We start from the raw sequence: 111,578 nt of genomic DNA, 5'->3' as shown, positions 1-111,578 counted from the left end.
GCTCGACAACGAGATCACCGCCTCGGGGTGCTCACGCCACAACACCTCGCGCATCCGGCGCTCGTGCTCCGGGTTGGCGTAGGCGTGCAGGAAGCAGACCCCGATCGCGGTGACGCCCTTCGACCGGAACCAGCGCGCCGCCTCCACGGCCTGCTCCTCCGAGAACGGCCGCACCTCCTCGCCCAGGTGGTTCAGCCGCCCGCCGACGGTCTTGACCAGGTGCACCGGAACGATCCTGGGCGGTTTGACCCAGAAGTAGGAGTTGCCATAGCCGTCGGGCACGCTCTGCCTGGCGATCTCCAGGATGAACTCGAAGCCCTCGGTCGTGATGAAACCGAGGTTGGAGATGCGGTCTTCGAGCAGGTGGTTCGTGGCGACCGTGGTGCCGTGCACGATCGAGCCGACGTCCAGCTCGCCCAGTTTCTCGATGCCCGCGACGAACCCGTCCGCGGGGTTCGCGGGGGTCGAGGGGGTCTTGGTGGTGCGGATCTCACCGGACTCTTCGTCCACCGCCACCACGTCGGTGAACGTGCCCCCGGTGTCCACTCCGATACGGACGCTACGCATGGCTCCTCAGCTTCGGCGACGGCCGAGCACTTCGTCGATGACTCTGGGCGCGTTCTGTGTGCCGACGTAAGCCGCCAGCCTTACCACCATCTCCTGTGACCTGGCCAGTTCGGCCTCGACCCTGGCCTTCCCGGATTGACCGGCCTGCACCCCGAAATATGCGCCGATGATGGTGCCGACCACCCCGGCGACCCCCGCGAACAGCGCGGCGAACTCCTGGGTGGCGAACACGGCGGCGGCGAAGGCGATCAGGATCGCGCCGATGCCCGTCACGACGACGAGGAAGCCGTACCGCCATCGGGTGGCGTCGGCCTGGGCGGCCGTCAGATCGTCCTGCGTCATCATGGCGTCGAGCGCCGGCGCACTGGCCGGTGGTTTGTCGGTGACCACAGTTCCTCCTGAAACCTCAGGGGAGAAATGTCCCACGAGGTCATGGAACAAGCCAAGCCGCTAAGCTGACGGCCCGTGACCGAACTGTCTGCCTTGTCTGCCGTGCCGTCCGGCGCCAGGAACGCCGTGCTGAAGTTCTACTTCGGCCCCATGGACTGCGGGAAGTCCACGCTCGCGCTCCAGATGAACTACAACCACGGACGCCAGGGCCGGCGCGGCCTCGTTCTGACCAAGCACGATCGTTCAGGCGGGCCGAAGGTCACCAGCCGGATAGGGCTCGGGCTGGACGCGATCGAGGTGGAGGACTCACTCGATCTCGTCCGGCTCGTCACCGCGCACGAGCGGATCGACTACCTGATCTGCGACGAGGCGTGCTTCTACACCGTCGAGCAGATCGAGCAGCTCGCCGACCTGGTGGACGAGCACGGGGTGGACGTCTACGCCTTCGGGCTGGCCTCCGACTTCAGGTCGGTGATGTTCCCGGCCGCGCGGCGGCTGTTCGAGCTGGCCGACGAGGTGTGCCGGCTCCAGGTCGAGGTGTTGTGCTGGTGCGGGCGGCCGGGGCAGCTCAACGCCCGGATCGTGGACGGGACGATGGCGCGCACCGGCGAGCAGGTGGTGATCGGCGACACCGACGCCGCGCAGGTGCGCTATCAGGTCCTCTGCCGCCGCCACCACCGCTCCGGCCGGCTCGGCGAGGACTCGCTGACCCAGGACTCATACCAGGCGGTCTAGGAGATCTCTGAGCCGCCGGGCGTCGTCGGCGGGCAGCGCGGCCAGGAACGCCTCCTCGGCGTCGTCCACGGCCCGCACGGCCCCGTCGAGCGTGCCCTGGCCGTGCTCGGTGAGCTCCACGATGTTCTTGCGCCGGTCGTCGGGATGCGGCCGGCGGCCCACGAGCTCCTTACGCTCCAGCGCGTCCACCAGGGCGACCATCGTCGTCCTGTCGATGCCCAGCCGCTGGCCCGCCGCCAGCTGGGAGAGCGGCTCCGGCCCGCCGAGCACCGACAACACCGCGAACTCCCGCCCGTCGATCCCGTACGGCTCCAGCGCCGGACCCGTCAGCTCCGCCAGGCGCAGTCCGGCGTGCTTGAACAGGTAACCAAGGCGTCTCGACACCTCACGATTCTCACACGGCGCAGAAGCCGTCGTCGTCGCACCCGTCGGCCGGAGCGGCGAGCAGGGTGATGGGCGTCTCCCCGGTGCGCTCGGCCACCTCGTCGATGGCCGCGGTGAAGGCGTCCTCCGGCTGCGCGCCCGACACGGCGTACTTGCCCTCGAACAGGAAGAGCGGCACCCCGCTGATCCCGAGCGCCCGCGCCCTGCCGAGCTGCTCGCGCACCTCCTCGGCGCCGTCGCCGGAGTCGCGCACCCCGGCCTCGGCGGCCAGCTCCGCCAGGACGCCGGCGTCGGCGACGTTCCGGCCCTCGGTGAAGTAGGCGCGGAAGAGCCGGTCGGCCATCGCCTTGCCCAGCCCCTGCCGCTCGGCGAGCTCGATCAGCCGGTGCGCCTCGAACGTGTTCGCGCTCACGGCCCGGTCGTAGTCCATCTCCAGGCCCTCTTCGGTGGCGACCGTGGCGACCCGCTCGGTCATCTGGCGGGCGTTCGCGCCGAACTTCCGCTCCAGCGCCGGGATCAGCGGCTCGCCGGTCGCGGAGGCGTCCGGATCGAGCTGGAACGGGCGCATCGTCACCTCAAGGGTGCCGCCCTTGGCCCGGAACCGCTCGGCGGCCCTGGCGAACCTGACATGCCCGATGTAACACCAGGGGCACACGACGTCGGAGAAAATCTCAACCTTCATGTACGAGGACAACCCACCGCCCTCGGCGGGGATTCCACGATCGGCCAGCCCGGGGGTTTGCTCGATCGGTCAGCCCGCCGCCAGCTCCTCCAGCCGGTACGGCAGGTAGGCCGAGTCGTCGACCAGCGCCGAGGCGCCACGCCACCAGCCGAACCACTCACCGCTGCGCCACATCCAGTCCACCCGCTCGATGGCGGCCACCACGTCGCCGACCGTCTCCCACCGCTCGCCGAGCTGCTCGCGGGTGACGCCGTGGCGGACCGCCCAGGCCCGCAGGATGCCCACGGCCGCCGACGGGACCGCGCGGGCGTAGGGGTCGGGATCTTCGCCGGGCAGCCGGTGCGGCCCGAGCCCGGCCGCGACGCCCCAGCTCCACTGGGCCTCGGCGGGACGGGAGTAACGCAGGGACTGGAAGTCGAGGTTGGAGCCCAGGTCGTCGTCGGCCCGCCGGGCCACGACCGCGTCGAGCCGCCCGCCCGCGTCGAAGTGCACCACGAGCCGCTGGCCCGGCTTCACGCCCGGCGGCAGGCCGAAGCGGTCCTCGGCCTGCCAGGAGTTGAGGTCGACCTGGGCGACGGCCTGGCCCCAGAGCTGGTCGGCGGCGTCGTCGGAGATCCAGGCGGCCAGCATCTCCAGCGCGGTCAGGTCGGTCCAGGGCTCGATCGCGACCGCCGTGCGCACCACTTCGTCGGGCGGCGGCAGCTTGCCGCCCCTGGACCGCGTCCACCAGTCCATGCTCAGCTCGCGGGTGCCGACCAGCAGCGCGGCGATGGCGGCCAGCTCGGCCGACCGCCTGGTGAGCGAGGCGCCGAGCGCCAGCCCGAGCGTGCGGTCCGTCCGGTCGTCACCCAGCACGGGGCGCGCGTCGGCGATGAGCATGTCGGCCGTCGGGTGCTCTTCGCCCAGCAGGTTGCGTACGACCCGCCTGGCCTCGCTCCGTGCGTCTTCCGCATGTGCCTGCCGCATACCGCCACGCTACGCCGGGAGATCCTTTTCCGCGAGAGTCCCGGACGCCACGCCGGGTCATCCACCGATTCCACACCGTCCCGGTTCCGCACCGGTCCGATCAGGGCCGCCGGCCGCCACGCCCGAGGAGCCATCCGACGGCGACGCCGGCCAGCGCGACCCCCGCTCCCATCCCGAACGACGCCAGCATCACCCACGGCCGGGTCCGCGTGTGCGGCTCCTGAGGCCGCTCGAAGACCGCTCCCCCCACCGCTCCCTCCACGGCGCCGACCGGCCACGCGGGGGCGACCCCGCCCGCCGCGACGCCGGCGACCGCACCACCCGGGACCGCACCGGACGCATCCACGCCCGCGAGCCCCGGTGCCCCGGCGGCCACCACCCCTTCGCCGGAGCCGGAGGGGCCGGCGCGCAGGTGGCCGTCGACGGCCGCGAAGAACTCCCCCGCCGTCCGCTTGGCCACCGAGCCCAGCATGCGCTGCCCCACCCCGCCGATCACCCCGCCGATCACCGCGTCGGCGTCGTAGTCCACCCGGGTCCCGCCGTCGACCTCGCTCAGCCGCACCACGACGGTGGCGTCCACCGTCCCCGGCGCCCCCTGGCCACGGGCCTTGAGCGTGAAGCTCTCGGGCGCCAGCGGATCGGTCAGCGCGACCTCCCCCTGGTAGACGCCCTTGATGGAGGCGACCCCGGCCTGAACGGTCATCTTGTACGTGTCCGCCGCCGTCTCCTCCAGCCGTTCGCACCCCGGGATGGTGCGCACGAGCACCGCCGGATCCTGGAGCGCCGCCCACACCCGGTCCCTCTGCACGCCGATCACGGCGCTGCCCGCCACCTTCATGCGAGCCACTCTAAGCAGCCCGGAAGCGGCCGGATAAGAGCAACACCTGCCAGAGCCAGGACCGCCGCCGATCAAGAATGGCAAGATGGTGCCCCATGCGCAGGGGGCGAAGCACACGAACGGCATCCAGCAGACCCGCGACGGCCCCGGTGCGCCTGACCGGCGTGAGCACCACGATGCGCCCGGCCGGCGCGACCCCGGTGCGCCTGACCGGCGTGAGCACCACGATGCGCCTGACCGGCGTGACGGCCGTGCTGGCGCTCGCCGTCGCCTGCGCCCCCGCCGGGACGGCCGGCCTGGCCCAGGCCACCACCCCCGCCGCGCAGTCCCCCACCCCCCGGTCCACCCCCAGGCCGCAGGGCCCGCCCGGCGCCGTGCCGCGCAAGGGGGAGGTCCGCCCGATCCGGCACGACGGCGACCTCCCGCCCGTGATCAGCTCCATCCCCACCAAGCGCAAGGTCGTCTTCCTCACCATCGACGACGGCTGGGAGCAGGACCCCGGCTTCGTCCGCCAGATCCGCGACCAGCGCATCCCCGTCACCGCCTTCGCGATGCGCGACGCCGTGGAGGCCAAGGGCACCCCCGACGCGGCCGGCGGCGTCAACCGCTACGTCGGCTCCGGCAAATGGGGATATTTCCGTGAGCTACGCGAGGCCGGCGTCCCCGTCGAGAACCACACCCTCACCCACCCCAACCTCCGCCTCCTCGGCCACGACGCCCAGCGCCGCGAGATCTGCGGCTCGTCGAAGGTCATCGGCAAGCAGCTCGGCACCGCGCCCACGCTCTTCAGGCCGCCGTTCGGCAACTACAACACCGACACGCTCAAGGCCGCCAAGAGCTGCGGCCTGACGACGGTCCTGCTCTGGACGGCCACCGTCCAGCCGGGCGGCAAGATCGCCTACCAGGTGCCCGACAAGCGGCTCCGCCCCGGCGACATCCTGCTCCTCCACTTCCGCCCCAACCTGGCCAGGGACTTCCGCGTCCTCGTCGCCAAGATCAAGCGCAGAGGGTACGAGCTGGGCAATCTCCAGGCCTACCTGGACGCCGCCCGGCCGAAGGTCCGCCCCGCGGCGTAGCGGCCCATCAGCCCGGCGGGGGACGCCGGACCCCCTTCCCCGGCGGCATTCTCGGGTGTACGGCACGACCGAGCACAGGGATGTGACCAAGGTCGCATCCCATTGCTCTACAACCTGTAGTACTACTGCAAGTAGATAAACTACGACGTGTAGAGCTCAGGGGAGACGACGGGGAAGATGGACGCACTAGACCTGGCGCGGTGGCAGTTCGGGGTGACCACCGTCTACCACTTTCTGTTCGTGCCCTTGACCATCGGTCTGGGCATCTTCGTGGCCGGCCTGCAGACGGCCTGGCACCGTACGGGAAAAGAGCAGTATCTGAAGCTGACGAAGTTCTTCGGGAAACTCTTCCTGATCAACTTCGCCATGGGCGTGGTCACCGGCATCGTGCAGGAGTTCCAGTTCGGGATGAACTGGAGCGAATACTCCACGTTCGTCGGCGACGTCTTCGGCGCGCCACTGGCCATGGAGGCGCTGCTGGCGTTCTTCATGGAGTCCACGTTTCTGGGCCTGTGGATCTTCGGTTGGGAGCGGCTGCCGAAGAAGGTGCACCTGGCGTGCATCTGGGCGGCCGCCATTGGCTCTAATTTGTCGGCATATTTCATCCTTGCGGCGAACGCCTGGATGAAGCACCCCGTCGGCTACGAGGTCGTCGACGGCAAGGCCAGGATGACCGACCTGTGGGCCGTGCTGACCAACTCCACGGCGCTGGCCCAGGTCCCCCACGTGATCGGCGCGGCGTTCGTCGTGGCGGGCGGCTTCGTGCTGGCCGTGTGCGGCTACTGGCTGCTCAAGGAGCACGCCCCCATGTGGCGCAGCGCCGCCAGGGCCGCGCTGGTGATGACGGCGATCGCGGGCGTGGTCGTCGCGGCCACCGGCGACACCTCCGCCAGGCTCATGTACGAGCAGCAGCCCATGAAGCTGGCCTCCGCCGAGGGCCTGGAGCACGACACCGCGGGCGCGGCGTTCAGCGTGGTCCCCGGCATCGAGATCCCGAACGTGCTCAGCTTCCTGTCCACCCACGAACTCGACGCCACGATCCAGGGCACCGAGGACCTGCAGCGCCGCTTCGAGCGGCAGTTCGGCCCCGGCGACTACCGGCCGGACCAGACGATCGTCTTCTGGTCGTTCCGGGTGATGATCGTCTTCGGCCTGACCACGGTGGGCCTGTCGGTGCTCGGCCTCTGGCTGACCCGCAGGAGGCGGGAGTTCCCCAGGTGGTTGTCGCGGGCGCTGCTGGCGGCCCTGCCGCTGCCGCTGCTCGCGGTGATCGCCGGCTGGCTGCTCAGCGAGATCGGCCGCCAGCCGTGGACGGTCGCGGGCGAGCTGCTGACCGCCGCCAGTGTGTCCCCGGGCGTGAGCCTGACGGAGGTCGCCATCTCGCTGACGGTCTTCACGCTGCTCTACGGCGGGCTGGCGGTGGCCGAGACCGTGCTGCTGAGCCGGCACGTCCGCACGGGCGTCGAGGAGCCCCAACCCGTTCCCGCGACGGAACAGCGCGAACCGTCGCTGATGTACTGAGGGAAATGACCATGATCGATCTCTGGTTCGTCATCATCGCCTTCCTCTGGACCGGCTACTTCGTGCTGGAGGGCTTCGACTTCGGCGTCGGCATGCTGGCGCCCCTCGTGAGCCGGAACGCCGGGGAGCAGCGCGCGAGCCTGCAGACCATCGGCCCGGTCTGGGACGGCAACGAGGTGTGGCTGATCACCGCCGTCGGCGCCATGTTCGCCGCCTTCCCCGCCTGGTACGCGGGCATGTTCAGTGCCTTCTACCTGCAGGTCACGCTGATCCTGGTGGGCCTGATCGTGCGCGGTGTCGGCCTGGAGTGGCGTGGCAAGGTGCGGGATCCGCGTCGGTGCGACGTGGGGATCGTGGTGGGCAGCGTGCTGCCGGCCTTCCTGTGGGGCGCGGTCTTCGCCGACATGGTGTTCGGCGGCGCGACCGCCGCCCTGCTCGGCGGCTCGTTCACGCTGGCCGTCTCCGCCCTGCACGGCGCGGTGTTCCTGGCGCTGAAGACCACGGGCCCGGTCCGCCGCCGGGCTCGGGTGGTGGCCCTGGCCCTGAGCGCGGTCGCCGTCCCCGTGGCCGTGGCCGCCCTGTCCGGCCTGGGCACCATCCCCGCGCTGGCCTCCATGGCGGCCCTGGCCGCGGCGCCGGCGCTGATCTGGCGGCGCAGGGAGGGCTGGGCGTTCGCGGCCACGGCGGGGGCCATCGTGCTGGCGACGCTGGCGGTCTTCATGGAGCTGCGCGTGCGCCCGCTGCCGGGTCTCACGCTGGCCGGGGCCGCCTCGGGGGCGTACACGCTGACGATGCTGAGCTGGATCGGGCTGATCGCGCTGCCGTTCGTCCTGGCCTACCAGGGGTGGACGTACTGGGTGTTCAGGAAGCGCGTTCAGGTGACCGCCTGAGCCGTCGGGCGCCGCGACCGTCGTGAGCGGCCGGCTGCTCCCCCATCTCTCCCACGAGGAGCTGAAGCCGTGGCCTCGTCATCGATCGGCTCGTGGAGCGAACCACCGTGGCCATGTTCACTCCTGGAGGGAATCTTCAGCGGATCTCGGCGCCCAAGGCGACGTCGAAGCCGGCGCCGTTGCGTGCCAGGCCCACCAGGAGGATGCCGGCCCATTCCAGGGCGTAGGCCATCTCAAGTCCTCCTGCGTCGAGGGCCCGCATGTCCAAGCTCTCCAGAAACGCCGCGACACGTGCCTTCGCCTCGGCGCTGTCGCCGGCGAAGAACACATCCAGGGGCTTGTCTTCAGCGAGGACGCCGCGGAAGATCGAATTGAATGCCTTCACGACGTGCGCGCCCTCGGGAGCGGCGGCGGCGATCTGCTGGGACACCGAGTTGCCCGCGGTGGTCACGAGCCCGCTTACGTCGGCGTTGAACGGGTTGGTGATGTCGACGAGGACCTTGCCGGCCAGCGCATCGCCGTAGTGCGCGACCACTTCAACCGCGCCGGTGTACAGGACGGCCACGATGACGATGTCACCCGCCGGCCTTGCGCCGAACGTGCCGACGGTGGCTCCGTTGCCGATCTGGTCGGCGAGCGCCTGAGCCTTGGCGGTGTTGCGGCTCATGAGCTCGATGGTGTGGCCGTGCTTCGCCGCCCGGGTGCCGATGGCGGTGGCCATGTTGCCCGAGCCGATGATGCTGATGGTGGTCATGACGTGTGTTCCCTCGTTGTGCATGGATCAGTTGGTCGTGGGGGTCTTGCCGGCGTGCTGGGCCGGGGTGTCGAAGGTTCGCCGGCGCCCAGGTGTCAGATCGGCCCGCTGACGACCTGGTCGACGGGCTCGGGCCGGCCGGCCTCGTGGTCGGGCCGGCCGGCCTCGTGGTGGAGCCGGGCGCCCGGCCTGCGCGGCGCGGCGCTGACGACCACCGGCGACACGCTCAGATCACTGTGGTGCCGCCGTCGGCAACCAGCTCCATGCCATTGACGTAGCTCGAGTCGTCCGAGGCGAGGAACAACGCGACCGACGCGATCTCCTCAGGGCGGCCCATCTCTCGCCGCGGGATCACGGATTCGAACTGCGCCTTCATCTGCTCGTCCATCACCCCCTCCATGGTCGGCGAGGCGACCTGGCCGGGGGTCAGCACGTTCACCCGGATCCTCCTGTCCCTCAACTCGGCCACCCACACCCGTGCGTAGGCGGGCAGCACGGCCTTGCTCGCCGCGTACACACTCCAATCGGGGTAGCCCCGGAGCGACGCGTTCGACCCGGTCATGATGATCGAGCCTCCATCGTTGAACAGCGGCAGCGCCTTCTGGACCGTGAACAGCGTGCCGCGCGCGTTCAGCGAGAAGGCGGCATCGAACTGCTTCTCGGTGATCTCGCCGAGCCTGCCCTGCTCGCCCGTCCCAGCACTTGCCCACAACACGTCGACCGTGCCCTTTTCCCGCTTGACCGTCTCGAACAGACGGTCCAGATCATCGAGGTCGGCCGAATCGCCCTGCACGCCGGTAACGTTCCGGCCGATCAGCTTGACGGCTTCGTCCAGCACGTCCTTCCGCCGGCCCGAAATGAAGACGTGAGCTCCTTCGTCAACGAACAACTTCGCACCGGCCAGCGCCATCCCACTTGTCGCGCCGGTGATCACCGCAACCTTGCCATCGAGCTTTCCCACGACCACTCCATTCACCTGCCGCGCCGATGTTAGGTACACCGATCTGCGTACTTAACGTAGCGAACAGTCGCGCGAGGTGCAAGCTATGCACACCGACCGGTACCGAAGTGGGCTACGCTGGGCCGTGTGACAGAGTTGGAGAAGGGGCCGCGAGGCCTGCGCCGCGGCAGGGGCGCACGAGAGCGCATCCTCAGCGCGTCACAACAACTGTTCCGCGATCAAGGCATCAACTGCACCGGCATGGACCAGCTCTGCGCGGTGGCCGAGGTGTCCAAGCGCACGCTTTACCAGCACTTCACCGGCAAGGACGAGCTGATCGCCGAATGCCTGCGCCGATTCGATCCCGACATCCTGCCCGAAGTGTTCGACCGCACCGACCTCACACCTCGCGAACGACTCCTCGCCGCGTTCGAGGTGCACGCGCCCCTGTGTCCCTTCATCGCGGCGGCCGTCGAGATCCCCGACCCGGGCCACCCGGCACGCGTATACGCCCGCAACTACAAAAAAGGCTTTGCCGCCCGGCTCACCGATACCGCCCGCGAGGCCGGCGCCACCAACCCCGAACAGCTCGGCGAGCAACTGGCGCTGCTCCTGGACGGCGCCTCGGCCCGCAGCCGGGTCCTCGACACCGAAGCGTTCACCACCGCCGCCGCCATCGCAGCCGTCCTCGTCGACAACGCCATCCCCACGGCAGCGGCACCGGCCGGCGCCTCTTCAAGAAGGACTGACACCACGTCGTCCGGCCTTTGAGGCGGAAGCTCAGCCGACGACCTCCATCTTCTTCGTACGGTGGTCGGTCAGGTGCAGATCCCCGCCGAGCCGCTCCTTGAGCAGATCGAGCACCTTCTTGCTGGACAACACCGTCCAGAGCCTGCCGACCAGGTGCGGGTTGTACTCCGGGGCCGCGTCCATCCAGGCGTCCTTGCCCGCCTGGGTGACGAAGGTGGAGACGAAGAACTCCCCGTCGGTGGTCTTGCAGTAACCGGTGCGGATGTCGGTGGCGTCCACCTGCATCCGGGGGGTGCAGCCGACCTTGGCGGAGAGCTGCTCGACGGTGAGCGGTGCCGCGTTCTGCTGGTCTTTCCCCGCTGCGACGTAGTCGCCCCCGCTCCCTGAGGAGCAGGCGGCGACCAGCCCGGCCAGCAGCGCGAAAGCGGCCAGACGTGGAAATGTCGTCATGTGCGGAGGTACGCAGCCCCACCGGCCGCGGTTCGACTCATAACGGTTAGTTAGAGCTCGGCTTCGGCGACACCCGGTGGTCCATCAGGTGCAGGTCGCCGTTGAGCCGCTCCTTCAGCGCCTCCAGCACCTTGAGCGGGCCCAGGACCGTCCATCGCGGGCCGACCAGGTGCGGGTTGTACTCCGGCGCCCGGTCCATCCACTCGTCCTTGAGCTTCTCGCTGGCGAAGGTGTTGACGAAGTACTCTCCGTCGACGGTCTTGCAGTACGCCGTGCGCAGCTCGGTGGCCTCGACCTGCAGCTTCGGCGTGCAGCCGATCTTGGCGGACAACTGCTCGACGGTGAGGGGCGGGGCTGGCTGCTGGCTCTGACCTGCTGCGACGTAGTCGCCCCAGCCCCCTGAGGAGCATCCGGCGACCAGCCCGGCCAGCAGCGCGAAAGCGGCCAAGCGTGGAAATGTCGTCATGTGCGGAGGTACGCAGCCCCACCGGCCGCGGTTCAGCGCGGACGGCCCCGGTTCAGCGCAGGATGAGGCAGCCGCGCTCGCGCAGCCGTTCCAGCACCTCGGGCTCGCCGTCGAGCTTGTTCCACCGCAGGTCCAGTTTGTCCAGCGGCGGCAGCCGGCGCGGCAGCTCCCGCAGCCGGTTGTTCCGCAGGTCGAGCTGCCGGAGCCCGGCAGGCAGGGTTTCCGGCAGCTCGCGCACCTGGTTGTTCCGCAGGTCGAGCACGCGCAGCTCACCGAGGTCCGCGATGCCCGCGGGCAGCCGGGTCAGCCGGTTGCCCTGGACGTGCAGCTCCCGCAGCGCGCGCAGCCCGCCGATCGACTCGGGCAGCGCCTCCAGCCGGTTGCCGTACAGCCGCAGCTCCACCAGCGCGGCCATCCCGCCGAGGGACTCGGGCAGGCGGGCCAGCCGGTTGTCGGTGAGGTTGAGGTAGGCCAGCCGGGACAACCGCCCGATCGCCTCCGGGACCTCGGTGAACCGGTTGTCGCTCAGGTAGAGGTAGTCGGTGAGGCCGAGGTCGCCGAGCTCCGGCGGGACGCTGGTGAGCCGGTTGTGCCCCAGGTCGAGCAGGCGCAGCCGGGTCAGGCCGCCGATGGCCGGGGGCACCTCGGTGAGCGCGTTCTCGGCCAGGTTGAGCGACTCCAGGCCGGTCAGCTCCCACAGCGCGGCCGGGACGCCGGTCAGGCCGTTGCCGCCGGCCGCCAGGTGCCGCAGGCCGGGGCTCAGACGGTCGGGCAGCGCCGCGACGCGGTTGCCGTACAGGAAGAGCTCCGCCAGCCCCGGCGGGCAGCGCGGGACGGACGTGAGCGCGTTGCCGTCGAGGTGCAGCGCCCGCAGGGCGGTGAGGCCCGAGAGGTCGGGCAGCGCGCGCAGGCGGTTGCCGTCGAGCCTGAGCTCTTCCAGCGAGGTCAGCCCGGCCACCCGGGCGGGGACCTCGCTGATCTCGTTCCAGGCCAGGTCGATCACCCGGACGTCGTCGGGGACGGCTGGGAAGGCGGTCAGTCCCGCCGCGGGGGCGCGCATGGAGTCAGATCATGCCAGGCGGGCGCGCAGCTCGAAGAGCTCGGACGGGGAGATGGGCATGCGGTCGATGTCGATGCCCTCCGCGTCCTCGACGGCCGAGGCGATCACCGCCGAGACGGGGATCACGCCGGCCTCACCGGCGCCCTTGACGCCGAGGGGGTTGAGGGGGGAGGGCGTCTCCAGGTGGGCGGTCTCGACGTGCGGGACCTCGGTCGCGTACGGCATCAGGAAGTCCATGAACGAGGCGTTCACGAGCTGGCCGTGCGGGTCGTACACCATGCGCTCGTAGAGCGCCCCGCCGATGCCCTGCGCCACTCCCCCGTGGATCTGCCCCTCCACGATCATGGGGTTGATGAGCCGGCCGCAGTCGTGCACGACGGCGTAACGCAGCACCTTGATCTCGGCGGTCTCCGGGTCCGTCTCCACGATGGCCGCGTGCATGCCCGCCGCGAACGTGGACCTGATCGGCGAGTAGTAGTCGCGCCCCTCCAGCCCCGGCTCCTCGCCCTCCGCGATGGGCGGCCGGTCGGGGTCCGCGGCGGCGGCGAACTGGGTGGCCTTGGCGGTCTCGTCGTCGAAGGCGTAGCGCAGCGGGTTGGCCAGGACCGCCACGGTGGACAGCGGGATGGAGGCGTGCGGCGATCCGGCCACGTGCACCAGGCCGTCGGCGATGTCGAGGTCGGCGGGATCGGCCTCCAGCGCGCCGGCGGCGATGCGCAGCGCCTTCTCGCGCACCTTCCGGCAGGCCAGCGCGATGGCGTTGCCGCTGACGACGGCCGCGCGGGAGGCGAAGGTGCCCACGGCGTAGCCGAACCTGCGGGTGTCGCCGGTGACCACGCTGACGCGCTCGATGGGCACGCCCAGCTCGGTCGCGGCGATCTGGGCGAACACCGTCTCGTGCCCCTGCCCCTGGGAGGTGAGCCCGGTGGAGACGTGCACCCGCCCGTCGGAGGTGATCTGCACGTGCCCGCCCTCGTAGGGCCCCACGCCGGTGCCCTCGACGTAACAGCCGAGCCCGATCCCCCTGCCGGGCGTCTTGACGTGCTCGTCCCAGCCGATCAGCTCCTTGAGCATGCGGAGCATCTCGGGATAGTCGCCGCTGTCGTAGATCAGCGGCCGGCCGTCCTGGAAGGTCATCCCCTGGTCGTACGGGAACTCGCCGGGCCCGATGAAGTTGACCGCGCGCACCTCCGTGCGATCCTTGCCCAGATAGCGGGCGATCTTGTCCATGGTCCGCTCCATGCAGAACACGCCCTGCGGCCGGCCGGCGCCCCGGTAGGGCGTGACCTGCACGGTGTTGGTGTAGACGGCGCTGAACTCGACCCGGTAGGCCCCGATCTTGTACGGCCCCAGCAACTGGGTGGAGGTCACGATCGGCACGATGATCCCGTACGGCGTGTAGGCGCCGTGGTCGTGCAGGATGTTCACGTCGAGCCCGAGGACCCGCCCGTCGTCGTCGAAGCCGACCCGGACGTGCTGCACCTGGGCGCGCTCGTGCGCGGAGGCGATGAAGTGCTCCCTGCGGTCCTCCGCCCACTTGATCTCGCGGCCGAGCGTCATCGCCGCCCACGGCACCAGCACCTCCTCGGGCCACGGGTGCACGATCTTCACCCCGAACCCGCCGCCCACGTCGGGCGCGATCACCTCGACCTGCGGCAGCGGCAGGCTCAGCGCGGCGGCGACGGCCATCCGGACGCTGGTGGAGGTCTGGGTGCTGGAGTAGACGCGCAGGTCCCTGCCGTCCCAGCGGGCGTACACGCCGCGCCCCTCCAGCGGCATGGCGGCGCTGCGCTCGATGTCGAGCCGGAAGGCGAGGGTGTGCGGCGCGGCCTCGACGCACTGCCCGGCTCCGCGCCCGCCGGCGTCCGCGACCTCCTGGACGAGGTGGGCTCCGACGTTGCCCGGCACGTCCTCGTGCACGAGCTGGGCGCCCTGCACGGCCTCCTCCAGGCCGACGACCGGCTTGAGCGGCTCGTAGTCGACCTCGATGAGCGCGCAGGCGTCCTCGGCCGCGTACCTGTCGGCGGCCACGACCATCACCACCGGCTCGCCCACGTGCCTGACGACGTCCCTGGCCAGCGGGTAGGCGGTGCGGCCGTGAGTGAGCGCGGGATGCGGGATCAGCAGCGGCAGCGCCCGGCCGACCCGCTCGGGCAGGTCCTCCCAGGTGTAGATGGCGACCAGCCCTTCGACGTCGAGGGCCGCGGCCACCTCGATGTCGCGGATGCGGGCGTGCGCGTGCGGCGAGCGCACGAACGCGGCGGCCAGGGCATCGGGGCCCAGGTCGTCGAGGAAGCGGCCCTGGCCGGTGAGCAGCCTGGCGTCCTCCCGCCGCTGCACGGGCTCTCCGAACAACCTCGTCGTCATGCTTCCTCCGCCAGCAGCTCGGCGGCCCGGTGCACGGCCTTGGCGATGTTCTGGTAGCCGGTGCAGCGGCACAGGTTGCCGGAGATGCCCTCCAGCACCTCCTCGTCGGTGGGCGCCGGATTGTCCTTCAGCAGCGCCGTCACCGTGCACAGGAACCCCGGCGTGCAGAACCCGCACTGCAGCCCGTGGCACTCGGCGAAGGCCCGCTGCACCGCCGACAGGCCGCCCCCGCCGGGCGCCAGCCCCTCCACGGTGGTGATCTCGCGCTCGTCCACGGTGACGGCGAACGTCAGGCACGAGCGCACCGGCTCGCCGTCGAGCAGCACCGTGCAGCACCCGCAGACGCCGTGCTCGCAGCCGACGTGGGTGCCGGTGAGGCCCAGGTCGTGGCGCAGGCAGTCGGACAGCAGCCGCCGGGCGGGCACGCGGACGCGCCTGGCCGTGCCGTTCACCACGAGCGTGATGTCATGCTCCACCGGTTTCCGCCTCCCTGGCCGCGTTCCGCAGCGCCCGCTCGGCCAGCACGCCCACCAGGTGGCGGCGGTAGGCGGCCGAGGCGTGGATGTCGCCCTCGGGGTCGATCGCCTCCTGCGCGGCCCGCGCCGCCGAGGCCCGGTCGCCCGCGCCGCTCACGTCCACGACGACCGGCACGGGACCGACGCCGGCGCAGGCGAGCCTGGCCGCGCTCACCCGCCCGTCCCCGTCCAGCGTGACGACGGCGCAGACGCCGGCCAGCGCGTAGTCGCCGTGCCGGCGCGCCACCTCCTCGAAGGCGGCTCCGGTGCGCGCCCCCAGGGCCGGGAAGAAGGCCGACACGGCCAGCTCGCCCGGCTGGACCACCGACTCCATCGGCCCCGCGAAGAAGTCGGCGGCGGCCACCTCCCGCGTCACCTGCGCGCCCCCGTCCCAGCGCGCCACCCGCACCGAGCCGCCCAGCACCGCCAGCACGGCCGGCAACTCGGCTGCGGGGTCGGCGTGCACCAGGCTGCCCACGACCGTCCCCCGGTTCCTGATCACGGGATGGGCGACCAGCTTGAGCGCCCGCGTGAGCAGCGGATGGGCCAGGGAGCGCTCCGCCCCGGAGTGCCTGACCAGCGCCCCGACGCGGACGCCCGCACCCGTGTGCTCGATCGTGGCCAGCGACGTCAGGCGGTTGATGTCGATGAGGTGCCCGGGGGCCACGAGCCGCATGTTGAGCAGCGGGATCAGGCTCTGCCCCCCGGCCAGCACCTTGCCGCGGACCTCCGCGAGGATCCGCAGCGCCGCGCCCACGTCGCGGGGCGCGTGGTACTCGAACGGGGGCGGCTTCACCCGGCCTCGCTCCTGGCCGGTTCGGGGGATCTCCCGGCGATGGCGCGCAGCAGGTGGTATCCGCCCAGCACCACGATGGTGCCGAGCGCGATCCCCTCAAGGGTGAAGTCGCCGCCGATGAAGTGGCTCACGGGTCCGATGGCCAGAATGATGCCCGCGCCGACCGGCACCATGTTGACCGGGTCGGCGAAATCCACCCGGTTCTCGATCCAGATCTTCGCGCCGAGCAGGCCGATCATCCCGTAGAGGATGACGGTCACGCCGCCGAGCACGCCGCCCGGCGTGGCCGCGACCAGCGCGCCGAACTTGGGGCAGAGCCCGAACAGGATCGCGATGACCCCGGCGATGTAGTAGGCGGCCGTCGAGTAGACCTTGGTCGCGGCCATCACGCCGATGTTCTCGGCGTACGTCGTCGTGGGCGATCCGCCGACCGCGCTGGTCACCACCGTGGCCACGCCGTCGGCCACCACCGCGCGCCCGACGTACGGGTCCACGTCCGTCTTCGTCATCTCCCCCACGGCTTTGACATGCCCAATGTTCTCCGCGATGAGCGCGATGACCGCGGGCAGCACCAGCAGCACGGCGGAGGTCTTGAAGTCGGGCGCGTGGAAGCTCGGCAGGCCGAACCAGGGCGCGTCGGCCACCGAGCCGAAGCCGACCCGGTCGTGCGGGAACGCGGTGGCCACGCAGTACGTGCCCTCCGCCGGGCAGGCCGCCCCGGCCGCGTCCCGCAGGTTGGCGCCGGGCAGCACGGAGGTGATCTGCCCGGCCGTCCGGTCGAGCACCCAGGACAACACGAACCCGGCCACCAGCCCGACCAGGATGCCGATCCGCCCGATGAACCCCTTGAACAGCACGATCACCACGAACGTGACGAGCATCGTGACCAGCGCGACCCAGTGGTCCTGCGGCCAGTAGACGTCCGCCACCACGAACGCCAGCCCGAACCCGATCAGCATCACCACCGCGCCGGTGACCACGGGCGGGAAGACGCGGTGGATGATCTGCACGCCGAGGAAGTGGATGGCCAGCCCGGCCAGCGCCAGCACGAGACCGGCGACCAGGATGGCGCCCGTCACGATCGCGTCCGCGCCCGCCGTGTCACCGCCCGCCGCCGCCCTGATGGCGAACACCCCGCCGACGAAGGACGCGCTGGTGCCCAGATAGCTGGGCACCTTGCCCTTCACGATGAGCAGGAACAGGATCGTCGCGACCCCGGACATCATCACGGCGACGTTCGGATCCAGCCCCATGACCAGGGGGAAGACGAACGTCGCGCCGAACATCGCGATGACGTGCTGCGCCCCGAACCCCACCATGCGAGGCCAGCTCAGCCGCTCGTCGGGCCTGACCACCTCTCCGGGAGCCAGATGCCTGCCGTCACCGTGTTTGGTCCATCCGAAAACCATGGCAGCCCCTCTTGTACCGGGCCTTTCGCTGGGCCGGAGTCGCGTTCCGTTGCGGGCACATTAGGCCCGATGGCACGCCTCTACACGGGCATGATCTGCCAAATCTGCGCTCCCCACCAGAGAGAAGCTCGCGCACATTCCGGTGTGCCGCCGTGTGCGGGCTAGCGGACGGCCCGCTCCTTGCCCCGGGTGACCCGCAGGAGGTGGTATCCGAGCAGCAACACGATCGTGCCGAGGGCGATCCCGCTCAGCGCGAAGGTGCCGGTGATCGGGAAGGCCACGGGGCCGATGGCGCAGATGATCGCCGCCCCGGTGGGCACCAGGTTGACGGGGTCGGCGAGGTCCACCCGGTTCTCCAGCCAGATCTTGGCGCCGAGCAGGCCGATCATGCCGTACAGGATGGTCGTGACCCCGCCCAGCACGCCGCCCGGGGTCGCGGCGATGAGCGCGCCGAACTTCGGGCTCAGCCCGAACAGGATCGCGATGACGGCCGCGATGTAGTAGGCGGCCGTGGAGTAGACCCTGGTCGCGGCCATCACGCCGATGTTCTCCGCGTACGTCGTGGTGGCCGAGCCGCCGACGGACGTGGCCACCACGGTGCCGACGCCGTCGGCGAGCACGGCGCGCCCCATGTAGCCGTCCACGTCGGCCCCGGTCATCTCCCCGACGGCCTTGACGTGCCCGATGTTCTCCGCGATCAGGGCGATCACCACGGGCAGCACCAGCACGATGGCGGAGACCTCGAAGACGGGCCCGTGCAGCGCGGGCAGCCCGATCCAGTCGGCCTGGGCGACCCCGTCGAGGTTCACCCTGAAGTGCTCGGTGGTCCGCCCGCTGCCGTCGGGCGCCATGATCTTGCCGCCGGTCAGGTCCCACACCCAGGACGACACGAAGCCGAAGAGCAGCCCGAGCAGCACGCCGATCCGGCCCAGGAACCCCCGCAACACCCCGACGAAGACGATCGTGGCCGCCATCGTCAGCAGCGCCACCCACGGGTCCTGCGGCCAGTAGACGTCGGCCGCCACGTAGGCCATCCCGAAGCCGATCAGCATCACCACCGCGCCGGTGACGATCGGCGGGAAGACCTTGTGGATGACCCGCACGCCCAGCCGGTGGATGAGCAGCCCGCACAGCGCCAGCACGACGCCGACGACGAGCAGCGCCCCGGTCACGGTCGCGTCGCCCCCGCCGGCCGCCCTGATCGCCACGACGGCGCCGACGAAGGACGCGCTGGACCCCACGTAGCTGGGGATCTTCCCCTTCACGATCAGCAGGAACAGGATCGTCGCCACGCCGGACATCATCACGGCCAGGTTCGCGTCGAGCCCCATGACCAGGGGGAAGACGAACGTCGCCCCGAACATCGTGATGACGTGCTGCGCCCCGATCCCGACCATCCGGGGCCAGCTCAGCCGCTCGTCCGGCTTGACCACCTCACCGGGCGTCAGATGCTTCCCGTCACCGTGCAACCGCCACCCGAACGCCACGTGCCACCCCGCGCCTCTCCTACAGCATGTCGGAGAGCACACTAGGGGGTCACCCGACCTGGATCGAGAACCCCTCCCCGCTGACCACCTGCCCGGCGCGGATCTTGGCCCTCTTCCGCAGCTCCACCTCGCCGTCGACCAGCACCATGCCCTCGGCGATCAGCTGCTTGGCCATGCCGCCCGTGTCGGTGATGCCGCAATATTTGAGCAGGTCACACAGCGGGATGTACTCGGAGCGAAGTTCGAAATCCACAACACCCCACCCTAGATCCCCCGCATGCGCAACACGTGCAGGGCCAGCGTCAGGTTGAGGCGCAGGTGCGGGTCGTCGGTGAAGTTGCCCAGCAGCCGCTCCAGCTTGCCGATGCGGTAGCGCAGGGTGTTGTAGTGGAAGTGCAGCCGGCGCGCGGTCTCGGCCACGTTCAGGTTGGTCTCCAGGAGCACCTGCAGCGTGCGCCGCAGGTCGGCGTTCTCGGCGTCCTCGTCGAGGGCCAGCGGCCCGAGCGTCTCGCGGACGAAGGCGTGCAGCTCGTCGGTGTCGTTGACCAGCGACAGCAGCCGGTAGACGCCGAGCTGGTCGAAGTGGGCCACCGCCCCGGGCCCGTGGAGCTGGCGCCCCACCCTGGCCGCCTTCAGCGCCTGCGAGTACGCCTCCGGCAGCTGCTCCGCCCCCGGGCTCGGCCGGGACGTCCCGGTCGAGAAGGTCGCGGGCGGCACGTCGGCGAAGCCGGAGGCCGCGTCCTTGGCCAGCCGGCCGGCGTCGATCGAGGCGTCGACCACGGCCACCACCTCGTGGGAGAAGCCCGCCACCGCCCCGCGCGGATCGTGGCGCCGCAGCGCCGCCGTCCAGCAGGCGACGAGGCGGTCCTGCGCGCTGCGCTCGTCGCCGTCCGGGTCGAGCTCGGCCACCAGCACGGTCACCGGCCGCGCCAGGTCCCAGCCGAACGCCCTGGCCCTGGCCGTGATCCGCTCGGCGGTGCCGGCCCGGCCGGTGAGCACGTCGCGCAGGAAGTCGGCGCGGTATTTGCTCTCGACGGCGTTGACCGCCTCCTGCCGGGTGACGACGAGGGCGGCGACGGTGGCCGCGCGTTCGAGGATGCCGACGTCGCTGTCCCTGATCGCCCCCGACGCGCTGTAGGCGACGATGCGGCCGTGGTGGTGGCCGCCGGCGAGCACGGGCACCGAGGCGAACGACCGGGTCCGCCCGGTCACGGGCGTGCGGGGCGGGCCCTCACGGGCGATCGACTCGCGCAGGACGCCGACGTGGTCGGCGTCCCCGGCGGTGGCCAGGACGCGGCCGGAGCCGTCCACGGCCGCCACCGACACGTCGAGGAGCTGCGCCACCTCGGCGGTGACCTCGCCCAGCCCGCCGCCGTTCAGCACCACCTGGACCAGCGCCCGGTGCGCCTCCTCGGCGCGGGCCAGCACGGCGGCCTGCCGGTTGAGTATGTCGGTCAGCACCTGGTTGAGTATGTCGTCGAAGCCGACGTCGTTGGGCAGCAGGATGAGGGGGAAGCCGAGCCGGTCCGCCTGCTCGACCATCTCGTCGGGCAGCTCGTCGACGTAGCGCCCGAGCTTGATGGCCAGCGCGGCCAGCCCGCGCTCGTCCAGGTCGGCCACCAGCCGCCCGAGCGACTGCGGCGTGTTGCGCAGCGGGTAGCCGGTGGTCAGCAGCAGCTCGTGCGGCTTGACCCAGGCCAGGATGTCGGGCACCTCCATGACGTTGAGCCGCTGCACGATGCGGCCGAGACCGCTCTCCCCGGCGATCAGCCGGGCGTCCGCCAGGGTCGACACGCCGAGCACCTCGCCGACGGACACCCCGTGGATGATCGTTCCGGTGCTGGCGAGACGGACGGGGGGCTCCATGGGGAGATTGTGACCCGAGAAGCGGTCTGTCAGGAAGAGCCAACCTTCCCGCTGACTGTTGGCAAATTTACCCGTACGGAGGGTTCCCGGCCCGTTCTACGGTCAGGTCCAAGGTCGGTTGGGAGGTCCGGTGACCGTCAGTATTCACGCGCGGCGTACCCGCGTCCATGTCTCGGGCGCGGCGAGCACGGCGGTGCGCCCTGTCCTGGACGCCCCCAAACGGCCCGCCCGTGTCCTCGCCTCGTTCCCCGCCGGGCTGTACCTGGAGGTCAGGACCGAGCTGGAGCCGTCGGTGCTCGCCGTCATCACCGGCGACGCCACCCGGCTGCCCAACTCGCTGCTGGTCGCCGGCCCGCTGCCCCGGCTCACCGTGGGTGACGACGCCTGGGTGGGCGACCGCGTGATCGACCTGGGCCCGCTGAGCCTGAGCGTGCGCCGCTGGTGGGACCCGTCCCCGCCGCTCGGCGCGGTCGATCCGGCGATTCTCGCGCGGGCGCGGCTGGGCGAGCCGCCGGAGCCCGGCCTGGCCGGCAACGGCGCCATCACGCTGCTCGCCGACAGTTGCGCCAAGGGCTGGCTGCTGGGCGCGGTGACGGCGGCGGAGCAGCTCGTGGGGCTGGGCCCGGGGCTCACGCCCAGCGGCGACGACGTGCTGGCCGGGCTGCTGGTGACGCTGCGGCACCTGGGCGCGGCGGCGGGCGTGGAGCGGGCCTGCCACCTGGCCGACTGGCTGGGGGCCACCGTCACGTTCGACGCGCGCACGCGGACGACGCCGATCTCCGCCACGTTGCTGCACTGCGCCGCCAGAGGCGAGGCCAGCCCCGAGGTGAGCGCGGTGCTGCGCGCCATCGCCGGCCGGCAGGCGCTCGAACCGGCGCTGCGCCGCCTGTACCGCCTCGGCCACACCTCGGGCTCCGACCTCGCCCAGGGCGTCGCCATCGGCCTGGCCTCCGTCCTCTCCCTGGGCGGGACCCGGTGACGGACGACCTCGTCCTGGTACGGAAAGGCGCCTACCACGATTCGGTCGCCCTCATGCGGATCAGCCGCGTGCTGTCCGAGATGCCGGGCGTGACGGCGGCCATGGTCGCCATGGCGACGGAGCTCAACCTCTCCCTCCTGCGGGACCTGGGCTTCGCCGCGCCCGAGGCAGGCCCGGGCGACCTCGTGATAGCCGTGCGGGCCCACGACACCAAGGCGGCGGCCGAGGAGGCCGACCGGCGGCTGACGGCCGCCGAGCCCTCCGGGGACGCGGCCGAGCAGCCGCCGCTGACCACCCGCTCGGCCGCCAGGACGCCCGCCGACCTCGTCCTCGTCTCGACCCCGGGCGAGTACGCCTTCTTCGAGGCCCTGGACGCCATCGAGGCGGGGCTGCCCGTCATGATCTTCAGCGACGGCGTCCCCCTCGACCAGGAACGGCGGCTGAAGGAGCTGGCCGAGACCAGGGACGTCCTGGTCATGGGCCCCGACTGCGGCACCGCCGCGATCGGCGGCGCGGGGCTGGGCTTCGCCAACGTCCTCGGTCCCGGCCCCGTCGGCGTGGTCGCCGCGTCGGGCACGGGCGCCCAGCAGGTGACGTGCCTGCTCGACTGGGCGGGCGTGGGCGTCAGCCACGTGCTCGGCGTGGGCGGCAGGGACCTGTCGGCCGAGGTCGGGGGCCTGTCGGCGCTGCGGGCCCTGCGCCTGCTCGACGAGGACCCGGCCACCGAGCTGATCGTGCTCGTCTCCAAGCCGGCCGCCCCGGAGGTGGCGCGGGTGGTCGAGGAGGCCGTGGCGAAGTCGCGCACGCCGGTGGTGACGGCCCTGCTGGCGGAGGGCGCGCCCGACCTGACGCAGGCGGCGGAGCAGGTGCTGCGCGCGCTGCGCAGGCCCGTGCCCGCATGGCCGTCGTGGCCGGGCGCCCTGCGCGGCGAGCGGCGGAGCACGATCAGAGGTCTCTACTCCGGCGGGACGCTCTGCGCCGAGGCCGCCATGATCGCCGGTCGCGGCGACTTCGTCGACTACGGCGACGACGCCTACACCAGGGGCCGGGCGCATCCGATGATCGACCCGACCCTGCGCGTGGAGGCGCTCGCCCGTGCCGGGGACACGGACGTGGTGCTCATGGACGTCGTCCTGGGCCACGGCGCCGACCCCGACCCCGCCGCCTCGCTGGTGCCGGCCGTCGCCCGCACGCCGGCCACGGTCGTGATCGCCCTGATCGGCACCGCGGCCGACCCCCAGGACCCGCACCGCCAGGCCGCCGCCTTCCGCGCGGCGGGAGCGGCCGTCTTCACCTCGAACGCCCAAGCGGCCCGGCACGCCAGGAGCCTGCTGTGACCCCGGCCGCGTTCACCTCGGACGCCCAGGCGGCCCGTCACGCCAGGAGCCTGCTGTGACTCTGCTCACCACCCCGTCCCGCGTCATCACGGTCGGCGCGGGCGCGCTCGACGAGGCGCTCAGGGCGCAGGCCGTGCCGACGGTCCCCGTGTCCTGGCGGCCGCCGCTGCCCGGCACCGCCGGCGCGCTGGCGAAGGTGCTCGCCGACCCGCGCAGGCAGGCCGCCAACGAGCTGGCCGTGGGCCGGCTGACCGCCGCGCGGCCCTACCTGGCGGCGGTGCGGCGGGCGTCGGAGGTGCTGGCGGAGGGGACGTTCCTGCACGCCGGTCCCCCCATCACGTGGGAGCGCGCGTCGGGCCCGATGCGCGGCGCGCTCATCGGCGCGATGCTGCTGGAGGGCCTGGCCGGCGACGAACACGACGCCGGGCGCCGGCTCGCGGCGGGCGAGATCGCGCTGGCGCCGTGTCACGGGCACGCGACCGTGGGCCCGATGGCGGGCGTGGTGAGCCCGTCCATGTGGTTGTTCGAGGTACGCGACGGCGAGCACGGCGGGGTCGCCTACTGCTCGCTGAACGAGGGCCTGGGCAAGGTGCTGCGCTACGGCGCGTACGGGCCCGAGGTGCTGGAGCGGCTGCGCTGGATGGACCGGGTGCTCGGCCCGGCCCTGGCGGCGGCGGTCGAGCGCGCGGGCCCCATCGACCTGCGCTCGCTGATGGCGCAGGCGCTGCAGATGGGCGACGAGCTGCACAACCGCAACCGGGCGGCCACCTCGCTGCTGCTGCGCGAGCTGGCCCCCGAGATCGTCGAGGCAGCTCCCGGCGCCGCCGCCGAGGTGCTGCGCTTCATCAACGGCAACGACCACTTCTTCCTGAACGCCGGCATGGCCGCGGCCAAGGTGAGCACGGACGCGGCCCGCGACGTGCCCGGCTCGTCGCTGGTGGTGGCCATGGCGCGGAACGGCACCGACTTCGGCGTGCAGGTGTCGGGGCTCGGGGGGCGCTGGTTCACCGGCCCCGCCGGGGTGCCCGACGGGCTCTACCTGGGTTCGTACGGTCCCGGGGACGCCAACCCGGACATCGGCGACTCCACGATCACGGAGACGTCGGGGCTGGGCGGGTTCGCGATGGCGGCGGCTCCGGCCATCGTGCGGTTCGTGGGGGGCGAGGTGGCGGACGCGGTGCGGGCCACCCGATCCATGTACGAGATCACCCTCGCCGAGCATCCCGCCTACCAGATTCCCGGGCTCGGTTTCCGCGGCACACCGGTCGGAATCGACGTCACTCTCGTGGCCCGCACCGGGATCTTGCCGGTCGTCAACACCGGCATTGCGGGGCGTATCGCAGGAACGGGACAAGTAGGAGCCGGTCTGGTCAAACCCCCCGTAGAGGCGTTCACGACCGCATTGCTGGCACTAGCGGATTTTTGTAAGTGATCAATTTGAATACTGACATATCAGCACGTCAGGCTGGATGTAAGGCTGTATAACCTTCACACATGGATTCACCGCCGATATCGTAACGAACCTCTAGCCAGCGAGAAACCTGCTCATCCGACTGCCGCATCCACGGTCCTGGCCGGCCATGACCGGAAAACGGCAGCGCTTCGCAGATTTCGCACTGGCAATCTGCCAGTAGCGTGGTGACTCACGCGACGGATGAGGCGAAATGGGGGCGGGAGCATGGCAGCCGACCGCTTGCTCAGCGGACCCGGCCCGGAGGGGGGTGCCGCGGGCGGCTCCTCGCAGAGCCAGGGCCGCCTGATCGGCAGGCGTTACCGCCTCATGTCGCCGGTCGGCAGGGGTGGCATGGGCATGGTGTGGCACGCCCATGACGTCCTGCTCGACCGGGACGTGGCGGTCAAGGAGCTGATCCTCCCGTTCGGGCTGGACCACGCGGGCAAGCAGGTCGCGCACCGGCGCATGCTGCGCGAGGCCAGGTCGGCCGCGCGGCTGACGCACCCCGGCATCGTGACCGTCCACGACGTGGTCGAGGAGGACGGCCGGCCGTGGATCGTGATGGAGCTGGTCCGCGCGTGGTCGCTGGAGCAGGCCGTCCGCCAGAGCGGGCCGCTGCCGGTGATCCAGGCCGCCGAGATCGGCATCCGGGTGCTCGACGCGGTCCGGCACGCGCACGCCGCCGGCATCCTGCACCGCGACATCAAGCCCGGCAACGTGCTGCTCACCGCCGACCGGGTGGTGCTGACGGACTTCGGCATCGCGGCCATCGAGGGCGACGTGACGATCACGCAGACCGGGCTGCTCATGGGGTCGCCTGCGTACATCCCGCCGGAGCGCCTGTCCGGCCAGTCGATCACGCAGGCGGCCGATCTGTGGTCGTTCGGGGCCACGCTGTACGCCGCCGTCGAGGGGCGGCCGCCGTACGAGGGGCCCGACCCGGTCGCGGTGCTCGGCTCGGTGCTCACGCAGGACCCGATCAGGCCGCAGCGGGCCGGCTCGCTGATGCCGGTCATCGAGGGCCTGCTGCGCAAGAACCCGGCCGAGCGGCTGACCTCGGACCAGGTCATCGAGATGCTGGAGACGGTGCTGCGCGCGCACGGCTCCGCCCGTCCGCGACCGGAGACACAGCCCAACCAGCCCGGCCCGGCCCCCGCCCGGCCGCTGCCGCCGCTGGAGAGCAGCCCGTCCGGGCCGATGCCCTCGCGGATCGTGGAGACGCCCTCGGGGCCCGTACGCGTGCCCTACGATCCGCTGACCAGCCCGTCAGGCGGCTACTCGATGCCCTACGACGGGCTCTCGACGCCGTCGGGCAGCCACCGGACCGACCAGCTGCCGCAACTGCCGTTGCCACAGGTGCCGCAGGCACCGCAGGGGCCGGGAGTGCCGCAGGGGCCGGGAGTGCCGCAGGCGTCGCGAGTGCCGCAGGGGCCGGGAGTGCCGCAGGCACCGCGCGGGTTCGACGCGTTCGGCGGCCCGTCGGGCCCGCACCGGATGATGAGCGACCTCGACGACGACCTGAACAGCTCCTCCGGCCCGCACCCCCAGCCCATCCTGCCCCTGACCACCGACAGCCGCACCTCCTCCGCCGCCGTCACCCCGTGGCCGCTGGCCTCGGCCGACGACCTGCGTGAGCAGTCGCGCGACCTCTCGCACGACATGCACCACGGCCGCAGCCGCCTGGTCACACTGCCGAGCGCGCGGCCGCGCACCGGCACGAGCCGGCGCAGGACCGACGAGGACGACGGCCCGTGGCTGCGCGACGGCCGTCCGACCCCGCTCGCGATCATCAGCTCGCTCGTCGCGATCGCCGTCGTCGTGGGCGCCGTGATGATCGTCCTGACGGGCGGCTCGTCCCCGCCGGTCCCCAGTCCCCTCGCCGCCACGTCGGACGCCACGACCGAGCAGTCCGAGCCGTCGCCGGCGCCCGAGGGCTTCGTGGAGCACACCTCGGCCGGGTTCGCCGCGGCCGTGCCCGCTGCCTGGAAGCTGGCGACGTCGGGCGGGCAGGCCACGTTCACCGGGCCGAAGGACTCCGGCATGCGCATCCTCGTCGAGCAGACGGCGCCGCAGGCCGACGGCGGGCTGTCCGAGCTGAGCAGGCAGGAGGCCGACGGCGGCGTGGAGGGCTACATCCAGGTGCAGTTGCAGGGCGTGACCTACCGCGCCTGGCAGGCGGCCGACTGGGAGTACACCTACACCACCGCCAACGGCGTCCCCATGCACGCGCTGACCAGATACGTCACGGTCGACGACCGCAGCGCGTTCCGGATCACGTTCGATCTGCCCGAGCTCACGTGGGACGACCAGGCGCAGACCCGCAAGGTCTTCCTGAACACGTTCCGGCAGACCACCTGACCCGTATTGAACTACTCGTTCCAAAACTGCTAGCGTGCTCCGCATGGCGCGACCGAGGAAGTTCGAGGAGGAGCGGGCGGTCGAGGCGGCCATGCGCGCGTTCTGGGACGCGGGCTACGAGGCCACCTCGACGCAGGACCTGTGCGCGGCCACCGGGCTCGGGCGCAGCAGCGTCTACAACACCTTCGCCAGCAAGCACGAGCTGTTCACCAAGGCCCTGCGCCACTACATGGACGAGCGCAACACCGTGCTCGCCGAGCTGATGGACGGCGACCTGCCGGTCAGGGAGAAGGTGCGCACCGTGTTGTGGTGGGCGGTCGAGCCCGACCCCGCCGACCCGGCCGGCTGCCTGGTGGTCAACGCGATGATCGAGCTGGGCCCGCGCGACCCGGAGGTCGCGGAGCTGCTGCGGCGCGACAACGACAAGCGGCTGGCGATGGTGCGGTCGGCCATCGAGACCGGCCGCGCCCGTGGCGAGATCGACTCCGGCAAGGACCCCCGCGCCCTGGCCCGGTTCGTCGCCGCCACCATCAGCGGCCTGCGGGTGGCCGCCCGCGCCGGGGCCGACCGGGCCACCCTCGAAGACATCGCGAACACCGCCCTGGGCGTGTTCTGACTTTTTCGCGCCCATATTTTGAACTGATCAATCTAAAATTCTGAACAGGAGGTCCGCCATGCCTTTGGCGGTCTACATGCTCGGCCTTTCGATCTTCGCTCAGGGCACCTCTGAGCTCATGCTGGCCGGGTTGCTCCCGGAGATGGCCGCCGACCTCGGCGTGTCCGTGCCGGACGCGGGCCTGCTGATCTCGGCGTTCGCGATGGGCATGCTGGTGGGCGCGCCGGTGCTGGCCGTCCTGACGCTGCGCTGGCCCCGCCGCACGGCGTTGCTCACGTTCATGGCCGTCTTCGCCGCGACGCACGTCGCCGGCGCGCTGACGTCCAGCTACGGCGTGCTGTTCGCCACCCGGGTGGCCGGCGCGTTCGTCTACGCCGGGTTCTGGGCGGTCGCGGCGAGCACCGTGATCGGCATCGTGCCCGCGAACGCCCGTGGCAAGGCGATGAGCGTCCTGGCGGGCGGGCTCACCGTGGCCACCATCATCGGGTTGTCGGCCGGCACGGTCATCGGCCAGCACCTCGGCTGGCGGGCCGCGTTCTGGACGGTGACCGCGATGTCCCTCCTCGCCGCCGTCGGCGTCCTCACCACCGTCCCCGGCGGCAGGCCCGCCCAGGACGGCGGCGAACCCGCGACCGGGACGGCCACGCCGTCCCATGGCGAGTCCCCGCCCGCGCCGTCCCATGGCGAGTCCCGGCCCGTGGTGGCCGCCGCCCCGCGGCTGGCGGGCGAGCTGCGTGCCCTGGCCAACCCCCGGCTCTGGCTCTCGCTCGGCACCACCGCCCTGGCCACCGGCGCCCTCCTGGCCTCCTTCAGCTACCTCAGCGTCCTGCTCGTCGACACCACGGGCCTGGACTCCGCCTGGGTCCCCGCCGTCCTGGCCCTCTACGGAGCCGGCTCCCTCATCGGCATCACCATCGGCGGCAGGAGCGCCGACGCGCGCCCGTTCGTCTCCCTGTTCGCGGGAGTCACCGGCCTCATCGCCGCCTCGGCCGCCCTGGCCCTGTCCGCCTCGATCCCGCCCCTGGCCATCACGCTGATCTTCCTGCTCGGCGCGTTCGGCTTCGCCACCAACCCCGCGCTCAACACCCGCGTCTTCGCCCTCGCCAAGGACGCCCCCACGCTGGCCGCCGCCCTGAACGTCTCCGCCTTCAACGTCGGCATCACCGCCGGCCCCTGGCTCGGCGGACTGGCCATCGCGGCAGGTCACGGTTACCCGTCGGTCGCCTGGATCGGCGCCGCGATCGGCGTGCTCGCCCTCGCCTCCGTGGCCCTCTCCGCGACCCTGCACCGCAGGCGCCCGACCGTTCGTCGACCACGGGAAACCCGTGAGATACGGTCGGCCGTATGAAGCTGGCGAGCATCCATTTCTACCCCGTCAAGTCGACCGCGGGCCACGAAGTCCATGACGCCGAGGTGCAGCCGTGGGGGCTGGCGGGAGACCGCCGCTACCTGATCACCGACCAGCGCGGCGACATCCTCACCGCCCGCGAGGAGCCGCGCCTGCTGGCCTGCCTCGCCCGGCTGGACGGCGGCGCGCTGACGCTCACCGGCCCGGACGCGGCCCCGCTGCGGGTCACCCCGGCCCGCACGCGGTCCACGGTCAGCGTGTGGGGCACCCCGGTGGAGCTCACCGACTGCGGGGACGACGCCGCTCGCTGGTTGTCGGAGCTGGCGGGGCAGCCGGTCCGGCTCAAGTGGCTCGACGACCCGACCCGCCGCCCGGTCGATCCGGCGTACGGCCGGGAGCAGGACCGCGTGAGCCTGGCCGACGCCTACCCCTTGCTGCTCACCACGAACGCCTCGCTGGCCCGGCTGAACGACTGGATCGCCGAGGGCGCCCTGGAGCACGGAGAGCAGGCGCCCGAGCCGCTGCCCATGACCCGTTTCCGGCCGAACGTGGTGATCGACGGGGCCGGCACGCCGTTCGCCGAGGACGAGTGGAAGCGGGTGCGCATCGGGGAGGTCGACTTCCGCGTGACCAAGGGCTGCGACCGCTGCGTGCTCACCACGATCGACCCCGTCACCTTCACCAAGGGCAAGGAGCCCATCAGAACGCTGGCCCGGCACCGCAAGTGGGACGGGAAGGTGTGGTTCGGCATCAATCTGATCCCGGACGGGCCCGGCCGCATCACCCAGGGAGATCCGGTCGTCCTGCTCTGAGAGCCCGCCGCCAGGACCGGCGATTGTCCCCTTTGGGGCGGTGTAGGGGACTATGCGAGACTTCACCCGTGACCAGTGCCCCGACAAAACCCACTGTTTCATCCCCTGACCGTCTTCGGCTCGTCCAGCGCCGCACCCTCGGCGTCCTGTCGGCGGCACAGATCGTGGGCGGCGTGGGCGTGGCCGTCGGCCTGGCGCTCAGCTCGGTGGTCGTGGACGAGTTGTCGGGGTCCACGGTGATCAGCGGCTTCGCCGGCACGGCCACCGTGCTCGGCGCGGCGCTGCTGGCGCTGCCCACGGCCAGGACGTCGAGCAGGGGCGGCCGCCGCTCCGGCCTGGCGCTGGCGTACGGGGCGGCGCTGGCAGGCTGCGCGATCTCCGTGGCCGCGATCACCCTGCGCTCCTGGCCGCTGCTGCTGGCCGGGCTGGTGCTGGTGGGCGGCGGGAGCGCGGGCGGCCTGGCGGGGCGTTACTCGGCCACCGACCTGGCGCCGAAGGGGCACGCGGGCCGGCACCTCTCGCTGGTCGTCTGGGCCGCCACCGTCGGCTCCGTGGCCGGCCCGAACCTGGCCAAGCCCGCCGACCAGATCGGCATGCGACTCGGGATGGTGGAGCGGGCGGGACCGTTCGCGTTCGCGGCGCTGGCGTTCGCCCTGGCGATGGTCGTCATCATCGGCTTCCTGCGCCCCGACCCGCTCAAGCTGGCCCGCGAGCTCGACGGCGGCGGCGAATCCGGCCGGCGCGGCGGCACCCGGACGATCAGCACCGCCTGGCGGACCCTGCGCACCACCCCGATGGCCCGCCGCGCGCTGATCATGATCGCGATCAGCCACACGGCGATGGTCTCCGTCATGTCCATGACCCCGGTCAAACTCCACCACGACGGCTCGAACCTGGACGTCATCGGCCTCGTGATCAGCCTGCACATCGCCGGCATGTACGTGTTGTCGCCGGTCGTGGGCTGGCTGGCCGACCGGGCCGGCAAGGTGCCGGTGCTGGTGCTCGGCATGGCGCTGCTGCTGGGCGCGGCCGTCCTGGCCGGCACGTCCGGGCACCGGATCTGGCAGGTGACGACGGCGCTGGTGCTGCTCGGCCTCGGCTGGTCGTGCGGCCTGGTGGCCGGCTCGGCCCTGGTCACGGAGTCGGTGCCGATCGACCGCCGCCCGGCCGTCCAGGGTCTGTCGGACCTGCTGATGAACGTCTGCGGCGCCACCGGCACGATCATCGCCGGAGCCATCGTGGGCCTGCTCTCCTACGGCATGCTCGGCCTGGTCGTCGCCGTCATGGTGACCGCCGCCGGTCTCTGGATGACCGTCGTCTGGCACCGCACCACCCCCTGACCACCACCCCCCGCAGCCGCCCGCGGCGGGCCGCTCATTTGGCGTCGGCGTAGGAGGAGACCGCCACGGCCTCCATCGGGAACCGCACCGGCGTCCGCCCGAACAGCAGCCGGCTCGCCTGCGCCGCCGCCTCGGTCACCGCCGCGATCACCTCGCCGGCCTGCTCGGCCGGGCAGTGCACCATCACCTCGTCATGCTGGAAGAACACCAGCCTGGCCGGCTCGGGCAACAACCCGCGCAGCACCGCCAGCAGCGCCAGCGCCCACTCCGCGGCGGTGCCCTGCACCACGAAGTTGCGCGTGAACCGCCCGCGGTCCCGCGCCGCCCGGGTGCCCTCGGGCCCCGACACCAGCTCCTTCCACCGCGCCGACGGGGGCGGGCTGGTGCGCCCGAGCCAGGACCGGACGAGCCGGCCCTCCTCCCCCGCCCTGGCCGCGTCCTCGACGAACTGGTAGGCCCGGGGAAAGCGCTGCCGCATCACGGCGAGCAGCTTGGTGGCGTCGCCGCTGGTGCCGCCGTACATGGCGGACAGCATCGCGATCTTGGCGTTGTCGCGCTCCCCGCCGAACGACCGCGCCAGCGCCGAATACAGGTCGATCTCCCCGGCCGCCCTGGCCAGCCCTCCGTCACCGGCCATCGCGGCCAGCACCCGCGGCTCCAGTTGCGCCGCGTCGGCGACGACCAGCACCCATCCGTCGTCGGCCACCACCACCCGCCGCATCGCCTTGGGGATCTGCAGCGCCCCGCCCCCGTTGGTGGCCCACCGCCCGGACACCACGCCGCCCACCACGTATTCGGGGCGCAGGCGCCCGTCGCGCACCCACTGGTCGGCCCACACCCACCCGTGGAAGCTGAACATCCGGGCCAGCTCCTTGTAGGCCAGCAGCGGCGGCACCGCCGGATGGTCGATCCGCTTCAGCTCCCACGACCGGGTGCTCTTCAGCGCCACCCCCGCCGCCTTGAACGCCTTGACGAGCTGCTGCACCGAGTCGGGGTTGACCGCGTGCCCGAACGCCGCCGCCACCTCGCCGGCCAGCGCCTGCAGCTTGGCGGGGCGCATGCCGTGCACGGGCCGCGGCCCGAGCAGCTCGGTCAGCAGCGCGTCGTGCACGTCCCTGCGCCACGGCATGCCGTCGTACGACATCTCGGCGGCCACCAGCGCGCCCGCCGACTCGGCCGCCACCAGCAGCCGGAACCTCCCCGGCTCCGGCAGCGCCTCGATCCGCCGGAGCTGGTCGGCCAGCACCTCGGCGACGGCCTCGGCGCCGAGCGGCTCCGGCGAGAACAGCGTGTCGCGCACGCTGGGCTGCTCATCGGGCACCGGCAGCCCGTGCAGCCTGGCGTGCGCCGCCCTGGCCGAGCGCGGCTCGCCGTAGCGGCCCTCGTGGGCGAGCAGCAGCCCCTCGGTGAGCGCGAGGTCGTGGCAGCGCGAGACCCGTGCGCCCACGTGCAGCAGCGGCGTGTAGTCCGCCCGCGTGTCGGCCCACACCCATCGCGGCCGCTCGGCCGCCTCGATCTCGCGCACGGCCCGCGCCGGATCGGCGGGACGGCGAGCCGTGCCGCCCACAGGAAGCACCGTCTCGGCGGCGACCACGACATACACGTGGTCAAGGGTGCCAAACGCCTACGACAGTTTGATGCGCACCTCGTCCTCCATCGGCGGGTCGAGCTCCTGCGCCAGGCATCCGGTGGCGGCGAAGCAGCGCAGGGTCAGCTCCCCGGGGGTGACCGAGACGTGCAGGAGCTGCTTGAAGAACGGCGGCGTGTCCCAGTCGGACATCTCCGACAGGAAGCGGTGGAACACCTTCTCCACCGGCAGCCGGAACGGCCACGGCCAGACCCCGAGCAGCCGCGCCGCCCACCGCATCCTGCGGGTGATCTCCACCGGCCCCTCCGGGCTCCTGACCGGCTCGTTCTTGATCCGCTGCGACATGATGCACAGCGCCTCGGACGGCGTCAGGCAGAGCCACTTCATCCGCAGCCGCTTGGCGTAGAGCTGGCTGTAGAACGACAACGAGTCGCCGCGCAGCGGGTAGCACCTGAAGTCGTCCTCGTGCACCTCGGCCACGCCGACCCGGTCGATGGTGTGCGTGGCGTGCATGAACGCGCCGCCGCCGCCCGACACGACGTACTGGATCACCCGGTCGCCCACCTTGACCGGATAACGCTGGTAGTTGTGCACGTCGCCGCCGATGGCCGCGACGTAGTGGTGTGCCGGGTCGCGCACGATGTCGTCGATCGTGCCGCCCTCCTCCAGCTTGGAGGGCTTGTAGGCGTTGCCGGTGTAGATGGGCTTGCCCGTCAGCAGGATCTTCGGCCGGGGGTCGAGCGAGACGCGGCGCAACCACGCGGTCTGCGCCTTGTCGATCACGTTCCTGATGCCGGTGTCCACGCCGACGATGACCAGGCTGTCGCTCTCGATCGCCCAGTACGGCGCCGGCTGCGTCACCTGCTGGGCCGGCTTGCCCCTGAGCGCGCGCGCCTGCGCCAGCTGCGTCTCGTCGATGGTGTCCGGCTTACGCCACAGCAGCCCGCGCAGCCCCCGGTCCGGCTTCGGCTTGAGCGGCGGCGCGTCGCAGAAGACCCGCATGAAGCCGCCGAGCCCGTCATACCAGTCATGGTTGCCGGGGATGGCGTAGATGGGGGCGTCGTAGTCCTTGTACGGACGGAAGAACTTGTCTCCGTACTCGTTCCCCGATCCCGTCGGATAGATGACATCACTGGCGATGACGGCGAACGAGGTGTCCTCGCCCAGTTTCAGCATGGCCGGAACAACGGCGTACTGGGAGGCGTCGCCCTCCCCGGTATCGCCGAGCAGAAGGAAACTGAAATTCCCCCCAAGCGGGGGCTTGATACGAAATTCCGGGTCTATCCCGCGAGCCTCCTGGGTCTCCATCCACCGGGCCCGCACCTCGCCCGAAGGATCACCGAACAGCCCCGCCAAGATCTCGTTACGGGACCGCCAGAGCGTGCGTAAATTGAGCCAGCTGAATCCCCGATCATCGGCCCTGAGCTGGGCGAACGTGCCCGGTTGGGTACAGGACCACCCCGCGCCGTCCTCGGACTCCCGGGACGAATGCTGCTTTCCATACTCGGCCGCGACTTCCACCATGACCACATCTTTACCGTGATCTACTATTCGCGCACCCCGAACGCTCCGTACCGTCAGGGACACAGAAGGTTCGCAATGGTGTAACCTCACCCCCCAAGCAAGCGGTTGGGATCCGCCGAGGGGAGGCTCCCATGAGCCGTAACGGCCCGGACGACGCGACGCGGAAAGGCGCAGCAGGCGTGGAGGGCATCGAGGGACTGCTGGCCTACGCCCAGAGCCGATCACGCTGGGGCGGCGGGGCGCTCACCAGCCTCGGCGAGGCCATCGCGCTGAGCCGGGCGCTGGCCAGGGAGTCCCCGATGGAGCACACGGAGCTGCTGGCCCGCTGCCTGCGCACGACGGCCAAGTTCCTGTTGCGGCGCAGGCAGGGCATGGAGGCGCTGCCGCTGGCGCAGGAGGCGGTGGCGCTCACCCGCTCGATCGGCGGCGCGCCCCTGGCGGTCTCGCTGCACTGCCTCGCCGCCGCGTACGAGGCCCTGCACCGCTACACCGAGGCCGCCGCCACGCTGGCGGAGGCCGCCGAGCTCCCCCCGCCGGACGCCAAACCCCTGGACTAGCCCCGCCCGTGGTGCGGGCCGGCGCCATAGGTCCGCCCCATGGCGCTGAGCGTCCGCCACTGCCGTCCCGGGATCGTGAACGGCTGGGCGGGCAGCGCCTGCAGGCAGACATGGTCGGCGCCGGCCGCCAGGTGGGCGGCGATCCGGTCGGCCACCTGTTCCTCCCCCGTGGCGACCATGGCGTCGACGAGCCGGTCGCTGCCGCCGGCGGCGAAGTCGGCGTCGGTGAAGCCGAGGAGCCGCCAGCTCGCCCGATAGGTGGGGAGAGGCAGATAACCGGCGAGGTGGGCGCGAGCCCGCGATCGGGCGTCGTCCGGGCCCGCGCCGACGACCACGGCCTGCTCGACGATCAGCGTGCGCTCAGGCCCGAGCGCCGCGCGAGCCCGGGCGGTGTGCTCAGGAGGGACGAGGTACGTGATCGCTCCGTCGGCGCCGTCCCTGGCGAGGTCCAGCGCGCGCGGGCCGAGGGCCGCCAGCACGCGGGGCAGCCGGCCGTCGTCCGGCAGGCCGAGGATCGCCCGCAGGCCGTCCGGCGCGTCGAGATCGCCGAGGTAGGCGCGTAGCGTGGCGAGCGGCCGCCGGTAGTCGAGCCCGAGCACGTCCTCGACGACCCGCGGGTTGGACGTGCCCAGGCCGAAGACGAACCGGTCAGGGTAGGCGTCCAGCACCGCCCGCGCCGAGTTGCGCATCCAATGCGCATGGCGCCCGAAGATCACCGCGATACCGGTGCCGACCACCAGCGACCGGGTCGCGGCCAGCAGGCGGGTGGCGTCGACGAACGGGTCGCGGACCAGCCCCTCGCTGAGCCAGAAGGCGCCGAGCCCCAGCTCCTCCAGCTCTGCCGCCAGTTCGGCGCTCTCGCTGGGTGAACTCAGGTCGAACCCGCCGGCCCATAGCCCGATCGCCGGCAGACGTACAGGCAGTGACATGGTGATCGTCCTCACTACTATAATCGGAATGGCGCTCCGAATATATGGAATGCCACTCCATTTAGGCAAGGAGCACCGGCATGGACCACAGCGACCCTCTGCCGCCCGGCGGCGTGCGGGCGGATGCGCGGCGCAGCCGGGCGCGCCTGCTGGCCGCCGCCCGCACCGCGTTCGCCACCAGCGGGGTCGACGTCTCGTTCAATGAGATCGCCCGCAGCGCGGGGGTCGGCCCGGCCACCCTGTACCGGCACTTCCCCCACCGGGAGGACCTGATCGCCGCCGTGGTCGGCGACAGCCTCGACGAAGTGACGGCCCTGGCCGGCGACCTGATCACCGGCCAGGACCCGGTCGCCGCACTGCGGCAGTGGATCAGCGCGCTGGTGGCCCACATCCGCCGGGTCCAGGGGCTGGCCGAAGAGATCGCGCGAGCCGTCGCCGAACCGGACAGCGCACTGGGCCGGCGGTGCACCGCCGCCGTCACCGCGGCCGGCGAGCTGGTGGCCCGGGTGGAGCGAGCCGGCCGCCTGCGGGCGCCCGTCACCCCCGGCACCCTCATCGCGCTGGCCACCGCGATCGCCTGGGCCGGCGACCAGCACGTCTCCGGCCACCCGGACTCCGAGGACCTCATCGGGATCCTGCTGTACGGCCTCGTCGGCTGAGCCACCCGCACCGGCCTGCCCGAGCCGGCCTCCGAGCGGGCGGGCCCGCCACGCCCGGCTCAGCGAGCCGTCACGCCAGCACGCAGCGGGTGCCGGTGTAGATGGTCGGCATGCACTTGTTGCAGTGCACGCACATCGATCGAGTGGCGGGCTCGGCCCGCAGGCGATTGATCAGGTCGGGCTCGCGCAGCAGGGCGCGCGCCATCGCGACGAACTGGAAGCCTTCGGCCATGGCCAGGTCCATGGTCTCGCGCTGGCTGATGCCGCCGAGCAGGATCAGGGGCAACCGCAGGGCGGCGCGGAACCGGCGGGCGCTGTCGAGGAGGTAGGCCTCCTGGTAGGGGTAGGCGCGGATGAAGCGCTCGCCGGCGAGCCTGATGCCCAGACGCGCGGGCTGCTTGAAGGTGGCGGCGAACTCGCGGACGGGGGCGTCGCCGCGGAAGAGATACATGGGATTGAGCAGCGAGCTGCCGGCCGTCAGCTCCAGCGCGTCGACGCTGCCGTCGCGTTCGAGCCACTGGGCGACCTGCAGGCTCTCGTCCAGCCAGAACCCGCCGCGTACGCCGTCGTCCATGTTGAGCTTGGCCAGGATGGCGATGCGGTCACCGACGGCGTCGCGGACGGCGCGGGCGGCGCCGAGGGCGACCTTGGCGCGGTTGGCCAGCGAGCCACCGAAGCCGTCGCGGCGCCGGTTGAGCCTGGGGCTGAGGAACGAGCTGGCCAAGTAGTTGTGGCCGAGGTGGATCTCGACGGCGTCGAACCCCGCCTCGACGGCCAGCCTGGCGGCGGTGGCGTGGGCGGCGATGACGCGTGCGATGTCGTCGGCGGTGGCGCGGCGGGTCAACCGCATCGCCTGGTAATTGAGCGACGTCGAAGGGCCCAGCGCTTGAACGCGGTTGGACCTGCTGTTGGCGACCGGACCGGCGTGCCCGATCTGGGCCGAGGCGGCGGCGCCCTCGGCGTGCACGGCGTCGGTGAGACGGCGCAGGCCGGGCAGGGCGTCGGGGCGCATCCAGATCTGGTGGCGCTGGGTGCGGCCTTCAGGGGCGACGGCACAGTAGGCGACGGTGGTCATCGCCACGCCCCCGGCGGCGTGCGTGCGGTGGAAGGCGATGAGGTCGTCGCCGGCCAGGGCGCCTCTGGCCCTCCCCTCGAAGGTGGCCGCCTTGATGATCCGGTTGCGCAGGGTGAGGGGGCCGAGCTCGGCCTGTTCGAAAACGTCCATGCCGGGGCCTCCCGCTTCTGGGTCTCCCATCAGTCAAACACTGATGGGCCCATGATGGGAGGTGGCTGAGCGGTGGCGGCCGACCGTCTGCCACCCAGGTGGTCGCCGGTCCCGGCACTGGTGCGCGGCGCACCTGAAAAGGGCGGCGATGACCGGTTCCGGCCCCGCCTCGGATCAGGCTTCCGGGACGAGCACGCCGGGGTTGAGTATTCCGGCCGGGTCGAGTCCGGCTTTCACCGCCCGCAGGATCGCCACCCCGACGGGCCCCAGCTCGGCGGCGTAGGCGTCCCGATGGTCGCGCCCCACCCCGTGATGGTGCGAGATCGTGCCGCCCGCCTCGACGATGGCCGCGTTCACCGCCGCCTTGGCGCGATCCCACTGCGCGAGGGGGTCGTCCTCCTGCGGTGTCACGACGGTGAAGTACAGGCTGGCGCCGGTCTCGTACACGTGCGAGACGTGGCACATCACCAGCGGCGAGCCGAGCGCTCCGAGCAGGGCCAGCCGCACCGCGTCGTAGAGGCGCGGCAGGTTCGCCCAGAAGCCGGCCGTCTCCAGGGTCTCCACGGTGGCGCCGGCCGCGAGCAGCGAGTCGCGCAGGTACGGCGCGGAGAACCGGCCGTGCTCCCACGCCTGCCCCGGCCCGTCGCCGAGCGGCTCCCCGCCGCACCGCGCCAGCACCGCCGACGCCGCGTCCCGCCGAACCGCCAGGGAAACGCCGGCGCTTCCCGGATCGGCAGCGCTTCCCGGAACGGTCCCGGAAACACCGGCGCTCCCCCGGCTCGCCACGGGCGCGCCCGCGCCTTCCGGCCCCCCGGCGGCCGGGGTGCCCTCGTAACCGGCGATCAGCAGGCATCCGGAGCCGCCGGAGCCGATCGTGTCCGGGCCGGCCAGACCGATCATGGTCTCGGTCTCGTCGGAGAGCCTCAGCACCGTCGGCAGCGGACCTTCCTGGGCAAGCGCCCGCATCGCCGCCGATCCCTCCGCGAACGACGCGAACCGCCACCCCTCGTACCGGCGCTCGGCAGGCGCCCGCCGCACCCGCAACCGCAGCGACGTGATGACGCCGAAGGCGCCCTCGGAGCCGAGCACGAGCTGCCGCAGATCGGGCCCGGCGGCCGACTTGGGCGCCCGCCCGAGGTCGAGGGTGCCCGACGGCGTGGCCACGGTCAGGCCGACGACCATGTCGTCGAAGCGCCCGTACCCCGCCGACGCCTGCCCGCTGGAGCGCGCCGCCGCGAAGCCGCCGAGCGTGGCGTACTCGAAGGACTGGGGGAAGTGCCCCAGCGTCAGCCCGTGCGCGGCGAGCAGCCGCTCGGCGTCGGGGGCCCGCACCCCCGGCTCGAACTCGGCCACCATCGACCGCGTGTCCACCGACACCAGCCGGTCGAGCCGTCCCAGGTCCAGCGCGACCACCCCGGCGAAGCCCGCGCGGGCGGCGGTGAGCCCGCCGACCACAGAGGTGCCGCCGCCGAACGGCACGACCGCCACCCGCTCCCGCGAGCACAGCCGCAGCAGCTCGGCGACCTCCTCGCAGGAGCCGGGCAGCAGCACCGCGTCCGGCGCGTCGGAGCCGTCTCCCGCGCGCATCCGCAGCAGGTCGGGGGTGGACTTGCCGCGCGTGCGCCGGACGCGCGCCTCGTGGGAGGTCAGCACGTGCGCGGCGCCGACGACCCCGGCCAGCGCGCCGAGCACCGGCTCCGGCAGGGTGACCTCGGGAAGGCGCACCGAGTCGAGCGTGGCGGCGGGGGCGTGCGGCGCGCGTACGCCGAGGAGGTCGCGCAGGAGCCGGTTGATCGGCTCGGGGAGCTCGCGGGCCCGGGCGGGGTCGCCCCAGCCGGACCAGAGCATCGGTTCTCTAGGCACGCTTACACTGTGACATATGACGTCGATTCGTCACAATGAGAGCGTCCTGGACGCCGCCCGCGACTGCGTGCTGGCGTACGGCGTGCGCAGGACGACGCTCACGGACGTGGCGCGCCGGGCCGGGGTGTCCCGGATGACCCTCTACCGCCGCTGGCCCGACGTGCGCACGCTGGTCGCGGACCTGATGACCAGGGAGTGGGTCCGCGTGGTCGCCGGGCTGGACATGTCGGACCCGGTGCGCGCGGTCGTCGCCGGAGTGCGGGGGCTGCGCGCGCACCCGCTGTGGCGGAAGATCGTGGAGGCGGATCCCGAGTTGCTCATGCCGTACCTGCTCGACCGGCGCGGCGCCAGCCACGAGGCCATCCTGGACGTGCTGGAGCGGGCCGTCGGCGATCCGCGCAAGGCCAGGGCGGTGCTGCTGGTGGCGCAGTCGTTCCTGTTGTCGGCGCCCACCATGCTCGACCCCGTGACGCAGGACGAGCTCGACGCGGAGCTCGCCGTCCTCCTGGAGGCCTACCTTGCCCAGTAGCTCACTGAACTCCCGCAGAAGAGCCCGCGAGCTGCGCCAGGTCGCGGAGGAACAGGTGGACGTGCTGGTGGTGGGACTCGGCGCGACGGGGGCCGGCGCCGCCCTGGACGCCGCCTCCCGGGGGCTGAGCGTAGCCGCCATCGACGCGCACGACATGGCGTTCGGGACCTCCAGGTGGAGCTCCAAGCTGATCCACGGCGGCCTGCGCTATCTGGCCAAGGGGCAGGTGGACGTCGCCTACGAGAGCGCGGTCGAGCGCGGGATCCTGCTGCGGACGACCGCTCCGCACCTGGTCGGGGCGCACCCCTACCTCCTGCCGCTGACCACGGACGTCTCGCGGCGGCAGGCGGCGCTGGTCATGGCCGGCTACCGGCTCGGCGACGGGCTGCGCGCCGCCGCCCGCACGCCGCGCCGCCTGCTGCCCGGCCCCGTGCGCCTGAACGCCGCCCGCGCGCACACGCTGGCCCCCGTGCTGGGTCAGGACGGCCTGCGCGGCGCGCTGCTGTCGTGGGACGGCCGCCTGCTCGACGACGCCCGCCTGGTGGTCGCGATCGCCAGGACCGCCGCCGCGCACGGCGCCCGCGTGCTCACCCGCTGCCGTGCCCTGCGGCTCACCGACCACGGCGCGCTGGCCCGCGACGAGCTGACCGGCGAGGAGCTCACCATCCGGGCCAAGGCCGTGATCAACGCGACCGGCGTCTGGGCCGGCACCCTGGACCCCGGCGTGCGGCTCCGGCCCTCCCGGGGCACCCACCTCGTGCTCGCGCCGGGGACGCTCCCCGGGCTGATCGCGGGCATGCATCTGCCGATTCCCGGAGAGACCAACCGGTTCGCGCTCGTACTCCCCCAGAGCGACGGCCGCACGTACGTCGGCCTGACCGACGAGCCGGTGGACGGGCCGGTGCCCGACGTTCCCGAAGCGCCCGAGGAGGACGTGAGAGCCCTGCTGGGGTTGCTCAACGGGATTCTTGAGACTCATGTGACCCCCGAGGCGGTCGCGGGCGCCTACGCGGGCCTCAGGCCCCTTCTGGCGGCGGACGGGCACACGGCCGACCTGTCCCGCAGGCACGCGGTGTTGTCCGAGAGCGGCATCATCACGGTGGTCGGGGGCAAGCTGACGACTTATCGGCGCATGGCCCAGGACGCGGTGGATCGAGCGGTCTCCTCCAGAGACCTCAGGGCCGGCCGCAGCCGTACGCACCGGCTCCCGCTGACCGGCGCCGGTCCCCAGCCGTCCGGAGTGCCCCTCCGGCTGACCGGGCGGTACGGCAGCGAGGCGGCGGCCGTGCACGAGCTCGTCAAGGCGTATCCGGAGGAGGTCGGGCTGGGCATCACCCAGGGCGAGCTGCTCTGGTCGGTCCGGCACGAGGGCGCGCTCGACGCCGGCGACCTGCTGGACAGAAGGACCCGGATCGGTCTTGTCCGGCAGGACAGGGACCGGGCGCTGTCCGCGACACAGGACGTACTTGATCGAATCAGCCGCCTCTGAACGCGCCAATACGTTAGGTTAGTCTTACCTAATAAGTTGGCGAAGGGGGAGATCGGCGTTGGCCAGGGGCTGCGACCACCCGGTCGGATGTCATGCCGGAGAAGTGCCCACGTTGGCCAGCGCCACCGTGGGCGCGCGACTCTGGCTGCTGATCGAATACACCGGCGCGTGGCCGTCCCGCATGGAAAGCTCCGAACTCCCTCAAAAAATCTCAGAACTCGTACGCCGAGCGCTGGAACGCGGTATCAGGCCCCAGCTGATCCGCCGCCCCGGAAAGCGGACCCGCCCGCAGGAGCAGGGCATCCACGTGCTATTGGCCTACGCCGAGGGCGACCACCCATGGCTGGCCGGCGGTGTCGTCGCAGGTCCTGACGATCTTGACCTGGACGCGTTCACGGCCGGAGTGGTCCCGGAGTCCTGCATACTTGAACACGAGCCGGTATTTCTGGTCTGCACGCACGCCAAGCGCAATGTGTGCTGCGCCCGCATTGGACTACCTCTCGCTCGGTCGCTGGCTGATTTCTTGCCCGACAGAGTGTGGGAAACGTCACACGTTGGCGGCGATCGTTACGCCGCCAACCTCGTGTGCTTGCCACACGGAATTTTCTACGGCAGCATGTCTCAGGCTGCTGCACTGGCAGCGGCTAACGCGTACCGGTCGGGCGAGGTCATTCTCGACCGCTACCGGGGACGCGCAGGCATCCCTGAGCCATTGCAGGCCGTCGAGCATTTCGCCCGAGCACATACGGGAGAGTGCTCCGTCGGCGCAGTGGCCGTGGAGACCTCCAGGTCGGACGGCGACGTCACCGTGGCAATCGTGCGGGTCAACGCGCGGGGCCAAGGCGACGTCCGGTTCCAGGTTGTGGTTGAGCCATCGGCGTTCACAGCGCCGTGTGGTACGGCTTGCGCCGAGACGATCACCACCTACCGGCTGGTTTCGCTGGACAGGCTCGCGCCTGTGCGGTACGCCACGCCCGCCCTCGCCTGATCAGGGGAACATCACGGCCCGGCCATGCGTTGGAACAGTGATGCCAAAAGCGTCCAATGCGGCTCAAATCCCGAAATACCTCTCACGAAGGTGGTTTTCTCATGTCTCAGGTACGTCGGCAGCTCGCCCGCCCGCGCCCCAGCTGGGGTTGGCAGGATGATGCCGCGTGCCGGGGTGAGGACCTCGTGCTCTTCTTCGGCCCCGATGGGGAGCGGCAGCCCGAGCGTGACGTGCGTGAGCGGAAGGCCAAGGCGATCTGCGCCCAGTGCCCTGTCCGCAACGAGTGCCTTGACTACGCGCTGTCCCGGCCGGAGAAGTACGGCACGTGGGGCGGTCTCAACGAAGACGAGCGCGCTTCCGAGCGTCGCCGTCGTATGCGCCGCGCGGCCAGCGCCGGCATCACCGCCGCCTGACACACCCGGCAGCAACACCATCGTCCGTGTGATCACGCAGTTGTCCCGATGAACCGGGGTCTGGCCATCCACGCCCAGGCCCTGGCGAACCCGGTCGTGGCAACTGCCTGATCAAACGCCTCACTCCGCACCCGCGGAACACGGGACCACCCAGCCGCCACCAGGCTGGGTGGTCTTCCGGGTTTCAAGGCCGCCTCGACGCCGCTCCAAGGCCGTCTCAAGACGACGCGGGCGAAGGCGCGCGTACCGGACATCCGGCCGCAACCGGCCGTCGCCGTCCGTTAGGAATGCCGTCATGTGGCCGCCCTAGGGTGCCGCCATGACACGCCCCGCCATCCTGACCTGCGCGGCCGTGGCCGCCGTCACCCTGGCCACCGCCACCCCCGCCATCGCCGCGCCTGCCCCCGCCACCCCTGCCGTCGCCGCCCCCGGCTTCGGGCAGGCCACGCTGACCGGGTTCGCGTCGCTGCCCGCCCAGACGTACGTCCCCGGCAGCGAGCCGTCCGGGTCGCTGCTGGGCACCGCTCCCGTCAACGGACTCACCCCGCCGTTCCCGGGCCAGCCCGTCCAGGGCTTCAGCGGCATCGTCCGCCGCCACGACGGCACCTTCGACGTCCTGTCCGACAACGGCTTCGGCAACAAGGCCAACAGCGCGGACTTCCTGCTGCGCGTGCACCGGATCAAGCCGGACTTCGACGGCAAGGCCGTCGACGTGCGCGGCGGCTTCAACCTGACCGACCCGCGCGGCCTGGTGCCGTTCGCCCTCACGCGTCAGGACCGAACCCTCACCGGCGCCGACTTCGACGTCGAGTCGATCGTGCGCGCGGTGGACGGCACGTACTGGATCGGCGACGAGTTCGGCCCGTACCTGCTCCACTTCGACCAGAAGGGTCGCCTGACGCAAGCCCCGATCGAGCTGCCCGGCGTCAAGGCGCCCGAGAACCCCACCCTGAACGGCGGGCAGCCCAACCTCGCGAGCAGCAAGGGATTCGAGGGCATGGCCAGGTCCGTGGACGGCCGCCGCCTCTATCCGCTGCTGGAGGGCACGGTGAGCGGCGACCCGGCGGGGACGCTGCGGATGCACGAGTTCGACCTGCGCAAGGGGGCCTACACCGGCCGGCGCTGGACGTACCGGCTGGACGACCCCGCGCACTCCATCGGCGACGCGATCGCGGTCGACGCCGACCGCTTCCTGATCATCGAGCGGGACAACCTGCAGGGCGACGCCGCCAAGGTCAAGCGCGTCTACCTGGCCGACCTGCGCGACAGGGACCGCGACGGCGCGGTGGACAAGACCCTGGTGGCCGACCTGCTCGACCTCGCCGACCCGCGCGGCCTGGGCGGGACGCCGGGCACGTTCAGGTTCCCGTTCCAGACGATCGAGGACGTCGTCATCCTGAACGACCGCACGCTCGGCCTCCTCGACGACAACAACTTCCCCTTCGCCAGCGGGCGCACGCCCGGCAAGCCGGACGACAACGAGTTCATCACCGTACGGCTGACGCGCGGCCTCAAGGCCGACCCCCGCGTCTACCTGTAGGGACACCGCAAGGGCGGGCCGATGAACCGGCCGGTAAGGTGCCTGCCATGTCATCCCGACGATCGCCCGTAACCGCCGACGACCTCGACGAGGTCGTGCGGCTGGCCGTCACCGGCCTCTCCGGAGCCTCCCCGGAGGCTTGGGAGGGGAAGGCCGGCTCACTGGAGTGGACCTGCTGGGAGACCGTCGAGCATCTCAGCGACGACCTGTTCGCCTACGCCGTCCAGCTCGGCCTCAGAACGCCGCCGCTCGACGTCTACGTCCCCTTCACCCTGGACAGCCGCCGGCCCGGCGGGCCGAGGAACACCGTGCACGCCGACCGCGCGGCGGGTCCCGCCGGGCTGATGCAGGTGCTGGAGACCAGCGGCGCGCTGCTGGTCTCGATGGTGCGCACGACGCCGCCCGAGGCCAGGGGGCACCACACCTTCGGCGCGTCGGATCCGGAGGGCTTCGCCGCGATGGGCCTCGTGGAGACGCTGGTCCATGTGCACGACGTGGCGGCGGGCCTGGGCCGGGACTGGTCGCCGCCCGCCGGCGTCTGCGCCCGCGTGCTGGCGCGCCTGTTCCCCGACGCGCCGCTCACCTCGGAGCCCTGGACGACCCTGCTGTGGGCCACCGGCCGCGCCGACCTTCCCGGCCATCCCCGGGTGTCCAAGTGGCGCTGGTACGGGGCTCCCCTGTCCGAGTCGTGACCGGAACCCTCACCGGGCCAGACCGTAACCCGGTGAGGGGCCGCGCTCAGACGATGAAGTCGTCGAACTCGCCGTCCTTGGCCCCGAGGACGAACGCGGTGATCTCCGCCTGGGTGTAGACCAGCGCCGGCCCCTCGGGGAACCGCGAGTTGCGCATGGCGATCTCGCCGGTGGGCAGGCTCGCGACTTCGACGCAGTTGCCGTTCGGGTTGCTCCGCTTGCTTTTGCGCCAGGCGACGGGAAGGCGGCCGGCGGGCGTTCCGTTCCGGAACTCATGCATGGGGGCGGCTCCTCGCGATCTTACGGATGCACGTGCATCCGCGTTTGCGAGGAGACAATACGGCAGCGCGCCGATCGCCATATACCGGACGACCAAAAATCACCGGTATGGAGTGGATCACAGGAGAATCCGCAGCTCATCGGGAAATGAGACGTTCCAGGAAGCGCCTGGTCGCTTTCGGCTCCTCCGCCTGGATGCTGAGCCGGTCCATGACCTCCATGTAATGGTCGGAATCTGCTGGTTTATCCAGATAGAGAGCGCTGGTGAGCTGTTCCATGTAGACCACGTCGGGCAGCTCGCGCTCCGGGAAGCGCAGGATGCTGAACGGCCCGCCGGCCGCCGCGTGACCACCCCGGTCGAACGGCATGATCTGCACGGTGATGTTGCGCTCTGCGGTGATGTCCAGCAGGTGCGCGATCTGCCCGCGCATCGTCTCGGGACCGCCCAGCATGCGGCGCACCACGGCCTCGTCGATCACCGCCCAGACCGTCAGCCCGCTCTCCAGCCGCTTCTGCCGGGTGGTGCGCAGCGTCACGCGCCGGTCCAGCTCGGACTTGGCGGCCTTCTCGTGGGCCAGCTCGATGACGGCCCTGGCGTACTCGGGGGTCTGCAGCAGGCCGGGGACGAACTGGTTCTCGTAGGTACGCATGCTGGAGGCGGCGCCTTCCAGGCCGATGTAGACCTCGAACCAGGAGGGCAGCAGATCGCCGTACTTGTGCCACCAGCCGGGTGCGTTGGCCTGCTTGGCCAGGGCGAGCAGCGGCTCGCGCTCAGCGGGGTCGGTGACGCCGTAAAGGGTCAGCAGATCCGCCACGTCGCGCTGCTTGAAGCTCACCTGGCCGAGCTCCAGCCGGCTGATCTTGGCGTGAGATGCGCGAATCGAGTACCCGGCGTCCTCTCGGGAGATACCCTTGTCCGAACGGAGCCTGCGCAGTTGGGTCCCCAGCAGGATCCGCAACACCGTGGGGCTTCCCGGCGAATACCGGAAAAGCTTCCCCTCCGCGCTTTCTGCGCTCACCGCACCGCTCCTAGATCATCTGCACGTGCAGATGCGATCAGCATCCGTAAACGACCAAAAGTCTTGCATTGGTAAGCACTCCCCGTAAAGATGGGCATTGGATCACCAGACCGCGCTTCGGGGGCCAGAATGACGACTTTCGACGCCCGGCCGCAAGCCGCTATCGGTTGTCGGCCGCCAGGATGGCTTTTTTCCATTCTGGCCGACGGCCATGCCGGCGAGTGCGACGCGATGTTCCCCTTCCATCAGCGCACCGCCCTGGAGCCCGCCTGCGTGGCGACGGCCAGGAAGTTCGTCGACCAGACGCTCACCTCGTGGGGCGTGGTCGAGCGGACCTTCGACACCCAGCTCGTGGTCTCCGAGCTGGTGACCAACGCGATGCGGCACGGCGGCGGCGCGGAGCAGCTCCGGCTGCTCACCCACCGGACCGAGCTGGCCTGCGTGGTCACCGATCACAACGCGACCGCGCCGGTGGCGGCGGCGCCTGACGTCTACTCGGAGTTCGGGCGCGGGCTGCGGCTGGTGGACGCGCTCTGCACGGCCTGGGGATGGTTGTCCCCCGGCGGCGCCCGCAAGATCGTCTGGGCCATCCTCGCGGGCTGATCATCCGCCCGGTCACCGTCTCCCGAGCAGTTCGAGCACGTCGTCGTCGCTGAGCTGGTCGAAGCGCACATACCACTGCCCCACGGCCCTGAAGTCGAGGGGCGTCATCAGCACCACCACCTCGTCGGCCTCCGCCTCCAGCGACCGTACCGTTTCGAGCGCCCCGACCGGCACCGCCAGCGTCACCCTGGCGGGCCCCGCCGTCGCGACCGCCCGGAGCGCCGCCCGCGCGGTGCCGCCGGTGGCCAGGCCGTCGTCGACCACGATCACCTCGCGGCCCCCGAGTGCGGGCAGCGGGTGGTCGCCCCGGTAGACGCGCACCCTGCGGGCCAGCTCGTCGCGTTCCTGCTCCACGACGTCGGCGACGGACTCGGGCGTCATGTCCAGCCGGCGCAGCAGCTGCAGGTCGAAGACCGGCTCCCCGCCCTCGGCTATCGCGCCGACACCCAGCTCGGGCGCCGGCGGATAGCCGATCTTCCTGGTCACCAGCACGTCGAGCGGAACGCCGAGGCGGCGCGCGATGGGCACCGCCACCGCCACACCGCCCCGGGGCAGTGCCAGCACCACGGGGTCGCGCACGTCCTGCAGCCGCTCGGCGAGCAGCGCCCCCGCCTCGGCCCGGTCTGCGAAGAGCTCCATGACCTCTGCCTACCCGCGCACACACGCTCCTCGCCACCATGGCCCCGCCATTCCCTGGTCAAGAGGCGGGGCCACGATCGCCACGGCGCCCCGTCAGGGGCGGCTGCGGCCGGAGCGGCGCATCTCCTTGTGAATGATCTTCCACTTGTTCTGCTGCTCCTTGCGCAGCCGCGCGTCGGTCCTGGAGGCCATCCAGGCCGCCTCCCGCTGCAGCTTGCGCCAGCTCTGCAGCCGCCGCTCCGGCAGCTCACCGCTCTCCAGGGCGGCCACCACCGCGCAACCGGGCTCGCTGGTGTGCCCGCAGTCGCCGAACCGGCACCGCTCGGCCAGCGTCTCGATGTCGGAGAAGACCAGGTCCACCCCGTCGCCGATGTCGTAGAGCCCGATCCTGCGGATGCCCGGGGTGTCGATGACGAGCCCGCCCTCGGGCAGCAGGATGAGCTCCCGGTGCACGGTGGTGTGCCGGCCGCGCCCGTCGGCGGCGCGCACCTGCTGGGTCTCCATGACCGGGTCGCCGGCCAGGGCGTTGACCAGGGTGGACTTGCCCGCTCCCGACGGGCCGAGGATGACGGCCGTACGGGAGCCCGACAGGTAGCCGGCGGCCAGCTCGACCCCGTCGCCCTGCAGCGAGGAGACGGCGTGCACCGCCACGCCCGGCGCGGCGACGCGGACGTCGGCGAGCAGGTCGTCGAGGCCGTCGTCGAACAGGTCGGACTTGGTGAGGAGCACGACGGGCGTGCCGCCGGACTCCCAGGCCAGCGCGACGAGCCGCTCGATCCGGCCGAGGTCGGCGAAGTCGGTGGAGTGCATGGACGGCTCGGCCACGAAGACGACGTCGACGTTGGCGGCGAGCACCTGCCCCTGGCCGTCGCCGGACAGGCCGCCGACCGAGTCGCGGCTCACGCCGCCTCGGACGAAGGCGCTGGTCCTGGGCAGGACCTCGTCGAGCTCGTAGCGGCCCTCGGGCAGGAGCCTGAGGGCGACCCAGTCGCCGACGCACGGCAGCGACACGGGATCGGCGGCGGACGCCCGGCGGACGCGGGCGGCGTACTTGACGTGATGCTGGCCGTCCGCCGCGAGCACTTCGGCGGCGCCGCGATCGACGCGGGCCACGCGGGCGGGGACGGTGTCAGCGGGCAGCTCGGAGGTACGGAGATCGGTCCAGCCGAGCAGCGAAAGATGGTGAGACAACGCGGTGCAACCTTTGATTCGAGAAGGAACGGGCAGCTCAGACGAGCACCCGGAGGTGAAGGGACGGCAGGCTGAACAGGACGACCCGCATAGTCCTCACCTCCTCGAATCGGTTACCGATGCGACTTTACGCACCCTGTCGCCGGCGATGCAATCACATTTCATTGCGCGATCTGTTGAACCGTGCCAGGGCGGCGGGCCGTACCACCTCCCGACGGACCCGAGAAAGGGGAATGATGCGAGTCGGCACCTATCCCCCGCCCTCGGCCGAGGGAGCCGCCCCGATGGGCAAGCCGCGCTTACGGCACTGGATCCGGCGTGTGCGTCCGGACGACGAGGTCGTCGTGTCCGCGCTCTACCGGGAGTACCACAGGCCGCTGCTGGCCTTCGTGATACGGCTGACAGCAGGCGATCGGCAATGGGCGGAAGACGTAGTGCAGGAAACCATGATTCGCGCCTGGCGCAGCTCGGAACAGCTCGACCCCGACTCGGTCTCGCTGATGCCCTGGCTCGCCACGGTCGCCAGACGTATCGTGATCGATGACCGGCGGCGCCGGGACGCCCGCCCCCAGGAGTCGGGCGACGGACCGCTGGAGAGCATGCCCGTGCCGGACGAGATGGAGGGACTGCTGCACCAGGTGGTCGTGTCAGAGGCGCTGAAGGCGTTATCGCCGGCACACCGCGAGATCCTCAACGAGACGATCTTGCGGGACCGGTCGGTCAACGACGCCGCCGAGGCGCTCGGCATCCCGGTGGGCACCGTGAAGTCCCGGGTCTACTACGCGGTTCGCGCGCTGCGCATCGCGCTGGAGGAGAGGGGGGTGACGGCATGACCTCGAGAGTCGAGCATACGGATGTGGGCGCCTACGCGCTCGGCCTGCTGGAGGAGGACGACAGGGAGGCCTTCGAGACCCACCTCCTCCGCTGTCCCGACTGCCGCTTCGAGCTGGCCGACCTGGCCGGCGTGGCCAGCGCGCTGCACGGGATCGGCCCCGTGGAGGACGCCGACCCCCCTTCCCCTGACCCTGTGATCGATCTGCTGCGGCACAAGAAGGCGACCGACCGGCGGGCGCGCCGGGGCACGTTCGTCATCGGGCTGGCGGCCGCGGTCACGCTGGTGGCCGGCGGGCTGACGATCGGCACGCAGCTCACGGCGGGCAGCGCGCCGCCGGTCGCACAGGGTCACGATCATCACATGGGCCCCGCCGAGCAGTTCTACGCCGACGGCACGCCCATCGACGGCAAGGGCGTGGACGGGGTGACCGGCGGCCTGGTCGTGGAGTCGAAGGGGTGGGGCACGCACGCGGCGCTCAAGCTGGCCGGCGTCAAGGGGCCGCTGGAGTGCGAGCTGATCTCCGTCGCCAAGTCGGGCGAGCGCCGGGTGATGACCGGATGGTCCGTACCTCCAGCCGGGTACGGAGTGCCGGGATCGCCTGACCCGCTCTACATGCACGGCGGCAGCGCCACCCCGATGAAGGAGATCGAGCGTTTCGAGGTCGTCACCTCGACCGGCAAGAAGCTGCTCACCATCCAGGCCTGACCTTCAGCCCTGCCGAGCCCTCCCACCGCTGGTGGGAGGGCTTTTTTTGCCGCTAATCGGCTTTGTGTAGTTTTACGGGTTGATCCGGTTGAACCTCTCCGGACTCCGGCGCGTACTGCCTGCCGTACCGACCGGAATATCCAGCCTTTTAAGAGGTTTCATCATGTCTATCCGAAAGATCATGGTTCCTGGTGTTTTGCTGTCTGCCGCCCTGTTCGCCGTTCCCGCTCCGGCGCAGGCCGCCGGTGACGAGGTCTATCTCGCCGCCGGGCTGCGCGGTGCGAACGAGGTGGGCGCCGCGGGTGACGCCGACGGGCGTTCGACGGTCGTGCTCAGGATCAGCGGGGACGAGGTCACGTTCGCGGCCCGGTGGAACAAGATCGGCGCGCCTGCCGCCGGTCACGTGCACGCGGGCGCCAAGGGCACGAACGGCGACGTCAAGCTCGACCTCTTCACCAAGGCGCTGCCCAAGACCGTGCTCGGCGTCACCGGCACCGTCAAGGCCGGCCCCGAGCTGGTCACGGCGCTCCTCGCCGACCCCGGCGGCTTCTACGCCAACCTGCACGACGCGCGGCATCCCGAGGGCGCGGTACGCGGGCAGTTCCACCGGCTGAGCAGGCCGGTCGACCTGGGCGGGGTGCTGCACGGCAGCAACCAGGCCACGCTCTCCTCGCGGGCCGGGGGCGCCCAGGAGGTTCAGGAGAACGACGGCAAGAAGCGCGGCGACCAGGACGGGCAGGCCCTGTGGTGGCTGCGTCCGAACGGCTCGTCCATCGCCTGGACCGCCTCCTGGTCGGGGCTCGGCCCGGTGACCGACGGCCACCTGCACCAGGGCGTGGCGGGCAGGAACGGGCCGGTCGTCGCGGGCCTGTTCACCGGCGCCCTGCCGGCGAACGTGACCGGCGTCGCCGGGGAGACGCCGGTGGCCGGCAAGGTCGTCAAGCGCATCGCCGCCGATCCCGGCCGCTACTACACGAACCTGCACACGGCCGACTTCGCCGGCGGCGCCGTACGCGGCCGGCTCTCCGATGAGCCGTTCACCCACCCGCGCGCGCTCACGGCCGACGTGCTGAGCGGCGCGCAGATCTACTCCTGCACCCAGCAGCCCGCGGGCGGCCACGCCTTCACCCAGCTCGGCGTGACGGCGACGTTGCGGCGCGGCATCGACCACTCGTTCGTGACGCCGGGCTCGGGCCCGCCGCAGTGGATCGCCCCGGACGGGAGCGCGGTGCGCGGCGCGGTCGTCACCAGGACGCCGAACGGCGCGGGCAACATCCCCGAGCTGCTGCTCGACGCCACCCAGGCGGGTGCGGCCACCGGGCTGCTCGCGCACACCACGCAGATCCTGCGCCTGAACACCACCGGCGGCGTCGCCCCGGCCGGCGCGTGCACTCCCGGCTCCGAGGTCAAGGTCCCTTACGGAGCGGACTACCTCTACCTGGGCTGAGGCCGACCGGGGGACGACTCGGTCCCGTCCCCCGGAAGGCCGTCCGCGGTCGATCCCGGCCCAGTCCCCCGGGCCGCCGATCGACCACCGCGACGGGGTGCTCCGGTCATCCCGTTCGCGACGAACGCCCCGCCGCACACGGAGCCCGTGCGGCGGGGCGTTCTCGCGCGCCCTCTCAAGCCGGTCTACAGGCCCTTTTACAGGCCGGTCTACAGGCCGGTCTACAGGCCGGTTTACAGGCCGGGAGCCGGGAACTGCGCGGTGAGCTCGCTGACCTCGTGGTGAACGCGGGTGATGACGTCCTCGGCGTCGCCCTTGGCCAGGGCGGTGACGACCTCGTCCATCCAGGCGCCGATCTGCCGCATCTCCGCCTCGCCCATGCCGCGCGAGGTGACGGACGGCGTGCCGATCCGGATGCCCGACGGGTCGAACGGCTTGCGCGTGTCGAACGGCACCGTGTTGTAGTTGGTCTCCAGCCCGGCCCGGTCGAGCGCCTGGGCGGCCGGCTTGCCGCCGATGCCCTTGGGCGTGAGGTCGAGCAGGATCAGGTGGTTGTCGGTGCCGCCGGAGACCAGGTCGAACCCGCGCGCGGACAGCTCCTCGGCCAGGGCCTTGGCGTTGGCGACGATCTGGTGGGCGTAGTCGCGGAACGACGGCTGGGCGGCCTCGTGCAGGGCGACCGCGATGGCGGCCGTGGTGTGGTTGTGCGGGCCGCCCTGCAGGCCGGGGAAGACGGCCTTGTTGAGCGCCTTGGCGTGCTCGTCGGAGGTGGCCATGAGCATGGCGCCGCGCGGGCCGCGCAGCGTCTTGTGCGTGGTCGTGGAGATCACGTCGGCGTGGCCGACCGGGGACGGATGCGCGCCGCCGGCGACGAGGCCCGCGATGTGCGCGATGTCGGCCGCGAGAACGGCGCCGACCTCGCGGGCGATCGAGGCGAAGCCCTCGAAGTCGATCGTGCGCGGGATCGCGGTGCCGCCGCAGAAGATCAGCTTCGGCCGGTGCTCCAGCGCGAGCTTGCGGACCTCGTCGAGGTCGATGCGGCCGGTGTCCTGACGCACGCCGTAGCGCACCGAGTTGAACCACTTGCCGGTGGCCGAGACCGACCAGCCGTGGGTCAGGTGGCCGCCGAACGGCAGGCCCATGCCCATCACGGTGTCGCCGGGCTCCAGGAAGGCCAGGTAGATGGCGAGGTTGGCGGGCGAGCCGGAGTAGGGCTGGACGTTGGCGTGGTTGACGCCGAACAGGGACTTGGCCCGCTCGATGGCCACGGTCTCGACCTGGTCGATGACCTGCTGGCCCTCGTAGTAACGCTTGCCCGCGTAGCCCTCGGAGTATTTGTTCGTCAGGACGGTGCCCGTGGCCTCCAGCACGGCCTTGGACACGTAGTTCTCGGATGCGATCAGCTTGACGGTGTCGGCCTGGCGACGCTCTTCAGCCTTGATGAGCTCGGCGATCTGCGGGTCGACGCTAGCGAGAGAACCCATGACTCTCCAGTCATCGTGGACGATCTGCGAAGACCCAGGCGCACGGCCTCCGCTCCTTTCGCTCCCCGGTGGTCGATCCCACCCAATGCGCCAGTCGCGACTCGCTACAGACGATAGCGGATCCAGCACGCGCTCATGGCTCGGCGACCTGTTCCCCCAGGCAGCGCACCTACTGAAGAAAGCCCTGGTCAACGGCCTTTTTCGAGGCTTGGGGGCGGTGCAGAACCGGCCGTCCGGGAGGGCGGAGCGCTATTTGGTCCGGCTCTCGCCCGGCCAGAGCCGGTCCACTTCGGCGTTGAGGATGGCGCCGATCAGCACGGCCAGCGCGGTGATGTAGAGCCACAACAACAGCGCGATGGGCGCGGCGAGTGAGCCGTACACGGAGACGGGCGAGAACCAGGCGGCCAGCACCGCCCGCAACACCGCCGCGCAGACGATCCACAGGAACAGCGCCAGGATCGCGCCCGGCAGCTCGCGGTACCACTTGGTGCGCACCGGCACGCTCACGTGGTAGAGCACGGTCAGGAACAACACGGAGCCGATGATCACCACCGGCCAGTAGAGCAGGTCGATCATGACGCCGTACTCGCCCGGCAGCGCGTCCTTGAGCAGCGTCGGCCCGATGACCAGGATCGGCATGACGATGATGCCGATGATCAGGCCCATGATGTAGAGGCCGAAGGACATGAGCCTGGTGCGGATGATGCCGCGCTCCTCGCCGAGCCCGTAGGCCACGGAGATGAGGTCGACGTAGACGTAGAGGGCGCGGGAGCCGGACCAGAGCGACAGCAGGAAGCCCAGCGAGATGATCGAGACCTTGCCCGCGTCGTCGCTGAGCACGTCGGTGATGAGCGGGTTGATCACCTTCTTCACCGCGTCGTCGGTGAACAGGAGACCCGCCTGCTCGATCACCCACGTCTTGACCTGTGTGACCACGGTCGGGCCGAGCCAGGTGCCGAGCTTGCCCAGCACGCCGATCAGCCCGAGCACGAACGGCGGCAGCGACAGCAGCGCGAAGAACGCCGCCTCGCCGGCCAGCCCGGTCACCCGGTAGGTGATCCCGGCGTTGGTGGAGGCGCGCACGATCGCCCACGCGTGGGTGTCGAGCACCCAGTTGAGCCTGGCCCGGGCGTGGGAAACCGGCCCTCGCTTGCGCCGGGTAGGCGCGTCGGTGGACGTCATGGGCACCCAACGGTATTCGCAGTGACTCTTCGGGACAGCTTACGTCCCAGCCACTGCCCTAGTCGTTGTCGACGATGCGCGCGCCCAGCGGGAGGAGGGAGACGGGGATCAGTTTGACGTTGGCGACGCCCAGCGGAATGCCGATGATCGACAGGAACAGCGGGATCGAGGTCACCACGTGCCCGACGGCCAGCCAGACGCCCGCGACCACGAACCAGATGATGTTGCCCAGGAGCGAGAACACCCCCGCGTCCGGGTCGCGCACGACGGTCCTGCCGAACGGCCACAACGCGTAGGCGGCGATCCTGAACGAGGCGATGCCGAACGGGATGGTGACGATGAGGATGCAGCAGATCACGCCCGCCAGAGCGTATCCGAGTGCCAGCCAGATCCCGGCGAACACCAGCCAGATGACGTTCAAGATTGTGCGCATGCTCACAGCATGTCACCGGCGGTGCCGTCCGCGTCATCCGGAGAGACCCTGATCTTCCCCTGGCCTCGGGGCCCGGCCGCTCCCAGGGGGCCCGGCGAACGCCTGCGCGATGGGCAGCCACGCCCGCGCGGGCTCCCCCGCGATCTCCAGGGCGGTGTCGGCCAGGTGGATCCGCTGGGTGACGACCAGGCAGAAGTCGAGGATCGGCCCGCGCACCACGCCGGCCGCGCCGGGCGGCCCCGCGGTCCAGGCGGAGCCGTCGGGCATGGTCAGCTCCGCGCGCACCGGCTCGGCGGGCGCGGGCAGCCCGCGTACGGCGAAGCTGTACGGCCTGGCCCTGAATCCGATCGACGCCACGTGCCGCAGCCGGGCCGTCGGCCTCCTGACGACGCCGAGCGCGTCGGCCACGTCCTGCCCGTGCGCCCAGGTCTCCATCAGCCGCGCGGTGACGAAAGAGGCGGCCGACATCGCCGGTCCGAACCACGGCACCCGATCACGGGGCCCGAGGGTGACGAACGCCTCGGTCATGCGGGCCCGCGCCGTGCGGAACCAGTCGCGCAGCTCGCCCGGGGTCATCCCGCGCGCCTCCCGCGCGACGTCGTCGACCGACTGGAACTCCGTGAGCGAGGCGGCGTGACCGGCCCCGTCGGTGACCGCCCGGACGGCAGCATCGTCGAACCAGGCCAGATGGCTCACCTGGTCGCGGATTGCCCAGCCCGCGGCGGGCGTGGGCAACTCCCAGTCCGCCTCCCTCAGGGGCGCGAGCAGGGCCTCGAAGGACGCGGTCTCGGCCCGCAGGTCGTCGAGCAACTCGGCCATGAGCTCCACGCGGGCCAGCCTAACCCGAACAACGTTCTAGGAGAATAATACGAGCGTGATCTGCGAAAGCTGCAAGGACAAACGTCACGAGGACTGCCGTGGCGGCTCCTGGTGCGACTGCCAGCACCAGGTCGAGGACAAGCCTGACGAATCGGAGCTCGGCTGGCCCCGGCAGGGCTGAGCAAGTCCACACTCTGGACCCCGTCTTGGACATACGGGACGGTCGGAGTATCTTCGAGGTATGCCAGCGGACCCCATGCTCGTCGGTCGACGCCACGTCGATCTTCAGCGTGTCCGCAGTGCCATCTGTTGCGACGCCCGCTAACACCCCTGTTTTCCGCCGCAGAGCGCGTCGCAATCCTCCTCACCACCCCTGCCCTCGATGACGAGGCGGAGGAATCGTGCGCGCGCCCCTGAACCGAAGGACGCGCAATGAGTACCCCTGCCAGCCGCACACCTGCCAGCCGGCACCACAAACGCCCGCGCGGTGAGGGCCAGTGGGCTCTCGGGTATCGGGAGCCGCTCAACAAGAACGAAGAGAACAAGAAGAACGACGACGGCCTCAACGTCCGCCAGCGCATCATCGACATCTACGCCAAGCAGGGCTTCGACTCCATCGACCCTGCCGACCTGCGGGGCCGGATGCGCTGGTACGGCCTCTACACCCAGCGCAAGCCCGGGATCGACGGCGGCAAGACCGCGATCCTGGAGCCGGAGGAGCTCGACGACAGCTACTTCATGCTGCGCGTGCGCATCGACGGCGGGCAGCTCGACCTGGCGCAGCTCCGCGTGATCGCCGACATCTCCAACGAGTACGGCCGCGGCACCGCCGACCTGACCGACCGCCAGAACATCCAGCTCCACTGGATCGAGATCGAGTCGGTGCCGGACATCTGGCAGCGCCTGGAGGCCGTCGGCCTGTCGACCACGGAGGCGTGCGGTGACACCCCGCGCGTCATCCTGGGCTGCCCGCTGGCGGGGATCGACTCCGACGAGGTGTTCGACGCGACCGCGCAGATCCAGGAGATCAACGAGCGGTTCATCGGCAACCCGGAGTTCTCCAACCTGCCGCGCAAGTTCAAGTCGGCGCTGAGCGGCTGCCCGGCGCACTGCACGGTGCACGAGATCAACGACGTGGCGTTCGTCGGTGTGGTCAACGAGCAGGGTGAGCTCGGCTACGACCTGTGGGTCGGCGGCGGCCTGTCCACCAACCCGATGCTGGGCAAGCGGCTGGGCGTGTTCGTCAGCCCCGAGCGGGCCGCCGACGTCTACGGCGGCGTCATCGGGATCTTCCGCGACTACGGCTACCGCCGGCTGCGGCACCGCGCCCGGATCAAGTTCCTGGTCAACGACTGGGGGCCGGAGAAGTTCCGCGAGATCCTGGAGACCGAATACCTCAAGGAGCCGCTGCCCGACGGACCGGCGCCCGAGCTGCCCCGCGGCAGCCGCCGCGACCACGTCGGCGTCTTCCCGCAGAAGGACGGCAACTTCTACGTCGGCTTCGCGCCCAAGGTGGGCCGGCTCGACGGCGACAAGCTGCACATGATCGCCGACATCGCCGAGCGGCACGGCTCCGGCCGGGTCCGCACGACGGTCGAGCAGAAGATGGTCGTCCTCGACGTCGCGCCCGACCGGGTCGACTCGCTCGTGGCGGAGCTGGAGGCCAATGACCTGCAGGTCCGGCCGTCCACGTTCCGCCGCCAGACGATGGCCTGCACCGGCATCGAATACTGCAAGCTGGCCATCGTCGAGACGAAGGCCGCCGCCGCCGACCTGATCGACGAGCTGGAGCGGCGCCTGCCGTCGTTCGAGCAGCCGCTCACCATCAACGTCAACGGCTGCCCCAACTCCTGCGCCCGCATCCAGGTCGCCGACATCGGCCTCAAGGGCCAGCTCGTCGTCGACGAGAACGGCGACCAGGTCGAGGGCTACCAGATCCACCTGGGCGGCTCCCTGGGCGTCAACCCGGGCTTCGGGCGCAAGGTCCGCGGCCTCAAGACCACCGCCAAGGCACTGCCCGACTACGTGAGCCGGGTCGTGACCAACTACGACGCCCAGAAGAAGGAAGGCGAGGCGTTCGCCGACTGGGTGCAGCGAGCGGACGAGGCGGACCTGAAATGACCACGCGAGCGGTCCCGTTCCACTGCCCGTACTGCGGCGACGAGGACCTGGAGCCCTACGAGGGAGACGGCGGCTGGTACTGCCGCTCCTGCGCTCGCGCCTTCAAGCTGAAGTTCCTGGGAATCGGAGTGAAGATATGACGCTCGTCGACATCGAAGTCGGATTAAGGCAGCAACGCGGCACCCTCGACCTGCAGGGCATCGTCGAGTCCGCCGCGACCTTCCTTGAGGGCGCCCCCGCCCGCGAGATCATCCGCTGGGCGGCGGCCACCTTCGGCGACCGGTTGTGCCTGACGTCCTCCATGAGCGACGCCCTCCTCATCGACCTGGTGAGCCGGGTGAAACCCGGCGTGGACGTGTTGTTCATCGACACCGGCTACCACTTCGCCGAGACGATCGGCACGCGGGACGCGGTGCGGCAGGTCTATGACGTCAACGTGATCGACATCAAGTCGTCGCGGACGGTCGAGGAGCAGGATCGCGACCTCGGCCCCCGCCTGTTCGGCCGCAACCCGGATCTGTGCTGCTACCTGCGCAAGGTGGAGCCGCTGAACCGGGCGCTGGAGCCGTACCTGGCGTGGGTGTCCGGCATCCGCCGCGACGAGTCGTCCAGCCGGACCGGCACCAGGGTCGTCGAGTGGGACGCCAAGCGGCAGATGGTCAAGGTCAACCCGATCGCGGCCTGGACGCAGGAGGACGTCGACAACTACATCTCCGACAACGGGGTGCTCATCAACCCGTTGCACTATGACAACTACCCCTCGATCGGCTGCGCGCCGTGCACGCGGCAGGTCGCCGAGGGGGAGGATCCGCGCAGCGGGCGCTGGGCGGGCCTGGGGAAGGTCGAATGCGGCATTCACCTGTGATCCCCAGCGGGGGACCCGTTCCGTTGGCAGGCGGGACGGCCCCCGGCCGTGTGCCACTGGTGGCGGTGGCGCACGGGTCTCGCGACCCGCGGGCCGCCGCCACCGTGGCCGCGTTGCTCCGGCAGGCGCCCGCGGACGTCCCCGTCCGCGTGGCCTACCTGGATCACTGTGCTCCCACGCTCGGCCAGGCGCTCAGCGGCCTGGAGGAGGCCGTGGTGCTGCCGTTGCTGCTGACGGAGGCCTACCACAGCCGGGTGGACCTCCCGGCGGCGCTGAACGAGGTCCGGGCGCGCGAGCCGCGGCTGCGCGTGCACTACGGCGCCACGCTGGGGCCGCACCCGCTGCTGCTGACCGCGCTGGAGCGGCGGCTGGCCGAGGCGGGCGTGCCGCCCGGCGATCCGGACACGGCGGTGGTGCTGGTGTCGGCCGGTTCGAGCGACGCCAGGGCGAACGCGGTGGTCTCGGGGCTGGCGCGGACGTGGCGGCGTTCCGGCTGGTGGACCGTGTCGGCCGGCTATGCCTCGGCCGCCTCGCCGACGCCCGAGGAGGCGGTGGCCGCGCTGCGGCGGGCGGGCGCCCCGAGAGTGGTCGTGGCGCCCTACCTGCTGGCTCCTGGGCACTTCGCCGACAAGGTGCGGCGTGTCACCCTGGCGGCGGGGGCCGCGGTCGTCTCCGACGTGCTGGGGCCCGCGCCCGAGCTGGTGGACGTGCTGCTGGATCGGTACGAGGCCGCGCAGCGGCAGCCGGTGTCACTACTCGTCGGCTGAGCGGGCTCAGCGCGCTCCGGCCGTGGTCGACGCCGTGCCCGTTCGAGGCCGACGCCGGGTCCGTTCGAGGCCGACGCCGGGTCCGTTCGAGGCCGACGCCGGGTCCGTTCGAGGCCGACGCCGGGTCCGTTCGGGGCCGGCGCGAACCCGATGGGTGGTCAGTAGCCGCGTCTGAGGTCGCGCCGCTCGTCGCGGTGCAGCTCCCGGTGCTCGTCGCGGATCTGCCGGCCCAGCTCGCGGCCCTCGTCGCGCATCTGGCGGCCGAGCGCCCGCCAGTCCTCGCCGTGCAGCCGCCGCCAGTGCTCGCGCCAGGCCGCGAACCCGCGCTGCAGCGGCTGCGCCCGCGAGTCGCCGATCACCTTGACGTCGCCCATCACCGCGTACGCGTGCACGCGCACCACGGGAACGTTCATGCCGGGGGCCGCCTCCAGGACGTCCACCTTCTTGTCGCCCATGATGGCCACGCCGTCGAGGTCGACGTTCACCCCGTCGGGCACGATGATCTTCACGTCGCCCATCACGGAGATGGCCGTGATGTCCACCACGCCCGTGCGCACCTCGGCCTCGCGCAGGTCGAGCAGCACGTCGCCCATCACCGCGACCGCGCCGAGCTCCTGGTCGATCTGCCACTTCCCGCGCCGCTTGGAGTCGCTCATGACGCCCACGAACCAGCGGCGCTTCCTGCCTTCGCGCAGCACCGGCGCGGGCGGGGCGACGGCGCCGCCGGCGGGCAGGTCCTGGGTGAGCAGGGCCAGCTCGGCGTGCGTGGTCGCGGTATAGGCGGCTTCCGTGCGGTCGGTCAGCTCGGCGAGGGTCAGCCTGCCCTCGACCGAGGCGACACGGAGCTGTTCGACGACGGCCTCGCGCTCGGCGTCCGATGCGCGGACCCCACCGGGATCATTCATACTCGCAACATATCGCGTCTTCCCCACATTGACGCTCCTCCTCTGGTAGGAAACGTGTACATACGTCGAACCATGCGCGTTCGTCATGGAGTGTGAACCCGGCCGAGGGCCGGATGCGTACCACGCCATGACACGGGGCCCTGGTTTGGTCCGGGGCGCGGCCGGACCAGGCTAGGGTCCCTGTCATGCATGAGGAACAGCTCTACCGCGCGGCGTTGAACGGCGAGACCGAGACCGTGGGCAAGCTGCTCACCAGCGGCGCCGATCCCAATCAGGCGAGCGAGGGCGAGGACGGCGGCCTGCCGCTGTGCGCGGCCGCCGCGTGGGACCGCGAGGAGGCCGCGACCGTCCTGCTGGCGGGCGGCGCCGACGTCAACGCACGGGAGTCCGGCGGCTGGACGGCGCTGCTCTGGGCCGCCTCCAACGGCCACGCCGCCACCGCCAAGGTGCTGATCGAGGCGGGCGCCGAGGCCGACGCGGCCAATGACGACGGCGACACCCCGCTCTCGCTGGCGGCCAGGCGCGGCGCTCTGGGCGTGGTGCAGACGCTGCTGGAGGCCGGGGCCGACGCCGGCAAGTACGACGGCGACGGCGACACGCCGCTGGACATCGCCGTCGCGTGGGTGGGCGTGCATCTGGAGAGCGCCCTGCTCGACCAGGTCGAGCAGGAGGGCTGGGAGTACGTCGTGGTCCGCCAGCACGCCCACGACGGCACCGAGCTCGTCACGGTGTCCGGACGCTCGGCCGACGGCTCGGAGACCGAGCAGGTGCAGGCCCAGCGCGGCCACGCCGCCATCGCCACCCTCCTGGAGGACGTGACGGGCGTCCACCAGCCCGTGGACCAGCTCGTGGCGCGGGCCCTCGCGCACCGCGACATCGACGGCGACGCCGAGACGTGGTGGATCGTGGCCGACACGCTCGGCAAGCGGGCCGACGAGGAGACGTTCGAGGCGCTGGCCAGGCTGTGCGTGAGCGAGGACGCCAGGGAGCGGGAGTTCGGGGTGGACGCGATCGCCCAGTTCGGGTTCGCGGAGGGCGAGAAGCCCTTCCTCGACCGGACGCTGCCGCTGCTGCAGAAGATGGTCACCACGGAGGGCAACGCACAGGTGCTGCGCTCGGTCCTGTCGGCGCTGGGTCACCAGGGCGATCCGCGGGCGCTTCCGTACGTGCTGGACCTCATCGGGCGGCCCGGGCACAAGCGCACGATGACGGACCCGATCGCGCTGGCCGACGTCCTGACGCCGGATCACGAGGAGGGCCTGGCGCTGCTGGTCGGGATGACCGGCGACGAGGAGGACGAGATCCGCGACTGGGCCACCGCCGGGCTCGCGGGCCTGTCGGCCGACACGCCCGCGATCAGGGACGCGCTGGCGGCCCGGCTCGGCGACGCCGACCTGCGCACGGTGGCGGAGGCCACCCGCGGGCTCGCCGCCCGCGGGGACGAGCGGGCCACGCGGGGAGCCGAGCGGGTGCTCGCGGAGAGCGACGACGACTACGCCCGGGGACTCGTCACGGAATAGCCCGGCGATGTCGAATGCGGCGGGCGGCGCTAGGGGCCGGAGAAGGCCGGGGCCGTTTTCAGCACGTCCCTGGCCAGGGAGAGGTCGCCCGTCAGCTCGGCCGGGAACTCGTCGGGGTCTCCCCTGCCGCCCAGCAGGAAGCAGAACGGGATCGTCTCCGCGGTGATGTGGACGTCCGGCGTGCCGGGCTCCGACTCCTCGACGCCCAGCGGGAGCAGCCACTCGCCGCCGCCGGCGCCCGTCAGGGTGAGGTGGAGGGTGCGGCCGGCGCCGTTCAGGCCCGACATGAGCATCGTCCACGGCAGCAGGCGGGCGCACAGGTCGGCCGTGGGGGCGATGTGCTCCGGGATCGGGTGGGGAAGGGTGATCCGGGCCGTCTTGGCGGCGTCGTCGGTGTGCACCCAGGTCTCCAGTGCCCGGCCGATGATGTGGTCGCGCACGACCGCCTCCGTGCCGTCCAGGGTGGCCTGCGTCGTGGGCGGCAGCTCCGCCAGGTGGCGGCACAGGGCGTCGGCCTGGGCCCGCCAGTCCCTGCGCGTCTGCTCGGGGCTGCGGGCCCGCTCGTAGGCCTGCACGTCGTGCGTACGGCCCAGCGAGTCGGCGGCCCCGATCGGCGGGCCGAGCACGGGAGCGCCCACGGAGGCCGCGAGGAGGCCGTCCTTGGCCGCCAGGTGGGCGACGAGCTCCTGCAACGTCCAGCCTTCGACGATGACGCGCGACCAGTCGTCGTCCACCGCGGAGGCCAGCAGCGCGTCCATGGCGGCGACCCGCCCCGCGTACGGCTCCGCCCAGGCGGCGGTCGCCGCCGCCGGCCTGCGCCGTGCCCGGGCCCCGGCCAGAAGCTGGGGCCGCAGCGAGTGGGCCGGCACCTCGGGGTCCTCCATCATCGCGTCCAGGTAGAGACGCTCGACGGGGTCCATCACACCTCTTCTTCCGCAAGCGCGTCGGCCAGGCGCCGCAGCGCCAGCCGGATGCGCGATTTCGCCGTGCCCTCGGGCACGCCCAGTTCCTCGCCGACCTGCCGGTAGGTCCGTCCGCCGAAGTAGGCCAGCTCCACCGCCTGCCGCAGGCTGTCGGGCAGCGACGTCACCGCCTGCCGCACCCGGCTCGCCTCGTCGGCGGCCAGCACGGTGTCCTCCAGCCTGACCGGCTCGCGTTCGAACAGCCTGGGCCCCAGTGCCGACACGCGTCGCCGTTCCTCGGCGCGTACGTGGTCGACGGCGCGGCGGTGGGCGATCGTGGCGAGCCACGCGCGTAACGTGCCGCGTTCCGGGTCGTAGGCCAGTGGCCGCTCCCAGAAGACCAGGAACACCTCCTGTGTGATGTCCTCGGCGATCACACGGTCCCTGGTGACCCGCAGAGAGAGACCGAAGATCAGCGAGGACAGCCGATCGTATACCTCACCCAGCGCGGACTCATCGCCGCCGACCACCCGCTGATGCAGCAGGCGGTCGTCGTACGGTGCCTCCACTGGCACCACACTCCCGTGTAAATACGGCCATAGGCGGCGGGTGTGCCGCGACCCGAGCATGTCATTATTCGCGGCAAATGTAGAGCCGGATGACCCCGGGCGGGGACTTTCTCGGACCGCGATAAGGTCGAAGAACCACGACCGTAGGGAGCACAACGTCATGGCCACCACACGCACCGCCACCACCCAGTGGAAGGGCGCCCTGCTCGACGGGTCGGGCACCGTGTCGCTCGACACCTCGGGCGTCGGCACGTTCGAGGTCTCCTGGCCCTCGCGGGCCGAGGCCGCGGGCGGCAAGACCTCCCCTGAGGAGCTCATCGCGGCCGCCCACTCCTCCTGCTTCTCGATGGCGCTCTCGCACGGCCTGGCCGGCGCCGGCACCCCGCCGGAGTCGCTGCGGACCAGCGCCGACGTGACGTTCCAGCCTGGCGAGGGCATCACGGGCATCGTGCTCACGGTGCAGGGGCAGGTCCCGGGCATCACGGCCGAGCAGTTCCAGGAGGCCGCCGAGACGGCGAAGGCCAACTGCCCGGTCAGCAAGGCGCTCACGGGCACCACGATCACGCTCAACGCCGAGCTCCTCTGACGCCGCCACCTCGCGCCCGCCGGCCCGTCCCCGGGGCCGCCACAGAGCCGCCCCAGAGCCGCCAAGGGCCGCAGCACGGAGAGCGATCGGGTTATTGAGAGACCAAGAGCACATGCGCGTGCGACAATCGGGTCACATGCGTGAGGTATGGCCGGGCGAGCCCTATCCACTCGGCGGCACCTGGAATGGCGTTGGCACCAGTTTCGCGGTGTTCTCCGAGGTCGCCGAGCGGGTAGAGCTGTGCCTTTTCCACGATGACGGCAGCGAAGAGCGAGTCGATCTCCCCGAGGTCGACGGGTTCGTCTGGCATGGCCATCTGCCGGGGATCCAGCCGGGGCAGCGTTACGGCTATCGCGTCCACGGGCCGTACGAGCCGTCGCAGGGCCTGCGGTGCAACCCGGCCAAGCTGCTGCTCGACCCCTACGCCAAGGCCATCGACGGGGACCTGACCTGGAACCAGGCGCTGTTCCCCTACTACTTCACCGATCCCTCCAGGCGCAACACCGAGGACAGCGCGCCCTACATGCCGAAGAACGTGGTGGTCAACCCGTTCTTCGAGTGGGGCAACGACCGCTCGCCGCGCATCCCGTACCACCAGACGGTGATCTACGAGGCCCACGTGCGCGGGCTGACCATGCGGCATCCGGACGTTCCGCCGGACCTGCGCGGCACGTACGCCGGGGTGGGGCATCCGGCGATCATCGACCACCTGCTGTCGCTCGGCGTGACGGCGGTCGAGCTCATGCCGGTGCACCACTACGTGCCCGAGCACTTCCTGGTCGCCAGGGGGCTGACCAACTACTGGGGCTACAACACCATGGCCTACCTGGCGCCCCATGGCCGCTACTCCAGCGCGGGGACGCGGGGGCAGCAGGTGCTGGAGTTCAAGGCGATGGTGCGGGCGCTGCACGAGGCCGGCATCGAGGTCATCCTCGACGTGGTCTACAACCACACCGCCGAGGGCGACCACATGGGGCCCACGCTGGGGTTCAGGGGGATCGACAACGCGGCCTACTACCGGCTGCACGACGGCGACCGGCGCTACTACCTCGACTACACCGGGTGCGGCAACTCGCTCAACGTGCGCTCGCCGCACGCGCTGCAGCTCATCATGGACTCGTTGCGTTACTGGGTGCTGGAGATGCACGTCGACGGGTTCCGGTTCGATCTGGCGTCGGCGCTGGCCAGGGAGCTGCATGACGTCGATCGGCTGAGCGCGTTCTTCGACCTGATCCAGCAGGATCCGGTGATCTCGCAGGTCAAGCTGATCGCCGAGCCGTGGGACGTGGGTCCCGGCGGCTACCAAGTCGGAAATTTCCCGCCTTTGTGGACGGAGTGGAACGGCAAATATCGGGATATCGTGCGCGATTTCTGGAGGGGCACGCATTCGGCCCTGCCGGAGTTCGCCTCCCGGCTGACCGGCTCCGCCGACCTGTACGAATCCTCCGGCCGCCGGCCCGTCGCCTCGATCAACTTCGTCACCTGCCACGACGGTTTCACCCTCGCCGACCTGGTCTCCTACGACCACAAGCACAACGAGGCCAACGGCGAGGACAACCGCGACGGCACCAACGACAACCGCTCCTGGAACTGCGGCGCCGAGGGCCCGGTCGAGGACCCCGGGATCGTCCGCCTCCGCCGCCGCCAGCGCCGCAACCTCCTGGCCACGCTCTTCCTGTCGCAGGGCGTGCCCATGCTCTCCCACGGCGACGAGCTCGGCCGCACCCAGCGGGGCAACAACAACGCCTACTGCCAGGACAACGAGCTGGCCTGGGTCGACTGGTCGATGCTGCACACGGAGCCGGAGCTGCTCGACTTCGTCCGCCTGCTGTCGAAGTTGCGCCGCGAGCACCCGGTCTTCCAGCGCCGCCGCTTCTTCCACGGCCGCCATCCCGACAACGGCGCCCGCGACCTGATCTGGCTCACCCCCGGCGGCGCGGAGATGACGGCGGGCGACTGGCACATCAGCTACGCCAAGTCCCTGATGGTCTACGTGAACGGCGACGCGATCACCGAGCCCGGCCCTCGGGGCGAGCGCATCGCGGACGACTCGTTCCTGCTGCTCATCAACGCCCACCACGAGAACATGCCGTTCACGCTGCCGGGCGAGGAGCTCGGCAGCGGGTGGCTGCCGGTGCTCGACACCAACGACGACACGGTCGAGGACGCGTTCGGGGACGAACGCTGGCAGCCGGGCGACGTGGTGGCCGTCACGGCCCGCTCACTCCAGGTCCTCCGCAAGCCACGCAAGGGCAAGTGACGGGCGGTCCTGGAGTGGCCGGGCTGAGGGCGTCCGGATGGCGTGGAGGGCGCCGACGCCTGGCCGGGTTGAGGGCGTTCGGGACGTCCTGACCGGGTTGAGGGCGTTCGGGACGTCCTGACCGGGTTGAGGGCGTTCAGAAGACGCGGGCCACGCTGGCCGTGAGGAGCACCAGCGCGAACGTCGCCAGGCCCGCCGTCCCGTGCAGCGCCACCGCCAGCAGCGGGAAGCCCCGCGATCCCTCTCTGTGCCGCCCCGACCCGAGCCAGCGCGTGGACATCGCGAACCCCAGCAGCGCCGCCACCGACAGCCCGCCGAACGCGACCCAGACCAGCGCCCGGCTGCCCGTGGCGAGCCCGCCCGCCCAGCACACCAGCGACAGGACCGCCAGCGCCGGATGGGACAGGACCAGCACGACCGGGAAGCGGGTCACCTTGGCCCGGCGCAGGCCGCCTCCCGACAACCAGAGGTAGAGCAGGTACACCCCGGCGAGGGTGGCGATCGTCCACGTCACAGCGGTGACCAGACCCACTGCGCCTCCCCGTCGATCCCCGTCCCTGCCGTCACGTTAAGCAGAGAGGAGGCCGCCCGTCCTTTGATACACAAAACTGCCAACCGCCGCAAAACCCCCAGCGCCAGGATGTCGGTGGGGTGTGCCAAGGTAGAGGAGTGCGGCGCATCCATCCCGACATAGAAGACAATCCAGACATCGTGCAGGTGTACGCCTATCCGGCGGACCGGCCGTGGCTGCGGCTCAACATGGTTGCCAGCGCCGACGGCGCCGCCTGGCTCAAGGGCCGGTCGGGCGGGTTGTCGAGCGTGGGCGACAAACGCATCTTCCAGATCCTGCGCGGGCTGGCCGACGTGGTCGTCGCGGGCGCCGCGACCGTGCGCAAGGAGGGCTACGGCCCGGTCAAGCCGCGCGAGTCGTGGGCCGACCTCCGGGCGGGCCGGCCCGAGGTGCCGCCGATCGCCGTGATCACCCGGAGTCTCGGCTTCGATCTCGACGACGAGTTGTTCACCGACGCCCCCAGCAGGACGATCGTGATCACCTGCGAGTCCGCGCCCCACGAGCGGCGCAAGGAGGCGGCCAAGCGGGCCGACCTCATCGTGGCCGGCGAGGATGGCGTCGACATGCGCCTGGCCGTGGCCGCGCTGCACGAGCGGGGGCTGACCAGGATCCTGTGCGAGGGCGGTCCCCGGGTCAACGCCCAGCTCTCGGCCTGCGACCTGGTCGACGAGCTCTGCCTGTCGATCAGCCCGATGCTGGTCGGGGGCGGCGCGGCGCGCATACTCAACGGCGAGCCGGCGCCGGGCACACTGAACCTCAGCCAGGTGCTGGAAGAGGAGGGCGTCCTCTTCTGCAGGTACACAAGGGAGCGGAGCCATGACGGAGCCGAGTGAGCCGAGCGAGCTGAACGTGCCCGATGCGCCGAGTGAAGTGAACGAGCCGGATGTGCCCGATGCGCCGGGCGAGGCGGTCGCGGCCGCCGAGGAGCCGGAGCCGGTGCCCAACCTGCCGGTGCGCCCGCCGGTGCCGCCCATGCTGGCCAAGCCGGTCAAGGCCATGCCGAAGCAGGACGGCACGCTGTTCTACGAGCCGAAGTGGGACGGGTTCCGGTGCATCGTGTTCCGCGACGGTGACGAGGTCTATCTGGGCAGCCGCAAGGAGCGGCCGTTCACCCGCTACTTCCCCGAGCTGGTCGAGGCGGTCAGGGCCGAGCTGCCGGACAAGGTCGTGGTGGACGGCGAGATCGTGCTGCCCCAGGGGTCGCAGCTCGACTTCGAGGCCCTGCAGCAGCGCATCCATCCGGCCGCGTCGCGGGTGAAGATGTTGTCGGAGCGGACGCCCGCCCAGTTCGTCGCGTTCGACCTGCTGGCGCTCGGTGACGAGTCGCTGATGGAGGAGCCGTTCTCGGAGCGGCGCGCCCGGCTTGAGGGGATTTTTTCGGAGAAGGTCGGTTCCATCCGGTTGACTCCGGTGACCACCGATGACGAGCAGGCGGCCGAGTGGTTCGAGATGTTCGAGGGGGCGGGGCTCGACGGCATCATCGTCAAGCCCGGCGACCAGCCCTATGTGCCCGACAAGCGCACGATGTTCAAGGTCAAGCACGAGCGGACGGCCGACGTGGTGGTCTGCGGCTACCGGGAGCACAAGTCGGGCCCGATCGTCGGGTCGCTGCTGCTCGGCCTTTACGGCGACGACGGGCGGCTGCACCACGTGGGGGTGGCGGCGTCGTTCCCGATGGCACGCCGGGCGGAGCTGGTGGAGGAGATCAAGCCGTACCTCGCGGAGCTGGGCGAGCATCCCTGGGGCCACTGGGCCGAGCAGGCGGCGGCCAACGCCGGCCAGCCGGCGGCCGGGCCCGCGACCGGCGGGCAGCGGGTGCCAGGAGCGGTCTCCCGGTGGAACGCCAAGAAGGATCTGTCGTTCATTCCGCTCCGGCCTGAGCTGGTCATCGAGGTGGCCTACGACCAGATGGAGGGCGATCGGTTCCGGCACACCGCGCAGTGGCGGCGGTGGCGGCCGGACCGGACGCCGGAGTCGTGCACGTACGAGCAGCTTGAGCGTCCGGTGAGTTACAACCTGGATGACATCCTTGCCCGATAGCCGGTAATTCCGTTATATCTCGACTTATGAGCACTGGTGATGAGTTGAAGGCGGCCGTGGGGGCGCGGCGTGATCTTGGCCCCGACTACGAGGACGCCGTCGTGGCGTCGTTCCTCGACAAGGTGAGCCAGGAGGTCGATCGGCGCGTCGACGAACGCTTGGCCGGGCAGGCCCCCAAGGCTTCCCGGCAGGTCGCCCGTCAGGGAGCGTCCGAGAGTCAGCGGCTCGCCCTCGCGATCGTCTCGCTCTGCCTGGGGACGCTTGCCACGCTCGTCCTCATCCTGGCCGGACAGGGGAGTGCACTGGCCATCATCCCGATCTGGGGCGGAATCGTCATCGTCAACGGCATCTTCAACGGCCCGAACAACAAGTCCTAGCCCTGGGGCTGCTGCCGGGGCGGGGGCTCGGCCGGGTTGACGCGTGGGGATGCCGGCAGTCACGGATTACGGGCGGTTCACGGGGTGAGGGGCGCACGGGGATACACACGAGAGCCAGGGGAAGACGTCAGTGCGCGAGCCGGAGCATCGGCGCGCAGGCGGGCATCGGCGCGCGTGGCATCGGGGCGCGGGCGATGCCGCAAACGGGGAGTCGGCAAACCTCGCCCGAACGATCTCTGCTGCGGCCGGGGTTGGTGGGGCTAGACGGGGCAGATGAGGCCGGCGAATCGGTCGGGGTTGGTGGGGCTAGGTGAGCCAGATGAGGCCGGCGAATCGGCCGGTTGGCTGATCGCGGCGGTGCGAGTAGAGCTCGTCCGACTCGATGGTGCAGCGGGCGTCATGGCGTACGTCCGCCAGCCCCGCTCCCCTGAGCTGTGCCTCGATGCCGGCGCGCAGGTCGAGGGCGGGGGTCTGCCAGGAGGTCGTCGACCACGTCTCGGGGACGCGGGCGGCCACCTGCTCACGCAGATCGGCGGGGACCTCGTAGCAGCGGCCGCATGCGCCGGGGCCGATCAGCGCGACCATGCGCCCGGGCTCCGCTCCCTTCGCCGCCATGGCCGCCACCAGGGCGGCGGCGATGCCTGCCTCGGTGCCGGGGCGGCCGGAGTGGGCGGCGCCGACCAGGCCGGCCACCGGGTCGGCCACCAGCACCGCCGGGCAGTCGGCCCCGAGCGAGGCCAGGGCCAGGCGAGGCTCCGAGGTGAACACGCCGTCCAGCTTGGGCGGGTCGTCGCCGAACGGCTCACTCACGTAGGCGACGTCGGCGCTGTGGACCTGGCGCATGAGGACGACCGCGCGCACGTCCAGCTCGGCTGCCAGACCCGCCCGGTTGGCCAGGACGGCCGCGGGGTCGTCGCCGACCATGCCGCCCAGGTTGCGTGTCCCGTAGGGCGGGGCGCTGACTCCGCCGTGCCGATCGGTGATGGCGACGCGCACTCCAGGGACGAGCTGCATGGCTCGATCTTAGGGCCCCGCGTGGAACGCCAGAGTGCGGGGAGAAGCCCCGTGCACACGCGGGATCGGCCGGGCCGGGTCCCGTACATCATGGAGAGGTGGGCCAGGATGGCACGAGCCGCCGCACGGCCGTGCTGACGTGATCCACCACGAGGAGACCCCGATGACCAGCCTTGCCGACCTGCACGCTCTTCTGGCCCGCCTCGGGCATCCCGTGGTCCAGGTTGTCACTCCGGTGACGTCCGGGTTCGCGGACGGGACGCCGTACCGGTTCGAGATCCCCAGCGTCGAGGGGCCGGACGTGCTGGAGGCGGTCGTCGCCGAGGCCGACCGGCTCGGCGTGCCGGTCGCCAGGACCTCGCAGGGCAGCGGCGTGATGATGCTGAGCGACGCCGAGATCACCCGGATGGCGCGGATCGGGGCCGAGCGCGGCATCGAGGTCAACCTGTTCCTCGGGCCGCGGGCCGCCTGGGACACCGGCGGCCAGGCCAAGGTGACGCAGGCCGTGGGCGCGGCGGCGCGCGGGAACACGATGGTGGCGGCATGTGTGGCCGACGCCCTGCGGGCCTGCTCGCTGGGCATCCGCAGCCTGCTCGTGGGCGACCTCGGCACGCTGGAGGTGCTGCGTACGCTGAAGGAGGACGGCACGCTGCCCGCCAACCTGGTGCTGAAGACGTCCGTGCTGATGCCGCTGACGAACGGCCCGACCGCCGCGATCTTCGAACGCCTGGGCGCCACCTCGCTCAACGTCGGGACCGACCTGACCGTGCCGCACCTGGCCGAGATCAGGGCCGCGACCCCGCTGCCGATCGACCTCTATCTGGAGGTGCCGGATGATCAGGGTGGGTTCGTACGCTTCTACGAGGCGGTGGAGATCATCCGGGCCGCCGCGCCCGTCTATCTCAAGATGGGGCTGCGCAACGCGCCCAACATCTATCCCTCCGGCGCCCATCTGGGCGCGGTGCCGCAGGAGCTGGGACGCGAGCGGGTGCGGCGGGCCGCCCTGGTGCGGCGGCTGATCGAGCAGCTCGATCCCGAGCTGGCCAAGCCCTCGACCGGCCGCGCCGCCGACCTGGGCGTCCCCGAGCTCTGAGCCCAAGCCTCTCCTCGGAGACCCGCCGCACCGCCGACCTGAGCGACCCAGAACCGTGAGCCCTAGCCTCTTTTCGGCGACGCGCCGGGGCCGCCGGAAGCCGCGCCGTGCAGGATGAGGCCGGGCGGCTTGCCGAGGTCCACCAGCATGCGTACGTCGTCGAAGCGGTGCGGGCCGACCTCGATCCGGTTGGGCAGGCGGCCCCACTCGCGGAAGCCGAGCGACTCGTACAGCTCGATCGCGCCGTGGTTGTTGCCCCGGACGCCGAGGGTGAGCGTCTCGATCCCGGCGTCGCGGGCGTTGTCGATGAGCGCGGCCACGACGAGCCGGCCCAGGCCGAGCCCTCGGGCGTCCGGATGGGCCATGATCTTGCCGAGCTCGGCCGAGTGGGCGAAGACGGGGGCGGGGTCGCGCCGCCACAACCCCATGCCCTGCACGGTGCCGTCCACGACCGCCAGCGCGAGGCGGGCGTCTCCGTCGCGCACGGCCTTCAGCAGCTCCTCCACCCAGGGATCGGTCTCCTCCCGGGCGGGCGGGCCGAGGTAACCGACGGCTCCGCCCAGCGACACGACGGCGTGCAGGACTCGGTGCACGGCGGCCAGCAGATCTTCATCGGGGGTGTCCGGCCAGGTCAGCTCAGTATTCACGATTCGCCATCATGGCGTACGAGTCGGACTTGTCATGACACTGGCCCCAGCCAATCGAGCAAGCATATGCTTGGTTACATGCCTGAATACCGCAATCTCATCGGCGGCGAGCTGGTCCCCTGCGACCGGATGATGGACTCGGTCAACCCGGCCACCGGCGAGGTCTGGGCCCGGATCCCGGCCAGTGGCCCGGCCGAGGCCGAGGCGGCCGTGGCGGCGGCCCGCCGGGCCTTCCCCGCCTGGTCGGCGCTGCCCGCGCCGGCCAGGGCGCACTTCCTGCGCAAGGTGTCGGAGCTGTTCGGGCGGCACACCGAGGAGCTGGCCAGGCTGGAGACGCGCGACAACGGCCGGATCCTGCGCGACACGCTCAAACGGGACCTGCCGGGGATGGCCTACCTGTGGCAGCTCGCCGCCGGGCAGTGCCTGGACGCGGTCAAGGGCGACACCGTCATCCTCGGTCCGGACGCGCTGGGGCTGACCCTGCGGGAGCCGTACGGGGTCGCGGTCTGCATCATCCCGTGGAACTCCCCCATCTCGACCTTCTCCGCGAAGGCGGCCTACGCCCTGGCGGCCGGGAACACGGTGGTGGTCAAGCCGGCCGAGCAGGCGAGCGCGTCGGTGTTGCGGCTGGGCGAGCTGCTGGCGGAGGTGCTCCCGCCCGGCGTGCTCAACATCGTCAGCGGGCTGGGCGAGGAGGTCGGCGACGCGCTGGTACGCCACCGCGACGTCGGCAAGATCAGCCTGACCGGCTCGACGGCCACCGGCCAGGCGATCACCCGCGCGTCGGCGGACTCGTTGAAGCCGATGACGTTCGAGCTGGGCGGCAAGTCGCCCAATATCGTCTTTCCGGATGCCGACCTGGACGCGGCCGCCCAGGGCGTGACCGTGAACTCGATCTACACGGGCAACGCCGGGCAGGTGTGCGTGGCGGGCTCGCGCATCCTCATCCACCACTCGATCTGGGACGAGATGCTCGGCCGCATCACCCGGGCGTGCGCGGATCTGGTGCTGGACGACCCCCTCGACCTGCGGACGACGATGGGGCCGATCGTGTCGCAGGGGCAGTACGAGCGCGTGACGTCCTACCTCGAACTCGCCGAGAAGGAGGGGGCCGCGCTCGTCTTCGGCGGCAGGACCGGCGCCGAGGTGGTGCCCGGGTTGCCCGGTGGCTACTGGGTGGCGCCGACGCTGTACACGACGGAGGACAACGCGCTGCGGGTCTGCCAGGAGGAGATCTTCGGGCCGGTGGCGGTGGCGCTGCCGTTCGAGACGGACGAGCAGGCGCTGGCCATCGCGAACGACTCCCCGTACGGGCTGGCGGCCGGTCTGTGGACGCGTGACCTGCGCCGCGCGCACCGCTTCGTCCGCGATCTGCGCAGCGGCACGGTCTGGGTGAACACCTTCCGCCAGATGCCGCCGGGCCTGCCGTTCGGGGGCGTCAAGGACAGCGGGTACGGCCACGATTCCGTCCTGGAGTACACCCGGGAAAAGGCCGCCATCATCCAGATTTGATTGGATAGATTTACCCCTCATGAGCGAGGGGATCAAGGACCGAGCTGGGCTGTCCGAGGCAGCGGTCCAGTCGCGTGCGTCTGTGTTGCGCAGTCGCGCCGAATCGTACATCGCGCTGTCGCGGCATGACGCCGCGATCGCGGATCTGACGGAGTCGATCGCGCTGGCGCCCGAGAACGCCCGCGCCTGGCGGCTGCGCGGCGAGAGCCACCGCGTGCTCGAACGCTTCGAGACCGCTCTGGAGGATTTCGACGAGGCCCTGAAACTGGAGCCGGACAGCGCGTACGCGCTGGGCTCGCGCGGCCAGACCTACACCGCGATGGGCCGCCTGGACGACGCCATGGACGATTTCGAGCACGCGCTCACCCTCGCGCCGGGCACCCTGTGGATCCTGGAGGCGAAGGCGGACGTCCTGGTGGACCTCGACCGGCTGGAAGAGGCCCTGGAGGAGCACGCCAAGATCATCGCCCTGAACGAGGAACTGGCCTACTCGTGGGTGGCCAGGGGCGACCTCTACCAGCGCATGCACCTGTACGCCGAGGCGGTCGGCGACTACACGAAGGCCCTGGCGGCCGACCCGGATCACGTGCGGGCGCTGAGCCGGCGGGGTGAGGCGCTGCGGATGATGGACAGCTATGAGGACGCTCTGACGGACCTGAACCGGGCGCTGGAGCTGGACCCGGACAATGACCGCGCGTTCGGCAGCCGGGGCGCGGTGCTGAGCGAGCTGGGCGATAATGAGGCGGCGCTGCGGGATTTACATCGGGCCATCCACCTGGATCCCGAATACATTTGGGCATATCGGGTGCGGGGGGAGATCTTTCAGGAGCTGGAACGGCACGAGGAGGCGGTGTCCGACTTCAGCCAGGCCCTCCACCTCGAATTCGGCGACTGAACCGAATAAAAAACACTCCCAGCGGCGGGTAATGCGGGCCAATCTGGCCGCCCGGTTCCGTGTTGGGGACGACAAATCAGCGATGGCGCGATATAAAAACTAGTCAGAGCTCCTGGCCGTGACGGACGAGGTTGTGGTGGCCCATCCGTCCGCCAGGAGCTCTGCTGTTGACTAGAAGTCGAATTCACCCATTTTCGCGCCATTGGTGAATGCCGCCCACACTGCTGCATTCACCACGAATGGGTGCATGTCTGGCCGCTCGGTGTCCCTGACGGCAACCCGGCCGCCGGACAACGGCGCTGCCTCCAGGCAGTTGCCGTTATCACCTGAGAACGAGGACTTCCGCCAGACAGCGCTCTTGAGCTCCTGGCTCAACTGCACTTCCATGTCTGCCCCAACCTCTCTTCGATCTTCCTGATGGAAAGACTTCGCGGAAGCGCCTCGGCCCGGCAGGTTTGATACCGAAGGCTGAGGACCTCGATTTCGGGCGTTCCATCCCAGACTTTCCCGGAAACCGGGCTGTCGACGAATGCGGCGGTGGGTCCACCCAGGGTGTGCGCGATCATGAAACTTCCCAGCAGCCCGGCGTGAGGCGAGCGCTGAGCGGGAGGATCTGGATCGTGATGGGACCCCGAGCCACCTCGATGAGGTGCGGCATGCGCCGAAGATTGTTGATCCCTGTAACGCTGGGCGACAGCCCGGGAAAAGGTGGGCTGGTGTGCCACGCGGAAACCAGAATGACGTGTGACGACATTGCCGGGCAATTCGCGACAAGATGGGGATACCTGTGTCAACGCGAACGACGTCAAGACCGATGGCGGATATGACACCTATTTCGACGGCACATCTGTCCAGGAACGACCACACGCCCCAGATGGCCCGGCAGATCGTCACCACCTGGCTGGGGCACGACGATGTGCTGCTGCCGGACGTCCTGCTGGTCACGGTCGAGCTGGTCACCAACGCCGTGCAGCACGTCGAGCCGGGCGAGGGCCGCGACTGGGTGATGATCAAGTTGCTGCGCGGCCGGGGGTTCGTCCGCGTCGAGGTCACCGATCCGGGCTCCCACCGCTCCTCTCCCGACGCGCTCAACAGCCGGCCGCGCGCCAGGCCCGGACCACCGCCGTCGGCCACGAAGAAGCGCGGGCGCGGCCTGCACATCGTGAAGGTGTACTCCGACGGGCAGTGCGGCGCCTACCTCAACGACCTGAGCCAGTGCGTGGTCTGGGCCGACCTGCGCTATCCCGAGTCCGGCGGGTGATCAGGGCATGGTGGCGCGGAGCCAGTCGAGGGCGGCCGCGGCCGAGCGGAGGACCGAGAGGTGGCCGTCGCCCTTGGACACCCGCAGCTCCGCCGTGGCGCAGCGGCGGGCCAGCCACTCGCCGTGCGCGCAGGGCACGACGCGGTCCTCGTCACCGTGCAGGAGCAGCACCGGGGCGGTCACCTGGGCGGGATCGCAACCCCACGGGTTGACGTAGGCGAGGTCGTCGTCGATCAGCGCGCCGGGACCTCCGGCCAGGGCCGGGCCCACCACGCTGCCGAACCACGACCAGTCGCCCGCCAAAGCGGCGTGGTCGGCGGGAGTGAACATCTCCGGGTCGTACTCAGCCTGCGCCTCGTGCCGCTCCTTCGCCGGGCGGCCTTCGACGGCGGCGCGCAGGGACGCCTGGCCGGAGCGCGACATGCCGGCGAACCAGTCAAGGCCATCGGCTCCGTACGGGGCGAGCCCCGCGACGCCGACCACGGCCAGCACCCGGTCGGGCAGGAGGGCGGCGCAGGCCAGGGCATGCGTGCCGCCGCCCGAGTGACCCATGACGGCGAACCGGCCGATGCCCAGCGCGTCGGCGATCCGCGTGACGTGGGTCGCCGCCGAGGCCACGGCACGGCCGGGGTCGGCGGTGGAGCCGCCGTATCCGGGGCGGTCGTAGGAGATCCAGCGGAGGCCGAGCCGGTCGGAGGCGGGGAGGAGCGGCGCGGGGGGCGAGCCGATGTTGGGCGTGCCGTGGTGCCAGAAGACGGCCGGGGAGCCGGCTGAGCGGCCGGGGCCGGTGTCGTACACGTGTAGCGTGCGACCGTCACCGACCATCAGTTCGAATTCTCGCAGCACGAGGTCAGCCTAGTGCGGCCGGATGGGGTGACGCCATGCCAGATGGCGGGCGATCGTCGCCGGGCTCGGGAGCGACCCGGCGACGACCGTCGGCCGGTCAGAGTGCCAGGAGGGCGCTGACCGGGAGGCGGGTGTCCGACAGCGGGCGGATGGCGATGCGGAGCAGCGCCAGCGCGTTGTCGTCGCCCGCGATGCGGTTGGCGCTGAGCCCGCCGCAGGACTGGCAGTCGTGAATGATCAGCCACTCCCCGTCCGGCCGGACGGTGACGCTCAGCGCCGCCATCCGGCCCCGGCAGCCCGCCCGCCGATCCCCCGGTATCCGGTGGTCGACGTGCAGGCTCGTCAGGCAGTGCGGGCAGTGGTTGCGGTGCGCCGTGCCCGGCGCGATCATCGGCACGTCCAGCCGGCAGCCGACGCAGCGGAACGCGTCGGCGGACTGCCGGTGAAGCACCTGTTTGCGGCGTTGCGGGCGATCCTGGCCCGGGTTCTTCCTGGCCATGTCAGAGATCGCCGAACGCTTCGAGCGGGAACGGCGGCTGTGCGAGCGGCCGTACGGCCATGCGCATGAGGATGAGCTGGTTGTCGTCCCCGCAGATGGGGTTGGACGTCAGCTCACCGCACCGGGTGCACCGGTGGATGATCATCCAGTCGCCGGTGCGCAGGACCGCGATCGAGATCGGGATCATGCGCGACCCGCACTCCGACGGGCCGCCTTCCGCGCGGTCGAGCACGTGCTGCGAGTGCAGGCAGCTCGGGCAGTGGTTGCGGCGGGTGCCGTCCGGGGCGGTCGCGGTGACGGTCAGGCCGCAGCGCATGCACGAAAAGGTGTTGGTGACGGAACGAGGCTTGCTGTTGGTGGGCAACCTGGTACTCCTTGCCGGAATGGTGATGAAAGGCAGCAAGGGATGGCCGAGCGGGCCTCGCGGTGTCCACGGGCATGCCGGTACGGCAGGCGGTCCAGCCGGATGGATCGGTGATGCTTCAGAGGCAGGATCGGCCGGCGACACAGCGAGGCGCACTGGGCTCGGTGCCGGGCATAAATCCACTCCCTCCGGGGCAGGACGAGCTGCCCGCGTGCTTCAGCTGTCGGATATTTCGGAGGGTAGTTCGCCGGGGGCCGGATGGGCGACTGGTTTTTCCGGGTGACGCTCTCCGGGAGCACTGGAGATCGACCGAATAAGGTTCTAGGTTCGGCGTATGGGCATTGGGCTGAGCGAAGAGCATCTGGCGCTGGCCGCCGCCGTGCGCGGGCTGGCCGGCCGGAGTGCCGACCAGGCGTCCTTGAGCGTGCTGGGGCTGCATGTGCCACAGGCGTTCGGCGGCCAGGGGTATGGGGCGCTGGAGTTGTGCGTCGCGCTGGAGGTGCTGGGTGAGCGGCGCGCCGGCGGCGACTATCTGCCTGCCGTGCTCGTCTCGGCCGCGCTCGTCTGGGCCGGTGATGCGGCGCGACTGCTGGACGACGGCCTGCTGCCGGGGCTCGCCGACGGGTCGGTGTCGGCCGCCGTCGCGCTGCCCGCCGACGGGCTCGACGGGCTGCTTCTGGGCTCGTCGGAAGCCGACGTCTTTCTCATGCCCGCCGGTGGTGAGTGGGCCTTGCTGGATCGTGATGACGTCACGGCCGTGCCCGCCGACGGGATCGATCTGGATCGGGCGCTCTGCTCGGTCACCGTGCGGACCGTGCCGCCGGAGCGCGTGCTCGCCGAGGTGCCGGTACGGGAGCTCGCCGCCGTGCTGCTCGGAGCCGACGCGTGCGGTGTCGCGGCGTGGGCCGTCGGGGCGGCGGCCGATCATGCCAAGGTCCGGGAGCAGTTCGGGCGGCCGATCGGGCAGTTCCAGGGCGTCAAGCATCGGGTGGCGGGGGCGCTCGTGGCGCTCGAACAGGCGCGCGCCGCCGTATGGGACGCCGCCAGGGCTTTGGACGACGCCAGGGCTTTGGACGACGCCGGACACGGAGACGGCGCCGAGGCCGAGCACGAGGTCGGGCTGGCGGTGGCGGTGGCGGCCGTGCTGGGGCCCGATGCGGCGGTTCGGTGTGCGGCCGATGCGATCCAGGTGCTCGGCGGCATGGGTTACACCTTCGAGCACGACGCGCACCGCTACTACCGCAGAGCGTTGTCCACCCGGATGCTGGCGGGCGACCCTGGCGTGTGGGCCGAGGAGGTGGCCGGGCTGGCGGTGGCGGGGACACGGCGGCGGATGGAGCCGGATCTGCCCGAGGAGGCCGCCGCCGTCAGGGACGCCATCAGGGCGGAGGCGGAGTCGCTGCGCGCCGAGGAGCCGCTGGCGAGGCTGGGGCGGTTCGCGCGGGAGGGCTGGATCATGCCGTATCTGCCCAGGCCCTGGGGCAGGGGCGCCGCGCCGCTCGAACAGGTGATCATCCATCAGGAGTTCCGCGGCCTCAAGCGCCCGAACCTGGGCATCGCCGCCTGGGCGGTCCCGTCCATCGTCCGGTACGGCACCCGCGAGCAGCAGGAACGTTTCCTGCCGAGGACGTTCACCGGCGAGATCGTGTGGTGCCAGCTCTTCAGCGAGCCCGGTGCGGGGTCCGACCTGGCCGGGTTGTCGACGAAGGCCACGAGGGTGGAGGGCGGCTGGTCGCTGACCGGTCAGAAGATCTGGACGTCCCTCGCGCAGTACGCCCATTGGGGCATCTGCCTCGCCCGGACTTCCCCCGAGAAAGCGAAGCATGACGGTATTTCGTACTTCCTGGTGGACATGTCGTCCCCTGGCATCACCGTCAGGCCGCTCAAGGAGATCAACGGGGACGAGATCTTCAACGAGGTCTTCCTCGACGACGTGTTCGTACCGGATGACCTGGTGGTCGGCGAGGTGGACGCGGGCTGGCGGGTGGCCCGCGACACGCTCTCCCACGAACGCGTCGCGCTCGGCGACAGCTGGGGCCCCGGCTCGCAACACACCGACATGGCCGACTTCATCGCCGGGCTGCCCCCGCTCCGGCAGGCGCAGCGCGAGCAGGCGGGCCGCCTGTGGGCTGAGGGCCAGGCCATTTCGGCGCTCGGCCTGCGCGTGACGCTGTCGCGGCTGTCCGCCACGGAGCCTGCGCCCGGCGCGCGGCGGCCGTCCCACGACAACTCTGGATCCAGCGCGCGCAAGTCCCGCGACGACTCCGGAACCGCCTCCAGTGTGCGCAAGTTGCTCGGCATGCGGCACGCTCAGGCCGTCTCGGAGTTCTGCTGGTCGCTCGCGCCCTCGAACCGCCGCTGGAGCCGCATGATCCTCACCACCCGGGCGTTCACGATCGGCGGCGGCACGACGGAGGTGCAGCTCAACATCATCGCCGAACGCGCACTCGGCCTGCCGCGCGATCCGTGATCAGCTTTTGACCCGGTAGGGCGCCGCCAGGTGCGCGTACACGATCGTGTTGTCCTGATAGCTGTGCGCCTGCTGGTCGAACGTCCCGCCACAGGTCACCAGCCGCAGCCCCGGATAGGCGAGCTTGGCGTAGACCTTCTCGGCGGGGAAGGCGCGTTTCGGCGTGTGCTCGATTCTGTCGACGACGAAGACGGCCACGGAGCGGTCGGCGCGCAGCACCTGGACCTGGTCGCCGCGCTTGACGTTCTTGAGGGCGGCGAAGACGGCCGGGCCGCTCCTCGTGTCGAGGTGGCCGGTGATCACGGCGGCGCCGCGCTGGCCGGGGACGGGGCCGTAGCGGTACCAGCCGGCCTGGTTCGGGGGGTCGAACGGCGGGTTCCGGATGGCGCCGTTCGCGTCCAGGCCGAGCTCCATGAGCGGAGCGGCCACGCCGATGGAGGGGATGTAGAGGGCGGTCGGGCGCTGGGCCTTCATGGGCTTGGCCACCTTGCTCAGCGGCACGTCGGTGACCGGGAGCCTGCTGGGGATGGCGGCGGCGGGCTTCGGCGGGGCCGTCGCGGCGGGGCCCGGCTGCGGCTCGCCGCCCACGATGCCGCCGAGCCCGAGCACGATCAGCGACATCCCGGCCAGCGAGACCACGCCGGCCCCCGCCCAGATCACCTTCTGCCCGGCCATCCGCCCCATCCCCAGCTCGAGGTCCCGGTTATGGCCTGATGTCGTGGCCGGCGTGGCGGCGGCGTACCGCGAGCCCGGTCAGGCCCGCTCCGGTCAGCAACGCCGCCCCGCCCAGCGCGAACGGCCAGCCCTGCTCCTGCGGCGCGAGCCCGCCGCCACCGGTCTCCGGATACCCCCGGGGCACCTTGTGCTCCTTCTCCCCCGCCGGCCGCCACGGGCGTTCAGGCTCCGGCAATGGGGGCGCGGACGACCAGGAATCGGTCGGCACGGGGGCGTTGGACCAAGAGTCAGTGGGGACGGGCGCGTTCGACCAGGAATCGGTGGGTGCGGGTGCGCTCGACCAGGAGTCGACGGGTTCACTGGGGAGGGAGTCGTGCGGTTCCGCGTCTCCGGACCAGGAATCGTCCTCACAGAGCGGCGGCAGGGGAAGCAGGCAGGTGGGCTGGGAGCCCGGCACCTGGGGGCCGGACTGTGCGGCGGCGGTGCCGATGCCCGCCGCCAGGCTCACACCTGCGATCACGAAGGCCGTCACCGCTCCGGCCGCTGCGAGACGTCGCGCTCTTGCCATGACCAGGCTCCAGAATCGGTTGTCGCGCCCCCGATGCGTAAGAGAGCCTCGCGAACTATTGGACCGAGCGTCAAGTAATGTGACCGAAGTGAAACAGACGAGCACGCAGGGTTTGCGTGGCGCCTGACGTGGCAGGGCCCATACGGGGATAAAAGCCGTTAATCATTCACAACAGCCCAACTGCTGCCCCGGCGGCCAGGGCATCCGGAGTGATGTGCGATGAAGGGAAGCCTGCAGTTCATCGGCAACGCCACCACGCTCATCCGCTACAACGGGTTCACCCTGCTGACGGACCCCAACTTCCTGCACCAGGGCCAGCGGGCGTACCTGGGCCACGGCCTCACCTCACGCCGCCTGACGGATCCGGCCGTGGAGATCGAGGACCTGCCGCCGCTCGACGCGGTCGTGCTGTCCCACCTGCACGGCGATCACTGGGACCGGGTCACCCGGCGGGGCCTGGACAAGGGGACCCGGGTCATCACGACCACCTCGGCGGCCCGCAAGCTGCGCCGCCGCGGCTTCACCCGGAGCGTGGGCCTGGCGGTCTGGCAGCAGTACGAGCTGCGCGGGCCCGGCGGCACCGTCAAGATCACCGCCCTGCCCGCCAAGCACGCGCCCAGCGCGGTCGAGGCGCTGCTGCCGCCCGTCATCGGGACCATGCTGGAGTTCTGCGACCGCGAGGGACGGGTGAAGCTGCGCCTGCACATCAGCGGCGACACCTTGCTCGACCGCCGCCTGGACGCGATCCCGCGCCGTTTTCCCGACATCGACCTCGCCCTGGTGCACCTGGGCGGCACCAAGTTGCTCGGCTCCCTGCTCGTCACCATGGACGGCGAGCAGGGCTCGTCCTGGGTCTGTTTGATCAATCCGCACACGGTCGTGCCGGTGCACTACGACGACTACACCGTCTTCACGTCGCCGCTGGACGACTTCCGCCATCACATCGAGCAGGCGGGCCTCTCCGACCGGGTGGTCTACATGGAGCGGGGCGAGATCCGCGAGCTCGCTCCGCACCACCTCGTCCGCCGCTGACCGCTGACCGCCGTCCGCCGCTGACCGCCGTCCGCCGCTGATCGTTTCCGGTCAGGTGTCGGACCTGGCCTTACTGGGCTGGACCCGCTTCGGCTCGCCGGGCATCTTGGGGTAGTTGGGGGGATAGGGCAGGTCGCCCCGCTCATCCGCGGCGTAGCGGTCGAGCAGGGGCTCGATGGAGTGGGCCTGGTCGTCGATGGCGGCGTGCACGTCGCCCAGCTTGGCGAAGCGGGCGGGCACGGTGCGGATGTCGAAGTCGCGCGGATCGGCGTCTTCGAGCTCCTCCCAGGTCAGCGGCGTGGAGACGGGGGCGTGCGGCTTGGCCCTGATGGAGTAGGCGCTGGCCACCGTACGGTCGCGGGCGTTCTGGTTGAAGTCGATGAACACCCGGTCGCCGCGCTCCTCCTTCCACCACGCGGTGGTCACCAGATCGGGGTCACGCTCCTCGACGGCTCTGGCCAGGGCGATGCCGGCGTGACGTACCTGGACGAAGTCCCAGCGCGGCTCGATGCGCACGGCGATGTGCGCGCCGCGGTTGCCCGACGTCTTGACGAAGCCGGTCATGCCGAACTCCGCGAGCACCTCCCGGGTGAGGAAGGCGGCCCGGCGGGCGGCGTCGAACTCCAGGCCCGGCTGCGGGTCCAGGTCGATGCGGAGCTCGTCGGGGTGCTCGACGTCGGCGGCCCGCACCTGCCAGGGGTGGAAGTCGATGGTGCCGAGGTTGGCGCCGTAGGCGATGGCGGCCACCTCGGTGACGCGCAACGACTGCGCGGTGCGGCCGCTCGGGAAGGTGACGGTGACGGCCTCAAGCCAGTCGGGATGCTTGGGAGGCATCCGTTTCTGGTAGATGGCCTCGGTCTGCACGCCGTCGGGGTGGCGCTTGAGATTGGTCGGGCGGTCCTTGAGCGCGCGCAAGGCCCCTTCGCCAACGCTCACGTAGTACTCGACCAGCTCCCTCTTGGTGGCGCCGATCTGTGGAAAGTACACCTTGTCGGGGTTGGTGACCTTGACGGTCCTCTCCCCCACTTCGAGCTCTATGTACGGCGATGCCATGCCCTGAACCTACCAAGGCGGGGCGGGCCCGTCCCGGAGCCGCCTCGGTGGCGGGACCGGGGGCTCAACGGGACGAGCCACAAGACCGTCCGCCGCCGGTACGGGCGCTGGCGCGCCACCCGTCCGGCCGTGACGATCCACCAGCGGCGCCAGCACGGGCGTGGGCTGTGCCGCTCGGCGGATCTTTCGGACGATCTCACCCCTTGAAAGGAGGCGATGACACCCCCTTGCCTACAAAGACGCAAATTCATCCCAGAAAGGATGCTTCACCCTGCGGAGATCTCTTTTTGCCGGATCTCGTACTCTGGACTCATGGACAAGGTGGTCAAGAGCGAGGCCGAGTGGCGATCCGAGCTGTCGCCTGAGGAGTTTCACGTCCTCAGGGAGGCCGGCACCGAGCGCCCGTTCACGGGGGAGTATGTCGACACCAAGACCGAAGGGGTCTACTCGTGCCGCGCCTGCGGGGCCGAGTTGTTCCGGTCGGACACGAAGTTCGAGTCGCACTGCGGCTGGCCGAGTTTTTTCCAGCCGACGGAGTCCGACGCGGTGAAGTTGATCGAGGACCGCAGCCTCGGGACGGTGCGCACGGAGGTGCGATGCGCCCGGTGTGACTCGCACCTGGGGCACGTGTTCCACGGCGAGGGCTACGCGACGCCGACGGATGATCGTTACTGCATCAATTCGGTCTCGGTGCGACTCGAACCCAAAGGGTGATCGACTAGCCACGGTGCGTACCGATCGCCTACCGAGGGTAGGAGTGTTCGCGTGCGCTTCGTCCACCTTCGCCACCGTTGGGTGACGATCGAGACCATCGGGCGCGTCGTGACTCAACGGTGTGAAGTGTGCTCGCGAACCCGCGTTCGCGTGCGATAGCCCGGACTGCGCGCTTCTCAGTCCGGCGCGGGATGGGTGACGCGGCAGGTGGTGTCGGAGGGGCCGAGGATGTTGGCGAGCACGGGGTTCCCGTTCCCGCCGAACTCGGCCTGGACGAACACCACCGGGTGGGTGACTCCGGCGGCCCGCAGGTATTCCAGCCCTCGTTCGCACAGGGTGAGGGCCGTGGCGGAGTTGCCCGCCGTTTCCGGTAAGTCGGTGTATATGCGCAAATATCCGCCGACGGTGCGGATGTCTTTCAGGCGTCTCAGCGCCTTGTCGTCCGGGCCCCAGTTCGAGCGGAAATACTCGGCCGCCCGCTGATCGGTGTGCCGCGACGGCCCGTCGGCCTTGTAACCGGCGACGTCGCCCGGCTCCGGACCGTCCGCCAGCACGTCCTCCGGAGAGGTGCTGCCCGCCACCATCCCCGGCTCGACCGCGCCGGAGGTGGCGCCCGCGGTGCCCGGCGTGGCGCCTGCCGTGGCGGCGTTCTTGGCCGGCGCGTCCTGCTGGATCCGGCGCGGTTGTGCCTCGGCGCCCGCCCGCGGGCTCACGCTTTTCTCACCGGTCGGTGCCTGCCCGGCCTCGGCTTTCTGCCCGGCGGTGGGCGGGTGTCCCGCCGTGCCGGTCGCCGCCGGTGGCGCCGGGGCCGCGTTCAGCACCCCGCCGAGCGCCGCGTTCGCGCCCAGCAGCGCGGCCCCGCCCAGCAGCAGCGCCAGTCCCGCCCGCAACCCGGTCCCGCCCGTACGCCGCCGCGCATGCCGCGCCCCCGCCCCATGCCGCCCAGCCCCGTGCCGCCCAGCCCCCGGCCGCCCACCAGGCTCGGTACGCCGGCCGGCGTCCGACCGCCGGCCTTCTTCTGACCGCCGGCCTTCTTCCGATCGCCGGCCGGACTCCCCTGGCCCACCGGCCGCCATCGCGCGACCGTCCTCCGCCGGCGGCCCGGACCCGATCCGCGTGACGAGCGCGCCCCGCGAACCAGGCTCCGCCTGCCGACCGGCCGCGTGCCGTCCCTGACCCCGTCTACCTTCCACCCCGCCCCCTTGGAACGTGCCACCGCGAGCCGCACCCACCGAACAAGGGATTTCCCTGATTGTGACAAAGCGGATGGCCGACTTCAGTTGGATCGCCAACATGGGTCTTGCTCTTTCTTGATTTTTTCCAGCAGACTGCGCATGTGGCCCAGGACGAGATCCTGAAATGTCGTGATTTACGGAAGACCTTCGGCGACCTCGTAGCCGTCGACAACGTGAGCTTCACCATCGGCGCCGGCGAAACCTACGGCCTGCTCGGCCCCAACGGCGCGGGAAAGACCACCACGATCTCGATGATCGCCGGCATCCTGGCACGCGACGGCGGCGAGGTCACCGTCGCCGGCCGCCCCCACCACACCACCAGCACCCAGGGCAAGCGCCAGATCGGCTACGTCCCCCAGGACCTGGCCCTGTATCCCGACCTCACCGCCCGCGAGAACCTGCGCTTCTTCGCCAGGATGTACGGCCTGCGCCGAGCCGCCGCCCGCCCCCGCATCGCCGAGGTCCTGGAGTCCGTCGGCCTGACCGACCGGGCGGACGAGGCCGTCCAGCGGTATTCGGGTGGCATGAAGCGCCGGCTCAACATCGGCGTGGGCCTGCTGCACCGCCCGCCCCTGCTCATCCTCGACGAGCCCACGGCCGGCGTGGACCCGCAGAGCCGCAACGCCATCCTGGAGAGCGTCTCGGCTCTGGCCGCCGACGGCGTCGCCGTCCTGTACACCACGCACTACATGGAGGAGGCCGAGCGTCTCTGCGACCGCATCGGCATCATCGACCTGGGCCGGATCAGGGCCGAGGGCACCCGCAGGGAGCTGGTCGGGCTGGTGGGCGAGCTGGACCGGATCACGCTGACGGCCGAGGGGGCCGGGGCCGTACCGGCTCTGGAGGCGCTGGCGGAGGTGCGCAGGACGAGCAGCGGCGAGGGCCACGTCGAGGTGATGGTCGAGGACGCCCGCAGGGCGCTGCCGCGCATCCTGGCGGCGGCGACCGAGGCCGGCGTGGTGGTCCGCGCGGTGGAGGTGCACGAGCCGAACCTGGAGTCGGTCTTCCTGCACCTGACCGGCAAGGCGCTGCGGGACTGACATGCGGACGATGCTGCTCATCTCGGTCAAGGACCTGCGGCAGCGGGTCAGGGACAGGTCGGTGTTCCTGCTGGCGATCGTGGTGCCGTTCGGGCTGGCGGTCATCTTCAGCCTCGTGTTCAGGGGCGTCGACGATCAGAGCGTGGCCACGTTCGTGGTGGCGGACCAGGACCGGGGGACGATCGCGACGACGTTCACCGGGCAGGTCCTGGGCCCGATGGAGCGGAACGGGGTCATCGCGCTCAGGACGGCGGCCACCGAGCAGGAGGCGCGCGCCCTGGTCGAGCGCGGCGCGGCGGCGGCCGCGTACGTGATCCCCGCCGGTTTCAGTCAGGCGGTGCAGAACCGCCGGCCGGCCACCCTGCGGGTGATCGGGGACGTGGACGCGCAGATCGGCTCGTTCGTGGCGCGTGCGGTGGCCGACGCCTTCGCCGCCGAGGTGCGCTACGTGCAGGTGGCGCTGACGGCCAAGGGCGGCGGCACCCTGGAGGAGGCCGCCGCGGTGCCCGCGCCCGTCAGCGTCGAGGACCTCGCGGCGGACCGGCGGCAACTCTCGCCGGCCGAGGGGTTCGCGGCCGGGATGGCGGTGTTCTTCCTCTTCTTCACCGTGCAGTTCGGTTTCAGCTCGCTTCTGGACGAACGCCGCGACGGCACGCTCGCCCGCCTGCTGGCCGCGCCGGTCCCCCGCTACACGATCGCGCTCGCCAAGCTGCTGAGCGGGATCGCGGTCGGCGTGGTCAGCACGGCCGTGCTGGTCGTCGCCTCCGCGCTGCTGCTGGGCGCGGAGTGGGGTCATCCGGCCGGCGTCGGGGTGCTCATCGTGGCGGGCGTGCTGGCGGCCTCCGGCGTCATGGCCATGATCGCGACCGTGGCCACGACGACCGAGCGGTCCGGCAACATCCAGGCGGTCGTCGCGGTGCTCCTCGGCGTGCTCGGCGGCGTCTTCATCCCGATCCAGCAGACGAACGACGTGTTCGCGGCGCTCAGCATGGTCACGCCGCACCACTGGTTCCTGCGCGGCCTGGCCGACCTGCACGGCGAGAACGCGCCGGTCGTGGCCGTGCTGCCGTCGCTGGCGCTGCTGGGCTTCGCCGCCGTGACGACCGGGATCGCGCTGTCGCGGGTGGGGAGGATGTTGCGGCCATGACGCCCGTGGCGACCATCGCCTGGATCAACCTGGTCCGGCTCTTCCGCGACCGGACGAACATCTTCTTCGTGGTCATCTTCCCGATCGTGCTGATCACGGTGCTCGGGTTGTCGTTCGGCTCCGGCTTCGGGCCGCGGCTCGGCGTGGCCGGCGGAACCGGCCCGCACGGCGCCGAGCTGGTGGCGGCGCTGGAGCGGTCGGGGCGGATGGAGGTGACGCGGCTCGGCAGCGACGCCGAGGCCCGGACGGCCGTCGAGCAGGGCGGACTCTCGGGCGCCCTGCTGATCCCCGAGGGGTACGACCGCGCCCTGGAGAGCTTCACCCCGATCACGCTGCCGTACGTCGGCAGGAACGAGCCCGACGCGCTCACCCTCGGCGCCGTGGTCAGGTCGGTGATCACCCAGGTGACCATGCCCGCGCGGGCCGCCGCCTACGTGCGCGACGGCTCCTTCGACGACCTCGTCGCCAGGATCGAGGCCGTCAGCGTGCCGGGCGTCACGGTGGCGGCCACCACGACGGGCCCCACGACAGGCCCCACGACAGGCAGCGCCGCCGTCTCGGGGAGCGTGACCGGCTTCGACACCGCCGCCGGCTCGCAGCTCCTGCTGTTCGTCTTCCTGACCTCACTGACCGGCGCGGCGACGCTGATCGAGACGCGGCGGCTGGGGGTGTCGCGCAGGATGTACGCCACACCGGTGTCGAGCGGCGCGATCGTGCTCGGGGAGGCCGCGGGCCGGGTGGGCGTGGCCCTGCTCCAGGGGCTGATCATCATGCTCGGGTCAGGGTTGCTGTTCGGGGTGGGGTGGGGCGATCCGCTCGGGGCCGCCGCGTTGTTGCTGATGTTCGCGCTGGTGGGCGGCGGGGCGGGGACGCTGCTCGGCGCGGCGCTGCGTACCGAGCAGCAGGCGGTCGCGCTCGGCCTGCTGGCCGGCCTCGGCCTGGCCGCCGTCGGCGGGGCGATGGTGCCGATCGAGGTGTTCTCCGCGACGATGCGGCAGGTCGCGCACGTCACCCCGCACGCGTGGGCCCTCGACGGCTTCGCCGAGCTGCTGCGCAGGGACGGCACGATCGCCGACATCCTGCCGCAGCTCGGCGTGCTGGCCGGCTACGCGGCGGTCCTCTTCGCGCTCGGCGCCTGGCGGTTGCGCGCCGCCCTCACCCGCTGAAGCGCGCCCGTCCGGCTACGGAAGGGCGGCGATGAGCTCGCGCACCGGCTTGCGGGCGCCGGTGTAGAACGGGATCTCGATCCGGGTGTGGCGGCGGGCCTCGGCTGCCCGCAGCGTGCGCATGAGGTCGACGATCCGGTGCAGCTCGTCGGCCTCGAACGCCAGCATCCACTCGTAGTCGTTGAGCGAGAAGCAGGCGACGGTGTTGGCCCGCACGTCGGGGTAGTCGCGGGCCATCTTGCCGTGCTCGGCGAGCATCGCGCGGCGCTCGGAGTCCTCCAGGAGATACCACTCATAGGACCGAACGAACGGATAGACGCTCACATAGGCCCGCGGCTCCTCCTCAGCGAGGAAGGCCGGAATGTGCGACTTGTTGAACTCGGCCGGCCGGTGCAGCGCCATCGCCGACCACACGGGCTTGCTGTGCCGCCCGAGCTGGGTGCGCCGGAACCTGGAGTAGACGTCCTGCAGGTCCTCGGCCGTGGGCGCGTGCCACCAGAACATGTAGTCGGCGTCGGCCCGCAGCCCGGCGACGTCGTAGACCCCCCTGGTCACGACGTCCTTTCCGGCGGCCTGCTCCAGCAGGTCCTCGACCTCGCCCGCCAGGCCGTCACGGTCGACGGGACACGGCTCGGTCACCTGGAACACCGACCACATCGTGTAACGGATCACCTGGTTGAGATCGCGGGCCTTGAGCCGCGCGGCAGCCTCTGTCATGTCGCTCATTCTCCCCTTTGGGAAAGGTGGTCCAGAATCCGGGCCGCGGCCGTGCGCGCCGTGCCGACGCAGGCGGGGATCCCGATGCCATCGTAGGCGGCGCCGCAGACGGCCAGCCCCGGCTGCACGGCGACCGCCGCGCGCACCCGGGCGACGCGGTCGAGGTGGCCCACGTTGTACTGCGGCAGGCCACCGCCCCAGCGCGTGACCCGGGTGTCGACCGGCAGCCCGCGCACGCCCATCACGTCGCTCATCTCCGCCATGGCCAGCGAGACCAGCTCCGCGTCCTCACGCTGGAGCAGGTGCTCCTCGCCGACCCGGCCGATCGAGCAGCGCAGGATCACCAGGTCCTTCGCCAGGTGCGGCCACTTCACCGAGCTGAACGTGACCGCCTTGACCGGCCGCCGCTCCACCGGGGGCACCAGGTAGCCGCTCATCGCAGGCGGCTCGGGGAAGGCCGACAGCGGGTAGGCGAGGGTGACGACGGCCATGCTGGCGTACTCGATTTTGGCCAGCTCGCTCGCCGCCTTGGGCACCTCGGCCTTGAGCAGCCTGCTCGCGGCCGCTCCCGGCGTGGCCACGATCACCGCGTCCGCCTCGACGATCCCGGGTCTCGGCACCGGGCCGGTCACGAGCTCCCAGCCGCCCTCGGTCCTGCGCAGCTCGCGTACGGTGACGCCCGTCCTGACGTCCGCGCCCGAGGCCTTGGCGACCGCCTCGGGCAGGCCGCCGACGCCGTTCTTCAGCGACGTGAACACCGGCCCGGCGTTCTTCGGCGCCTCCTCGACGAGCTGCCTGGCCGCGCTGAGCAGCGACCGCTCGGAACGTGCCACCGCCGCCACGCGCGGCATCGTGGCCTCCAGCGACAACATGTCGGAACGCCCGGCGTAGACGCCGCCGAGCAGCGGCTCGACCAGGCGGTCCACGATCTCGCCGCCCATCCGCGCGCGGATGTAGGAGGCCACGGACACGTCGGTGCGCACGAGCGTCGCCGGCAGGATCTGGTCGAGCGGCACGCGCAGCAGGCCGCCGGGCGAGACGATGCCCGACTTGGCCAGCTCGGTCAGATCGGCGGGCACGCCCATGATCTGGCCCTTCGGCATGAAACGCAGCGCGCCCCTGGTGTAGATGGCCGAACGCGTGGTGCCGGGGAACACCAGGTCGTCGCCGAGACCGACCGCCCTGGCCAGCTCCTGGCCCTCCGGGCGCCTGGCCAGCATGGCCTCCGCGCCGCCGTCGACGCTCACCCCCGCGACCTCCGAGGCGTACAGCTTGCCGCCTGTGCGCGAAGCCCCTTCGAGCACGGTGACCTTGACCCGCTCGCCCGCTCCCTGCCGGATGTACCACGCGGCGGCGAGACCGGAGATCCCTCCGCCGATGACGACCACGTGCGCCCGATTCCCTTCCACGCCTCCTGACGCTACCGCCTCAGCGGCTCGGCCAGCCGCTCGGGGCACGTGACCGTAACGTGATTCCTGTCGCCAAACCCGAGCGTTCCGCATCTCGTCTTATGGGCATGAGGACCTTCCGGTACGGCATCGCGCTCTCGGCCGCCTGCGCGACAGTGCTCCTGACGGGCTGCGGCGGCGGCGAGTCGTTCTCCAGAGATAGGGGGACGAGTGGCGCGGCGCCCGAGCAGGCGGCCACGAGCGCGGCCAGAGCCCGGGACGGCGGTGTCGCCGAGGAGGGCAAACCGGCGACCGCCGACCAGAAGGGCGTGGTCTCGGCCGTCACGGTCGCTCAGCAGGAGCGCCAGGTCATCTACATCGGCGAGATGACCGTGCGGGCCAAGCAGGTGGCCGCCGCCGTCCAGCAGGCCAAGCAGATCGTCACCGCGGCCGGCGGCTACCTGTCGAGTGAGCAGTCCAGCTCGGCCGGCGACACCGAGGACACGGCGACGGTGGAGTTCAAGGTGCCACCGCCCAAGTACGCCGAGGTGATCGGCAAGCTGGGCAAGGACCTGGGCAAGCAGCTCTCCATGAACCAGGGCACCCAGGACGTCACCCTGCAGATCGCCGACGTCGACAGCCGGCTCAAGTCCGCCGAGCAGTCGCTGCAGTCGCTGCGGACGCTGCTGGCGAAGGCCGAGACGGTCGGGCAGGTGCTGCAGGTCGAACGGGAGATCGCCAAGCGCGAGGCCGACCTGGAGTCGCTGCAGGCCCAGCAGAAGGAGCTGGCCGGGCAGGTCGCCATGGCCACGCTGACCTTGCGGGTGGTGGGGCCGGTGACCGTCGTCGAGGATCCGGGGCAGGAGCCGGCGGGCTTCCTGGGCGGGCTCGCGACGGGGTGGGGTGCGCTGGTGTCCTTCACCAAGGAGACCGTCACGGTGCTCGGCGCGGTGGTGCCGTGGCTGATCATCCTGGTGCCGGCGGCCGCGCTCTGGATCTACCTGGTACGGCGGAGCCGCGCCCGCCGCGCCGGCGCCCCCACGCCGCCCCCTGGCCCCGGCTCACGTCCCGGCGGCCCCGGTGGTCCCTATCCCGGCGCTCCCGGCCCGTACCCCGGCTCTCGTCCCGGTGGCCCCGACGCCCGCCCTGCCCCTGAGGCCGGCCCCGCCGGCTCCGAGGCTCGCCCTGAGCCCGATCCCGACCCGGATCCGGCGCCCGCTCCTGGCCCTCGGCGCGCCGAGCCGGGCGCGGCGTCCGCCTGAGCCGGACGTTCACACCGATGGTGCCGGCGCGGCCTTCGAACGGCCGCGCCGCATCGGACAGGGTGCGGGGGTGGTCAGCCCTGGCGGCCGTTCTCGTGCACGAAGTCGGTCAGGCGCTTGAGCTGGTCGGGGTCCGTATTGGGCAGCACGCCGTGCCCGAGGTTGAACACGTGCCCCTCGGCCGCCTCCCCTTGCCGGAGCACCTCGCGGGCCTTGCGCTCCACCACTTCCCACGGCGCCAGCAGCAGAGCCGGGTCGAGGTTGCCCTGCAGCGCCTTGCCGGGACCGACCCGGCGGGCCGCCTCGTCGAGCGGCACCCGCCAGTCGACGCCGATCACGTCGGCCTCGATGCCGTCGGGGGCCGCCTCGCCGACCACACCGAGCAACTCGCCGGTGCCCACGCCGAAGTGGATGCGCGGCACGCCCTGGATGCCCTCGAAGATGCGCCGGGTGTGCGGCTGGATGAACTCGCGGTAGTCGGCCGGCGCCACCGCCCCCACCCAGGAGTCGAAGAGCTGCACGGCCGAGGCGCCCGCCGCGACCTGGATGCGCAGGTGTTCAAGGACGATGTCCGACAACCGCTCCATCAGGGCGTGCCACAACTCCGGAGCGCCGTACATCATGGCCTTGGTCCGGTCGTGGTTCTTGGACGGGCCGCCCTCGATCAGATAGGAGCCGAGCGTGAACGGCGCGCCGGCGAAGCCGATCAGCGGGGTGCCGCCGAGCTCGCCGGTCAGGGCCTGGATGGCCTCGGTGACGTAGGAGACGTCGTCGGGCTCCAGCGGGCGCAGCGCGCCGAGCCCCCGGGCGTCGCGGATCGGGTCGGCCACGACGGGGCCGACCCCCGGCTTGATGTCGAGGTCGATGCCGATGGCCTTGAGGGGGACCACGATGTCGCTGAAGAAGATGGCCGCGTCGACGCCGTAGCGGCGCACCGGCTGCATGGTGATCTCGACGATCAGGTCGGGCGTCGCGCAGGCCGTGAGCATCGGCACGCCCTCGCGCAGCTTCAGGTATTCGGGCAACGACCGCCCTGCCTGGCGCATGTACCACACGGGGGTGTGCTGGACGGGCTGGCGGCGGCAGGCACGCAGGAAGGCGGAGTCGTCGAGGTTCACTTGACAAGGATCCCACGCATTCGTGTCGGTGCCCGCACGGGTGCGACACGAATGCAAGGTGTCGGAAAAACATGCATTGGATGCCCCAAATCATGATCAGATAGCTAGATGAAGGTTTTCCGGTCTGCTCGGCATCGGCGTCGCACACGGGTCGAACACACCCCATGGCGGACCAGAGAGCCGGTCTCGACTGGGCCAAATGTTCACCAAGCCACCGCGCGGCATCGATTAGGAGACCACTTTCGGGACACGCCGAGCGCGTTGCGGGGAATTGTCAGCGGCTCGTGCCAACGTCGGAGCCACGACCCGAAGAAAGGCCCCGTTGCGATGACCGCGTTGTGGAGTTCCCCAGAGCGCCGCAGTGAGCGCTGCGCTTCCTGCGCCGTGGTGCGGCTGTTCGAGCAGCCTCCGTGCTCTGACGGGCACGAGCAGGGCCACTGCCCCGAGTGGGCCTGCCTCGTGTGCGGCCACGCGATCATTCTCGGCTTCCCCGAGTCCACCCGACCGGTTCGCCAGCTTGTTACGGCAGCGGCTTGATCACGAAGGATGAGCACCCCCGTGGTCCCCTTCCGCCCGTCCCCGACCTACGCTTCGACTATGACGCTCGGTGACCAGCCGCCGCCCGCCCCCTTCGCGCGCGCGGCGCAGAGCCTGCGGTTGCCCGACGTCAGGCCCGAGATCGAGCTTGAGGACCTGCCCGCGCCCCAGCGGCTGGCCCCCTATTCGGCCGCCATCGGCGCGTCGGTCTACCGCGACGACGACGAGCTCGCCGTCGGCCGGCTGATCCTGCTCTACGACCCCGACGGCCAGCGCGGCTGGGAGGGCCCGTTCCGGCTGGTGGCCTACGTCCGGGCCGACATGGAGCCGGAGATCACCTCCGACCCGTTGCTCGGGCCCGTCGCCTGGAGCTGGTTGACCGAGGCGCTGGAGGCTCACCAAGCCGACTACTCCGCCGCTGGCGGTACCGTGACAAGAGCCGTGTCCGAGGGGTTCGGCAACAAAGCCGACGATCCGGTCACGACCGAGCTTGAGCTGCGGGCGTCCTGGTCACCGGCCGAGGAGGATCTGTCCGGCCATGTCGCCGCCTGGTGCGACCTCATGTGCCTGGCCGCGGGCATCCCGCCGCTCCCGCCCGACGTGGCCGCCCTGCCCCGCAGACGTGATGATCCGGAGAGTGACCGAACGAAGTGACGGCACCAGTCAAGACAGCACCAGCGTCATGAGGTCGGTGAACTCATGACAGAAGAACGCACAGTCCAGCCGCTGCTGGAGCCACGCGAGGGCATCCCACCGGTCATCGCGGACGCTGACGGGCTGGCCGAGGTCGTTGCGCGGTTCGCGGCCGGGACGGGTCCCGTCGCGGTCGACGCCGAGCGCGCCTCCGGCTACCGCTACGGCAACCGCGCCTACCTGGTGCAGCTCCGCCGCGCCGGAGCGGGCACCGCGCTGATCGATCCGGTCGGCTGCCCCGACCTGTCCTCGCTCGACACGGCCGTGTCGAGCGCCGAGATCGTGCTGCACGCCGCTTCCCAGGACCTGCCCTGCCTGATGGAGGTCGGATTCAAGCCCCGGGAGATGTTCGACACGGAGCTCGCGGGGCGGCTGCTCGGCTACGAGCGGGTGGGGCTCGGCACCATGGTCGAGACCGTGCTCGGCCTGCGGCTGGAGAAGGGTCACTCGGCCGCCGACTGGTCGACCAGGCCACTGCCGGAAGACTGGCTCCGCTACGCCGCCCTCGACGTGGAGGTGCTGGTCGAGCTCCGCGACGTGCTCCAGCAGGAGCTGACGGAGAGCGGGAAGCTGGAGTGGGCGCGCGAGGAGTTCGCCGCCGTGCTCCACACTCCCCCGCCGTCGCCCCGGTCGGACCCGTGGCGGCGTACGTCGGGCATCCACAAGATACGCAACGTGCGCGCCCTGGCCATCGTGCGCGAGTTGTGGACCATGCGCGACCAGATCGCCCGCGAGGCCGATCTCGCCCCCGGCAGGGTGCTCCCCGACGCCGCGATCGTCACGGCCGCGCTCGAAGGGCCGCGTACGAAAAAGGCATTGACCGAAATTTCAGCATTCACCGGGCGTAGTGCGCGCCGGCACATGAGCGACTGGCTCGCCGCGGTCGCCAAGGCCCGCACGCTGCCCGACAACCAGCTCCCGCAGCCCAGCACGCCCGGCGACGGACCGCCGCCGCCCAACCGCTGGGCCGACCGCGACCCGGCCGCCGCCAAGCGCCTGGCCGCGGCCCGCGCCGTGGTGGCCGCGCTGGCCGAGGAGCACCACATGCCCACGGAGAACCTGCTGCAGCCGGACGCGGTCCGGCGGCTGACGTGGGAGCCGCCCGGGGAGATCACCGACGAGAGCGTGACCGGGCGGTTGCGCGAGCTCGGGGTCCGGGAGTGGCAGCTCTCGCTCACGGGTCAGCGCATCGCCAAGGCGCTGGGGCGGCTGGAGACCCGGGGAGACCTTTAGGCACGGGCAACGGTCGCGTTCCGGCTCTCCGCCCGCACGACGACCGTTGCCCGCCCACCCGCACGTTCCGCCCACCCGCTTTTCGCCCGTACGCCAACCGTTGCCCGTACGCCAACCGTTGCCCAGGGCCAGAACCCCTCGCGAAGCCAGATCTAGGCGCTGTTGACCCACGCACCGCCGTTCGCGCTACTTGACGCCTCTGCCAGGGCGGCCTTACGGTTCGGGAAAGCGCTTTCCCCCTGTTGTTCCTGAAGGGAATACTCAATGAGCGTGCGCACCATCGGCGTCGTGATGAACGGCGTCACCGGACGGATGGGCTATCGCCAGCACCTGGTCCGTTCTGTCCTGGCCATCAACGAGCAGGGCGGTGTCACGCTCTCGGACGGCGGCAAGGTCAATCTCAGGCCAGTACTTGTCGGCCGCAACGCCGACAAACTTGCAGATATCGCGTCCAAGCATGGAATTTCGGATTTCACCACCGACCTCGACGCCGCCCTCGCCGACGACGACAACCTGATCTATTTCGACGCCCAGGTCACCAGCGCCCGGGTCAAGGCCGTACTGAAGGCCATCGAGGCGGGCAAGCACATCTACGCCGAGAAGCCGACGGCCGAGTCGACGCAGGAGGCGATCGCGCTCGCCGAGGCCGCCACGGCCAAAGGCGTCAAGAACGGCGTCGTGCAGGACAAGCTCTTCCTCCCCGGCCTGCTCAAGCTGAAGCGCCTGATCGACGGCGGCTTCTTCGGCCGGATCCTGTCGGTGCGCGGCGAGTTCGGCTACTGGGTGTTCGAGGGCGACTGGCAGGAGGCCCAGCGTCCGTCCTGGAACTACCGGTCCGAGGACGGCGGCGGCATCGTGCTCGACATGTTCCCGCATTGGCACTACGTGATGGAGAACCTGTTCGGCCGCGTCCAGTCGGTCTACGCCCGCGCCGTCACCCACGTGCCCACGCGGGTGGACGAGCAGGACAACACCTACCAGGCCACGGCGGACGACGCCGCGTACGGGATCTTCGACCTGGAGGGCGGCATCGTCGCTCAGATCAACTCCTCCTGGACGGTTCGCGTGAACCGGGACGAGCTGGTCGAGTTCCAGGTGGACGGGACGCACGGCAGCGCCGTGGCCGGTCTGCGCAACTGCCGCGTGCAACACCGCTCCGCCACCCCCAAGCCCGTCTGGAACCCGGACCTGCCCGCCACGGCGCGTTTCCGCGACGGCTGGCAGGAGGTGCCGGACAACGCCGAGTTCGACAACGGGTTCAAGATCCAGTGGGAGGGGTTCATCCGGCACGTGCTGGAGGACGCGCCCTTCCCGTACGACTTCGCCTCCGGCGCGCGCGGCGTGCAACTCGCCGAGCTGGGCCTGCGCTCCAACGCCGAGGGCCGCAGGATCGAGGTGCCGGGCCTGTGATGATCGATCTGCCCGGATTCGGGCCCTACCCGCTGCGCGAGCCGGTGACGTGGCCGGTGGCCGAGGCGCCGGCCACCGGCCGGATCGTCTACGCGGCCGCGCACGTGGTGGCCGACCCGCTCGGCGACAACACGCCGGGCTCCCCCGCTGCCGTCGACTGGGACGCCACCCTCCGCTTCCGCCGCCACCTGTGGTCGTACGGCCTGCGCGTCGCGGACGCCATGGACACCGCCCAGCGCAACATGGGCCTGGACTGGCCGGCCACCAAGGAGCTCATCCGGCGCAGCGCCGCCGAGGCCCGCTCGTTCGGCGACCCGGCGGCGCTGGTGGCCTGCGGCGCCGGCACCGACCACGCCCCGGACGCCGCCGACCTGCACACGATCACCGCCGCGTACGCCGAGCAGATCGAGACCGTCCAGGCGGCCGGGGCGGGCGTGATCATCATGGCCTCCCGCCAGCTCGCCAGGGCGGCGGCCGGGCCCCAGGACTACCACCAGGTGTACGGCAAGCTCTTCGGCCTGGCCGAGCGCCCGGTGATCCTGCACTGGCTGGGCGAGATGTTCGACCCGCAGCTCGCCGGCTACTGGGGCTCGCGCGACGTGGCGGCGGCCACGGAGGCATTCCTGGAGCTGGTCCACGCTCACGCCGCGATGGTGGACGGCGTGAAGGTGTCGCTGCTGGACGAGGAGCACGAGGTGGGCCTGCGCGCCGCGCTCCCCGGCGGCGTCAAGCTGTACACGGGCGACGACTTCAACTACCCGTCCCTGATCAGGTCGGGCTCGCACGCGCTGCTGGGCATCTTCGACGCCATCGCCCCGGCCGCCGCGGCGGCGCTCCAGGCGCTGGACGCGGCCGAGGCCGCCGCCGACGAGTCCGCCCGCGAGCGCGCGCTGGCCTCCTACGACGAGATCTTCGCCCCAACGGTCCCGCTGTCCAGGAAGATCTTCGAGACGCCCACGTACCACTACAAGACCGGCATCGTCTTCCTGGCCTGGCTGAACGGCCACCAGGACGCGTTCACCATGGTGAACGGCGCCCAGTCGGCCCGCTCGCTGCTCCACCTGAGCGAGGTGTTCCGCCTGGCCGACCAGGCCGGGCTGCTGGCCGACCAGGAGCTGGCCGTGCGCCGCATGAAGGCGCTGCTGGCGGTGAACGGGCTGTGAGTCTGTCGCTGAACCAGTGGACGACCAGGCGCTGGTCCGTGGCCGAGGCCGTGGACGGGTGCGTACGGCACGGCCTGGAAGCGGTCGGGCTGTGGCGGGAGAAGGTCGAGGAGCAGGGGCTCGCGCAGAGCGTGAAGCTGGTGCGGGACGCCGGGCTGCGCGTGTCGTCGTTGTGCCGGGGCGGCTTCCTGACGGCCGGCGGGCTGCCGGGGGAGGCGGGGCGCCAGGCGTTCGCCAAGGCGCTGGACGACAACCGGCGGGCCATCGACGAGGCGGCCGAGCTGAACGCGGCCTGCCTGGTGCTGGTGGTCGGCGGCCTGCCGGGAGTCCGGCCGGGCGAGCCGCTGCCCTCCGATCAGGAGCACCCCACCGTGACCGGCACCACCGTCACGGGCGTCGCCGGTGGGTTCTCGCGGGACCTGGCCGGGGCGCGGGCGCGGGTGGCCGAGGCGCTGGTGGAGCTGGCGCCCTATGCCGGCGAGCGCGGCGTCAAGCTGGCCCTGGAGCCCTTGCACCCGATCTACTGCCCGGACCGTGCGGTCCTGTCCACCCTCGGCCAGGCGCTCGACCTCAGCCTGGAATATCCGGAGGAGCAGGTCGGCGTGGTGGTCGACACCTTCCATGTGTGGTGGGACCCGAGGTTGTTCGAGGACATCGCGCGGGCGGGCCGCCGGATCGCGACCTACCAGGTGTGCGACTACCTGCATCCGCTGCCGGCGGACGTGCTGCTCGGGCGGGGCATGATGGGTGACGGGGTGATCGACTTCGGGCCGATCACCCGGGCGGTGCTGGCCGCCGGATACACCGGGGACGTCGAGGTGGAGATCTTCAACGCCGACATCTGGGCCGCCGACCCTGACCAGGTGGTCGCCACGATGAAGGCCAGGTATGAGGACGTGGTCGTTCCCGCGTCATGACGCCGGGGCGCGGCGGTCCGCGCCGCGCCCCGGTTTGTCCCAGACGAGCAGATAGCGCCGCAGCAGCAGGCGGCGGAAGCGGCAGCCGGGCAGCACTGCCCGCCAGGGCACCGGATCAGCCCGGGAACGACACCGTCCCCGCGGCTCCGTTCACCGTGATCTCCTGGCCGGTGACGATGCGGTGGGTGGCGTCGGGGACGCCGACGACGGCCGGGATGCCGTACTCCCTGGCCACCACCGCGCCGTGTGACATGGCCCCGCCCATCTCCATCACCAGCCCGCCGGCCGTCAGGAACAGCGGGGTCCAGCCGGGATCCGTCGAGGGGCAGACCAGGATCTCGCCGGGCTCCAGGTGGGCGCCGATGGGGTCCTGCACCACCCTGGCCACGCCCGTGACGGTGCCCGCGGAGGCCGCCGTGCCCGTCAGCGCGCCGTCCGGGGCCGGCTCGGCGAGCGCCTCGGGCTCGGTGCCGTCCGAGAGCAGCACCCGGGGCACGTGCCGGCGGCGCGACTCCCGCTCGTACGCGGCCCGCCGCTCGGCCACCGGCTCACGCAGGTCCCCCTCGGACGCCGCCCGCCGCTCGGCCACCGGCTCACGCAGGTCGCCCCCGTTCAGGGCCGCTCTGGCCTCCGCCACGCTCAGGAAGAACACGTCCTGCGCCGAGTCGAGCACGCCGGTGCTCACCAGGTGGTCGCCGACCACGAGCAGGCTCTGCCGCACCCCGGCGATGACCTTGACCGCGTAGAACTTCGGCAACTCCCGCAACCCGGCGTACTTCCGGGTGCGCCCCAGCCCGTACCGCACCACGGCGGCCCGCCACCGCCCCTTGCGCCCGGCCCGCGCGGCCACGTCGTCGATCGCGGCCCGCGCCTGCTCCGCGCCCTTGGCGAACAGGGTGGCGGGAGCGAGGGCGGCGTCGCCGTCCATGCGCTGGTAGTTGGCCAGGACGCCGAGGATGTGGGCGGGCTCCTCCGACCAGCGCGGCACGCCGATGTCGATCTCGGCGACGCCACGGTGGCCGTATCTACCGAGGAAGGCGGTGATCTCGCGCTGCGCCTTCGGCGGGAGCTCACCGGCCTGGTAACGGCGGACCAGCTCCGCCACCGTCTCCCGCTCGAACGGCTCCCGCTCGATCCGGGTGGCCAGGTGCCACAACTCCAGGTCCATCTCCGTGGTCGGATTGCCCGGGATGCTACGCAGGACGTCGTGCATGTCGCTCATCGACAGGCCGGAGAGCTTGCCCGCCAGCGCGAACAGGCCGTAGCCGGTGAGCACGATGGGCATGATCGAGACGATCGCGGGGAAGGTGCCGCCGAGCATGCGCTCGGCGTGGTCCAGGCGCTGGGCCGGGGTCACGTCCGCGGGCAGCCGGAGCCGTTCGTCGAGCTGGTCGCCGATGCGGGCGGCGTACGCGAGGGCCCGGTCCGGCCTGGTCAGCGCCATCAGCACCCGGGAGGGCGCGTGCACGGTGCGGGCGAAGCGGCGCAGGCCGCGCAGCACCGGGCGGCGGGAGGTCTGGGTCACCGAGAGCTGCGGCTCGTCCGTCAGCCTGGCGAAGACGGCGGCGGTGCGGGCCTCGCCGAGGGTGAGCATGCGCGGCAGGATGGCGCGGCCGGCGCGGCTGCGCACGGCCGTGGTGAGGTCGATCCACATCCGCCCGCCCGACTCCGCCATGACCGCCGGGCCGTCGGGGCGGCGGGCCGGGCCGTAGCCGAACAGGCCCGCCGCCCCGGCGCCGATCAGCCTGAACGCCGACAACCCCATCGGCGTGAGCGGGCCCATGACGCCCTGGGCGACGTTGAACGAGAAGTACACCCGCAGGCCCGGCCTGGTCCGCTCGGGCAGCGGGTAGAGCGTGGTGATCGGCCTGGCCTGGGTGAGCCAGAGGGCGCCGTCGCCGTCGATGGCCCACTCGGTGTCCTGAGGCGCGCCGTAGTGCTCCTCGACGCGGGCGCCGAGCTCGGCCAGGTCGCGTACCTGGGTGTCGGTCAGGCACAGGCCCTCGTGCGCGAGCTCGACCCGTTCGGTGCCGCCGCCCGGCAGGGAGCGGATGGCCAGCCGCTTGTCCCCGGCCTGGCGTTCGAGGATCTCGCCGCCGTGGACGACGAAGCGGTCCGGGTTGACGGCGCCGGAGACGACGGCCTCGCCGAGGCCGGGACTGGCGTCGATGACGGCCTCGCGCCGCCGCCCCGTCACCGGGTTCGCGGTGAACATCACCCCCGCCACCTGCGCGTCCACCATGACCTGGACGACCACCGCGAGCCGCACGGCGGTGTGGTCGATGCCGTTGGACTCGCGGTAGGCGACGGCGCGGTCGGTCCAGAGCGAGGCCCAGCAGCGGCGTACGGCGTCGAGCACGGCCTCGGCGCCCACCACGTTGAGGAAGGTGTCCTGCTGCCCGGCGAAGCTGGCGAACGGCAGGTCCTCGGCCGTGGCCGAGGAGCGCACCGCCACCGGGACGTCGTCGCCGAGCGCGGCGTACGCCTTCACGATCGCCTCGTGCACCGCGTCCGGGACCTCCGCCGCCAGCAGGTGCCGTCTGGCGCGCTCGGCGAGGTCGTCGCCGGTGACCGCGAGGCCCGCCGCGACCTGGCGGTAGGCCTCCGTGGTCAGCACCCAGCCGGGCGGGACGGGCAGCCCCGCCCTGGTCAGCTCGCCGAGGTTCGCGGCCTTGCCGCCCACCTCGGCCAGCATTCCGGCACCGATCTCCGTGAAGTCCTGGACCGTCTTCATCGTCTGCACCCCCGCCGTTCAGCGTCCGGTCACCAGTCTCACGCCTTCCCGGCAGAAATTCAACACTTGATGAAAGACATCACGTCTCCAGGGGCGTCCCGTCCAGATCCCACGCGGGATCGATCTCCACCCCGAGCGCGGCCAGCGCCGTCGGCCCCACGTCCACCAGCCGGGGGCGGTCCAGGAGGCGGCCGCCCAGGTCCGCGCCCAGGCGGGCGGCGATCACGAACACCGTGCGCTCCTCGGCCGACGTCCCCCCGTGGCCGCCCTCGTCGACGTGGCCGTGGTCGGTCGTGACGAGCACGGTCCAGCGCTCGCCGGCGTACGCGGACCGGCCGCGCACCGCGTCGAGCAGGCGCCCGAGGTAGGCGTCCTGGGCCTGGAGCGCGGCGGTGTACTCGGGGCAGAAGGCGCCGAGGGCGTGGGCCACCTCGTCGGTGTCGCCGAGGTAGACGAAGACGGCGTCGGGGTCGTCCTGGCTCAGGTGCCGCTCGGCCGCCTCGGTGACCTGCCGGTCGGCGTTGGCCCAGCCGCAGGTGTATCCGTCCAGGACGAAGCGGTGGTCGAGCGCCGCGCCGAACGCGCCCTTCTCGGCGAGCGAGGCCCAGGAGAAGAACGCGGAGGCGGTCAGCCCAGGAACGGCATTCTTCGCACGAGTCAAGAAGTCCGGAAATTTCAGGAAGTCGGCTTCGGCGAAACCATTGTCCACAACGCCGTGCTTGTCGGGCCAGACGCCGGTCGCGATCGAGGACCAGCCGGGGCCCGAGTCCGTGCGCGACCTGATGACCCGGGTGCCGTGCCCGGGCTCAGGGGTCTTGGGGACGACCTTGCCCGGCGACTCCGTACGCGGCGTCCCGGCTTCGCCATAGGGGAGCAGGCTGATGCCGTACGCGCCGGAGGACATCAGGGAGGCGAGCACGGGCGCGCCGAGAGCCTGGAGCCGGTCGAAGCGCAGGCCGTCCATGCCGACGACGAGCACCTTGTTTCTGGAAGGGGACATCCCCCTATCTAAGCGGTGAAACGCCGCACCCAGTCAGCCGCGCCCGGCAGGATCTCCTCGACGGGCGCGACCTGGGGATACCAGGTGCGTTCCCACTCCAGCGACACCCATCCGGTGTAGCCCGTCTCGCGGAGCAGCTCCCCCGCCTCGTCGAGGGGCACGGAGCCGGTCCACAAGGGCACCGGCGTGGTGTCCCCGGCCGAGACCGCGTCCTTGACCTGCACGTAGGACAGGTGGGCGCCCAGCGCGGCGAGCGTGGCGGCCGGTGGCTCGCCGTGGCGCCACGGGTGCAGCAGGTCCCAGATCGCGCCGGTGGTCTCCGGGCAGGCGGCCGCGTCGAGCAGACCGGCCACGGCCGCGCCGGTGGCCATGTTGTCGTGCGTCTCGACGAGGACGCGAACTCCGAGGCCGGCCGCCGTGCCGGCGACCGCCTTGAGCCTGCGGGCGCCCACGGCCGGGTCATCGCCGCGCGGGAACACCCGCACCCCTGGCGCGCCCAGGTCAGCGGCGAGCCGGAGGCCGGCGATCAGCGCCTCGGCGACCGGCTCGTCCGGGCCGGGCTCACAGATGCCGACATATCCGGCGAGCGCGGAAATCTCCAGACCGGCCCGCTCCACCCGGTCCCGCACCGACCGCCGTCCCGCCGCGTCCAGCCCGCCGTGCACCCCGGTGTCGGGATGCAGGCGCAACTCCAGCCCCTGACAGCCACCCCCGGCCGCGATCTCGATCGCCCGATCAAGCCCCGCGCCCGGCATCCCGAGCGTGCTCACCGCCAGTTTCACGCCATCCTCCGCACGCCGGCCCACCGCACGCGAGCCATCCACCGCACGCGAGCCATCCACCGCACACCCTTCGACCACACACCCGCCGGGTTCACGCCATCCTCCGCACGCTTTCCCGCAGCACGACCTCGCCGGCGACCTTCTCCACCACGACCGTGTCCTCTTCGCCCAGCGCCAGCTCCAATGCCCGCGCCCCCATGCCCTTCAACGGCAGCCGCACCGTCGTCAGCGCGGGAACGTGATCCCGCAGCGTCACGATGTCGTCGAAGCCGGCCACCGACACGTCCTCGGGCACCCTGACCCCACGCTCCCGATAGGCGGCCAGCGCCCCCACCGCCATCACGTCGTTCACCGCGAACACGCAGGTCGCGTCCCCGATCTGCGGCGCCGCCGCGTACCCGCCGTCGCGGTCGAACGGCCCGTGGACGACGCGCGGCGCGGGCAGTCCGAGCTCCGCCAGCGCCTCCGTGAACCCGGCGCACCGATCGGCCGCCGTCACCAGATGCGGCGGCCCGGCCAGCACCGCGAACCGCCGGTGCCCCAGCCCCGCGAGCGAGCGCGCCAGCGCCGCCGCCCCCTGCCGGTTGGCGGGCGCGACGGTGTCCACGCCGAGCAGGTCCTGCCCCACGCAGGCCGCCCGGCCGCCGCCGGCCCGGTAACGGGCCAGCTCCTCGCGCAGCCGCCCGGTGACGGCCGGATCGGCGACGCGCGAGCCGACCAGCAGGACGGCGCGGACGCGCTGGGCGTTCAGCGTCGCCACGTAGGCGATCTCCTGCTCCGGGTCGCGATGCGTGGTGCCCACCATGACCAGCAGGCCCTCGGTGGCCGCCGCCCGCATCGCGCCGTCGGCCAACGCCGCGAAATAGGGGTCGGTCAGGTCGTGGACGACGATGCCGATGACGTTGCTCGCCCCGCGGGCCAGCGTCTGGGCCGCGATGTTGGCTCGGTAGCCCAGCTCGTCCGCCGCCTGCTCGACCCGGGAACGCAGCGCGGAGCCCACCTGGCGGGTGCTGCCGTTGAGCACCCGCGAAGCGGTCGCGAGCGAGACGCCCGCCTGTTTGGCGACGTCTTCAAGCGTGACCACGAGACCTCCAGGGAAAGCGGTTTCCAAGTCTGCCAGACCGGCACCTGGATCCGCATCCTTACACGCCTCAAGCCCAGGGGAACAGGTAGTCGAAGATCCCCTTCCGCTCCGGCTCCTGGACGACGGGCGGCGCCTGGGTCATGGGCGCCTCGGTGGCGGCGTCCTGCGTCGGCGCCTCCGTCGCCGCCTCCGGCACCTCCTGCTGACCCCGCGTCCCGGTGTCGGCGTCCCGCGTCTCGCCCTGCGGCGTGCGGGTGGGCCTGCTGGTGGCCTTCGCGGTCGGCTCGGCGCGCGTCCTCGTGGGGCGCGCCGAAGGCTCGCTCGTGGGACGGACCCGCCGCTGCGTCGGAGTGGGGGTTACGGACTCGGATTCGGTCGGCTCCGCGCTGTCCGAATCGGTGGGTTCGGGAGCGGTCTCCTCCGTGTCCTCGGGAGCCGCGGTGTCGGCGGGCGCGCTCACCTCGCCGGCGCTGGCGCACCGGCCGCCGTCGCACGGGTCGTCCGAGGAGGTGCCGGTGAGCATGAAGCCGGCGCCGACGCCGATCACCACCACCGCGGCGGCCGCCACCAGCAGCTTCCTGGTACGCCTGCGCACCTCCCGCTCGCCGCCGGACCGCCCGTCGTCCGAGTCGTCGTCGGTCCACCCCGACCCGAGGAAGCCGCGCTTGGGCTCCTCGTCGTGCTCGTCGTCGAACTGCGCCTCGTAGCCGCGGTCGATCGGCAGGTACGGGCTGTCGCCCTCCACCGGATGCGGGCCGCTGTGCTCGACGGCGTGCGGCCCGCTGGGACCGCCCAGGTCGTAGCCGCCGAGCACGTCATGGGAACCGCTGTGACCGGCCGCGTCATAGGGCTGGTCCAGCACGTCGTGCGTACCCCCCGGCCCGCTCAGCAGGTCGTGCGCGGCGCCGGACCCGCCGAGCACGTCGTGCGGGTCCTCGTCCAGCACGTCGCGCCCGCCAGGGCCCAGCCGCACGGGCGTGCCCCTGTCCGGCGGCAGGATGTAGGTCTCGTTGCCGACGACCTGGATGGCGGGCTGCTCGTCGGTGTCCTCGGTGCTCCACCGCGAGGACAGCACATCACCCGTCAGATCCGGGTTCAACGACCTGCCCTGGCCGTCCTCATATGGCCTGTCGTTCTCGTCGCGCGCCACGATGGAACCTCTCTAGTACGAATTGGACCGCGCCCTTTCTTAACAGACCCAACTACCAGTTGTCCGGAAATTTCACATGTTTCCCTAAAATCACGTAGAGTAACATTCGTCACTCTGAGCAGCGTGAACCGACGGAGAGTCCCCATGACCGGGCACGGAACAGCCGGTCAAGCCGTCAAGGAGCGCGTCAGAAGCCGCCCGGGAACAACACGAGCGGCGCTAGAGACAGGGATTGGTGTTGGCGTCGACGACCCGGTCCTTGAGGGAGTCGGGGATCGCGGACACGACCCGCACGCCCGGCCAGTCCTTGCCGATGACGACCTGGACGATCGGGCCGCCGGGCACCGCGGTGGCCTTCGACTGGTACGGCTGCGTGGTCAGCGGCTTGACCTTCCCCGCCACCGGGGTCTTCTTGTCCTTCGACAACCGCGCGGCCACCGCGTCCCCGTAGGCGGCGCCGTTCTCGGCGTCCTTCTTGGCGTACCGCAGCGTGGTCTTGCCGGTCGTGGCGACGTTGCCGACCTCGGTCACCACGAAGCCCTGGGCGGCCAGCGCGTCGGCGACCTGGACGGCCTTGCCGGACTCGCCGGTGCCGTTCAGGACCTGCACCCGCACCTGCTTGTTCTCGATCTTGGGCGCGGCGGACTTGCCGGGGACCGGAACGGCGTTGACCTCGACGTCGTTGCGCACGTTGTCGAAGAAGTTCGTGGCGGCGGGCTGGCTGAACTGCACGCGGTTCTTGTCCGCCGGATAGGCCTCGACGGGCACCGTGATGCCCTTGAGCTCCTTGGCCGTCAGACCCTGGACGCTGCCGGCGATCTCCACCATCCGGTTGAGCGTGAGGCCCTCGTCCACGGTGACGGCCTTGACGGCCGCCTGCAGGAAGCCGTTGAGCGCGATGGGGTCGGTGAGCAGGCCCGCGTCGGTGACCTTCGCCAGCACGCTGGTCAGGAACACCTGCTGGCGCTGGATCCGGCTCAGGTCGCTGCCGTCGCCCAGGGCGTAGCGGGTGCGCACGTAGCCGAGCGCCTGCTCACCGGTGACCACGTGCTTGCCGGGGCCGAGCACCAGCTTGGCCTTGGGGTCGTTGACGGCCTTGGGCAGGCAGATCTGGATGCCGCCGATGGCGTCGATGATGCCCTTGAAGCCGGTGAAGTCGACCTTCACGAAGTGGTCGATCTTGATGTTGGTGAGCGATTCGAGCGTCTTGATCGTGCAGTTGATGCCGCCCTCGTTGAAGGCGGCGTTGATCTGGCGGATCCCGCCGGGCAGCACGGCGCCGTTGCGGCCCGCGCACTCCGGGACCATGACCATGGAGTCGCGCGGGAAGCTGATCATGGTCGCGTTGTCCCGGTTCGGGGAGATGTGCAGCAGCATGATCGTGTCGGTGCGCTCGCCCAGCCCCACGGACGTGGCGCCGTACTTCTTGTTGTCGCCCTCCCGGGAGTCGGAGCCGACCAGCAGCACGTTGAGCGCACCGGTCTCCGGCGGCCGGCTCGGGCCGACCGCGATCCGCTCACGCGGGATGCTGGACTCCAGCACGCGGTAGTAGCCGTATGTCCCCAGTGTGGCCGCCACCAGCACGAACGTCAGCCCGATGCCGACCCACCCCAGCACGGGCAGCCGCCGCCACGGCCCACCGCCACGGCCCTCCCGCCGATGCGGAGCTCCGCCCGCCGCCCTCCGGCCTCGCCTCACGCGCCTCCCTTCACCCCGCCCCCAAGGAGACCGCATGGCGGAACGTGTTCCTCATGCGGTGCGGGCAGCATACTGAGAAACCCACGCTCCCGTAATGTGGTGTCAAAAGTCGGGCCCCGGCAAGGCGCCGCACTGCCACTGTTGCCTGCCGCGTTCAGCGCGAGCCCCACGCAAAGTAGCGAAATTCCCGGCCTCACCACACACAGTGACGCCATCATGACGTTCATGCTGTTGACCGAGATGCCGCCTCCCCCGGGCGCCAGGGACGTGGCGGAGGTGCGGGCCAGGGCCGGATCCGCCCGGCGCTGCGCCCTCGTCGCGCTCTCCGCCTCGATCGCGTTGCTGGCCACCGCGCAGGTGCTCGCCGATCGCGCCGCGACCAGGGAGCAGACGCTGCCGCTGGCGATCATGTCACTGGCGGTCTTCGTGATCGCGCTGCCCGCCATGGCCGCCACCCAGTACCTGTGGGGCGCGCGAGCCCGGGTGGTGCGCCGCAGAGAGCGCGAGCTCTACGCCGACGTGCCCTCCGGCCGGGGGCGCGCCCTGTGGCGGTTGCTCGTCGCCGGCGGCTGGGTGGTGACGCTGCTGCTGGGCTGGACGGCCCCGCGCTTCTTCCGCCAGGCCGCCTGGTACGCCTCCGCCGACATCCTGACCAGGGCCGCCGACACGCTCGCGGTGCTGAGTTTCGCCGCAGGGGTGTTGTTCCTGCTGTGGTGGGCACGGGACGCACTGAGGATGCTGGCGCGGGTCAGGCGGCCGGGCGGATCACCTGGCGATCCATGGGACCCCGGCCGCGGCCCGCGCTCGCGAGAGGGCGCGGTGCTCTGGACGGGCGCGGCCGTCGCGGTCGCGGCCCTGGTCGGAGCCCGCGCCCACCTGTGGGAGCCGTCGACCGCGGTCGTCTACGCCCTGCTCACCGTCGCCCTCGTCTGCGGAGTAGTTACCGACGAGTAGCATAGGCACGAAACTCCATCAACGACCGAGGAGCGAATCCGTGCCTTCCTCTCGTGACGTCGTGTTCGTCGACGGCGTGCGCACGCCTTTCGGCAGGTCAGGGCCGAAAGGGCTGTACGCGGAGACCCGCGCGGACGACCTGGTCGTCCGCGTCATCCGCGAGCTCGTCCGGCGCAACCCGGGCCTGCCACCTGAGCGTGTCGACGAGGTCGCCATCGCCGCGACCACGCAGATCGGCGACCAGGGCCTGACCATCGGCCGCTCGGCGGCGGTGCTGGCCGGGCTGCCCAAGACCGTGCCGGGTTACGCGATCGACCGCATGTGCGCGGGCGCGATGACCGCCGTCACCACCGTCGCCGGCGGCATCGCGTTCGGCGCCTACGACGTGGCCATCGCCGGCGGCGTCGAGCACATGGGCCGCCACCCGATGGGCGAGGGCGTCGACCCCAACCCGCGCTTCCTGTCGGAGAAGCTGGTCGACCCGAGCGCCCTCGTCATGGGCATGACGGCGGAGAACCTGCACGACCGCTACCCGGCGATCACCAAGCGGCGCGCGGACGCGTACGCGGTGCTCTCGCAGGAGCGGGCGGCCAAGGCCTACGCCGACGGCCGGATCCAGCCCGACCTGGTGCCCACCGCGATCAGGACGGCGGACAAGGGCTGGGGCCTGGCGGCCGAGGACGAGGCTCCCCGGCCGGGCACCACGATGGAGGGCCTGGGCGCGCTCAAGACGCCGTTCCGCCCGCACGGCAACGTCACGGCGGGCAACTCCTCCGGCATCAACGACGGCGCCACCGGCTGCGTCATGGCCGCCCGCGACGTCGCCGCCGAGCTGGGACTGGACGCCAAGATGCGGCTCGTGTCGTACGCGTTCGCGGGCGTGGACCCCGAGGTCATGGGCGTGGGCCCGATCCCGTCCACGGAGCGCGCGCTGCGCCTGGCCGGTCTGGACCTCGCGGACATCGGGCTGTTCGAGATCAACGAGGCGTTCGCCGTGCAGGTGCTGGCCTTCCTCGACCACTTCGGCATCGCCGACGACGACCCGCGCGTGAACGCCTACGGCGGCGCCATCGCCTACGGCCACCCGCTCGCCTCCTCGGGCGTGCGGCTGATGACGCAGCTCGCCCGGCAGTTCGGCGAGCGTCCCGACGTGCGTTACGGCATCACCACCATGTGCGTCGGCATGGGCATGGGCGGCACTGTGATCTGGGAGAACCTGGCGTGAGCAATCTCGACACCTGGCGGGCGCTGCTGAGCGAGCGCAACACCGACGAAGTCGTCACCAGGGCCCTGGTGCGCGACGTGCGGTTGCCCGGCGGCGCCGGCACGATGGCGCTGATCACGCTGGACAACGGCTTCGACCACACCAAGCCGAACACGTTCGGCCCGCACGGCCTGTTCGCGCTCGACGCCGCCCTGTCGGAGATCGCCGCGCGCACCGACCTGGTCGCCGTGGGCGTGACCGGCAAGCCGTTCATCTTCGCGGTCGGGGCCGACCTCAAGGGCGCGGCGGAGCTCGGCACGCGTGAGGAGGCCCTCGCGATCGGCGCGCTGGGCCACCACGTGTTCCGCAGGCTGGGCGAGCTGCCGATCCCGTCGTTCGCGTTCGTGAACGGCGCGGCCATGGGCGGCGGCCTGGAGGTGGCGCTGCACTGCACGTACCGGACGATCTCCTCGGGCGTGCCCGCCGTGGCGCAGCCGGAGTGTTTCCTCGGCCTGGTGCCGGGCTGGGGCGGCACGCAGTTGCTGCCGCGCCTCATCGGCCCGGCCGCCGCGATCAAGCTGATCATCGAGAATCCGCTGTCGCAGAACCGCATGGTCAAGGGCGCGCAGGCGTACGAGCTGGGCGTCGCCGACGCGATGTTCGAGCCCGCCGACTTCCTGGAGGAGTCGCTGCGCTGGGCCGCCCGCGTCGTCAGGGGCGAGGTCGCCGTCGAGCGGCCGGTCCATGACGAGGACTGGGACAAGGCCGTCGGCGACGCGCGCTTCCTGGTGGACATGAAGCTGCGCGGCGCCTCACCCGCGCCGTACCGCGCGCTCGACCTGATCGCGCTGGCCCGCACCGCCACCCGCGACGAGGGCTTCGCCGCCGAGGACGAGGCGCTGGCCGACCTGCTGACGAGCGACGGGCTGCGCGCCGGGCTCTACGCCTTCGACCTGGTGCAGCGCCGCGCCAAGCGGCCCGCGGGCGCGCCGGACGCGTCGCTGGCCCGCAAGGTCACCAAGGTCGGCGTGGTCGGCGCGGGGCTGATGGCCTCGCAGATGGCGCTGCTGTTCGCCCGCCGCCTGCAGGTGCCGGTCGTGCTGACCGACCTCGACCAGGCCAGGCTCGACAAGGGCGTCGGGTACGTCCGCGGCGAGATCGCCAAGCTGCTCGCCAAGGGCCGCGTCGACCAGGACCAGGCCAACCGCCTGACGTCGCTGGTGACCGGCTCGCTGACCAAGGACGCCTTCGCCGACGCCGACTTCGTGATCGAGGCCGTCTTCGAGGACCTGGCGGTCAAGAAGCAGGTCTTCGCCGAGGTCGAGGCCGTGGTGCCGGCCGGGTGCGTGCTCGCCACGAACACCTCGTCGTTGTCGCTGACCGAGATGGGCGCCGGGCTGGAGCACCCGGAGCGGCTGGTCGGGTTCCACTTCTTCAACCCCGTCGCCGTCATGCCGCTGCTGGAGATCGTCAAGGGCGCCGCGACGGACGACGCCACGCTGGCCACGGCGTTCGCGGTGGGCAGGTCCCTGAGGAAGTCGTCGGTGCTGGTCAAGGACGCGCCCGCGTTCGTGGTGAACCGGCTGCTGACCTGCTTCATGGGCGAGGTCGTGGCGGCCGTGGACGAGGGCACGCCGCTGGAGGTCGCCGAGCACGCGCTCGACGGCCTGGGACTGCCGATGACGCCGTTCGCGCTGCTGCAGCTCGTCGGCCCGGCCGTCGGCCTGCACGTGGCCGAGACGCTGCACGAGGCCTTCCCCGGCCGCTACGGCGTCTCGGAGAGCCTGGCCAAGCTGGTCGCGGCCGGCAAGCCGGGCGTCTACCTGCCCGACTTCTCGCTCGACCCGGAGGCGGTGGCACTCTTCACGGGCGGCACCACGCCGTCCACCGCCGAGCAGGTACGCGACCGCGTCCTGAGCGCGCTGGCCGGTGAAATCCGGATCATGCTGGACGAAGGCGTCGTCGCGGCGGCGCAGGACATCGACCTGTGCATGATTCTGGGCGCCGGCTGGCCGTTCCATCTGGGCGGAATCACC

Annotated in this window: 111 protein-coding genes and 1 riboswitch (2 of these 112 cut by a window edge); of the genes, 56 read left to right on the top strand and 55 right to left on the bottom strand. The window is 71.4% G+C overall.

Annotation, left to right across the window (positions count from 1 at the left end):
* A protein-coding gene (locus tag ACWD0F_RS25830; protein WP_449879566.1) for a hydantoinase/oxoprolinase family protein crosses the window boundary here: on the bottom strand, positions 1 to 567 show its 5' end (the start). Its footprint begins 1,434 nt before the window's first position; only the first 567 of its 2,001 coding nucleotides appear in the window; it begins with the start codon at positions 565 to 567; its stop codon lies off the left edge, out of view.
* A gap of 6 nt (positions 568 to 573) precedes the next feature.
* On the bottom strand, positions 574 to 957 hold the full coding sequence (locus ACWD0F_RS25825) for a hypothetical protein (protein WP_449879565.1): 384 nt from the start codon (positions 955 to 957) through the stop codon (positions 574 to 576).
* A gap of 75 nt (positions 958 to 1,032) precedes the next feature.
* Here ACWD0F_RS25825 and ACWD0F_RS25820 point away from each other — a divergent pair, with 75 nt between their 5' ends.
* Positions 1,033 to 1,692: a thymidine kinase gene (locus tag ACWD0F_RS25820; RefSeq protein WP_449879564.1), complete on the top strand. Its 660-nt coding sequence runs from the start codon at positions 1,033 to 1,035 to the stop codon at positions 1,690 to 1,692.
* Here the strand turns inward: ACWD0F_RS25820 and ACWD0F_RS25815 are convergent.
* The 4 genes from ACWD0F_RS25815 to ACWD0F_RS25800 all read right to left on the bottom strand — a co-directional run bounded on the left by ACWD0F_RS25815 (position 1,675) and on the right by ACWD0F_RS25800 (position 4,562).
* Positions 1,675 to 2,076 (bottom strand): MarR family winged helix-turn-helix transcriptional regulator, encoded by a 402-nt coding sequence (locus ACWD0F_RS25815; RefSeq protein WP_449879562.1) that lies wholly within the window; start codon positions 2,074 to 2,076, stop codon positions 1,675 to 1,677. The two genes, ACWD0F_RS25820 and ACWD0F_RS25815, sit on opposite strands and share 18 nt — an antisense overlap.
* A 10-nt stretch (positions 2,077 to 2,086) precedes the next feature.
* Positions 2,087 to 2,758, bottom strand: coding sequence for a DsbA family oxidoreductase (locus ACWD0F_RS25810; RefSeq protein ID WP_449879560.1), 672 nt, complete (start codon positions 2,756 to 2,758; stop codon positions 2,087 to 2,089).
* A 69-nt stretch (positions 2,759 to 2,827) separates the two neighbouring features.
* The gene (locus tag ACWD0F_RS25805) at positions 2,828 to 3,724 is read right to left on the bottom strand and encodes a hypothetical protein (RefSeq protein ID WP_449879559.1); all 897 of its coding nucleotides are present in this window, start codon (positions 3,722 to 3,724) and stop codon (positions 2,828 to 2,830) included.
* 100 nt (positions 3,725 to 3,824) lie between these two features.
* A complete protein-coding gene (locus ACWD0F_RS25800; RefSeq protein WP_449879557.1) occupies positions 3,825 to 4,562 on the bottom strand; it encodes an SRPBCC family protein in 738 nt (245 codons plus the stop codon).
* A 164-nt stretch (positions 4,563 to 4,726) separates the two neighbouring features.
* Between ACWD0F_RS25800 and ACWD0F_RS25795 the strand changes: the two genes are divergently transcribed.
* From ACWD0F_RS25795 to cydB, 3 genes are all read left to right on the top strand, one after another.
* Positions 4,727 to 5,638, top strand: a complete 912-nt coding sequence (locus ACWD0F_RS25795; RefSeq protein ID WP_449879555.1) for a polysaccharide deacetylase family protein — start codon at positions 4,727 to 4,729, stop codon at positions 5,636 to 5,638.
* Between the two features lie 177 nt (positions 5,639 to 5,815).
* On the top strand, positions 5,816 to 7,159 hold the full coding sequence (locus ACWD0F_RS25790; protein ID WP_449879553.1) for a cytochrome ubiquinol oxidase subunit I: 1,344 nt from the start codon (positions 5,816 to 5,818) through the stop codon (positions 7,157 to 7,159).
* A gap of 5 nt (positions 7,160 to 7,164) precedes the next feature.
* Positions 7,165 to 8,049 (top strand): cytochrome d ubiquinol oxidase subunit II, encoded by an 885-nt coding sequence (gene cydB, locus ACWD0F_RS25785; protein WP_449879551.1) that lies wholly within the window; start codon positions 7,165 to 7,167, stop codon positions 8,047 to 8,049.
* 136 nt (positions 8,050 to 8,185) lie between these two features.
* Here the strand turns inward: cydB and ACWD0F_RS25780 are convergent, their stop codons facing one another.
* The 3 genes from ACWD0F_RS25780 to ACWD0F_RS25770 all read right to left on the bottom strand — a co-directional run bounded on the left by ACWD0F_RS25780 (position 8,186) and on the right by ACWD0F_RS25770 (position 9,764).
* Positions 8,186 to 8,803: an NADPH-dependent F420 reductase gene (locus tag ACWD0F_RS25780; protein ID WP_449879549.1), complete on the bottom strand. Its 618-nt coding sequence runs from the start codon at positions 8,801 to 8,803 to the stop codon at positions 8,186 to 8,188.
* A 95-nt stretch (positions 8,804 to 8,898) separates the two neighbouring features.
* Positions 8,899 to 9,027 (bottom strand): hypothetical protein, encoded by a 129-nt coding sequence (locus tag ACWD0F_RS25775; RefSeq protein WP_449879547.1) that lies wholly within the window; start codon positions 9,025 to 9,027, stop codon positions 8,899 to 8,901.
* 2 nt (positions 9,028 to 9,029) lie between these two features.
* Positions 9,030 to 9,764: an SDR family NAD(P)-dependent oxidoreductase gene (locus ACWD0F_RS25770; RefSeq protein ID WP_449879545.1), complete on the bottom strand. Its 735-nt coding sequence runs from the start codon at positions 9,762 to 9,764 to the stop codon at positions 9,030 to 9,032.
* A 126-nt stretch (positions 9,765 to 9,890) separates the two neighbouring features.
* Here ACWD0F_RS25770 and ACWD0F_RS25765 point away from each other — a divergent pair, with 126 nt between their 5' ends.
* Positions 9,891 to 10,514 (top strand): TetR/AcrR family transcriptional regulator, encoded by a 624-nt coding sequence (locus ACWD0F_RS25765; protein ID WP_449879543.1) that lies wholly within the window; start codon positions 9,891 to 9,893, stop codon positions 10,512 to 10,514.
* Positions 10,515 to 10,523: 9 nt separating this feature from the next.
* Here ACWD0F_RS25765 and ACWD0F_RS25760 read toward each other — a convergent pair whose 3' ends face one another.
* The 10 genes from ACWD0F_RS25760 to ACWD0F_RS25715 all read right to left on the bottom strand — a co-directional run bounded on the left by ACWD0F_RS25760 (position 10,524) and on the right by ACWD0F_RS25715 (position 20,909).
* Complete coding sequence (locus tag ACWD0F_RS25760; RefSeq protein WP_449879541.1) at positions 10,524 to 10,943, bottom strand: hypothetical protein; 420 nt, start codon at positions 10,941 to 10,943, stop codon at positions 10,524 to 10,526.
* Between the two features lie 46 nt (positions 10,944 to 10,989).
* Positions 10,990 to 11,391, bottom strand: a complete 402-nt coding sequence (locus tag ACWD0F_RS25755; protein WP_449879539.1) for a hypothetical protein — start codon at positions 11,389 to 11,391, stop codon at positions 10,990 to 10,992.
* 70 nt (positions 11,392 to 11,461) lie between these two features.
* Entirely contained in the window at positions 11,462 to 12,469 is a 1,008-nt protein-coding gene (locus ACWD0F_RS25750) for a leucine-rich repeat domain-containing protein (RefSeq protein WP_449879537.1), read from the bottom strand.
* A gap of 9 nt (positions 12,470 to 12,478) precedes the next feature.
* Entirely contained in the window at positions 12,479 to 14,836 is a 2,358-nt protein-coding gene (gene cutA, locus ACWD0F_RS25745; RefSeq protein ID WP_449879535.1) for an aerobic carbon-monoxide dehydrogenase large subunit, read from the bottom strand.
* Positions 14,833 to 15,312, bottom strand: coding sequence for a (2Fe-2S)-binding protein (locus tag ACWD0F_RS25740; protein ID WP_449879533.1), 480 nt, complete (start codon positions 15,310 to 15,312; stop codon positions 14,833 to 14,835). The genes cutA and ACWD0F_RS25740 overlap by 4 nt, the downstream gene beginning before the upstream one ends.
* On the bottom strand, positions 15,302 to 16,147 hold the full coding sequence (locus tag ACWD0F_RS25735) for an FAD binding domain-containing protein (protein WP_449879531.1): 846 nt from the start codon (positions 16,145 to 16,147) through the stop codon (positions 15,302 to 15,304). Before ACWD0F_RS25735 ends, ACWD0F_RS25740 begins: the two co-directional genes overlap by 11 nt.
* On the bottom strand, positions 16,144 to 17,556 hold the full coding sequence (locus ACWD0F_RS25730) for a uracil-xanthine permease family protein (protein WP_449879529.1): 1,413 nt from the start codon (positions 17,554 to 17,556) through the stop codon (positions 16,144 to 16,146). The genes ACWD0F_RS25735 and ACWD0F_RS25730 overlap by 4 nt, the downstream gene beginning before the upstream one ends.
* A 161-nt stretch (positions 17,557 to 17,717) precedes the next feature.
* Complete coding sequence (locus ACWD0F_RS25725; protein ID WP_449879527.1) at positions 17,718 to 19,043, bottom strand: uracil-xanthine permease family protein; 1,326 nt, start codon at positions 19,041 to 19,043, stop codon at positions 17,718 to 17,720.
* Positions 19,044 to 19,092: 49 nt separating this feature from the next.
* Positions 19,093 to 19,296 (bottom strand): RNA-binding S4 domain-containing protein, encoded by a 204-nt coding sequence (locus ACWD0F_RS25720; RefSeq protein WP_449879525.1) that lies wholly within the window; start codon positions 19,294 to 19,296, stop codon positions 19,093 to 19,095.
* Between the two features lie 11 nt (positions 19,297 to 19,307).
* Complete coding sequence (locus ACWD0F_RS25715) at positions 19,308 to 20,909, bottom strand: PucR family transcriptional regulator (protein ID WP_449879523.1); 1,602 nt, start codon at positions 20,907 to 20,909, stop codon at positions 19,308 to 19,310.
* Positions 20,910 to 21,039: 130 nt separating this feature from the next.
* Between ACWD0F_RS25715 and ACWD0F_RS25710 the strand changes: the two genes are divergently transcribed.
* From ACWD0F_RS25710 to ACWD0F_RS25675, 8 genes are all read left to right on the top strand, one after another.
* Complete coding sequence (locus tag ACWD0F_RS25710) at positions 21,040 to 21,888, top strand: DUF2877 domain-containing protein (protein ID WP_449879521.1); 849 nt, start codon at positions 21,040 to 21,042, stop codon at positions 21,886 to 21,888.
* On the top strand, positions 21,885 to 23,225 hold the full coding sequence (locus ACWD0F_RS25705; RefSeq protein ID WP_449879519.1) for an FdrA family protein: 1,341 nt from the start codon (positions 21,885 to 21,887) through the stop codon (positions 23,223 to 23,225). Before ACWD0F_RS25710 ends, ACWD0F_RS25705 begins: the two co-directional genes overlap by 4 nt.
* Before the next feature lie 55 nt (positions 23,226 to 23,280).
* Complete coding sequence (locus tag ACWD0F_RS25700; protein ID WP_449879517.1) at positions 23,281 to 24,657, top strand: DUF1116 domain-containing protein; 1,377 nt, start codon at positions 23,281 to 23,283, stop codon at positions 24,655 to 24,657.
* Positions 24,658 to 24,903: 246 nt separating this feature from the next.
* Entirely contained in the window at positions 24,904 to 27,036 is a 2,133-nt protein-coding gene (locus ACWD0F_RS25695; RefSeq protein WP_449879515.1) for a protein kinase domain-containing protein, read from the top strand.
* A 43-nt stretch (positions 27,037 to 27,079) separates the two neighbouring features.
* Positions 27,080 to 27,652, top strand: a complete 573-nt coding sequence (locus ACWD0F_RS25690; RefSeq protein WP_449879513.1) for a TetR/AcrR family transcriptional regulator — start codon at positions 27,080 to 27,082, stop codon at positions 27,650 to 27,652.
* Positions 27,653 to 27,710: 58 nt separating this feature from the next.
* Positions 27,711 to 29,000 (top strand): MFS transporter, encoded by a 1,290-nt coding sequence (locus ACWD0F_RS25685; RefSeq protein ID WP_449879511.1) that lies wholly within the window; start codon positions 27,711 to 27,713, stop codon positions 28,998 to 29,000.
* Complete coding sequence (locus ACWD0F_RS25680) at positions 28,997 to 29,812, top strand: MOSC domain-containing protein (RefSeq protein WP_449879509.1); 816 nt, start codon at positions 28,997 to 28,999, stop codon at positions 29,810 to 29,812. The genes ACWD0F_RS25685 and ACWD0F_RS25680 overlap by 4 nt, the downstream gene beginning before the upstream one ends.
* 68 nt (positions 29,813 to 29,880) lie before the next feature.
* The gene (locus ACWD0F_RS25675; protein ID WP_449879507.1) at positions 29,881 to 31,152 is read left to right on the top strand and encodes an MFS transporter; all 1,272 of its coding nucleotides are present in this window, start codon (positions 29,881 to 29,883) and stop codon (positions 31,150 to 31,152) included.
* A gap of 34 nt (positions 31,153 to 31,186) precedes the next feature.
* On the opposite strand, the gene ACWD0F_RS25670 is transcribed toward ACWD0F_RS25675, so the two are convergent.
* Positions 31,187 to 32,755 carry a bifunctional 3'-5' exonuclease/DNA polymerase gene (locus ACWD0F_RS25670; protein ID WP_449879505.1) on the bottom strand — a complete coding sequence of 523 codons (1,569 nt, stop codon included), beginning with the start codon at positions 32,753 to 32,755 and terminating at the stop codon, positions 31,187 to 31,189.
* Positions 32,756 to 32,776: 21 nt separating this feature from the next.
* Positions 32,777 to 34,048 carry a metallophosphoesterase family protein gene (locus ACWD0F_RS25665; protein WP_449879503.1) on the bottom strand — a complete coding sequence of 424 codons (1,272 nt, stop codon included), beginning with the start codon at positions 34,046 to 34,048 and terminating at the stop codon, positions 32,777 to 32,779.
* A 347-nt stretch (positions 34,049 to 34,395) separates the two neighbouring features.
* On the opposite strand from ACWD0F_RS25665, the gene ACWD0F_RS25660 reads away from it, so the two are divergent.
* Positions 34,396 to 34,821, top strand: coding sequence for a hypothetical protein (locus ACWD0F_RS25660; protein ID WP_449879501.1), 426 nt, complete (start codon positions 34,396 to 34,398; stop codon positions 34,819 to 34,821).
* Here the strand turns inward: ACWD0F_RS25660 and ACWD0F_RS25655 are convergent.
* On the bottom strand, positions 34,818 to 35,750 hold the full coding sequence (locus ACWD0F_RS25655) for a TIGR03620 family F420-dependent LLM class oxidoreductase (RefSeq protein ID WP_449879499.1): 933 nt from the start codon (positions 35,748 to 35,750) through the stop codon (positions 34,818 to 34,820). The genes ACWD0F_RS25660 and ACWD0F_RS25655 overlap by 4 nt on opposite strands.
* Before the next feature lie 80 nt (positions 35,751 to 35,830).
* On the opposite strand from ACWD0F_RS25655, the gene ACWD0F_RS25650 reads away from it, so the two are divergent.
* Complete coding sequence (locus ACWD0F_RS25650) at positions 35,831 to 36,409, top strand: TetR/AcrR family transcriptional regulator (protein ID WP_449879497.1); 579 nt, start codon at positions 35,831 to 35,833, stop codon at positions 36,407 to 36,409.
* A 70-nt stretch (positions 36,410 to 36,479) separates the two neighbouring features.
* Here the strand turns inward: ACWD0F_RS25650 and ACWD0F_RS25645 are convergent, their stop codons facing one another.
* Positions 36,480 to 37,634, bottom strand: coding sequence for an NADH:flavin oxidoreductase (locus ACWD0F_RS25645; RefSeq protein WP_449879495.1), 1,155 nt, complete (start codon positions 37,632 to 37,634; stop codon positions 36,480 to 36,482).
* A gap of 174 nt (positions 37,635 to 37,808) precedes the next feature.
* Complete coding sequence (locus ACWD0F_RS25640) at positions 37,809 to 39,482, bottom strand: FAD-binding oxidoreductase (protein ID WP_449879600.1); 1,674 nt, start codon at positions 39,480 to 39,482, stop codon at positions 37,809 to 37,811.
* A gap of 31 nt (positions 39,483 to 39,513) precedes the next feature.
* On the opposite strand from ACWD0F_RS25640, the gene ACWD0F_RS25635 reads away from it, so the two are divergent.
* The 6 genes from ACWD0F_RS25635 (at position 39,514) to ACWD0F_RS25610 (ending at position 45,148) form a co-directional block, all read left to right on the top strand.
* Complete coding sequence (locus ACWD0F_RS25635; protein WP_449879493.1) at positions 39,514 to 40,026, top strand: TetR/AcrR family transcriptional regulator; 513 nt, start codon at positions 39,514 to 39,516, stop codon at positions 40,024 to 40,026.
* On the top strand, positions 40,016 to 41,515 hold the full coding sequence (locus tag ACWD0F_RS25630) for a glycerol-3-phosphate dehydrogenase/oxidase (protein ID WP_449879491.1): 1,500 nt from the start codon (positions 40,016 to 40,018) through the stop codon (positions 41,513 to 41,515). The genes ACWD0F_RS25635 and ACWD0F_RS25630 overlap by 11 nt, the downstream gene beginning before the upstream one ends.
* A 103-nt stretch (positions 41,516 to 41,618) precedes the next feature.
* On the top strand, positions 41,619 to 42,503 hold the full coding sequence (locus ACWD0F_RS25625) for a sucrase ferredoxin (RefSeq protein WP_449879489.1): 885 nt from the start codon (positions 41,619 to 41,621) through the stop codon (positions 42,501 to 42,503).
* 101 nt (positions 42,504 to 42,604) lie between these two features.
* Positions 42,605 to 42,916, top strand: a complete 312-nt coding sequence (locus ACWD0F_RS25620; RefSeq protein WP_379518652.1) for a WhiB family transcriptional regulator — start codon at positions 42,605 to 42,607, stop codon at positions 42,914 to 42,916.
* A gap of 319 nt (positions 42,917 to 43,235) precedes the next feature.
* Complete coding sequence (locus ACWD0F_RS25615; protein ID WP_449879486.1) at positions 43,236 to 44,456, top strand: esterase-like activity of phytase family protein; 1,221 nt, start codon at positions 43,236 to 43,238, stop codon at positions 44,454 to 44,456.
* A gap of 47 nt (positions 44,457 to 44,503) precedes the next feature.
* Positions 44,504 to 45,148, top strand: coding sequence for a hypothetical protein (locus tag ACWD0F_RS25610; RefSeq protein ID WP_449879484.1), 645 nt, complete (start codon positions 44,504 to 44,506; stop codon positions 45,146 to 45,148).
* A gap of 46 nt (positions 45,149 to 45,194) precedes the next feature.
* Here the strand turns inward: ACWD0F_RS25610 and ACWD0F_RS25605 are convergent, their stop codons facing one another.
* Entirely contained in the window at positions 45,195 to 45,428 is a 234-nt protein-coding gene (locus ACWD0F_RS25605) for a DUF397 domain-containing protein (protein ID WP_449879482.1), read from the bottom strand.
* Between the two features lie 136 nt (positions 45,429 to 45,564).
* Complete coding sequence (locus tag ACWD0F_RS25600) at positions 45,565 to 46,446, bottom strand: helix-turn-helix domain-containing protein (protein ID WP_449879480.1); 882 nt, start codon at positions 46,444 to 46,446, stop codon at positions 45,565 to 45,567.
* Between the two features lie 231 nt (positions 46,447 to 46,677).
* Here ACWD0F_RS25600 and ACWD0F_RS25595 point away from each other — a divergent pair, with 231 nt between their 5' ends.
* On the top strand, positions 46,678 to 47,049 hold the full coding sequence (locus ACWD0F_RS25595) for an ATP-binding protein (RefSeq protein ID WP_449879478.1): 372 nt from the start codon (positions 46,678 to 46,680) through the stop codon (positions 47,047 to 47,049).
* Positions 47,050 to 47,061: 12 nt separating this feature from the next.
* Here the strand turns inward: ACWD0F_RS25595 and ACWD0F_RS25590 are convergent, their stop codons facing one another.
* Together ACWD0F_RS25590 and rsgA are read right to left on the bottom strand one after the other, a co-directional pair.
* The gene (locus tag ACWD0F_RS25590; RefSeq protein WP_449879476.1) at positions 47,062 to 47,688 is read right to left on the bottom strand and encodes a phosphoribosyltransferase; all 627 of its coding nucleotides are present in this window, start codon (positions 47,686 to 47,688) and stop codon (positions 47,062 to 47,064) included.
* Positions 47,689 to 47,781: 93 nt separating this feature from the next.
* Positions 47,782 to 48,879, bottom strand: coding sequence for a ribosome small subunit-dependent GTPase A (gene rsgA / locus ACWD0F_RS25585; RefSeq protein ID WP_449879474.1), 1,098 nt, complete (start codon positions 48,877 to 48,879; stop codon positions 47,782 to 47,784).
* Positions 48,880 to 49,163: 284 nt separating this feature from the next.
* Between rsgA and ACWD0F_RS25580 the strand changes: the two genes are divergently transcribed.
* From ACWD0F_RS25580 to ACWD0F_RS25570, 3 genes are all read left to right on the top strand, one after another.
* Complete coding sequence (locus ACWD0F_RS25580; protein ID WP_449879472.1) at positions 49,164 to 49,712, top strand: sigma-70 family RNA polymerase sigma factor; 549 nt, start codon at positions 49,164 to 49,166, stop codon at positions 49,710 to 49,712.
* Complete coding sequence (locus ACWD0F_RS25575; RefSeq protein ID WP_449879470.1) at positions 49,709 to 50,419, top strand: anti-sigma factor family protein; 711 nt, start codon at positions 49,709 to 49,711, stop codon at positions 50,417 to 50,419. The genes ACWD0F_RS25580 and ACWD0F_RS25575 overlap by 4 nt, the downstream gene beginning before the upstream one ends.
* Before the next feature lie 181 nt (positions 50,420 to 50,600).
* Positions 50,601 to 51,866 carry a CHRD domain-containing protein gene (locus ACWD0F_RS25570; protein WP_449879468.1) on the top strand — a complete coding sequence of 422 codons (1,266 nt, stop codon included), beginning with the start codon at positions 50,601 to 50,603 and terminating at the stop codon, positions 51,864 to 51,866.
* A 233-nt stretch (positions 51,867 to 52,099) separates the two neighbouring features.
* Here ACWD0F_RS25570 and glyA read toward each other — a convergent pair whose 3' ends face one another.
* The 4 genes from glyA to ACWD0F_RS25550 form a co-directional block, all read right to left on the bottom strand.
* The gene (gene glyA, locus ACWD0F_RS25565) at positions 52,100 to 53,350 is read right to left on the bottom strand and encodes a serine hydroxymethyltransferase (RefSeq protein WP_449879466.1); all 1,251 of its coding nucleotides are present in this window, start codon (positions 53,348 to 53,350) and stop codon (positions 52,100 to 52,102) included.
* Between the two features lie 25 nt (positions 53,351 to 53,375).
* A riboswitch (ZMP/ZTP riboswitch) is annotated at positions 53,376 to 53,458 on the bottom strand.
* A gap of 141 nt (positions 53,459 to 53,599) precedes the next feature.
* Positions 53,600 to 54,532, bottom strand: a complete 933-nt coding sequence (locus ACWD0F_RS25560) for a YihY/virulence factor BrkB family protein (RefSeq protein WP_449879464.1) — start codon at positions 54,530 to 54,532, stop codon at positions 53,600 to 53,602.
* Positions 54,533 to 54,590: 58 nt separating this feature from the next.
* Positions 54,591 to 54,965: a YccF domain-containing protein gene (locus ACWD0F_RS25555; RefSeq protein ID WP_449879462.1), complete on the bottom strand. Its 375-nt coding sequence runs from the start codon at positions 54,963 to 54,965 to the stop codon at positions 54,591 to 54,593.
* A gap of 33 nt (positions 54,966 to 54,998) precedes the next feature.
* Complete coding sequence (locus tag ACWD0F_RS25550; protein ID WP_449879598.1) at positions 54,999 to 55,784, bottom strand: TIGR03084 family metal-binding protein; 786 nt, start codon at positions 55,782 to 55,784, stop codon at positions 54,999 to 55,001.
* Between the two features lie 55 nt (positions 55,785 to 55,839).
* Between ACWD0F_RS25550 and ACWD0F_RS25545 the strand changes: the two genes are divergently transcribed.
* From ACWD0F_RS25545 to ACWD0F_RS25520, 6 genes are all read left to right on the top strand, one after another.
* Positions 55,840 to 55,965, top strand: coding sequence for a hypothetical protein (locus ACWD0F_RS25545; protein WP_449879460.1), 126 nt, complete (start codon positions 55,840 to 55,842; stop codon positions 55,963 to 55,965).
* A gap of 60 nt (positions 55,966 to 56,025) precedes the next feature.
* The gene (locus tag ACWD0F_RS25540) at positions 56,026 to 56,109 is read left to right on the top strand and encodes a putative leader peptide (protein WP_311132608.1); all 84 of its coding nucleotides are present in this window, start codon (positions 56,026 to 56,028) and stop codon (positions 56,107 to 56,109) included.
* A gap of 107 nt (positions 56,110 to 56,216) precedes the next feature.
* The gene (locus ACWD0F_RS25535) at positions 56,217 to 57,905 is read left to right on the top strand and encodes a nitrite/sulfite reductase (protein WP_449879458.1); all 1,689 of its coding nucleotides are present in this window, start codon (positions 56,217 to 56,219) and stop codon (positions 57,903 to 57,905) included.
* A complete protein-coding gene (locus ACWD0F_RS25530) occupies positions 57,902 to 58,045 on the top strand; it encodes an Insertion element protein (RefSeq protein WP_449879456.1) in 144 nt (47 codons plus the stop codon). Before ACWD0F_RS25535 ends, ACWD0F_RS25530 begins: the two co-directional genes overlap by 4 nt.
* Positions 58,042 to 58,770 carry a phosphoadenylyl-sulfate reductase gene (locus ACWD0F_RS25525; protein WP_449879455.1) on the top strand — a complete coding sequence of 243 codons (729 nt, stop codon included), beginning with the start codon at positions 58,042 to 58,044 and terminating at the stop codon, positions 58,768 to 58,770. Before ACWD0F_RS25530 ends, ACWD0F_RS25525 begins: the two co-directional genes overlap by 4 nt.
* Positions 58,771 to 58,829: 59 nt before the next feature.
* Positions 58,830 to 59,537 (top strand): sirohydrochlorin chelatase, encoded by a 708-nt coding sequence (locus ACWD0F_RS25520; RefSeq protein ID WP_449879596.1) that lies wholly within the window; start codon positions 58,830 to 58,832, stop codon positions 59,535 to 59,537.
* 158 nt (positions 59,538 to 59,695) lie between these two features.
* Here the strand turns inward: ACWD0F_RS25520 and ACWD0F_RS25515 are convergent, their stop codons facing one another.
* A complete protein-coding gene (locus ACWD0F_RS25515; protein ID WP_449879453.1) occupies positions 59,696 to 60,442 on the bottom strand; it encodes a DUF1707 SHOCT-like domain-containing protein in 747 nt (248 codons plus the stop codon).
* A gap of 185 nt (positions 60,443 to 60,627) precedes the next feature.
* Here ACWD0F_RS25515 and ACWD0F_RS25510 point away from each other — a divergent pair, with 185 nt between their 5' ends.
* Entirely contained in the window at positions 60,628 to 61,962 is a 1,335-nt protein-coding gene (locus ACWD0F_RS25510) for an ankyrin repeat domain-containing protein (RefSeq protein WP_449879451.1), read from the top strand.
* A gap of 29 nt (positions 61,963 to 61,991) precedes the next feature.
* Here ACWD0F_RS25510 and ACWD0F_RS25505 read toward each other — a convergent pair whose 3' ends face one another.
* Both ACWD0F_RS25505 and ACWD0F_RS25500 read right to left on the bottom strand, forming a co-directional pair.
* Positions 61,992 to 62,882: a maleylpyruvate isomerase N-terminal domain-containing protein gene (locus tag ACWD0F_RS25505; RefSeq protein ID WP_449879449.1), complete on the bottom strand. Its 891-nt coding sequence runs from the start codon at positions 62,880 to 62,882 to the stop codon at positions 61,992 to 61,994.
* Complete coding sequence (locus ACWD0F_RS25500; RefSeq protein WP_449879448.1) at positions 62,882 to 63,439, bottom strand: sigma-70 family RNA polymerase sigma factor; 558 nt, start codon at positions 63,437 to 63,439, stop codon at positions 62,882 to 62,884. Before ACWD0F_RS25500 ends, ACWD0F_RS25505 begins: the two co-directional genes overlap by 1 nt.
* 154 nt (positions 63,440 to 63,593) lie before the next feature.
* Here ACWD0F_RS25500 and ACWD0F_RS25495 point away from each other — a divergent pair, with 154 nt between their 5' ends.
* Positions 63,594 to 64,019 carry an OsmC family protein gene (locus ACWD0F_RS25495; RefSeq protein WP_449879446.1) on the top strand — a complete coding sequence of 142 codons (426 nt, stop codon included), beginning with the start codon at positions 63,594 to 63,596 and terminating at the stop codon, positions 64,017 to 64,019.
* A gap of 136 nt (positions 64,020 to 64,155) precedes the next feature.
* A complete protein-coding gene (glgX, locus tag ACWD0F_RS25490; protein ID WP_449879444.1) occupies positions 64,156 to 66,279 on the top strand; it encodes a glycogen debranching protein GlgX in 2,124 nt (707 codons plus the stop codon).
* Between the two features lie 136 nt (positions 66,280 to 66,415).
* On the opposite strand, the gene ACWD0F_RS25485 is transcribed toward glgX, so the two are convergent.
* Positions 66,416 to 66,811, bottom strand: coding sequence for a hypothetical protein (locus ACWD0F_RS25485; RefSeq protein WP_449879442.1), 396 nt, complete (start codon positions 66,809 to 66,811; stop codon positions 66,416 to 66,418).
* Positions 66,812 to 66,948: 137 nt separating this feature from the next.
* On the opposite strand from ACWD0F_RS25485, the gene ACWD0F_RS25480 reads away from it, so the two are divergent.
* From ACWD0F_RS25480 to ACWD0F_RS25470, 3 genes are read left to right on the top strand one after another with little or no spacing between them, the layout of a single operon-like run.
* Positions 66,949 to 67,683 (top strand): pyrimidine reductase family protein, encoded by a 735-nt coding sequence (locus ACWD0F_RS25480; RefSeq protein WP_449879440.1) that lies wholly within the window; start codon positions 66,949 to 66,951, stop codon positions 67,681 to 67,683.
* Entirely contained in the window at positions 67,667 to 68,890 is a 1,224-nt protein-coding gene (locus ACWD0F_RS25475) for an ATP-dependent DNA ligase (protein WP_449879438.1), read from the top strand. Before ACWD0F_RS25480 ends, ACWD0F_RS25475 begins: the two co-directional genes overlap by 17 nt.
* Positions 68,891 to 68,916: 26 nt before the next feature.
* Complete coding sequence (locus ACWD0F_RS25470; RefSeq protein ID WP_449879436.1) at positions 68,917 to 69,267, top strand: hypothetical protein; 351 nt, start codon at positions 68,917 to 68,919, stop codon at positions 69,265 to 69,267.
* A 306-nt stretch (positions 69,268 to 69,573) separates the two neighbouring features.
* On the opposite strand, the gene pgeF is transcribed toward ACWD0F_RS25470, so the two are convergent.
* Complete coding sequence (gene pgeF / locus ACWD0F_RS25465; RefSeq protein ID WP_449879434.1) at positions 69,574 to 70,281, bottom strand: peptidoglycan editing factor PgeF; 708 nt, start codon at positions 70,279 to 70,281, stop codon at positions 69,574 to 69,576.
* Positions 70,282 to 70,444: 163 nt separating this feature from the next.
* On the opposite strand from pgeF, the gene ACWD0F_RS25460 reads away from it, so the two are divergent.
* Positions 70,445 to 71,374, top strand: a complete 930-nt coding sequence (locus ACWD0F_RS25460; protein ID WP_449879432.1) for a hypothetical protein — start codon at positions 70,445 to 70,447, stop codon at positions 71,372 to 71,374.
* 62 nt (positions 71,375 to 71,436) lie between these two features.
* Here the strand turns inward: ACWD0F_RS25460 and ACWD0F_RS25455 are convergent, their stop codons facing one another.
* Entirely contained in the window at positions 71,437 to 72,021 is a 585-nt protein-coding gene (locus tag ACWD0F_RS25455) for an N-acetyltransferase family protein (RefSeq protein WP_449879430.1), read from the bottom strand.
* A 78-nt stretch (positions 72,022 to 72,099) separates the two neighbouring features.
* Between ACWD0F_RS25455 and ACWD0F_RS25450 the strand changes: the two genes are divergently transcribed.
* Both ACWD0F_RS25450 and ACWD0F_RS25445 read left to right on the top strand, forming a co-directional pair.
* Entirely contained in the window at positions 72,100 to 73,533 is a 1,434-nt protein-coding gene (locus ACWD0F_RS25450) for an aldehyde dehydrogenase family protein (protein WP_449879429.1), read from the top strand.
* Between the two features lie 82 nt (positions 73,534 to 73,615).
* Positions 73,616 to 74,428, top strand: coding sequence for a tetratricopeptide repeat protein (locus ACWD0F_RS25445; RefSeq protein WP_449879427.1), 813 nt, complete (start codon positions 73,616 to 73,618; stop codon positions 74,426 to 74,428).
* A gap of 171 nt (positions 74,429 to 74,599) precedes the next feature.
* Here the strand turns inward: ACWD0F_RS25445 and ACWD0F_RS25440 are convergent, their stop codons facing one another.
* Entirely contained in the window at positions 74,600 to 74,815 is a 216-nt protein-coding gene (locus ACWD0F_RS25440; RefSeq protein ID WP_449879425.1) for a DUF397 domain-containing protein, read from the bottom strand.
* Between the two features lie 436 nt (positions 74,816 to 75,251).
* Between ACWD0F_RS25440 and ACWD0F_RS25435 the strand changes: the two genes are divergently transcribed.
* Entirely contained in the window at positions 75,252 to 75,689 is a 438-nt protein-coding gene (locus ACWD0F_RS25435) for an ATP-binding protein (protein WP_449879424.1), read from the top strand.
* Here the strand turns inward: ACWD0F_RS25435 and ACWD0F_RS25430 are convergent, their stop codons facing one another.
* The 3 genes from ACWD0F_RS25430 to ACWD0F_RS25420 all read right to left on the bottom strand — a co-directional run bounded on the left by ACWD0F_RS25430 (position 75,690) and on the right by ACWD0F_RS25420 (position 77,398).
* Complete coding sequence (locus tag ACWD0F_RS25430; RefSeq protein ID WP_449879422.1) at positions 75,690 to 76,535, bottom strand: alpha/beta fold hydrolase; 846 nt, start codon at positions 76,533 to 76,535, stop codon at positions 75,690 to 75,692.
* Between the two features lie 97 nt (positions 76,536 to 76,632).
* Entirely contained in the window at positions 76,633 to 77,034 is a 402-nt protein-coding gene (locus ACWD0F_RS25425; protein WP_449879420.1) for an RNHCP domain-containing protein, read from the bottom strand.
* A gap of 1 nt (position 77,035) precedes the next feature.
* Positions 77,036 to 77,398, bottom strand: coding sequence for an RNHCP domain-containing protein (locus ACWD0F_RS25420; protein ID WP_449879418.1), 363 nt, complete (start codon positions 77,396 to 77,398; stop codon positions 77,036 to 77,038).
* Positions 77,399 to 77,732: 334 nt separating this feature from the next.
* On the opposite strand from ACWD0F_RS25420, the gene ACWD0F_RS25415 reads away from it, so the two are divergent.
* The gene (locus ACWD0F_RS25415) at positions 77,733 to 79,868 is read left to right on the top strand and encodes an acyl-CoA dehydrogenase family protein (RefSeq protein ID WP_449879416.1); all 2,136 of its coding nucleotides are present in this window, start codon (positions 77,733 to 77,735) and stop codon (positions 79,866 to 79,868) included.
* Here ACWD0F_RS25415 and ACWD0F_RS25410 read toward each other — a convergent pair whose 3' ends face one another.
* Positions 79,869 to 80,543, bottom strand: a complete 675-nt coding sequence (locus ACWD0F_RS25410; protein ID WP_449879414.1) for a class F sortase — start codon at positions 80,541 to 80,543, stop codon at positions 79,869 to 79,871.
* Positions 80,544 to 80,571: 28 nt separating this feature from the next.
* Positions 80,572 to 81,111: a hypothetical protein gene (locus ACWD0F_RS25405; protein ID WP_449879412.1), complete on the bottom strand. Its 540-nt coding sequence runs from the start codon at positions 81,109 to 81,111 to the stop codon at positions 80,572 to 80,574.
* Positions 81,112 to 81,330: 219 nt separating this feature from the next.
* Between ACWD0F_RS25405 and ACWD0F_RS25400 the strand changes: the two genes are divergently transcribed.
* On the top strand, positions 81,331 to 82,143 hold the full coding sequence (locus tag ACWD0F_RS25400; protein ID WP_449879410.1) for an MBL fold metallo-hydrolase: 813 nt from the start codon (positions 81,331 to 81,333) through the stop codon (positions 82,141 to 82,143).
* Positions 82,144 to 82,194: 51 nt separating this feature from the next.
* On the opposite strand, the gene ligD is transcribed toward ACWD0F_RS25400, so the two are convergent.
* Positions 82,195 to 83,196: a non-homologous end-joining DNA ligase gene (gene ligD / locus ACWD0F_RS25395; protein WP_449879408.1), complete on the bottom strand. Its 1,002-nt coding sequence runs from the start codon at positions 83,194 to 83,196 to the stop codon at positions 82,195 to 82,197.
* Between the two features lie 312 nt (positions 83,197 to 83,508).
* On the opposite strand from ligD, the gene msrB reads away from it, so the two are divergent.
* Complete coding sequence (gene msrB / locus ACWD0F_RS25390) at positions 83,509 to 83,910, top strand: peptide-methionine (R)-S-oxide reductase MsrB (RefSeq protein WP_449879406.1); 402 nt, start codon at positions 83,509 to 83,511, stop codon at positions 83,908 to 83,910.
* A gap of 176 nt (positions 83,911 to 84,086) precedes the next feature.
* Here the strand turns inward: msrB and ACWD0F_RS25385 are convergent, their stop codons facing one another.
* Positions 84,087 to 84,800, bottom strand: a complete 714-nt coding sequence (locus tag ACWD0F_RS25385) for a hypothetical protein (RefSeq protein ID WP_449879404.1) — start codon at positions 84,798 to 84,800, stop codon at positions 84,087 to 84,089.
* 446 nt (positions 84,801 to 85,246) lie between these two features.
* Here ACWD0F_RS25385 and ACWD0F_RS25380 point away from each other — a divergent pair, with 446 nt between their 5' ends.
* From ACWD0F_RS25380 to ACWD0F_RS25370, 3 genes are read left to right on the top strand one after another with little or no spacing between them, the layout of a single operon-like run.
* Positions 85,247 to 86,185: an ATP-binding cassette domain-containing protein gene (locus ACWD0F_RS25380; RefSeq protein WP_449879402.1), complete on the top strand. Its 939-nt coding sequence runs from the start codon at positions 85,247 to 85,249 to the stop codon at positions 86,183 to 86,185.
* A gap of 10 nt (positions 86,186 to 86,195) precedes the next feature.
* Positions 86,196 to 87,332 (top strand): ABC transporter permease, encoded by a 1,137-nt coding sequence (locus ACWD0F_RS25375; RefSeq protein WP_449879400.1) that lies wholly within the window; start codon positions 86,196 to 86,198, stop codon positions 87,330 to 87,332.
* Positions 87,329 to 88,498: an ABC transporter permease gene (locus tag ACWD0F_RS25370; RefSeq protein ID WP_449879398.1), complete on the top strand. Its 1,170-nt coding sequence runs from the start codon at positions 87,329 to 87,331 to the stop codon at positions 88,496 to 88,498. Before ACWD0F_RS25375 ends, ACWD0F_RS25370 begins: the two co-directional genes overlap by 4 nt.
* 15 nt (positions 88,499 to 88,513) lie before the next feature.
* Here ACWD0F_RS25370 and hemQ read toward each other — a convergent pair whose 3' ends face one another.
* Both hemQ and hemG read right to left on the bottom strand, forming a co-directional pair.
* A complete protein-coding gene (gene hemQ / locus ACWD0F_RS25365; protein WP_449879396.1) occupies positions 88,514 to 89,224 on the bottom strand; it encodes a hydrogen peroxide-dependent heme synthase in 711 nt (236 codons plus the stop codon).
* A complete protein-coding gene (gene hemG / locus ACWD0F_RS25360; protein WP_449879394.1) occupies positions 89,221 to 90,624 on the bottom strand; it encodes a protoporphyrinogen oxidase in 1,404 nt (467 codons plus the stop codon). The genes hemQ and hemG overlap by 4 nt, the downstream gene beginning before the upstream one ends.
* 107 nt (positions 90,625 to 90,731) lie before the next feature.
* Here hemG and ACWD0F_RS25355 point away from each other — a divergent pair, with 107 nt between their 5' ends.
* The gene (locus ACWD0F_RS25355) at positions 90,732 to 91,865 is read left to right on the top strand and encodes a DUF4349 domain-containing protein (protein WP_449879392.1); all 1,134 of its coding nucleotides are present in this window, start codon (positions 90,732 to 90,734) and stop codon (positions 91,863 to 91,865) included.
* 74 nt (positions 91,866 to 91,939) lie between these two features.
* Here ACWD0F_RS25355 and hemE read toward each other — a convergent pair whose 3' ends face one another.
* Complete coding sequence (gene hemE / locus ACWD0F_RS25350) at positions 91,940 to 92,983, bottom strand: uroporphyrinogen decarboxylase (protein WP_449879390.1); 1,044 nt, start codon at positions 92,981 to 92,983, stop codon at positions 91,940 to 91,942.
* 597 nt (positions 92,984 to 93,580) lie between these two features.
* Here hemE and ACWD0F_RS25345 point away from each other — a divergent pair.
* The 5 genes from ACWD0F_RS25345 (at position 93,581) to ACWD0F_RS25325 (ending at position 98,936) form a co-directional block, all read left to right on the top strand.
* A complete protein-coding gene (locus ACWD0F_RS25345) occupies positions 93,581 to 94,174 on the top strand; it encodes a DUF3000 domain-containing protein (protein ID WP_449879388.1) in 594 nt (197 codons plus the stop codon).
* Positions 94,175 to 94,219: 45 nt separating this feature from the next.
* Positions 94,220 to 95,446 carry an HRDC domain-containing protein gene (locus tag ACWD0F_RS25340; RefSeq protein ID WP_449879386.1) on the top strand — a complete coding sequence of 409 codons (1,227 nt, stop codon included), beginning with the start codon at positions 94,220 to 94,222 and terminating at the stop codon, positions 95,444 to 95,446.
* A 264-nt stretch (positions 95,447 to 95,710) separates the two neighbouring features.
* Complete coding sequence (locus tag ACWD0F_RS25335; protein WP_449879384.1) at positions 95,711 to 96,856, top strand: Gfo/Idh/MocA family protein; 1,146 nt, start codon at positions 95,711 to 95,713, stop codon at positions 96,854 to 96,856.
* On the top strand, positions 96,856 to 98,019 hold the full coding sequence (locus ACWD0F_RS25330) for a dihydrodipicolinate synthase family protein (RefSeq protein ID WP_449879594.1): 1,164 nt from the start codon (positions 96,856 to 96,858) through the stop codon (positions 98,017 to 98,019). Before ACWD0F_RS25335 ends, ACWD0F_RS25330 begins: the two co-directional genes overlap by 1 nt.
* Entirely contained in the window at positions 98,016 to 98,936 is a 921-nt protein-coding gene (locus ACWD0F_RS25325; protein ID WP_449879382.1) for a sugar phosphate isomerase/epimerase family protein, read from the top strand. Before ACWD0F_RS25330 ends, ACWD0F_RS25325 begins: the two co-directional genes overlap by 4 nt.
* Before the next feature lie 115 nt (positions 98,937 to 99,051).
* On the opposite strand, the gene ACWD0F_RS25320 is transcribed toward ACWD0F_RS25325, so the two are convergent.
* The 6 genes from ACWD0F_RS25320 to ACWD0F_RS25295 all read right to left on the bottom strand — a co-directional run bounded on the left by ACWD0F_RS25320 (position 99,052) and on the right by ACWD0F_RS25295 (position 107,384).
* Entirely contained in the window at positions 99,052 to 101,670 is a 2,619-nt protein-coding gene (locus tag ACWD0F_RS25320) for a PEP/pyruvate-binding domain-containing protein (protein ID WP_449879380.1), read from the bottom strand.
* Between the two features lie 79 nt (positions 101,671 to 101,749).
* Complete coding sequence (locus ACWD0F_RS25315) at positions 101,750 to 102,670, bottom strand: alkaline phosphatase family protein (RefSeq protein ID WP_449879378.1); 921 nt, start codon at positions 102,668 to 102,670, stop codon at positions 101,750 to 101,752.
* A gap of 8 nt (positions 102,671 to 102,678) precedes the next feature.
* On the bottom strand, positions 102,679 to 103,452 hold the full coding sequence (locus ACWD0F_RS25310) for a sugar phosphate isomerase/epimerase family protein (RefSeq protein WP_449879376.1): 774 nt from the start codon (positions 103,450 to 103,452) through the stop codon (positions 102,679 to 102,681).
* Positions 103,453 to 103,543: 91 nt separating this feature from the next.
* Positions 103,544 to 104,536 carry a LacI family DNA-binding transcriptional regulator gene (locus tag ACWD0F_RS25305; protein WP_449879374.1) on the bottom strand — a complete coding sequence of 331 codons (993 nt, stop codon included), beginning with the start codon at positions 104,534 to 104,536 and terminating at the stop codon, positions 103,544 to 103,546.
* 67 nt (positions 104,537 to 104,603) lie between these two features.
* The gene (locus ACWD0F_RS25300; protein ID WP_449879372.1) at positions 104,604 to 105,686 is read right to left on the bottom strand and encodes a hypothetical protein; all 1,083 of its coding nucleotides are present in this window, start codon (positions 105,684 to 105,686) and stop codon (positions 104,604 to 104,606) included.
* Positions 105,687 to 105,905: 219 nt separating this feature from the next.
* The gene (locus ACWD0F_RS25295; protein ID WP_449879371.1) at positions 105,906 to 107,384 is read right to left on the bottom strand and encodes an LCP family protein; all 1,479 of its coding nucleotides are present in this window, start codon (positions 107,382 to 107,384) and stop codon (positions 105,906 to 105,908) included.
* Positions 107,385 to 107,609: 225 nt separating this feature from the next.
* On the opposite strand from ACWD0F_RS25295, the gene ACWD0F_RS25290 reads away from it, so the two are divergent.
* The 3 genes from ACWD0F_RS25290 to ACWD0F_RS25280 form a co-directional block, all read left to right on the top strand.
* Positions 107,610 to 108,338, top strand: coding sequence for a hypothetical protein (locus ACWD0F_RS25290; protein ID WP_449879369.1), 729 nt, complete (start codon positions 107,610 to 107,612; stop codon positions 108,336 to 108,338).
* Positions 108,339 to 108,399: 61 nt separating this feature from the next.
* Entirely contained in the window at positions 108,400 to 109,563 is a 1,164-nt protein-coding gene (locus tag ACWD0F_RS25285; RefSeq protein WP_449879592.1) for a thiolase family protein, read from the top strand.
* Positions 109,560 to 111,578, top strand: partial view of a 3-hydroxyacyl-CoA dehydrogenase NAD-binding domain-containing protein gene (locus tag ACWD0F_RS25280; protein ID WP_449879367.1) — the 5' portion only. It continues 72 nt past the right edge of the window; 2,019 of the gene's 2,091 nt are visible here — the first part of the coding sequence; the start codon lies at positions 109,560 to 109,562; its stop codon lies off the right edge, out of view. The genes ACWD0F_RS25285 and ACWD0F_RS25280 overlap by 4 nt, the downstream gene beginning before the upstream one ends.

The organism is Nonomuraea sp. NPDC002799 (assembly GCF_053592075.1).
Note: the sequence above shows the minus strand (reverse complement) of the source record. Positions and strands in the feature narration are given on the sequence as shown.

Bases quoted from the DNA above. Each gene is read 5' to 3' on its own strand.
- ACWD0F_RS25415 (WP_449879416.1), top strand. From the start codon at position 77,733: ATGGGCATTGGGCTGAGCGAAGAGCATCTGGCGCTGGCCGCCGCCGTG.
- ACWD0F_RS25605 (WP_449879482.1), bottom strand. From the start codon at position 45,428: ATGCATGAGTTCCGGAACGGAACGCCCGCCGGCCGCCTTCCCGTCGCC.
- ACWD0F_RS25570 (WP_449879468.1), top strand. From the start codon at position 50,601: ATGGTTCCTGGTGTTTTGCTGTCTGCCGCCCTGTTCGCCGTTCCCGCT.
- ACWD0F_RS25410 (WP_449879414.1), bottom strand. From the start codon at position 80,543: ATGGCCGGGCAGAAGGTGATCTGGGCGGGGGCCGGCGTGGTCTCGCTG.
- glgX (WP_449879444.1), top strand. From the start codon at position 64,156: ATGCGTGAGGTATGGCCGGGCGAGCCCTATCCACTCGGCGGCACCTGG.
- ACWD0F_RS25320 (WP_449879380.1), bottom strand. From the start codon at position 101,670: ATGAAGACGGTCCAGGACTTCACGGAGATCGGTGCCGGAATGCTGGCC.
- ACWD0F_RS25590 (WP_449879476.1), bottom strand. From the start codon at position 47,688: ATGGAGCTCTTCGCAGACCGGGCCGAGGCGGGGGCGCTGCTCGCCGAG.
- ACWD0F_RS25550 (WP_449879598.1), bottom strand. From the start codon at position 55,784: ATGGCCGAGTTGCTCGACGACCTGCGGGCCGAGACCGCGTCCTTCGAG.
- cydB (WP_449879551.1), top strand. From the start codon at position 7,165: ATGACCATGATCGATCTCTGGTTCGTCATCATCGCCTTCCTCTGGACC.
- ACWD0F_RS25640 (WP_449879600.1), bottom strand. From the start codon at position 39,482: ATGCTCTGGTCCGGCTGGGGCGACCCCGCCCGGGCCCGCGAGCTCCCC.
- ACWD0F_RS25730 (WP_449879529.1), bottom strand. From the start codon at position 17,556: ATGGTTTTCGGATGGACCAAACACGGTGACGGCAGGCATCTGGCTCCC.
- ACWD0F_RS25645 (WP_449879495.1), bottom strand. From the start codon at position 37,634: ATGGACGTTTTCGAACAGGCCGAGCTCGGCCCCCTCACCCTGCGCAAC.
- ACWD0F_RS25635 (WP_449879493.1), top strand. From the start codon at position 39,514: ATGACGTCGATTCGTCACAATGAGAGCGTCCTGGACGCCGCCCGCGAC.
- ACWD0F_RS25435 (WP_449879424.1), top strand. From the start codon at position 75,252: ATGACACCTATTTCGACGGCACATCTGTCCAGGAACGACCACACGCCC.
- ACWD0F_RS25685 (WP_449879511.1), top strand. From the start codon at position 27,711: ATGCCTTTGGCGGTCTACATGCTCGGCCTTTCGATCTTCGCTCAGGGC.
- ACWD0F_RS25665 (WP_449879503.1), bottom strand. From the start codon at position 34,048: ATGGAGACCCAGGAGGCTCGCGGGATAGACCCGGAATTTCGTATCAAG.
- ACWD0F_RS25375 (WP_449879400.1), top strand. From the start codon at position 86,196: ATGCTGCTCATCTCGGTCAAGGACCTGCGGCAGCGGGTCAGGGACAGG.
- ACWD0F_RS25800 (WP_449879557.1), bottom strand. From the start codon at position 4,562: ATGAAGGTGGCGGGCAGCGCCGTGATCGGCGTGCAGAGGGACCGGGTG.
- hemQ (WP_449879396.1), bottom strand. From the start codon at position 89,224: ATGAGCGACATGACAGAGGCTGCCGCGCGGCTCAAGGCCCGCGATCTC.
- ACWD0F_RS25515 (WP_449879453.1), bottom strand. From the start codon at position 60,442: ATGAATGATCCCGGTGGGGTCCGCGCATCGGACGCCGAGCGCGAGGCC.
- ACWD0F_RS25525 (WP_449879455.1), top strand. From the start codon at position 58,042: ATGACGCTCGTCGACATCGAAGTCGGATTAAGGCAGCAACGCGGCACC.
- ACWD0F_RS25535 (WP_449879458.1), top strand. From the start codon at position 56,217: ATGAGTACCCCTGCCAGCCGCACACCTGCCAGCCGGCACCACAAACGC.
- ACWD0F_RS25450 (WP_449879429.1), top strand. From the start codon at position 72,100: ATGCCTGAATACCGCAATCTCATCGGCGGCGAGCTGGTCCCCTGCGAC.
- ACWD0F_RS25425 (WP_449879420.1), bottom strand. From the start codon at position 77,034: ATGGCCAGGAAGAACCCGGGCCAGGATCGCCCGCAACGCCGCAAACAG.
- ACWD0F_RS25540 (WP_311132608.1), top strand. From the start codon at position 56,026: ATGCCAGCGGACCCCATGCTCGTCGGTCGACGCCACGTCGATCTTCAG.
- ACWD0F_RS25340 (WP_449879386.1), top strand. From the start codon at position 94,220: ATGACAGAAGAACGCACAGTCCAGCCGCTGCTGGAGCCACGCGAGGGC.
- ACWD0F_RS25595 (WP_449879478.1), top strand. From the start codon at position 46,678: ATGTTCCCCTTCCATCAGCGCACCGCCCTGGAGCCCGCCTGCGTGGCG.
- ACWD0F_RS25655 (WP_449879499.1), bottom strand. From the start codon at position 35,750: ATGTCACTGCCTGTACGTCTGCCGGCGATCGGGCTATGGGCCGGCGGG.
- ACWD0F_RS25810 (WP_449879560.1), bottom strand. From the start codon at position 2,758: ATGAAGGTTGAGATTTTCTCCGACGTCGTGTGCCCCTGGTGTTACATC.
- ACWD0F_RS25330 (WP_449879594.1), top strand. From the start codon at position 96,856: ATGATCGATCTGCCCGGATTCGGGCCCTACCCGCTGCGCGAGCCGGTG.
- ACWD0F_RS25610 (WP_449879484.1), top strand. From the start codon at position 44,504: ATGTCATCCCGACGATCGCCCGTAACCGCCGACGACCTCGACGAGGTC.
- pgeF (WP_449879434.1), bottom strand. From the start codon at position 70,281: ATGCAGCTCGTCCCTGGAGTGCGCGTCGCCATCACCGATCGGCACGGC.
- ACWD0F_RS25405 (WP_449879412.1), bottom strand. From the start codon at position 81,111: ATGGCAAGAGCGCGACGTCTCGCAGCGGCCGGAGCGGTGACGGCCTTC.
- ACWD0F_RS25345 (WP_449879388.1), top strand. From the start codon at position 93,581: ATGACGCTCGGTGACCAGCCGCCGCCCGCCCCCTTCGCGCGCGCGGCG.
- ACWD0F_RS25695 (WP_449879515.1), top strand. From the start codon at position 24,904: ATGGCAGCCGACCGCTTGCTCAGCGGACCCGGCCCGGAGGGGGGTGCC.
- ACWD0F_RS25290 (WP_449879369.1), top strand. From the start codon at position 107,610: ATGCTGTTGACCGAGATGCCGCCTCCCCCGGGCGCCAGGGACGTGGCG.
- ACWD0F_RS25790 (WP_449879553.1), top strand. From the start codon at position 5,816: ATGGACGCACTAGACCTGGCGCGGTGGCAGTTCGGGGTGACCACCGTC.
- ACWD0F_RS25530 (WP_449879456.1), top strand. From the start codon at position 57,902: ATGACCACGCGAGCGGTCCCGTTCCACTGCCCGTACTGCGGCGACGAG.
- ACWD0F_RS25470 (WP_449879436.1), top strand. From the start codon at position 68,917: ATGAGCACTGGTGATGAGTTGAAGGCGGCCGTGGGGGCGCGGCGTGAT.
- ACWD0F_RS25750 (WP_449879537.1), bottom strand. From the start codon at position 12,469: ATGCGCGCCCCCGCGGCGGGACTGACCGCCTTCCCAGCCGTCCCCGAC.
- ACWD0F_RS25615 (WP_449879486.1), top strand. From the start codon at position 43,236: ATGACACGCCCCGCCATCCTGACCTGCGCGGCCGTGGCCGCCGTCACC.
- cutA (WP_449879535.1), bottom strand. From the start codon at position 14,836: ATGACGACGAGGTTGTTCGGAGAGCCCGTGCAGCGGCGGGAGGACGCC.
- ACWD0F_RS25680 (WP_449879509.1), top strand. From the start codon at position 28,997: ATGAAGCTGGCGAGCATCCATTTCTACCCCGTCAAGTCGACCGCGGGC.
- ACWD0F_RS25510 (WP_449879451.1), top strand. From the start codon at position 60,628: ATGCATGAGGAACAGCTCTACCGCGCGGCGTTGAACGGCGAGACCGAG.
- ACWD0F_RS25400 (WP_449879410.1), top strand. From the start codon at position 81,331: ATGAAGGGAAGCCTGCAGTTCATCGGCAACGCCACCACGCTCATCCGC.
- ACWD0F_RS25495 (WP_449879446.1), top strand. From the start codon at position 63,594: ATGGCCACCACACGCACCGCCACCACCCAGTGGAAGGGCGCCCTGCTC.
- ligD (WP_449879408.1), bottom strand. From the start codon at position 83,196: ATGGCATCGCCGTACATAGAGCTCGAAGTGGGGGAGAGGACCGTCAAG.
- ACWD0F_RS25650 (WP_449879497.1), top strand. From the start codon at position 35,831: ATGGACCACAGCGACCCTCTGCCGCCCGGCGGCGTGCGGGCGGATGCG.
- ACWD0F_RS25760 (WP_449879541.1), bottom strand. From the start codon at position 10,943: ATGACGACATTTCCACGTCTGGCCGCTTTCGCGCTGCTGGCCGGGCTG.
- ACWD0F_RS25460 (WP_449879432.1), top strand. From the start codon at position 70,445: ATGACCAGCCTTGCCGACCTGCACGCTCTTCTGGCCCGCCTCGGGCAT.
- ACWD0F_RS25660 (WP_449879501.1), top strand. From the start codon at position 34,396: ATGAGCCGTAACGGCCCGGACGACGCGACGCGGAAAGGCGCAGCAGGC.
- ACWD0F_RS25575 (WP_449879470.1), top strand. From the start codon at position 49,709: ATGACCTCGAGAGTCGAGCATACGGATGTGGGCGCCTACGCGCTCGGC.
- ACWD0F_RS25355 (WP_449879392.1), top strand. From the start codon at position 90,732: ATGAGGACCTTCCGGTACGGCATCGCGCTCTCGGCCGCCTGCGCGACA.
- ACWD0F_RS25505 (WP_449879449.1), bottom strand. From the start codon at position 62,882: ATGGACCCCGTCGAGCGTCTCTACCTGGACGCGATGATGGAGGACCCC.
- ACWD0F_RS25620 (WP_379518652.1), top strand. From the start codon at position 42,605: ATGTCTCAGGTACGTCGGCAGCTCGCCCGCCCGCGCCCCAGCTGGGGT.
- glyA (WP_449879466.1), bottom strand. From the start codon at position 53,350: ATGGGTTCTCTCGCTAGCGTCGACCCGCAGATCGCCGAGCTCATCAAG.
- ACWD0F_RS25440 (WP_449879425.1), bottom strand. From the start codon at position 74,815: ATGGAAGTGCAGTTGAGCCAGGAGCTCAAGAGCGCTGTCTGGCGGAAG.
- ACWD0F_RS25805 (WP_449879559.1), bottom strand. From the start codon at position 3,724: ATGCGGCAGGCACATGCGGAAGACGCACGGAGCGAGGCCAGGCGGGTC.
- msrB (WP_449879406.1), top strand. From the start codon at position 83,509: ATGGACAAGGTGGTCAAGAGCGAGGCCGAGTGGCGATCCGAGCTGTCG.
- ACWD0F_RS25475 (WP_449879438.1), top strand. From the start codon at position 67,667: ATGACGGAGCCGAGTGAGCCGAGCGAGCTGAACGTGCCCGATGCGCCG.
- ACWD0F_RS25580 (WP_449879472.1), top strand. From the start codon at position 49,164: ATGGGCAAGCCGCGCTTACGGCACTGGATCCGGCGTGTGCGTCCGGAC.
- ACWD0F_RS25690 (WP_449879513.1), top strand. From the start codon at position 27,080: ATGGCGCGACCGAGGAAGTTCGAGGAGGAGCGGGCGGTCGAGGCGGCC.
- ACWD0F_RS25335 (WP_449879384.1), top strand. From the start codon at position 95,711: ATGAGCGTGCGCACCATCGGCGTCGTGATGAACGGCGTCACCGGACGG.
- ACWD0F_RS25315 (WP_449879378.1), bottom strand. From the start codon at position 102,670: ATGTCCCCTTCCAGAAACAAGGTGCTCGTCGTCGGCATGGACGGCCTG.
- ACWD0F_RS25715 (WP_449879523.1), bottom strand. From the start codon at position 20,909: ATGGAGCCCCCCGTCCGTCTCGCCAGCACCGGAACGATCATCCACGGG.
- ACWD0F_RS25560 (WP_449879464.1), bottom strand. From the start codon at position 54,532: ATGACGTCCACCGACGCGCCTACCCGGCGCAAGCGAGGGCCGGTTTCC.
- ACWD0F_RS25370 (WP_449879398.1), top strand. From the start codon at position 87,329: ATGACGCCCGTGGCGACCATCGCCTGGATCAACCTGGTCCGGCTCTTC.
- ACWD0F_RS25780 (WP_449879549.1), bottom strand. From the start codon at position 8,803: ATGACCACCATCAGCATCATCGGCTCGGGCAACATGGCCACCGCCATC.
- ACWD0F_RS25555 (WP_449879462.1), bottom strand. From the start codon at position 54,965: ATGCGCACAATCTTGAACGTCATCTGGCTGGTGTTCGCCGGGATCTGG.